This is a genomic window from Sphingomonas sp. NIBR02145 (assembly GCF_027359115.1).
GTDB classification, from domain to species: domain Bacteria; phylum Pseudomonadota; class Alphaproteobacteria; order Sphingomonadales; family Sphingomonadaceae; genus Sphingomonas; species Sphingomonas kyeonggiensis_A.
The window spans coordinates 1,145,879-1,261,221 of the sequence record NZ_CP114791.1 but is presented as its reverse complement, the minus strand read 5'-3'; the positions used below and the strand labels follow the sequence as shown (position 1 = coordinate 1,261,221).

Annotated in this window: 99 protein-coding genes (2 of these 99 running past the window's edge); 47 read left to right on the top strand and 52 right to left on the bottom strand. The window is 67.4% G+C overall.

Annotation, left to right across the window (positions count from 1 at the left end; all coding sequences use genetic code 11):
* The 4 genes from O3305_RS05875 to O3305_RS05860 form a co-directional block, all read right to left on the bottom strand.
* Positions 1–562 carry the beginning of a CCA tRNA nucleotidyltransferase gene (locus O3305_RS05875; protein WP_269575550.1) on the bottom strand. It extends 626 nt beyond the left edge of the window, so 562 of the gene's 1,188 nt are visible here — the first part of the coding sequence; it begins with the start codon at positions 560–562; its stop codon lies beyond the left edge, outside the window.
* Complete coding sequence (locus O3305_RS05870; RefSeq protein ID WP_446746022.1) at positions 550–1,140, bottom strand: CoA pyrophosphatase; 591 nt, start codon at positions 1,138–1,140, stop codon at positions 550–552. Before O3305_RS05870 ends, O3305_RS05875 begins: the two co-directional genes overlap by 13 nt.
* Entirely contained in the window at positions 1,137–1,703 is a 567-nt protein-coding gene (locus O3305_RS05865; RefSeq protein WP_269575549.1) for a DUF1285 domain-containing protein, read from the bottom strand. Before O3305_RS05865 ends, O3305_RS05870 begins: the two co-directional genes overlap by 4 nt.
* A 284-nt stretch (positions 1,704–1,987) precedes the next feature.
* The gene (locus O3305_RS05860) at positions 1,988–2,509 is read right to left on the bottom strand and encodes a GNAT family N-acetyltransferase (RefSeq protein ID WP_269575548.1); all 522 of its coding nucleotides are present in this window, start codon (positions 2,507–2,509) and stop codon (positions 1,988–1,990) included.
* Between the two features lie 179 nt (positions 2,510–2,688).
* Here O3305_RS05860 and O3305_RS05855 point away from each other — a divergent pair, with 179 nt between their 5' ends.
* The gene (locus O3305_RS05855) at positions 2,689–3,060 is read left to right on the top strand and encodes a dihydroneopterin aldolase (protein WP_184165498.1); all 372 of its coding nucleotides are present in this window, start codon (positions 2,689–2,691) and stop codon (positions 3,058–3,060) included.
* A gap of 87 nt (positions 3,061–3,147) precedes the next feature.
* Here O3305_RS05855 and O3305_RS05850 read toward each other — a convergent pair whose 3' ends face one another.
* Positions 3,148–3,984, bottom strand: a complete 837-nt coding sequence (locus O3305_RS05850) for a hypothetical protein (RefSeq protein WP_260396027.1) — start codon at positions 3,982–3,984, stop codon at positions 3,148–3,150.
* Between the two features lie 230 nt (positions 3,985–4,214).
* On the opposite strand from O3305_RS05850, the gene O3305_RS05845 reads away from it, so the two are divergent.
* From O3305_RS05845 to O3305_RS05825, 5 genes are all read left to right on the top strand, one after another.
* The gene (locus tag O3305_RS05845; RefSeq protein WP_184165500.1) at positions 4,215–4,889 is read left to right on the top strand and encodes an energy transducer TonB; all 675 of its coding nucleotides are present in this window, start codon (positions 4,215–4,217) and stop codon (positions 4,887–4,889) included.
* An 88-nt stretch (positions 4,890–4,977) separates the two neighbouring features.
* Positions 4,978–5,739, top strand: a complete 762-nt coding sequence (locus tag O3305_RS05840) for a MotA/TolQ/ExbB proton channel family protein (RefSeq protein WP_184165503.1) — start codon at positions 4,978–4,980, stop codon at positions 5,737–5,739.
* Positions 5,740–5,837: 98 nt separating this feature from the next.
* Complete coding sequence (locus O3305_RS05835) at positions 5,838–6,320, top strand: ExbD/TolR family protein (protein WP_269575547.1); 483 nt, start codon at positions 5,838–5,840, stop codon at positions 6,318–6,320.
* A 31-nt stretch (positions 6,321–6,351) separates the two neighbouring features.
* Complete coding sequence (locus O3305_RS05830) at positions 6,352–6,774, top strand: ExbD/TolR family protein (RefSeq protein WP_184168252.1); 423 nt, start codon at positions 6,352–6,354, stop codon at positions 6,772–6,774.
* A gap of 186 nt (positions 6,775–6,960) precedes the next feature.
* On the top strand, positions 6,961–7,326 hold the full coding sequence (locus tag O3305_RS05825; protein ID WP_269575546.1) for a tetratricopeptide repeat protein: 366 nt from the start codon (positions 6,961–6,963) through the stop codon (positions 7,324–7,326).
* A gap of 114 nt (positions 7,327–7,440) precedes the next feature.
* Here O3305_RS05825 and dcd read toward each other — a convergent pair whose 3' ends face one another.
* Positions 7,441–7,992 (bottom strand): dCTP deaminase, encoded by a 552-nt coding sequence (gene dcd / locus O3305_RS05820; RefSeq protein ID WP_184165512.1) that lies wholly within the window; start codon positions 7,990–7,992, stop codon positions 7,441–7,443.
* 97 nt (positions 7,993–8,089) lie between these two features.
* On the opposite strand from dcd, the gene O3305_RS05815 reads away from it, so the two are divergent.
* The gene (locus O3305_RS05815) at positions 8,090–10,636 is read left to right on the top strand and encodes a glycosyl hydrolase 115 family protein (RefSeq protein ID WP_269575545.1); all 2,547 of its coding nucleotides are present in this window, start codon (positions 8,090–8,092) and stop codon (positions 10,634–10,636) included.
* A gap of 468 nt (positions 10,637–11,104) precedes the next feature.
* Here O3305_RS05815 and O3305_RS05810 read toward each other — a convergent pair whose 3' ends face one another.
* The 5 genes from O3305_RS05810 to O3305_RS05790 all read right to left on the bottom strand — a co-directional run bounded on the left by O3305_RS05810 (position 11,105) and on the right by O3305_RS05790 (position 14,902).
* Positions 11,105–11,473, bottom strand: a complete 369-nt coding sequence (locus tag O3305_RS05810) for a VOC family protein (RefSeq protein WP_269575544.1) — start codon at positions 11,471–11,473, stop codon at positions 11,105–11,107.
* Between the two features lie 52 nt (positions 11,474–11,525).
* Positions 11,526–12,998, bottom strand: coding sequence for a GGDEF domain-containing protein (locus O3305_RS05805; RefSeq protein ID WP_269575543.1), 1,473 nt, complete (start codon positions 12,996–12,998; stop codon positions 11,526–11,528).
* Positions 12,999–13,281: 283 nt separating this feature from the next.
* A complete protein-coding gene (locus tag O3305_RS05800) occupies positions 13,282–13,722 on the bottom strand; it encodes a cytidine deaminase (RefSeq protein ID WP_269575542.1) in 441 nt (146 codons plus the stop codon).
* Positions 13,719–14,411 (bottom strand): GH25 family lysozyme, encoded by a 693-nt coding sequence (locus O3305_RS05795; protein WP_269575541.1) that lies wholly within the window; start codon positions 14,409–14,411, stop codon positions 13,719–13,721. Before O3305_RS05795 ends, O3305_RS05800 begins: the two co-directional genes overlap by 4 nt.
* A 5-nt stretch (positions 14,412–14,416) precedes the next feature.
* The gene (locus O3305_RS05790; RefSeq protein ID WP_184165531.1) at positions 14,417–14,902 is read right to left on the bottom strand and encodes a UPF0262 family protein; all 486 of its coding nucleotides are present in this window, start codon (positions 14,900–14,902) and stop codon (positions 14,417–14,419) included.
* Between the two features lie 83 nt (positions 14,903–14,985).
* Here O3305_RS05790 and O3305_RS05785 point away from each other — a divergent pair, with 83 nt between their 5' ends.
* The 3 genes from O3305_RS05785 (at position 14,986) to O3305_RS05775 (ending at position 20,694) form a co-directional block, all read left to right on the top strand.
* Positions 14,986–16,479, top strand: coding sequence for a replicative DNA helicase (locus O3305_RS05785; protein WP_184165533.1), 1,494 nt, complete (start codon positions 14,986–14,988; stop codon positions 16,477–16,479).
* Positions 16,480–16,578: 99 nt separating this feature from the next.
* Positions 16,579–19,056: a PAS domain-containing protein gene (locus O3305_RS05780; protein WP_269575540.1), complete on the top strand. Its 2,478-nt coding sequence runs from the start codon at positions 16,579–16,581 to the stop codon at positions 19,054–19,056.
* 189 nt (positions 19,057–19,245) lie between these two features.
* Positions 19,246–20,694 (top strand): S41 family peptidase, encoded by a 1,449-nt coding sequence (locus O3305_RS05775; protein WP_269575539.1) that lies wholly within the window; start codon positions 19,246–19,248, stop codon positions 20,692–20,694.
* On the opposite strand, the gene O3305_RS05770 is transcribed toward O3305_RS05775, so the two are convergent.
* The 11 genes from O3305_RS05770 to O3305_RS05720 all read right to left on the bottom strand — a co-directional run bounded on the left by O3305_RS05770 (position 20,688) and on the right by O3305_RS05720 (position 30,961).
* On the bottom strand, positions 20,688–21,290 hold the full coding sequence (locus O3305_RS05770; protein WP_269575538.1) for a hypothetical protein: 603 nt from the start codon (positions 21,288–21,290) through the stop codon (positions 20,688–20,690). The genes O3305_RS05775 and O3305_RS05770 overlap by 7 nt on opposite strands.
* Positions 21,291–21,303: 13 nt before the next feature.
* Positions 21,304–22,080: a phosphoadenylyl-sulfate reductase gene (locus O3305_RS05765; RefSeq protein WP_269575537.1), complete on the bottom strand. Its 777-nt coding sequence runs from the start codon at positions 22,078–22,080 to the stop codon at positions 21,304–21,306.
* Complete coding sequence (locus O3305_RS05760; protein WP_184165541.1) at positions 22,073–22,498, bottom strand: DUF934 domain-containing protein; 426 nt, start codon at positions 22,496–22,498, stop codon at positions 22,073–22,075. The genes O3305_RS05765 and O3305_RS05760 overlap by 8 nt, the downstream gene beginning before the upstream one ends.
* Positions 22,491–24,122, bottom strand: a complete 1,632-nt coding sequence (locus O3305_RS05755) for a nitrite/sulfite reductase (RefSeq protein WP_269575536.1) — start codon at positions 24,120–24,122, stop codon at positions 22,491–22,493. Before O3305_RS05755 ends, O3305_RS05760 begins: the two co-directional genes overlap by 8 nt.
* A 1-nt stretch (position 24,123) precedes the next feature.
* Positions 24,124–24,420, bottom strand: coding sequence for a DUF2849 domain-containing protein (locus O3305_RS05750; protein WP_269575535.1), 297 nt, complete (start codon positions 24,418–24,420; stop codon positions 24,124–24,126).
* Positions 24,417–25,202, bottom strand: coding sequence for a uroporphyrinogen-III C-methyltransferase (gene cobA / locus O3305_RS05745; protein WP_269575534.1), 786 nt, complete (start codon positions 25,200–25,202; stop codon positions 24,417–24,419). Before cobA ends, O3305_RS05750 begins: the two co-directional genes overlap by 4 nt.
* 66 nt (positions 25,203–25,268) lie before the next feature.
* On the bottom strand, positions 25,269–26,567 hold the full coding sequence (locus O3305_RS05740; RefSeq protein WP_269575533.1) for a glycoside hydrolase 5 family protein: 1,299 nt from the start codon (positions 26,565–26,567) through the stop codon (positions 25,269–25,271).
* 153 nt (positions 26,568–26,720) lie between these two features.
* The gene (locus O3305_RS05735; RefSeq protein WP_269575532.1) at positions 26,721–27,011 is read right to left on the bottom strand and encodes a TFIIB-type zinc ribbon-containing protein; all 291 of its coding nucleotides are present in this window, start codon (positions 27,009–27,011) and stop codon (positions 26,721–26,723) included.
* A 5-nt stretch (positions 27,012–27,016) separates the two neighbouring features.
* Positions 27,017–27,724 (bottom strand): Bax inhibitor-1/YccA family protein, encoded by a 708-nt coding sequence (locus O3305_RS05730; protein ID WP_269575531.1) that lies wholly within the window; start codon positions 27,722–27,724, stop codon positions 27,017–27,019.
* A 357-nt stretch (positions 27,725–28,081) separates the two neighbouring features.
* Entirely contained in the window at positions 28,082–29,497 is a 1,416-nt protein-coding gene (gene astD / locus O3305_RS05725) for a succinylglutamate-semialdehyde dehydrogenase (RefSeq protein WP_269575530.1), read from the bottom strand.
* A 99-nt stretch (positions 29,498–29,596) separates the two neighbouring features.
* Complete coding sequence (locus O3305_RS05720) at positions 29,597–30,961, bottom strand: protein adenylyltransferase SelO family protein (protein WP_269575529.1); 1,365 nt, start codon at positions 30,959–30,961, stop codon at positions 29,597–29,599.
* A gap of 18 nt (positions 30,962–30,979) precedes the next feature.
* On the opposite strand from O3305_RS05720, the gene O3305_RS05715 reads away from it, so the two are divergent.
* From O3305_RS05715 to O3305_RS05705, 3 genes are all read left to right on the top strand, one after another.
* Complete coding sequence (locus tag O3305_RS05715) at positions 30,980–31,843, top strand: alpha/beta fold hydrolase (RefSeq protein ID WP_269575528.1); 864 nt, start codon at positions 30,980–30,982, stop codon at positions 31,841–31,843.
* Positions 31,844–31,950: 107 nt separating this feature from the next.
* Positions 31,951–33,084, top strand: coding sequence for a glycosyltransferase family 4 protein (locus O3305_RS05710; protein WP_269575527.1), 1,134 nt, complete (start codon positions 31,951–31,953; stop codon positions 33,082–33,084).
* A 66-nt stretch (positions 33,085–33,150) separates the two neighbouring features.
* On the top strand, positions 33,151–34,554 hold the full coding sequence (locus O3305_RS05705) for an NAD(P)H-dependent flavin oxidoreductase (RefSeq protein WP_269575526.1): 1,404 nt from the start codon (positions 33,151–33,153) through the stop codon (positions 34,552–34,554).
* 50 nt (positions 34,555–34,604) lie between these two features.
* On the opposite strand, the gene O3305_RS05700 is transcribed toward O3305_RS05705, so the two are convergent.
* Positions 34,605–35,006 carry a PilZ domain-containing protein gene (locus O3305_RS05700; protein WP_269575525.1) on the bottom strand — a complete coding sequence of 134 codons (402 nt, stop codon included), beginning with the start codon at positions 35,004–35,006 and terminating at the stop codon, positions 34,605–34,607.
* Between the two features lie 204 nt (positions 35,007–35,210).
* Entirely contained in the window at positions 35,211–36,209 is a 999-nt protein-coding gene (locus O3305_RS05695; protein WP_269575524.1) for a 2-hydroxyacid dehydrogenase, read from the bottom strand.
* 99 nt (positions 36,210–36,308) lie between these two features.
* Here O3305_RS05695 and O3305_RS05690 point away from each other — a divergent pair, with 99 nt between their 5' ends.
* Positions 36,309–36,785 (top strand): SH3 domain-containing protein, encoded by a 477-nt coding sequence (locus tag O3305_RS05690; protein ID WP_184165581.1) that lies wholly within the window; start codon positions 36,309–36,311, stop codon positions 36,783–36,785.
* Positions 36,786–36,875: 90 nt separating this feature from the next.
* Here O3305_RS05690 and O3305_RS05685 read toward each other — a convergent pair whose 3' ends face one another.
* Together O3305_RS05685 and O3305_RS05680 are read right to left on the bottom strand one after the other, a co-directional pair.
* Entirely contained in the window at positions 36,876–37,160 is a 285-nt protein-coding gene (locus O3305_RS05685) for a hypothetical protein (RefSeq protein WP_269575523.1), read from the bottom strand.
* Between the two features lie 98 nt (positions 37,161–37,258).
* On the bottom strand, positions 37,259–38,446 hold the full coding sequence (locus O3305_RS05680; protein ID WP_269575522.1) for an acetyl-CoA C-acyltransferase: 1,188 nt from the start codon (positions 38,444–38,446) through the stop codon (positions 37,259–37,261).
* A 105-nt stretch (positions 38,447–38,551) separates the two neighbouring features.
* On the opposite strand from O3305_RS05680, the gene O3305_RS05675 reads away from it, so the two are divergent.
* The 7 genes from O3305_RS05675 (at position 38,552) to O3305_RS05645 (ending at position 51,903) form a co-directional block, all read left to right on the top strand.
* A complete protein-coding gene (locus O3305_RS05675) occupies positions 38,552–39,364 on the top strand; it encodes a prepilin peptidase (protein ID WP_269575521.1) in 813 nt (270 codons plus the stop codon).
* Positions 39,365–40,771 carry a coniferyl aldehyde dehydrogenase gene (locus tag O3305_RS05670; protein ID WP_269575520.1) on the top strand — a complete coding sequence of 469 codons (1,407 nt, stop codon included), beginning with the start codon at positions 39,365–39,367 and terminating at the stop codon, positions 40,769–40,771.
* Positions 40,772–41,187: 416 nt separating this feature from the next.
* On the top strand, positions 41,188–41,637 hold the full coding sequence (locus tag O3305_RS05665; RefSeq protein WP_269575519.1) for a MarR family winged helix-turn-helix transcriptional regulator: 450 nt from the start codon (positions 41,188–41,190) through the stop codon (positions 41,635–41,637).
* A 79-nt stretch (positions 41,638–41,716) separates the two neighbouring features.
* The gene (locus O3305_RS05660; RefSeq protein WP_269575518.1) at positions 41,717–43,750 is read left to right on the top strand and encodes a malate synthase G; all 2,034 of its coding nucleotides are present in this window, start codon (positions 41,717–41,719) and stop codon (positions 43,748–43,750) included.
* 110 nt (positions 43,751–43,860) lie between these two features.
* Positions 43,861–46,161, top strand: coding sequence for an autotransporter assembly complex protein TamA (locus O3305_RS05655; RefSeq protein WP_269575517.1), 2,301 nt, complete (start codon positions 43,861–43,863; stop codon positions 46,159–46,161).
* Positions 46,161–50,387, top strand: coding sequence for a translocation/assembly module TamB domain-containing protein (locus tag O3305_RS05650; RefSeq protein ID WP_269575516.1), 4,227 nt, complete (start codon positions 46,161–46,163; stop codon positions 50,385–50,387). The genes O3305_RS05655 and O3305_RS05650 overlap by 1 nt, the downstream gene beginning before the upstream one ends.
* A 52-nt stretch (positions 50,388–50,439) precedes the next feature.
* Positions 50,440–51,903, top strand: coding sequence for a flavin-containing monooxygenase (locus tag O3305_RS05645; protein WP_269575515.1), 1,464 nt, complete (start codon positions 50,440–50,442; stop codon positions 51,901–51,903).
* On the opposite strand, the gene O3305_RS05640 is transcribed toward O3305_RS05645, so the two are convergent.
* The 5 genes from O3305_RS05640 to O3305_RS05620 form a co-directional block, all read right to left on the bottom strand.
* Positions 51,900–53,111, bottom strand: a complete 1,212-nt coding sequence (locus O3305_RS05640; RefSeq protein WP_269575514.1) for a flavin monoamine oxidase family protein — start codon at positions 53,109–53,111, stop codon at positions 51,900–51,902. The genes O3305_RS05645 and O3305_RS05640 overlap by 4 nt on opposite strands.
* Positions 53,108–53,563, bottom strand: coding sequence for a MaoC family dehydratase (locus O3305_RS05635; RefSeq protein ID WP_269575513.1), 456 nt, complete (start codon positions 53,561–53,563; stop codon positions 53,108–53,110). The genes O3305_RS05640 and O3305_RS05635 overlap by 4 nt, the downstream gene beginning before the upstream one ends.
* A gap of 113 nt (positions 53,564–53,676) precedes the next feature.
* Positions 53,677–55,602 carry an acetyl/propionyl/methylcrotonyl-CoA carboxylase subunit alpha gene (locus O3305_RS05630; protein ID WP_269575512.1) on the bottom strand — a complete coding sequence of 642 codons (1,926 nt, stop codon included), beginning with the start codon at positions 55,600–55,602 and terminating at the stop codon, positions 53,677–53,679.
* Between the two features lie 124 nt (positions 55,603–55,726).
* Complete coding sequence (locus O3305_RS05625) at positions 55,727–56,035, bottom strand: DUF3088 family protein (RefSeq protein WP_269575511.1); 309 nt, start codon at positions 56,033–56,035, stop codon at positions 55,727–55,729.
* Complete coding sequence (locus tag O3305_RS05620) at positions 56,032–56,544, bottom strand: nuclear transport factor 2 family protein (protein ID WP_269575510.1); 513 nt, start codon at positions 56,542–56,544, stop codon at positions 56,032–56,034. The genes O3305_RS05625 and O3305_RS05620 overlap by 4 nt, the downstream gene beginning before the upstream one ends.
* A 76-nt stretch (positions 56,545–56,620) precedes the next feature.
* Here O3305_RS05620 and O3305_RS05615 point away from each other — a divergent pair, with 76 nt between their 5' ends.
* Complete coding sequence (locus tag O3305_RS05615) at positions 56,621–57,052, top strand: endonuclease domain-containing protein (RefSeq protein WP_269575509.1); 432 nt, start codon at positions 56,621–56,623, stop codon at positions 57,050–57,052.
* 20 nt (positions 57,053–57,072) lie between these two features.
* Here O3305_RS05615 and O3305_RS05610 read toward each other — a convergent pair whose 3' ends face one another.
* The gene (locus O3305_RS05610) at positions 57,073–58,674 is read right to left on the bottom strand and encodes a carboxyl transferase domain-containing protein (RefSeq protein WP_269575508.1); all 1,602 of its coding nucleotides are present in this window, start codon (positions 58,672–58,674) and stop codon (positions 57,073–57,075) included.
* A 127-nt stretch (positions 58,675–58,801) separates the two neighbouring features.
* Here O3305_RS05610 and O3305_RS05605 point away from each other — a divergent pair, with 127 nt between their 5' ends.
* Positions 58,802–60,871, top strand: coding sequence for a M13 family metallopeptidase (locus O3305_RS05605; protein WP_269575507.1), 2,070 nt, complete (start codon positions 58,802–58,804; stop codon positions 60,869–60,871).
* A gap of 124 nt (positions 60,872–60,995) precedes the next feature.
* Positions 60,996–61,700 (top strand): alpha/beta fold hydrolase, encoded by a 705-nt coding sequence (locus tag O3305_RS05600; RefSeq protein WP_269575506.1) that lies wholly within the window; start codon positions 60,996–60,998, stop codon positions 61,698–61,700.
* Between the two features lie 35 nt (positions 61,701–61,735).
* Here O3305_RS05600 and O3305_RS05595 read toward each other — a convergent pair whose 3' ends face one another.
* From O3305_RS05595 to hmgA, 4 genes are all read right to left on the bottom strand, one after another.
* The gene (locus O3305_RS05595) at positions 61,736–62,104 is read right to left on the bottom strand and encodes a hypothetical protein (RefSeq protein WP_269575505.1); all 369 of its coding nucleotides are present in this window, start codon (positions 62,102–62,104) and stop codon (positions 61,736–61,738) included.
* Complete coding sequence (locus tag O3305_RS05590) at positions 62,101–63,252, bottom strand: isovaleryl-CoA dehydrogenase (protein WP_269575504.1); 1,152 nt, start codon at positions 63,250–63,252, stop codon at positions 62,101–62,103. Before O3305_RS05590 ends, O3305_RS05595 begins: the two co-directional genes overlap by 4 nt.
* 80 nt (positions 63,253–63,332) lie before the next feature.
* Positions 63,333–63,689 (bottom strand): Rieske (2Fe-2S) protein, encoded by a 357-nt coding sequence (locus tag O3305_RS05585; RefSeq protein ID WP_269575503.1) that lies wholly within the window; start codon positions 63,687–63,689, stop codon positions 63,333–63,335.
* The gene (gene hmgA, locus O3305_RS05580) at positions 63,686–64,966 is read right to left on the bottom strand and encodes a homogentisate 1,2-dioxygenase (protein ID WP_269575502.1); all 1,281 of its coding nucleotides are present in this window, start codon (positions 64,964–64,966) and stop codon (positions 63,686–63,688) included. The genes O3305_RS05585 and hmgA overlap by 4 nt, the downstream gene beginning before the upstream one ends.
* Before the next feature lie 161 nt (positions 64,967–65,127).
* On the opposite strand from hmgA, the gene O3305_RS05575 reads away from it, so the two are divergent.
* Complete coding sequence (locus tag O3305_RS05575; protein WP_269575501.1) at positions 65,128–66,471, top strand: dicarboxylate/amino acid:cation symporter; 1,344 nt, start codon at positions 65,128–65,130, stop codon at positions 66,469–66,471.
* A gap of 184 nt (positions 66,472–66,655) precedes the next feature.
* Here the strand turns inward: O3305_RS05575 and hppD are convergent, their stop codons facing one another.
* The 3 genes from hppD to O3305_RS05560 all read right to left on the bottom strand — a co-directional run bounded on the left by hppD (position 66,656) and on the right by O3305_RS05560 (position 69,495).
* Positions 66,656–67,693 (bottom strand): 4-hydroxyphenylpyruvate dioxygenase, encoded by a 1,038-nt coding sequence (hppD, locus tag O3305_RS05570; RefSeq protein WP_269575500.1) that lies wholly within the window; start codon positions 67,691–67,693, stop codon positions 66,656–66,658.
* Between the two features lie 170 nt (positions 67,694–67,863).
* Positions 67,864–69,210 carry an FAD/NAD(P)-binding protein gene (locus O3305_RS05565; protein WP_269575499.1) on the bottom strand — a complete coding sequence of 449 codons (1,347 nt, stop codon included), beginning with the start codon at positions 69,208–69,210 and terminating at the stop codon, positions 67,864–67,866.
* An 18-nt stretch (positions 69,211–69,228) separates the two neighbouring features.
* Positions 69,229–69,495 carry a DUF6356 family protein gene (locus tag O3305_RS05560; protein WP_184165650.1) on the bottom strand — a complete coding sequence of 89 codons (267 nt, stop codon included), beginning with the start codon at positions 69,493–69,495 and terminating at the stop codon, positions 69,229–69,231.
* A 279-nt stretch (positions 69,496–69,774) separates the two neighbouring features.
* Here O3305_RS05560 and O3305_RS05555 point away from each other — a divergent pair, with 279 nt between their 5' ends.
* Together O3305_RS05555 and O3305_RS05550 are read left to right on the top strand one after the other, a co-directional pair.
* The gene (locus O3305_RS05555) at positions 69,775–71,340 is read left to right on the top strand and encodes an MFS transporter (RefSeq protein WP_269576465.1); all 1,566 of its coding nucleotides are present in this window, start codon (positions 69,775–69,777) and stop codon (positions 71,338–71,340) included.
* Positions 71,337–71,801 (top strand): YbaK/EbsC family protein, encoded by a 465-nt coding sequence (locus O3305_RS05550; protein ID WP_269575498.1) that lies wholly within the window; start codon positions 71,337–71,339, stop codon positions 71,799–71,801. Before O3305_RS05555 ends, O3305_RS05550 begins: the two co-directional genes overlap by 4 nt.
* Positions 71,802–71,955: 154 nt before the next feature.
* On the opposite strand, the gene O3305_RS05545 is transcribed toward O3305_RS05550, so the two are convergent.
* Genes O3305_RS05545 through O3305_RS05535 form a run of 3 tightly spaced genes read right to left on the bottom strand, consistent with a single transcriptional unit; the run spans position 71,956 to position 78,561 of the window.
* On the bottom strand, positions 71,956–73,434 hold the full coding sequence (locus O3305_RS05545) for an amidohydrolase (protein WP_353739222.1): 1,479 nt from the start codon (positions 73,432–73,434) through the stop codon (positions 71,956–71,958).
* 16 nt (positions 73,435–73,450) lie between these two features.
* Positions 73,451–75,184, bottom strand: coding sequence for a gamma-glutamyltransferase (ggt, locus tag O3305_RS05540; protein ID WP_269575496.1), 1,734 nt, complete (start codon positions 75,182–75,184; stop codon positions 73,451–73,453).
* Positions 75,184–78,561: a TonB-dependent receptor gene (locus tag O3305_RS05535; RefSeq protein ID WP_269575495.1), complete on the bottom strand. Its 3,378-nt coding sequence runs from the start codon at positions 78,559–78,561 to the stop codon at positions 75,184–75,186. Before O3305_RS05535 ends, ggt begins: the two co-directional genes overlap by 1 nt.
* Before the next feature lie 189 nt (positions 78,562–78,750).
* Between O3305_RS05535 and O3305_RS05530 the strand changes: the two genes are divergently transcribed.
* The 7 genes from O3305_RS05530 (at position 78,751) to copD (ending at position 86,249) form a co-directional block, all read left to right on the top strand.
* Positions 78,751–79,278 carry an RNA polymerase sigma factor gene (locus O3305_RS05530; protein ID WP_269575494.1) on the top strand — a complete coding sequence of 176 codons (528 nt, stop codon included), beginning with the start codon at positions 78,751–78,753 and terminating at the stop codon, positions 79,276–79,278.
* Positions 79,275–80,195 (top strand): FecR family protein, encoded by a 921-nt coding sequence (locus O3305_RS05525; protein WP_269575493.1) that lies wholly within the window; start codon positions 79,275–79,277, stop codon positions 80,193–80,195. The genes O3305_RS05530 and O3305_RS05525 overlap by 4 nt, the downstream gene beginning before the upstream one ends.
* Positions 80,196–80,236: 41 nt before the next feature.
* A complete protein-coding gene (locus tag O3305_RS05520) occupies positions 80,237–80,569 on the top strand; it encodes a hypothetical protein (RefSeq protein WP_269575492.1) in 333 nt (110 codons plus the stop codon).
* Positions 80,570–80,623: 54 nt separating this feature from the next.
* Positions 80,624–81,751 carry an efflux RND transporter periplasmic adaptor subunit gene (locus tag O3305_RS05515; RefSeq protein WP_269575491.1) on the top strand — a complete coding sequence of 376 codons (1,128 nt, stop codon included), beginning with the start codon at positions 80,624–80,626 and terminating at the stop codon, positions 81,749–81,751.
* A gap of 2 nt (positions 81,752–81,753) precedes the next feature.
* Positions 81,754–84,939 carry an efflux RND transporter permease subunit gene (locus O3305_RS05510; protein ID WP_269575490.1) on the top strand — a complete coding sequence of 1,062 codons (3,186 nt, stop codon included), beginning with the start codon at positions 81,754–81,756 and terminating at the stop codon, positions 84,937–84,939.
* Between the two features lie 67 nt (positions 84,940–85,006).
* Complete coding sequence (copC, locus tag O3305_RS05505; protein WP_269575489.1) at positions 85,007–85,381, top strand: copper homeostasis periplasmic binding protein CopC; 375 nt, start codon at positions 85,007–85,009, stop codon at positions 85,379–85,381.
* Positions 85,382–85,385: 4 nt separating this feature from the next.
* The gene (copD, locus tag O3305_RS05500; RefSeq protein WP_269575488.1) at positions 85,386–86,249 is read left to right on the top strand and encodes a copper homeostasis membrane protein CopD; all 864 of its coding nucleotides are present in this window, start codon (positions 85,386–85,388) and stop codon (positions 86,247–86,249) included.
* Positions 86,250–86,317: 68 nt separating this feature from the next.
* Here copD and cueR read toward each other — a convergent pair whose 3' ends face one another.
* On the bottom strand, positions 86,318–86,707 hold the full coding sequence (cueR, locus tag O3305_RS05495; RefSeq protein ID WP_269575487.1) for a Cu(I)-responsive transcriptional regulator: 390 nt from the start codon (positions 86,705–86,707) through the stop codon (positions 86,318–86,320).
* A 16-nt stretch (positions 86,708–86,723) separates the two neighbouring features.
* Complete coding sequence (locus O3305_RS05490; RefSeq protein ID WP_502958185.1) at positions 86,724–89,084, bottom strand: heavy metal translocating P-type ATPase; 2,361 nt, start codon at positions 89,082–89,084, stop codon at positions 86,724–86,726.
* A 284-nt stretch (positions 89,085–89,368) separates the two neighbouring features.
* Between O3305_RS05490 and O3305_RS05485 the strand changes: the two genes are divergently transcribed.
* The 7 genes from O3305_RS05485 (at position 89,369) to O3305_RS05455 (ending at position 97,404) form a co-directional block, all read left to right on the top strand.
* Positions 89,369–89,638: a hypothetical protein gene (locus O3305_RS05485; protein ID WP_269575486.1), complete on the top strand. Its 270-nt coding sequence runs from the start codon at positions 89,369–89,371 to the stop codon at positions 89,636–89,638.
* Positions 89,635–90,075 carry a Spy/CpxP family protein refolding chaperone gene (locus O3305_RS05480; RefSeq protein ID WP_269576463.1) on the top strand — a complete coding sequence of 147 codons (441 nt, stop codon included), beginning with the start codon at positions 89,635–89,637 and terminating at the stop codon, positions 90,073–90,075. Before O3305_RS05485 ends, O3305_RS05480 begins: the two co-directional genes overlap by 4 nt.
* Complete coding sequence (locus O3305_RS05475; protein WP_269575485.1) at positions 90,072–90,638, top strand: RNA polymerase sigma factor; 567 nt, start codon at positions 90,072–90,074, stop codon at positions 90,636–90,638. Before O3305_RS05480 ends, O3305_RS05475 begins: the two co-directional genes overlap by 4 nt.
* Positions 90,639–90,772: 134 nt before the next feature.
* Positions 90,773–92,446 carry a copper resistance system multicopper oxidase gene (locus O3305_RS05470; RefSeq protein ID WP_269576462.1) on the top strand — a complete coding sequence of 558 codons (1,674 nt, stop codon included), beginning with the start codon at positions 90,773–90,775 and terminating at the stop codon, positions 92,444–92,446.
* On the top strand, positions 92,443–93,372 hold the full coding sequence (locus O3305_RS05465) for a copper resistance protein B (protein ID WP_269575484.1): 930 nt from the start codon (positions 92,443–92,445) through the stop codon (positions 93,370–93,372). The genes O3305_RS05470 and O3305_RS05465 overlap by 4 nt, the downstream gene beginning before the upstream one ends.
* Positions 93,373–93,522: 150 nt before the next feature.
* Positions 93,523–96,537, top strand: a complete 3,015-nt coding sequence (locus O3305_RS05460) for a TonB-dependent receptor (RefSeq protein ID WP_269575483.1) — start codon at positions 93,523–93,525, stop codon at positions 96,535–96,537.
* A gap of 99 nt (positions 96,538–96,636) precedes the next feature.
* On the top strand, positions 96,637–97,404 hold the full coding sequence (locus tag O3305_RS05455; RefSeq protein WP_269575482.1) for a DeoR/GlpR family DNA-binding transcription regulator: 768 nt from the start codon (positions 96,637–96,639) through the stop codon (positions 97,402–97,404).
* Here the strand turns inward: O3305_RS05455 and O3305_RS05450 are convergent.
* From O3305_RS05450 to O3305_RS05440, 3 genes are all read right to left on the bottom strand, one after another.
* Positions 97,362–98,717 (bottom strand): POT-type proton-dependent oligopeptide transporter, encoded by a 1,356-nt coding sequence (locus O3305_RS05450; protein ID WP_269575481.1) that lies wholly within the window; start codon positions 98,715–98,717, stop codon positions 97,362–97,364. The genes O3305_RS05455 and O3305_RS05450 overlap by 43 nt on opposite strands.
* 179 nt (positions 98,718–98,896) lie before the next feature.
* Positions 98,897–100,960, bottom strand: a complete 2,064-nt coding sequence (locus O3305_RS05445) for a phosphocholine-specific phospholipase C (protein WP_269575480.1) — start codon at positions 100,958–100,960, stop codon at positions 98,897–98,899.
* A 156-nt stretch (positions 100,961–101,116) separates the two neighbouring features.
* Positions 101,117–102,214 (bottom strand): membrane dipeptidase, encoded by a 1,098-nt coding sequence (locus O3305_RS05440; RefSeq protein WP_269575479.1) that lies wholly within the window; start codon positions 102,212–102,214, stop codon positions 101,117–101,119.
* Between the two features lie 229 nt (positions 102,215–102,443).
* Between O3305_RS05440 and O3305_RS05435 the strand changes: the two genes are divergently transcribed.
* From O3305_RS05435 to ssuD, 3 genes are all read left to right on the top strand, one after another.
* The gene (locus O3305_RS05435; RefSeq protein ID WP_269575478.1) at positions 102,444–105,317 is read left to right on the top strand and encodes a TonB-dependent receptor domain-containing protein; all 2,874 of its coding nucleotides are present in this window, start codon (positions 102,444–102,446) and stop codon (positions 105,315–105,317) included.
* Positions 105,318–105,413: 96 nt separating this feature from the next.
* The gene (locus O3305_RS05430) at positions 105,414–105,857 is read left to right on the top strand and encodes an RrF2 family transcriptional regulator (RefSeq protein ID WP_184165713.1); all 444 of its coding nucleotides are present in this window, start codon (positions 105,414–105,416) and stop codon (positions 105,855–105,857) included.
* A 69-nt stretch (positions 105,858–105,926) separates the two neighbouring features.
* The gene (gene ssuD / locus O3305_RS05425; RefSeq protein ID WP_269575477.1) at positions 105,927–107,135 is read left to right on the top strand and encodes an FMNH2-dependent alkanesulfonate monooxygenase; all 1,209 of its coding nucleotides are present in this window, start codon (positions 105,927–105,929) and stop codon (positions 107,133–107,135) included.
* Here ssuD and O3305_RS05420 read toward each other — a convergent pair.
* Entirely contained in the window at positions 107,132–107,422 is a 291-nt protein-coding gene (locus O3305_RS05420; RefSeq protein ID WP_269575476.1) for a hypothetical protein, read from the bottom strand. The genes ssuD and O3305_RS05420 overlap by 4 nt on opposite strands.
* A gap of 188 nt (positions 107,423–107,610) precedes the next feature.
* Between O3305_RS05420 and O3305_RS05415 the strand changes: the two genes are divergently transcribed.
* Together O3305_RS05415 and O3305_RS05410 are read left to right on the top strand one after the other, a co-directional pair.
* Positions 107,611–108,702 carry a sensor histidine kinase gene (locus O3305_RS05415; RefSeq protein WP_269575475.1) on the top strand — a complete coding sequence of 364 codons (1,092 nt, stop codon included), beginning with the start codon at positions 107,611–107,613 and terminating at the stop codon, positions 108,700–108,702.
* Positions 108,699–109,463: a LytR/AlgR family response regulator transcription factor gene (locus O3305_RS05410; RefSeq protein ID WP_269575474.1), complete on the top strand. Its 765-nt coding sequence runs from the start codon at positions 108,699–108,701 to the stop codon at positions 109,461–109,463. Before O3305_RS05415 ends, O3305_RS05410 begins: the two co-directional genes overlap by 4 nt.
* Before the next feature lie 42 nt (positions 109,464–109,505).
* On the opposite strand, the gene O3305_RS05405 is transcribed toward O3305_RS05410, so the two are convergent.
* Positions 109,506–110,456, bottom strand: a complete 951-nt coding sequence (locus O3305_RS05405) for a UDP-glucuronic acid decarboxylase family protein (protein WP_269575473.1) — start codon at positions 110,454–110,456, stop codon at positions 109,506–109,508.
* On the bottom strand, positions 110,453–112,291 hold the full coding sequence (locus O3305_RS05400) for a CmcI family methyltransferase (RefSeq protein WP_269575472.1): 1,839 nt from the start codon (positions 112,289–112,291) through the stop codon (positions 110,453–110,455). Before O3305_RS05400 ends, O3305_RS05405 begins: the two co-directional genes overlap by 4 nt.
* A 282-nt stretch (positions 112,292–112,573) precedes the next feature.
* On the opposite strand from O3305_RS05400, the gene O3305_RS05395 reads away from it, so the two are divergent.
* Positions 112,574–113,287: a Stf0 family sulfotransferase gene (locus tag O3305_RS05395; protein WP_184165733.1), complete on the top strand. Its 714-nt coding sequence runs from the start codon at positions 112,574–112,576 to the stop codon at positions 113,285–113,287.
* Here the strand turns inward: O3305_RS05395 and O3305_RS05390 are convergent.
* Both O3305_RS05390 and O3305_RS05385 read right to left on the bottom strand, forming a co-directional pair.
* On the bottom strand, positions 113,284–115,074 hold the full coding sequence (locus O3305_RS05390) for an ABC transporter ATP-binding protein (protein ID WP_269575471.1): 1,791 nt from the start codon (positions 115,072–115,074) through the stop codon (positions 113,284–113,286). The genes O3305_RS05395 and O3305_RS05390 overlap by 4 nt on opposite strands.
* Positions 115,075–115,077: 3 nt before the next feature.
* On the bottom strand, positions 115,078–115,343 hold the final stretch of the coding sequence (locus O3305_RS05385) for a hypothetical protein (protein ID WP_269575470.1). It continues 427 nt past the right edge of the window; 266 of the gene's 693 nt are visible here — the last part of the coding sequence; the start codon falls outside the window, past its right edge; the stop codon is at positions 115,078–115,080.

Genomic DNA, 115,343 nt, shown 5'->3' with positions numbered 1-115,343 from the left:
AGGCCTCCAGCCCGGCCGGGTCGGCGATGTCGCCGAAGCGCGCGAGGAAGCGGAAGAAGCGCAGGATGCGCAGATGATCCTCGGCGATGCGCTGGAGCGGATCGCCGATGAAGCGGACATGGCGTGCCTCGAGGTCCGCCAGCCCGCCGAAATAGTCGAAGATCGCGCCGGTAGCGGGATCGGCATAGAGCGCGTTCATCGTGAAATCGCGCCGGGCGGCGTCCTCGCGCCAGTCATCGGTGAAGGCGACCGTGGCGCGGCGGCCATCGGTGGAGACGTCCCGGCGCAGCGTGGTGACTTCGACCGGACCGCTCTCCAGCACCACGGTGACGGTGCCATGGTCGATGCCGGTAGGCACGACGCGAATGCCCGCGGCCTTCAGCAGCTCGATCACGCGCTGGGGCGACAAGGGGGTCGCGACGTCGAGATCGGAGACGGGCAGGCCAAGCAGGGTGTCGCGCACCGAGCCGCCGACGAAACGGGCGTCGCCCAGCACGTCGATCAGCCGGTCCAGCCCCTCGCGGTGGCGCCATTCGGCATCGGGCAGGATCATGCCGCCCATTTCAGCCGCCTCGACAAATTTACCAGCATCGCCGCCGTTGCTCCCCAGATCCGGCGATCCTGCCAGAGTATCTCGTAATAATGCCGATCCCGGCCCTGATATTGCGTCACCTGCTGGCGTTGATTGGCGCTGTCGAGCAGGAAATCGAACGGCACCTCGAACACGCTGGCGACCTCGGCCTCGGAAGGGGTCAGGAGGAGATCGGGCGGAACGACGCCGATCACCGGGGTGACGACATAGTTGGTGACGGTGCGATAGTCGTCGGTAGTGCCGACCACTTCGACCAGGGCAGGTGGCAGCGCGATCTCTTCCTGCGCCTCGCGCAGCGCCGCGCCGATCGGGCCGTCATCGCCGGGGTCGATGCGACCGCCGGGAAAGGCGACCTGGCCCGCATGGCGGCGCAGCGTCTCGGTGCGCTGGGTGAGGATCACGCCCGGCGAAGGGCGATCCGTCACCGCGATCAGCACTGCTGCAGGATTGCCGCGCACTTCGGGATCGAAATCATAATGGTCGCCCGGCAGCAGCAGCGGCGAATGATCGGCCGCGAGCGCCAGCCGGAGACGATCGGCCAGGTTCACGCAGCTGGCTCCAGCGGGAAGAAGCTGCCATTGCTCCACACGCCCGGCGGCGCGCTGCCATTGGCGAGCGCGATCTCGGCAAGCTCGTAATAGACGGTGCGCGCGACCAGCGCCTCCAGCCCGCGACGGACATGGAGATAGGGCCGGGGGCCGTCCTCGCGTTCCTCGAAGCGCAGGCCATGCTCGGGGCCGGCGGTCACCAGGTCGCCGGTGTTGAGCCGGAAGGCGAGCTTCATCGCTTCGCCTTCGCCCTCGCGCTTCATCTCCACGGCAACAAAGGGCGCGTCCTCGACATCGATGTCGAGCTTCTCGACCGGGGTGACCAGCACGAACCGCCCGTCGGGCTCATGCCGCAGGATCGTCGAGAACAGCCGGACCATCGGCAGGCGGCCGATCGGCGAGCCCTGGTGGAACCAGGTGCCGTCGCGCGCGATCCGCATATCGCTGTGCCCGCAATGGCTGGGGTTCCAGCTCTCGACCGGGGGCAGGCGATTCTCCTCGGCCAGGCGTGCGATCTCGGCGAGCGAGAGGCTGGCGAAGTCGGGCGGGGGCGGAGAGGGCATCGATTCGCCTCAATCGGCAGCGCGGCCGGGGCCGCGGAAGTTTACGAAACATACGCTACAGGTGGCCCGGCTTCCCGGCCCCGAACGGCTCTGAGAACGAAGGAGGCGAGGGAAAGGCTGCGTGCGATCGGCCATGCCGGGGACCCAAGCAGACAAAATCCAACATGGGAAGCGGCGACATGGCTTTTCCCCGGCGAAAGCCGGGGCCCAGGGTCGCGAGCGATATGGCAGAGAAGCCCCGGGCCCCGGCTTCCGCCGGGAACCGGTTTCGATCAGATCAGCGTTCAGGCCGCCCGTCGAAGACGAGCCCCGACCATGCCCGGGCCGACGGGGACGCCAGCACCTCTCGCCAGAAGGCGACGCGGCTCGAACGGGCCGGGTAGACGCCAGCCAGACGTCTTCTCCGCGGTGAAATCGAAGAAGCGGCCATAATATTCGGGGTCGCCGATCAGCATCAGCGCATCGGCGCCCGGCAGCGACGAAGCCTCGGCAGCTTCCAGCATGCGCTCCATCAGCATCCGGCCGATGCCGCCCTGCTGGCGATCGGGCTGCACGGCGACGGGGCCAACCATCACCATCGGCACGCTGCCGCTGCCATCGCATTCGAGCGCGACCGGCCAGGCCTGGATCGAGCCGAGCAGGCTGCCGTCGTCGCCGACCGCGGCGAAGCTGAGCTCGGGAATCTCGGAAGTGCCAAGGCGAACCCTGTAGGCAGTGCGCGCACGTCGGCCCGGACCAAAAGCACGGTCGAGCAAGGTCTCGACGGCCTGAGGATCCACGGTTCCGAGCGGCAGCAATGCGATCACTTCATACATTCCTTTCATAACGCCGAGCACGGACTCGGGGCCGCGCGAGATAGCGACGATCAGCGCTTTCGCAATACTGAATATAACGCAGCCGCTCCGCCGCAGGAGGGGCGGGGTTTCGCGAGCGCGTGCATCTGCTATGGGCCGCGGCCTGTTTCCCCTGAAAAGGCCCAGGCCACTTGTCCGATTCCCTGCAGCTCCAGGTGCACGACCTGGAAGTCGAAGTCCTCACCGGCGTCTATTCGGAAGAGACGCATCTGCCGCAGCCGCTGCGCATCTCGGTGACGGTGGACATCGACATGCCCGAGCGCTTCGAGCCGGATACGCCGCTAAAGGCGTCCAAGAACTATATGGACGTGAAGCACGCGGCGACCGACGGGCTGCCCAAGGACGTGCACTTCACGCTGGTGGAAGCGGTGGCCGAGCATATCTGCGACACGCTGTTCGTCGGCGATCCGCGCGTGCGCCGGGTCGAGGTGCGAATCATCAAGCTGGCGATCGCCGAGCAGGGCGAATCGATCGGGATCACGCTGGTGCGCGGACGGAAATAACCGTCATCCCCGGCGAAAGCCGGGATCTAAGGCCAGGAGCGTGCGCCGGCCGCACGAGACCCCGGCTTTCGCCGGGGCTCGGTTACATCAAGCACATTGTCCCAGCGAGCGCAGGACGAACTGATAGTCCTCGCGCGCCTTGGCGGCGTTCTGGGCGTCGTCCGACTCGACCGCTTCCGCCGGCAGGGTGCGCGGCAGGCCGCAGGCCAGGCGATACCAGAGGAAGGTATTCGCCCGCGGCGCGCCGGCCGATTCGTCGACAATGTCCCCCAATGAAACACTCCAGCGCGTCGTCTCGCCCGGGCGGCGGAGAATCTGGAGCGACACCGGCGCACCGCTGGCGGTCTGCAGGAAGACCTGGGTCTCGCCCTCGCCGGGAAGGCTCCCGGGCACGTGGAAGGCATTGCCGACCCCGGTGATGGCAGGCGGTGCATCGGCGGCCAGCGCGTCCCTGGTGATCGCGCGAACCTGCGCATCAAGCTCGGGCAACCAGTTCATCTGGCTCTGCAATCCGGTGAGCTGCACCATCGCCGGGCGGCCCGGCACGGTGCGGGCGAAGAGCAGCACGCGCTGCTTGGCGAGCTTGGGCGGCTTGCCCTTGGCGTTGAGGGGCACGTCCGCGGTGTAGGTAATGCGCGACGCCATGGCCTGAGTGCCCCGAATCAGGGCGGAAACATCGGCTTCGACCAGGAATCGGGTCATCCCGGGGGCCAGGCCGGGCGATTCCTCGGCCTTGAGGCGATCCGCCTTGCGGATGCGCGCATCGATGATCAGCGGAGCACTGGTAACCTGCCGCGCCAAGGTGGCATAGCTGGGTAAAACAGGGCCGGTTTGTGCCTGCATTTGCTGGGGTTTAGCGGCTGCACCTAAGGATGCGGTCAGCGCAATCGCGCAATAAAATATGGCGGGAAAGGTTCGGTTCATGCCGTTCGGGTTACCGGATTGTGGCTCGGCTATACAGAAATAATTCTGTCATTGGGCGATTGTACGCCCCGATTGTCCGACAAAGGGTTTGCGTCCTCCGGGTGCGCGCGATAGAGACTCGCCCGCTGCCGACTAGGACGCATATAGCGCACGGCGGGCAGGCATGTGCACGGGTCGCAAATCCGCCGCACAGGACTGCATGTCAGGGATTAGAGGAGTGACGTTGCCGAATGGCTTACGCTGACCGTAATACAAGTGGCAGCCGTGTAATCGCGATCGTCATGGTCGCGGTCATCGTGGCTGGCATGGGATATGCCTTCGTCACTGGCCTAGCATATCAGTACATCAAGAAGCAGGCGGAGAAGCTGAACACGTTCGACGTGCAGGAGCCGCCGCCCCCGCCGGAGGAAGTGCCGCCGCCGCCGCCGCCGCCAGATACGCCCGTTCCGCCGCCGCCCACCCAGATCGTGGTGCCGCCGGCTCAGGTTCCGGTGCCGACTCAGGCGCCGCCGATTCCGACGACGTCGGTTATTCCGCCGCCTCCGCCGATCACCCCGCCGGCTCCGCCCGCGCAGCCGGCTCCGCCGCAGCCGCCGGCTCCGCCGCGGATCGCAAAGAAGCTGTCCCCGCGCGGTTCGCCGCAGAGCTGGGTTACGGACGATGACTATCCTGCCTCCGCGCTCCGCGCCGAGCAGGCCGGTACCGTGCGTTTCCGTCTCGACGTGGACGCTTCGGGCAAGGTTACCAATTGCACCGTCACCGGCTCGAGCGGCGTGTCCGTCCTCGACAGCACGGCCTGCAATCTCCTCAAGCGCCGCGCCCGGTTCAACCCGGCCGAGGACGAGGGTGGCAACAAGATCCCGGCACCGTATAACGGCAGCTTCACCTGGAAGATTCCGAGCTAGGCCGTGTGATTTGGATGGCGCGCGCCGATCCGGTGCGCGCCGGATTTGGAAACAAAAAGCGCTATTTAGTTAGAGGAAAGAACCGACAATGCTCACCACCATTCTCGCCGCTGCGGCGCCCAAGGAAAATCCGTACGGCCTGATTCCCGCGCTCCGTGAGGGCGGCCTGATCTCGCAGACGGTGTTCGGCATCCTCGTGCTGATGCTCTTCTTCTCGCTCTACATCCTGTTCACCAAGCTGTTCGAGCAGCAGAAGATCCTCAACCAGGCGAAGCGCGTCCGCGCCGGCTTCTGGAACGCCAACAGCCTGCGCGAAGGCGCCGCGAAGCTCGAGAAGAACTCGGCCTATCGCCAGCTGGTCGACGACGGCCTGGCTGCTCAGGAGCAGCACTCGAAGCTGACCGATCCGGTCGAAGCCCATGACTGGCTGCACGGTTCGCTCGCTCGCTCGGAAGACCTGATCAACTCGCAGCTGAAGAGCGGCCTGTCGTTCCTCGCTACCGTGGGTTCGACCGCTCCGTTCATCGGCCTGTTCGGTACCGTTATCGGCATCATCCGCGCACTCGTGAAGATCGGTGCGGCTGGCCAGGCGTCGATCGACGCGGTCGCCGGTCCGGTCGGTGAAGCGCTGATCATGACCGCCGTCGGTCTCGCCGTCGCCGTTCCGGCCGTGCTGGCCTTCAACTGGCTGCAGGCTCGCAACAAGAAGATCAACGAGAGCCTGAACGCGTTCTCGAACGATCTGCTCGGCTACCTGGCTTCGGACGGCCGCGTGCGCCCGACCGCTGCCAAGGCTGCTCCGGCCAAGGCCGCTCCGGCCGCGACCACCAGCACCGCGCCGCGCGCCTAAGCGATCTGGAATATACGGGCCGCGCTCCCTCCCGGGTGCGCGGCCCTCTCCAGCCCCTCGGGGCAGGGGATTGGATTAGAAGAATAGGATAGCGCGCAATGGCGATGAGCGTAGGAGGGGGTGGCGGTGATGACGCCCCCATGTCGGACATCAATACCACGCCGCTCGTCGACGTGATGCTGGTGCTCCTCATCATCTTCCTGATCACGGTTCCGGTCGTGATCCAGACGGTGAAGCTGGAGCTGCCGAAGGTCCAGTTCGAGCCGACGACCACCAAGCCCGAGAACGTCTCGCTCTCGGTCACGGCCAATGGCGGCAAGTGTGAAGTGTTCTGGGGCATGACCCCGGTGACCAGCCAGGAGCTGGTCGAGCGTGGCGCGAAGAAGCTGCGGGCCGAGATCGACAAGCAGGGCGGCATCAACGCTGCCGGCCTCGAGCTCCCCGAAGTGCACATCCGCGGCGACGTGAACACGCCGTACCGCTGCATCGGTGGCACGATCTATGCCATGCAGATGGCCGGGTTCGCCAAGGTCGGCTTCATCTCTGAACCGCCCGCCGGTTCGGCCACGGTTCGTCTCTGACGGCCGGCTCAAAGGAGTTTAGACTATGGGTATGAGCGTGGGCGGCGGCGGTGACGACGGCCCGATGATGGAAATCAACACGACGCCGCTGATCGACGTCATGTTGGTGCTCCTCATCATGATCATCATGACGATCCCGATTCAGACGCATGCCGTGAAGGTCGACCTTCCGCAGAACAGCAACAACACGGCGCCGATCGTCGAAGCGACCAAGAACAAGGTCTATATCGACGCGCAGGGCCAGGTGTTCTGGAACAGCATGCCGGTTGATGATGTGACGCTGCGTCAGTATCTCGACCAGTCGCTGCAGATGTCGCCGGAGCCGGAGCTGCACTTCCAGCCCGATCCGCAGACGCCGTACGACGTTGTCGACCGCATTCTCGCGATCATCAAGCGCGCGAATGTGACCAAGCTCGGCTTCGTCGGCAACGAGCAGTATCGCAACGACTTCTGATCCGCTGCCCCTCGGGGCCTGGATCCGGAAACAGGAAAGGCGGTCCTTCGGGGCCGCCTTTTCTTTTGCCCCGTATATCTACGGATCGGCGCAAATGCGCTTGCAGGGTAGTCATGGAAGTGTAACACTATTGTCTTCAAAGAGTCATGGAAGTGTCTCCGTGGCGTAACAGAAGGAGTAGGAGTTATGCGCACCGCGCTCATTGTCCTTGCAGCCGCCCCGTTCGCGCTCGCCGCGCTGCCCGCGCAGGCCCAGCGCCCGGACGGGGACCCTGTAGCAAGTACTGCCATCCAGCATGGCCAATATGCCCAGGCAGAGCGCCAGCTCACCGCCCAGCTGCGCCAGAATCCAGGCGCGCCCGAGCTTCTGCTCAACCTTGCCGCCATCTATGCCGAGACCGGCCGCGCCACCGAAGCCCGCGATCTCTATCGCCAGGTGCTCGCGCAGCGGAATTTCGAGATGGACCTGCCCGGTGACCGGCAGTCGACTTCCTACGCCGTCGCCAACAAAGGCCTCCAGCGCGTCAATGCGCTCCAGTTGACTTCGCGCTAAGGCGCGAACCAGAGTCGGCGACCGCGCATCCCTCTCGCGCGGTCGGCGGCGACAGCCCGGGGGGCTGACAGGCGCCGGCCCATCCCGGCGCCTTTTCCATTTCAGGTCAGAAGCTTAGAGCCGAGGCAGGGTAACGCCGCGCTGGCCCATATATTTGCCTGCGCGATCGGCATAGCTGGTCTCGCAAGGCTGATCGCCCTTGAGGAACAGGAATTGGCAGGCGCCTTCGTTCGCATAGATCTTGGCGGGCAGCGGCGTCGTGTTCGAGAATTCGAGTGTCACATGGCCTTCCCATTCGGGCTCGAGCGGGGTGACGTTCACGATGATCCCGCAGCGCGCATAGGTCGATTTGCCCAGGCAAATCACCAGCGTGTCGCGTGGGATGCGGAAATACTCCACCGTCCGGGCCAGCGCGAAGCTGTTGGGCGGGATGATGCAGACATCGGTCTTGCGGTCGACGAAGCTGTTCGCCGCGAAGTCCTTGGGGTCCACCACTGCCGAATCGACATTGGTGAAGATCTTGAATTCGTCGGCGACGCGCGCGTCATAGCCATAGGAAGAGAGGCCGTAGCTGATGCAGCCCTCGCGGCGCTGCGCCTCGACAAAGGGCTCGATCATCCCGGTGGTTTGGGCCTGTTCGCGAATCCAGCGGTCTGAAAGGATCATGCGCCCGGTTTTGCCGGAAGCGAGCGGCGGGGCAAGTCCCTGTTGCCCGATTGCGATCGGGTGCGCATAACGCAGACAAATAGATACGGGAGAGGGTATGCGCGGATTGGTGGCGGCTGCACTGGCTGCGACGGTGGCTTCGATGCCGGCGCTGGCCTGTGAAGGTGCGGTGACGGTTTGCCCGACGGCCGCCGGGACGAGCTTTGCGCTGATCTCGGGCGGCGAGCCCGCGACCGTGCTGGTCGATCCGGCCGCGGACCCTGCGGTGCGCCATGCCGCTAAGGGGTTTGCCGGCGATCTCGCGCGTGTGAGCGGCACCAGGGCCGCGCCGCGGCTGGGGCAGCCTGGTGCAGTCGGCGCGGTGGTGATGATCGGTGTGCTCGGACAGAGCCCGATGATCGACGCGCTGGTCCGCGACGGCAAGATCAAGGCGCCGGACCTTGCCGGCGAGTGGGAGGCGTTCCGCCAGATCGTGGTCGACAATCCCGCGCCGGGCGTGACGCGCGCGCTGGTGATTGTCGGCTCGGATCGCCGTGGCGCGGTCTATGGCGCCTATGACCTGTCCGAGAAGATCGGCGTGTCGCCCTGGCACTGGTTCGCAGACGTGCCGGTGGCGAAGCGCGCGAACGTCTACCTCACTGCCGGATCGCGCCGCGACCAGCCCAAGGTGCGCTATCGCGGCTTCTTCATCAACGACGAGGCTCCGGCCTTCTCCACGTGGGCGCAGAGAAAATTTGGCGGTGCAAACGCAAAGGCTTATGCGCATATCTTCGAGCTCGAGCTCAGGCTGAAGGGCAATTATCTGTGGCCGGCGATGTGGGCGCCGCGCGCCTTCAACGACGATGATCCGCAAAACAAGATCCTCGCCGACGAGATGGGCATCGTCATGGGCACCTCGCACCACGAGCCGATGACGCGCGCGCAGGACGAATGGCACCGGAACACCGCCGGCGGGGTGACCGGGGGGAAGTGGGACTATACGACCAACGCCGCCAATCTGCGCGCCTTCTGGCGGGGCGGGATCGAGCGGATGATGTCGAAGGGGGACGGCAAGGGCTATGAGAGCCTGGTGACCGTCGGCATGCGCGGCGATGGCGACGAGCCGATGGCGGAGGGCACCGCGACCAGGCTGCTGGAGGGCATCGTCGCCGACCAGCGCGGGATCATCGCCGAAGTGACCGGCAAGCCGGCCGACAGGACGCCGCAGGTCTGGGCGCTCTACAAGGAGGTGCAGGATTATTACGACCACGGCATGCAGGTGCCGGACGATGTCATCCTGCTGTTCGCCGACGACAATTGGGGGCAGGTGCGGCGGCTTCCCGATCCCGGCAGCGCCCCGCGCAAGGGTGGGTACGGGGTCTATTACCACTTCGATTATGTCGGTGGTCCCCGCAACTACAAGTGGTTGAACACCAACCAGATCGAGAAGAGCTGGCAGCAGATGGACCTGGCCTGGCAGCGTGGTGCCAGGGCGCTGTGGATCGTCAATGTCGGCGATTTGAAGCCGATGGAATATCCGCTGAGCTTCTTCATGAAGCAGGCCTGGAACCCCGAGGCGATGACCCCGGAGGCGCTGGCCGCCTATCCCGCGCAATGGGCCGCGGAGCAGTTCGGGGCGGGGCGGGGCAAGGCGATCGGGGCGTTGCTGACGCGCTATTCCCAGCTTGCCGCGCGGCGGAAGCCGGAGCTGATCGATGCCGGGAGCTTTGGGCCGGCGGAGTTCGGGGCGATGGTTGCCGAATGGGACCAGCTGGAGAAAGCCATGCTGGCCGAAAAATTGCGCGTCGGGCCGCAGGGGAGGGATTCGTACTTCCAGCTGGTCGAACACCCGATCGCGGCCATGGCGAACCTGTACCGGCTCTACTACGCGGTCGCCCGCAACCGCAGCCTCGCCGCCGCCAACGACCCGCGCGCCAACGACTATGCCGACCAGGCCGAGCAATTCTTCGCCCGCGACCAGCAGCTGAGCGACCGCTACCACGCGATCGCCGGCGGCAAATGGGACGGGATGATGCTCCAGACCCATATCGGCTACACCAACTGGCAGCAGCCCGAGAAACAGGTGATGCCCGAAGTGAAGCGGGTGACCGGCGGCCCGCGCATCACCGCGATCGACCTGCACAAGGTCGGGACCGACGCCGCGACGATCGAGGCGGGCGACTATGCCCGCGCGGTGGGCGGCAAGGGACTGGCCTGGCGCACGATCCCGCACCTGGGACGCACCAAGGGCACGGTGCTGGCACTGCCCCAGGGCCAGCCGGCAACGACGCCCGAGGACGGCGTGCGGCTGGAATACGCGGTCACCGCCCGCAAGCCGGGCCCGCTGGCCGTGCAGCTGATCCTGGTGCCGACGCTCGGCACCGGCGCGGACGGCAAGCTGCGCATCGGCGTGTCGATCGACGATGGCCCGGTGCAGCTGCTGAGCGACCTGCTCACTCCGGCACCCAACGCCGCCGACAGCCAGCCCAAGCGCGACTGGAACCGCGCGGTGGAGGACAATGCCCGCACGCTCACCGCGCGCTTCCCGGGCATCGCCGCGGGCAGGCATGTGCTCAAGGTCTGGCGGATCGACGACAATGTCGTGCTCCAGCGGATCGTGGTGGGCACCGGCGAGCTGCCGGGGAGCTATCTGGGCGGGCGGTAAGGTTCGCCAACGAAGTCAAGGAGCGGCCGCGGTCGCACGCGGGCCGCGTGAACCAAGCAGGTGAAATCCTACATTTCAAGGGTGCCTGATTGGTGGGTTGAGTGGTGAGGGAGGGATTATCTTTCCGTCGTCATCCCCGCGAAGGCGGGGATCCATTGGCGCTGTGGGCAATTGGGACCCACTTCGGTCAGCCAGAATGGATCCCCGCCTTCGCGGGGATGACGGAGTGGGGCGGGGATGACGGAGTGGGGCGGGGATGACGGAGTGGGGCGGGGATGACGGGGTGGGGTGGCGATGACGAAGGGCGCGCAGACGATGTTAGGGAGCAGATGACGTTGGAGGGCACAGGCGTCCTGATCGGGCGCATTGCAACTGGGCCCCGGCCTTCGCCGGGGAACTGAAGCGGGGGGTGCCGGAGGGCGCCGGCAGGCGAAGGCCTGCTTCCCCCGGTATCGCCGGATCGCGGCCTTACCCCTGCACCACGTGCCACAGCTCGCCGCAGGGGCCGAACACATAGGCGAGGGTGAGGCCCCAGGGCATCAGCGCGGGGGGCTTGGGCTCGGCGACGCCGAACTGGCCGGGCAGGTCTAGCGACTGGATATGCGCCCACCAGGCGTCGAGATCCTTGACGATGAGCTGCATCATGAAATTGTCGCCCCAGCCCTGATGATAATAGTCCTGGAGCAGGAAGCTGCCGGAATCGCAGGCGAAACCGGCCACGCCGCCCGCTTCGAAAGTCAGCTCGAAGCCGAGCGCCTGGTAAAAGCGCTTGGAGAGGGCGAAATCCTTGCCGCCGGGGACGAAGGGGCGGATCGTGGTGGTCGCGAGAGTCGTCATGCGCGCAACATCCCGATCCGGGGCGCGGCTGCAAGAGCCTCGTTCGGGGGGATCAGGCCGCGCCGCGCAGCGGCCTGGGACCGGGCGCCGGTATCGCCGGGGCTTCCACCTGCCATTGCATCACCGCGTTCCGGCCACTGCGCTTGGCGCCGTAGAGCGCAGAGTCGGCCATGGCGAGCAGCTCGGCCGGTTCGCTCGCCGCATCCGGGACAAGCGCGGCGAGGCCGATGCTGACGGTCACGATCCCGCCCGGGGCCGGGGACGCAAGGCCCAGCCCGGCAATGTCCCGGCGCATCCGCTCCGCGAGATCGGCCGCGATGTTCGCATCGATGCCGGGCAGGATCGCGGCGAATTCCTCACCACCATAGCGCGCGACCAGATCGCCGCCGCGCGTCGCGGTGGCGGCCAGCGCCTCGGCGACCGAACGCAGCCGGGCATCGCCGACCGGATGGCCAAGCCCGTCGTTGAGCTGCTTGAAATGATCGATGTCGATCAGGGCGAGCGCGATCGGGGTTCCCGAGCGGCGTGCGCGGTTCCATTCGGCGAGCAGCGTCTCGTCGAACTGGCGACGATTGGCGAGGCCGGTCAGCGCGTCGATCCGCGAAAGCCGGGTGAGGCGATCGCGCTCGTCGAAGCTGCGCATCTGGACGAGGATGTTGCGCAGGCCGTAGCCGAGCAAGGCGGCGATGAAGCCGCCCACCGCCAGGCCCGGCGCGCGCGAGATCAGCGGCCCGGATACGGCGAGCAGCGTCAGCGGCAGCATCAGCGGGCTGCCGGCATGGACCAGCAGCGAGAAGCGCGGCGAGGATGCGTGCCTGCGCTCGAGAGAGGATGGCGCGGGGCGGAGGGCCAGCCAGGCGAGCAGCAGGAAGGGAAGACCGATAAGGACATCGGGGAGCTGGCCGAAATCCGCTTCCATCTGGAAGTGATTGATATAGCCGGCGACCAGCAGATAGGCGCCGGCGAACAGCGCCAGCGTACCGAACAGGGCGCGGCGCTGCGGATCGGTGCTCGCCCGGTGGCGGACCAGCGCGAACAGCAGCACGAACAGGTTCTGGATGTCGAACATCAGCCGCAGGTTGAGCACGCCCTCGGCGCTTGCATCGGTGATCGTCGCGAAGGTGAAAGTATGGACCCAGAAGATCCAGCCCAGCGCCGCGGCGAGCAGCCCGTCGACCAGCCGGGCCGGCCAGGGATCGCGCGCGGGGCTGGCGACCAGGAAGGTGAGCGGCACGCCGTACAGGACATAGAACAGGATGCTGAGCCCGGTGATCGGCCCGGCATCGGCGAGCAGCAGATCGGCGCACATGTTCACCGTCATCCCGCTTGCCCAGAGCAGCATCGCCAGCGCGAGTGCGATCCAGCCATCGGCATTGCGCCGCCGCCGGGCGCGCAGGCCGCAGGCAAGCGCGGCGGCGAGCGGGGCGAGGATCAGGAAGGCGAAGGAAAGCGGCTTGGCCTGGGCGGGAACGAGCAGCAGCGCGGCGAGATGGACGAGCGGCCAGGCAAGCAGGATCGCCGCCAACGGGGCCGCCGGGCGTCGATTTCCCTGCTTTGCGATCGATACACCATCCATTGCGAGCGCTCCGCCAGCCGGACGAGCCGGGATAGCGGGATCGTAGCTAAGATCCGGTTACGCGCCGATTGCGGGCAATGCCGGAGGTGGGGAGCTGTTGCTCCCCGCCCTTGCGGGGAGGGGAATGCATGCAGCGAGGGGAGCGCGATGTTGACACTTGCGCTTCCACTTCCCGTTCCCCGGCCTTCGCCGGGGAACTGCTGGATCGCCGGGAAGGTCGATGCGCCCGCGATCAGGCCATGCCGAGGTCGCGCGGCCCGAAGGCCGCGGGGAGGAGCTGGGAGAGCGTGTATTCGGCGATCTCGTCGCCGGTCGCGCCGCCGCAGAAGACGGGCAGGTCGCGGCCGCCGAGCTGGGCGGCTTCGTTGATGATCTGGCGGCAGCGGCCGCAGGGGCTGACCGGTGCGGTGTCGGCGTGGCCCATCCGGCCGCCGATCACGCCGATCGCGACCACGTCCTTGAGGCGGCCGTCGCTGCTGGTCCTGGCCAGTGCCACCGTCTCGGCGCAGAGCGACAGGCCGTAGCTGGCATTCTCGAAATTCGCGCCGGTCACGACGCTGCCGTCCGACAGCAGCACGGCGGCGCCGACGGCGAAGTTCGAATAGGGGGCATAGGCGTTCTTCGAGGCTTCGCGCGCGGCCTCGATCAGCGCCCTGGGGTTCACTTCGCTCATTTCGCCATCACATCCCAATTGACCGGTTTGCCCACGCCCTCGATCCGGCGGTGGCGGTTTGCCTGCCATATCGACCATGGCCGCGCGAAATACGAGGGGGGGAAGAAGCCCTGGCGCGCCCAGAGCAGACGCGGGAAGGCGTCGCTGAGGCGGTACTGGTCCTCGAAGCGGCTCGAGACCAGCAGGATCGCCGGCTTGCCGATATGCGTCTCGACGTCATGCAGGAAGCGGCCGAGCTCGCCGATCACCACCTGGCGCTCGGGCCGGGCGCGGCATTCGGCCTGGAAATCGATCTCGACGGCGGGCGGCAATTGGTCATCCGAGCGCGGCACCGTACTCATGAAATTGCCCGACTGGTCGGCGGCGAGCTGGCAGAGCGAATAGACGTGGAGCGCGCCGCGGCGGATGCCGGCCTCGAAGGTCCAGCGCCAGTTCTCCGGGAAGCGCAGGTCGCGCGCCTGGGCGCCGCTGGTCGCGCGGATATAGGCGAAGTCGATGCCGGCCTTCTTGGCGGTCCACCATTCGATCGGGCCGGTTTCCTCCGACACATCGACACCCTGGACCGGGAAATCGGTGGGCGAGGGGCGCCAGCGCGAGGCGAACAGCCAGGCACTCCAGCCGAGCAGGGCCAGAAGCAAAAGCGCCGGCACGACGAAGCGCAGCCGGCGTACGAGAACGCGGATGTGCAACGTCCCTAACCTTTTATGTGGAGCACGCAGATCAGCGTGAACAGGCGCCGGGCAGTGTCGAAATCCACGTCGATCTTGCCTTCCAGCCGTTCCTTGAGCAGCGACGCCGCGTCATTGTGTATGCCGCGCCGTGCCATGTCGACGGTTTCGATCTGGGCGGGCGTGGCGTTGCGAATCGCGGCATAATAGCTGTCGCAGATCGCGAAGTAATCGCGGATCGGGCGGCGGAATGCCGCCAGGCCGAGGACAAGCGTCTCCTGCTGGGACCCGTCCTCGCGCTTGATCTCGAGCGCGAGCCGGCCTTCCTGCACCGCGAGGTGGAGCTTGTAGGGGCCGGCATAGCCGTCCGCCTGGTGCCGCTGGGGGGCGAAGTGATTGTCCTCGAGCAGGTCGAAGATCGCGATCCGGCGCTCCTGCTCGATATCGGCCGAGCGCCACAGAATCGTGCGCTCGTCGAGCGTGACGTCGATGATGCGCGGATCTGCGGCCATATCGGCCTTGCTTTGGGACCTATTACCGTTTTCCACAAGCTGTGCGGTTGCCGGAAACGCCGGGCGGTGCGCATAGGATGGAGATGGCGCAACCGATCCCCCTTCCGATTCCCGATTCTCCCGAAGGCCTGAGCCTGCCCGCGAACGTGGAGGCGGAAGCGGCGCTGCTCGGCGCGATGATGATCGACAACCGAGTCGCGGAAGACGTGCTGCAGAAATTGCGCCCGGAGCATTTCTTCGAGCCACTGCACGGGCGGATCTATGACGCGATCGCGACGATGGTGGGCGACAACCGGCTGGCGACGCCGGTGACGCTCAAGCCGCTGTTCGCGGCGGACCCGGCGATGAAGGAGCTGGGCGGCCCGGCCTATCTCGCGCAGCTGACCGGCAACCCGGCCAGCCTGATCGGCGCGCGCGCCTTCGCCGACCAGGTCTATGACCTGGCGGTGCTGCGCGCTCTGGTGGGCGTGGGGCGCCACCTGGTCGACAATGCGCTCGATACCAGCCAGGAGATCAATCCTGCCAAGCAGATCGAACAGGCCGAGCTAAAGCTTTACGAAGTCGCGGAAAAGGGCGGCGAGGATACGGGCGCGAAGAGTTTCAACCGCGCCGCGGTCACGGCGGTGCGGCATACCGAGCGGGCGATGAATTCGGGCGGCAGCGTATCGGGCATCACCTCGGGCCTGACCGACTTCAACGCGATGACCGGCGGTCTCAACCGCTCCGACCTTCTGATCCTTGCCGGCCGGCCGGGCATGGGCAAGACCTCGCTTGCCACCAACATGGCGTTCAACGCGGCCAAGCGCTACCTCGACGATATCGAGGCGGGGATCCCCGAGGAGAAGTCGATCGGCGCGCCGGTGGCGTTCTTCAGCCTCGAAATGTCGGCCGACCAGCTGGCGCTGCGTATCCTTTCCGAACAGTCCGAAGTGTCGTCGGAGAAGCTGCGTACCGGCAATATCTCCGGGCCGGAGTTCATGAAGTTCGCGCGGGCGGCGGGCGATCTCGAGCGGCTGCCGCTCTATATCGACGATACGCCGGGCCTGACGATCGCGGCGCTGCGCACGCGTGCGCGGCGTCTCAAGCGCCAGTACAAGATCGGCTTCGTCGTGGTCGACTATCTCCAGCTGCTGACCGGCTCGGCCAAGGCATCGGGCGACGGGCGCGTGCAGGAAATCTCGGAAATTAGCCGTGGTCTCAAGACCTTGGCGAAGGAACTTCATGTGCCGGTGCTGGCGCTGTCGCAGCTCAGCCGCGCGGTGGAAAGCCGCGAGGACAAGCGTCCGCAGCTCTCCGACCTTCGTGAATCGGGCTCGATCGAGCAGGACGCCGATATCGTGCTGTTCGTGTACCGCGACGAATACTACCACGATTTCAAGGCGCCCAAGGTGCCCGACGGCAACTCGACGCCGGACGAGATCGCGAAATACCAGGCCTGGCAGGACCACCAGCTGCAGGTGGCGAACAAGGCGAGCGTGATCATCGCCAAGCAGCGTCACGGCGCGACCGGCACGGTCGACCTGCGCTTCGACCGCCAGTTCACCAAGTTCAGCGACCTGGCGCCCGGCGGTTATTGATGGTTTCGGTAGCGCATCGAAACCAAATCGCCCGCCAAGCGTCTAGCAGCTAGCGTCGCGGTCCCGCGGCGTGGTGGAGAGAGCGGTTTCCCCGGGTCGATGACAGAGAACATGGCGGAAGGGCGCGAGCGGCAAAGGCTCGAGGCGCTCGCGGCCTATGACATATTGGATACCGAGCCCGAGGCGGCGTTCGACGAGATCGCGCGCCTGGCGGCGGACATCTGCGGCACGCCGATCGCGGTGGTGAACCTGGTCGGCGAGGGCCGGCAGTTCTTCAAGGCCGAAGTGGGGCTGGGCGTGCGCGAGACGCCGCTGGAGACCAGCTTCTGCGCGCATGCGATCCTGGAGGCGGATTTCCTCGAGGTGCCGGACGCCACGCGGGACGGGCGGTTCGACTGCAATCCGCTGGTGACCGGCGAGTCGCACCTGCGCTTCTATGCGGGCGCGCTGCTCAAGTCGGCGGAAGGCTGGCCGATCGGGACGCTCTGCGTGCTCGATACCGTGCCGAAGCAGCTGAGCGAGCTGCAGCAGCGCACGCTGAAGGTGCTGGCGCGCCAGGTGATGGCCCAGCTCGACGCCCGGCGCGAGCTCCGGCGGCGCGACGAGGCGGATTTGCGCTACCGCACGCTGTTCGATTCGATGGACGAGGGCTTCTGCGTCATCGAGTTTCTCGACGGGCCGCAGGGTCCCTTGAGCGACTATGTCCATGTCGAGGCGAACGCCGCCTATGCGCGCCATGCCGGCATCCCCAATGTCGTGGGGCAGAAGGTGCGCGAGATGGTGCCCGACGAGGCGGGCGACTGGGTGGCGCGCTACGGCGAGGTGCTGCGCACCGGCGTGCCGATCCGCTTCGAGCGCGAGCTGGAGGCGACGCGGCGCTATTTGTCGCTCTCCGCCTTCCGGATCGAGCCGGCGAGCCGCAGGCAGGTGGCGGTGCTGTTCGAGGACGTGACCGAGCGGCGGCGGGCCGAGATCGATCTCCAGCGGCTCAACGAGACGCTGGAGGCCCGCGTCGCCGACGCACTGGCCGAGCGGCGGGTGCTCGCGGACGTGGTCGAGGGCACCGCCGCGTTCATCCAGGTGGTCGACATGGACCGGCGCTGGGTGGCGATCAACGGCGCGGCGGCGCGCGAGTTCGAGACGGTATTCGGCGTCTATCCGCGGGTGGGCGACCGGATGGCCGACCTGGTGGTCAACCATGCCGAGCTGCGCGCCTCGGTCGATGCGCTCTGGGCGCGGGCGCTGGCGGGCGAGAGCTTCACCGAGATCGTCGAGACCGGGCAGGGCAGCGACGAGGAGCATTTCTACGAAGTGCGCTTCAGCCCGCTGCACGATGCCGCAGGCAAGCAGATCGGCGCCTATCAGTTCGCCTATGACGTGACCGACCGGCTGCAGGAACAGACCCGGCTTCGCAATGCCGAGGAGGCGCTGCGCCAGGCGCAGAAGATGGAAGCCGTCGGCCAGCTGACCGGCGGGATCGCGCACGACTTCAACAACCTGCTCGCCGGCATCTCGGGCGCGTTCGAGATGATCGGGACGCGGCTGTCGCAGGGGCGCAACCGCGACGTCGACAAATACCTTACCGCCGGGCAGGGCGCCACGCGGCGGGCGGCGGCACTGACCCACCGGCTGCTCGCCTTCTCGCGCCGGCAGACGCTGTCCCCCAAGGCGATCGTGATCAACCGGCTGCTCACCGACCTGGTCGAGCTGGTGCAGCGTACGGTGGGCCCGGCGATCGAAGTCGAGACGATCGCGGCAGGCGGGCTGTGGCCGACCCTGGTCGATGCAAACCAGCTCGAGAATGCGATCCTCAACCTGTGCATCAACGCCCGCGACGCGATGCCGGGCGGCGGCAAGATCACGATCGAGACGGGCAATAAATGGCTCGACCACCGCACGGCGCGCGAGCGCGGGCTCGATCCGGGGCAATATGTGACGGTGTGCGTGAGCGACACCGGCGTCGGCATCCCGCGCGACATCCTCGACCGGGTGTTCGATCCCTTCTTCACTACCAAGCCGCTGGGCGAGGGGACGGGGCTGGGCCTGTCGATGGTCTATGGCTTCGCGCGGCAGAGCCATGGCCATGTGCGGATCTATTCCGAACTCGACCAGGGGACGATGGTGTGCATCTACCTGCCCCGGCACCTGGGCGAGGAAGACGCGCCCGCGCCTGAACTGGGCGGCGGTGCCGTGGCACGCAGCCATGCCGGCGAGACCGTGCTGGTGGTCGATGACGAGCCGACCGTGCGGATGCTGATCGTCGATGCGCTGGGCGAACTGGGCTATTCCTGCATCGAGGCCGCCGACGGACCGGCGGGCCTGCGGCTGCTGGAGGGGGCCGAGCGGATCGACCTGATGATCACTGATGTCGGCCTGCCGGGCGGGCTCAACGGCCGGCAGGTGGCCGATGCGGCGCGAGTGGCGCGGCCGGAACTCAAGGTGCTGTTCGTCACCGGCTATGCCGAGAACGCCGTGCTCAACCACGGCCATATCGAGCATGGTATGGAAGTGCTGACCAAGCCCTTCGCGGTGGACGACCTGACCAACCGGGTCGAGCGGATCATGCGCGAGCGCTAACCGGGTATAGGCGCGTCGCGTTCTGCTGCGGGTAGGACTGTTGCGACGTCGTTCGAGAGGTTTGACCGTTCCAACCAGCTGCGCCGAGACTGGGCCCCGGCCTTCGCCGGGGAACCAAGCCGGCGAAGATCTGCATTGGATTGAGATATTCTGTCGACGCGGTTCGATACGCCGGCGTATCAAACAGGCATGTTCCTGGCATTTGCTCTTGCGATCGCCTGCCCGGCCGGCCAGCTCACGCCCGAACAGGCGCGGGAGGATCTCGAACTGGCGATCTCCGCGGCCGAGGCGGGGCTCCCGGATATCCATTGGCGGCAAAGGCCCGAGGACTGGGCGCGGCGCAAGGCCGTGGCGCGCGCGCAAGCGGCTAAAGCGACGAGCGAGGAGGAACTGTTCCGCGCGCTGAGCCCGTTGCTGCGCGGGATCGGCGAGGGACATCTCTCGGTCGCGCGCGGCGACGGGATGAACTGCCGGTACCGGGAATCGGCGCGGTTGTTCCCGCTCGACCTGTTTTGGGCCGACAATGGGGCATTCGTCACGGCGGGCTATGGCGAAGCCGCGGATATCCCGCCGGGCACCCAGCTGACCTGGCTGAACGGCACCTGGGATTCCTCGATGATCGCCGAGATGATGCAGGTGAGCCCGCATGACGGCGACAACCGTACCGGCGTGATGCGCGACCGGGAGGGGCGCGGCTATGCGGTGGCGCGGTGGTGGCTGCGCGGCAACGAGCCCGACTATCTGGTGGAGCTCAAGCTGCCCGACGGCAAGCTGATGACGCGGCGGCTGAAGCCGGTGCCGGTCAGCGCCCGCCTGGCGCCGCCGGCGGATCCCGATCCGGTGGCGACGCTGAGCTGGGTCAATGCCGATACCGCCTATCTCTACGTCCCGACGTTCAGCAACCGGCGCTACCGGGCGGCGGGGGCGGACTATCGCAAGACGATCCAGGCGATCTTCGAGCAGCTTGCCGCGCGGGGCGCGAAGAAGCTGATCCTCGACCTGCGCGACAATGGCGGCGGATCGGAGCCGAACGAGAGCATCCTCTTGTCCTATCTGGTCGAGGAGCCGTTCCAGAAATACGCGTCGGTCCGCTCGCGGCCGAACAAGCTTCGGGTGACCAGCCTGTCGGGCAAGGTGTTCGAGCAGGAAATCTACGACGCGGACGAGCTGAAGACGGTGGAGGCGGCGCCCAACGGCGACCTGCTGCGCATCAACGCGCCGCCCGAGGGGCTGATGACGCGCTGGGAAAAGGCCAGCCCGGTCTACAAGGGGCAGCTGGCGGTGCTGGCCGGCGGCTACACTTTTTCAGGCGGTGCCGAACTCGCATCCATGCTGTTCGCGACCCGGCGCGGGCTGCTCGTCGGCGAGGAAGTGGGCGGCACCCATGGCGGCAACACCAGCGGCTATAAATGGGAGCTGACCCTGCCCAATTCGGGAATGGAGATCGGCATCCCGTTGCTCGCCTTCCGCTTCACCTGGAAGGAGAGCCCGGAAAATCATGGGCTGTGGCCGCAATGCCTGGTTCCGCCGCGGATGGGCGAGGTGCGGGTAACCCGCGATCCGGCCTATGATCGGGCGCTGCGCGCACTGGACAAGGGGTGGAGCGAGCCGGTGGGATATAGCTGCCCGGTTCAGTAACCCAGCCGCTTCAGCTCCTGCTTCACCGCGGCGATCGTCTTGAAGCGATAGTGGGTGTCGCCGCCCTCGCGCGAACTGCACTCGCAGCCGACGCCGCCGAACTTCTTGCTGACGCCTTCGAGATAGGCCAGCGCTGGCTTGCCGGCGGCGGGCGTGTCGAACAGGCGGACCTCGTAGAAGGCGCCGCTATAGTCGTAATGCTGCTGCGGCCATTTGAGGATGACGATCAGCTCGCGGTCCGCATCGCGATCGGCATTGGCGAAGCCGACCGCCGCGACTTCCGCCTCGCCGCCTTCTTCCTCTCCGGTGGTGACGGCGATCTTCCGCCAGTCACCGGCCGGCTGCTGCACGAGCGCAAACAGCTCGCGATAGGTGACGTTGTAGTCCTTCTCGCGTTCGGTGCGCTGATAGTCGGTGAAGATCGTGCGGCGGGTGTTCCAAGCCGCATCGACGATGTTCAGATCGCCTTCGGATCGGCCGAGGATACGGGCGGCGAAATGCGCCGGGGCCTCGCCGGGTCCAAGGCGCCAGTCGGGAGCGGGGGCGTTCGCGGTGGCGAGCAGCGCGAACAGCGGAAGCAGGGGACGAATCGACATCGCCCCCAGGCTATCAGAAGCTCGGCTGGTTGGGGTCGCCGTCTTCCACCGGCGTGTGGATGCCGCACTCGGTCTTGTCCCAGCCGCGCCAGCGGCCCGAGCGCGGGTCTTCGCCCGGCTTGACCACGCTGGTGCAGGGCGCGCAGCCGATCGAGAGATAGCCCTGCGCCTCCAGCGGGTGGCGGGGCAGGTCGTGCGTCTCGAACCAGGCCTCGATGTCCTGCTTGGTCCAGCTGGCCAGCGGGTTGAACTTCATCCGGTCGCCGTCGAGCTCGAAGCGGGGCAGGGCGTTGCGGGTGGAGGCCTGGAACGCCTTGCGGCCGGTGATGCTGGCATCGAAGCCGGCCAGCGCCTTTTCGAGCGGGATGACCTTGCGGATCTCGCAGCAGCCGTCCGGATCATAGGACCAGCGCAGGCCCGTGGCATCGCGCTTCTCGATCGTCTCGGCATCGGGCGCGATGATCTGGAGGTTGGTGAGGCCGATGAATTCCGCGAGCTCGTGGACATAGGCGAGCGTCTCGGGGAAATGCTTGCCGGTATCGAGGAAGATCACCGGCGTGTTCGGATCGGCCTGGGCGACGAGATGGAGCAGGGCCGCGCTCTCGGCGCCGAAGGAGGAAACGAGCGCGACGTCGCCGAGCATGTGGTTGCCCAGCACTTCGCGCAGCATCTCGGGCGTGTCGGTGCCGCGGAACAGGTTGTTCAGGCGGATCGCGTCGGCCGCCGTCCAGCGCGGGGCGACGTCGATGCGGTCGATCTCCCGGTCCACCTTGCGCGCGGCCTCAGCCATGCCGGCGTTTCCATACCGGCACCGCCGGATCGGCGGCAGCCTGATAGTGGAACTCGTAGCGGGCGAGGCTGGCGGCGAGCACGGCTTCGTCGACCGGCGCCTCGGGCGCGAAGCTGTCGAAGCCGCAGCGGCGCATCAGTGGGATCTGGTCGACCAGCACATCGCCCTGGGCGCGCAGCTCTCCCTGATAGCCTGCCTCACGCAGGATGCGGCCGGTGGAATAGCCGCGGCCGTCGCGGAACTTGGGGAAGCTCACTTCGACCAGCGCGATGCGATCGAGATAGGGGAGGAGGACGCGGGCGTCCTCGCCGCTCTCGATGCGGACGGCCGTGGCGTTGGACTGGCCGAGGAACGCGTCGAGCGTGACCGCAGGCTCCTCATGCGCCTCGTCGTCGCGGTAGCGCAGTAGATCACCCATAAATCGCCTCCTTGAACGGGGCCATGCCGAGGCGGCGATAGGTGTCGAGGAAGCGCTCGCCGTCCTCGCGCCGGGCGAGATAGACGTTGGTGGCCTTCTCGATCGCGTCGACGATCCCGTCCTCGCTGAAACCGGGGCCGGTGATCGTGCCGAGCGACACGTCCTCCGCGCCCGAGCCGCCGAGCAGCAGCTGGTAGTTCTCGACGCCCTTACGATCGACACCAAGGATGCCGATATGGCCGGCATGATGGTGGCCGCAGGCATTGATGCAGCCGCTGATCTTGAGCTTCAGTTCGCCGAGCTCGCGCTGGCGGCCGATGTCCGAGAAGCGCGTTGCGATCTTCTGCGCGAGCGGGATCGAGCGGGCGTTGGCGAGGCTGCAATAGTCGAGGCCCGGGCAGGCGATGATGTCGCTGATCAGGTCGAGATTGGCCTCGGCCAGGCCGGCGTCGCGCAGCTGCTGCCAGAGCGCGTAGAGATCGGCCTTGCGGACATGCGGCAGCACGATGTTCTGGGCGTGGGTGACGCGCAGCTCGTCGAAGCTATGGGCCTTGGCGAGATCGGCCATCAGGTCGATCTGGTCGGCGGTGGCGTCGCCGGGAATGCCGCCGATCGGCTTGAGGCTGATCGTGACGACCGCATAGCCCGGCTGCTTGTGCGCCGAGACGTTCTGGTCGAGCCAGACGGCGAAATCGGGATCGCTGCGATCGAGCGCGTCGGGCGCGTCCGCGTCATAGGCGGGCGGCGCGAAATGGGCGGCGATGCGGTCGAACTCGGCCTGGGGCGGATCGATGCCGAGCGCCTTCACCGCGGCGAACTCCTCCTCGACCTCGGCGGCGTATTTGTCCGCGCCGAGCTCGTGGATCAGGATCTTGATCCGCGCCTTGTACATGTTGTCGCGGCGGCCATAGCGATTGTAGACGCGCAGGCAGGCCTCGAGATAGCTGACGAAATCGTCGAAGGGCACGAAGTCCTTGATCAGCGGGGCGATCATCGGGGTGCGGCCCATGCCGCCGCCCACGTAAATCGCGGCCCCGAGCTGGCCGTCCTTCTCGACGATCTGGATGCCGATATCGTGGAGGCGCATCGCCGCGCGGTCTTCCTCGGCGGCGATCACGCAGATCTTGAACTTGCGCGGCAGGTAGCTGAACTCGGGGTGGAAGGTGCTCCACTGGCGCAGCAGCTCGGCCCAGGGGCGCGGATCGGTCAGCTCGTCGGCGGCCGCGCCGGCGAACTGGTCCGAGGAGATGTTGCGGATGCAGTTGCCGCTGGTCTGGATGGCATGCATCTCGACCGTCGCCAGCTCGGCGAGGATGTCGGGCGCGTCCTCGAGCTTGATCCAGTTGTACTGGAGGTTCTGGCGCGTGGTGAAATGGCCATAGCCGCGATCGTACTTGCGGGCGATGTGCGCCAGCATGTGCATCTGGCGGCTGTCGAGCGTGCCATAGGGCACCGCGACGCGCAGCATGTACGCATGGAGCTGGAGATAGAGGCCGTTCATCAGCCGCAGCGGCTTGAACTGGTCCTCGGTGATCTGGCCGGCTAGGCGGCGGGTCACCTGGTCGCGGAATTCCTCGACGCGCGCGGCGACGATGGAATGGTCATATTCGTCGTATTTGTACATGTCAGATCACCCAGCTGCCGGCATTGGGGTCGGCGGGCTTGAGGGTCAGGTCCGGGCGGACGGTGGGGCCGAGCGCGCGGATGCGGTCCTTGATATGCGCGGGGCGCGGGCCCTCGGGCGTAAGGGTCGCGTCGATCACATAGGGGCCGTTGACGCGGCGCGCGCCCTCCTCGGCATGGGCGATCGCCTCGCCCTGGTCGCCGACATCGACGGCGTCCTCGACATGGCGCGACCAGCCCGAGCCGGTCCACCAGGTGACGTCGCCGCTGGCGAGATCGTTGCCGGTGAGCAGCTTCATGCCAGCGCCTCCGCCGCCTTGGCCCATTGGCCGAGCTTGTCCTGGGCGTCGGCCAGCATGACGACTTCGCCGACGATGATGATCGCGGGGCTCTTGACCTTCTCGCGGCTCACCATCGGCCCAAGATCGGCGAGGATGGTGCGCAGCGCGCGGCTGCCCTCCAGCGTGCCGCGCTCGAGCACGGCGACGGGCATGTCGGGCGAGACGCCGTCGTTCATCAGCTTCTCGCTGATGTCCGGGCAGGTGGCGACGCCCATGTAGATCACCAGCGTGCGGCCCTTGCCGGCCAGGCCGGACCAGTCCTGCTCGGACAGGCCCTTGCACTGGCCGGCGACGAAGCTGACCGCGCTCGACCAGTCGCGGTGGGTGAGCGGCAGGTTGACCTCGGCGGCAGCGCCGAGCGCGGCGGAGATGCCGGGGACGACTTCCACCGGGAGCCCGGCGGCGCGCACGGCTTCGACTTCCTCGCCGCCGCGGCCGAAGATGAACGGGTCGCCGCCCTTGAGGCGCACGACGATCGCGCCTGTCTTCACATGCGCGACGATCAGCGCGTTGATCGCGTCCTGCGGCACGGTGTGCTTCGAGCGCGACTTGGCGACCGAGATGCGGTGGGCCTGGGGCGCGAGATCGAGGACGCGGGGATCGACAAGGCCGTCATGGACGAGCACGTCCGCCTGCTTGAGCGCCTCGACGGCGCGCACGGTGAGCAGGCCCGGATCGCCCGGGCCGGCACCAACGAGAATCACGCGCCCGCGCGCGGTTGGATCGAGAAGGGTCGCCATCAGTGGCAGATGCGCCCCGACACCTTTTGCTTCAACCGACGCTTGCTTGGCCCCGGCCTAGCCAAACTATACCGGGGCGAGGGCTTTCGCATGGGCGGCCACCACCGCCCGTGTGCTCGCATCGCTGTCGAACACGCCGTACCAGCCCTGCGGTTCGTGCGGCGGGTCGCCGAGCCAGGCGGTGTCGCCGGGCTTGAAGCGGTGGTCGCCGTGCACCGGGCGGCCTTCGCCGTTCCATGCCCAGAAGTTCGAGCCGGCGATGATGCCCGGATTGGCCTCCACCGCGTCGTAGATCAGCTTGTAATAGCCGTCCTTGAAGCTGGTCGCGCTCTCCGGATCATAGCCGCCACCGTCGCGGGGGTAGCCGAATTCCTCGATCACAAGCGGCTTGCCGATCTCGGTCGCCAGCGCGATGTGCTGAGCGATATACTCGCGCACTTTGGCGAAGCTGGCGTCGTTGGTGCCGGCAATGTTCCTGGCATCGACCCAGCCCCAGTTGAGCGGCCAGATATGCGCGGTGAGATAGTCGATCTCGGGGAAGGCATGCGCGGCCTTGTAGACATCGGCGCGCTCGATCGAGCCCTTGAGGCCCTCGCTGCCGGTCGAGACGAGGTGCCTGGGCGAGAGCGACTTGATGAGCTTCGCGGTGCTCTGGATCCAGCCATTATACGCAGCGAGGAAAGGCTCGGCGGACTTGGGGCTGCCGCCCGGGCGCGGTTCGTTGGCGAGCTGCCAGGCCATGATCGTGGGGTCGCCGGCATGGCGCTTCACGGTGGCGCGGACATAGTCGTGGAAGAGGCCGACCGCCTCGCTGTTCGCGTAGAACTGCGCGGTCATGTCCGGGAATTCGGGCCAGGGATGCGCGGGGTCGTTCATGTCGAGATACTTCCCGCCATTCACCCAGGACAGGTAGGTCATCATCCCGCCCGACCATTCCCAGAAATTGGTGAGGTAGAGCACGGCCTTGATGTCGCGCTTGCCCATCTCGGCGAGCGCATAGGCCAGGCCATCGACCAGCGCCGGGTTCCAGGCGTTGCCCCGGGTGCGGAAGGCGGGCTTCACCGAGTTCTTGAGCGGCGAATCCTCGGCCGAGGCGGCGATGCGGAGGTTGCGCACGCCGATGCCAGCCAGCGTGTCGAGTTCGCGGCGGAGGCGGTCGCGATTGCCCCAGGGCGCGTCGGCACCCAGCCATGCGGCGTACCACATGTTGCTGCCGGCGAAGCGATAGGGCTTGCCGCCGAAAAGGAGGCCCTTGCCCTTGCGGGCGACGAAGTCGCCGGGGGCGCTTGCGGTTGCGGGAAGGGGGAGTGCGGCGGCGCCCAGGGCGGCAGCGGTCGATCCGAGCACGGACCTGCGGGTAATCATGGTCTTCCTCCCCTGTTAGCGATCACATGATAGCCAGTGTGGCGCGGGGAGGAAGTGGGGTTGGACGGGGCGCGACCCTCGCAGGTGAGGGGGGGAAGGGCCGCGCTCCCGTCCGCCCGTGTGACTGCGCCGTGCACACGGGCTGGGAAAGGATCAGTCGAACAGTTCCTCGAGGAACGACTTGCGGCGCTTCGGCGGATATTTCCCGCCGCCATGGCCGTAGCCGGCACGATCGTCGTAGCGCGGGCGCTCTTCGCGATATTGCGGCTGTGGCGCCTGGGCCTGAACGGGTGCCGCCGGAACGGCGCTCCGCTCGATGATCTTGTCGAGCTCGCCGCGATCGAGCCACACGCCGCGGCAGCTGGGGCAATGGTCGATCTCGATCCCCGAGCGCTCGACCGGCACCAGCACGGTGCCGTCGACGGGGCAGGTGAAGCTGGCCATGCCGGTTACTCCCTCTCGCCGACCAGGTTCAGCAGCAGCTGGAACATGTTGATCAGGTTCAGGTAGAGCGAGAGCGCGCCCATGATCGCCAGCTTGTCGGCGGCTTCGCTGCGGCCGTAATAGGCATATTCGCTCTTCAGGCGCTGCGTGTCCCAGGCGGTGAGGCCGGCGAACACGCCGATGCCGACGATCGAGAGCAGGGTCTGCAGCATCGTCGAGCCGATGAAGACGTTGACGATGCTCACCAGCACCACCGCGATCAGGCCGACGAACAGGAAGGTGCCCATGCCGGTCAGGTCACGCTTGGTGGTGTAGCCGAACAGGCTGAGCGCCAGGAACATCGCTGCGGCGGCGAAGAAGGCCATGGCGATGCTCTGCCCGGTGAAGACCAGGAAGATGCTCGCCATCGACACGCCCATCACGCCGGCAAAGGCGAAGAAGGCGGTGCGGGCGCCGGCGGTGCTCATCCGCTCGATGCGGAACTGGAAGAAGAAGATGAAGGCGAGGGGCGCGAACATCGCCACCCACTTGAGCGGCGTGCCGAAGATCAGCGCGACCAGCACCGGCGTGTTCGCCACGGCGAGCGCGACGAGTCCGGTGATCGCCAGACCGATCCCCATGTTGCGATAGATGCCCAGCATGTGCTGGCGCAGTCCCTCGTCAAAGCGCGCCGCGGCAGCGCCGGTGCGGGGGATCTGGTAAAGAGGGTTCACGTGCGAAAACTCCAATCGAAGCAAGTTCGATCGAGCGGCACCCGGCTCAGGCTTGGTGGGGAGGGAAGGGGGAGTACCGTCCAAACCTGCACCGAGCGCGCTCGATGCGGTCCGACATCACGAGGGCTTTGAAAGCCCTCGCCAGAGGGGCCCGGTCCGCAAGGGATAATCTAGGGGGCGGTTATGGCCGCTTCAACGACGCGACGGTAACAAAGTGTTGCTGGGCGCGGCCCCTTGAGGTGGCTGTGCTCAGCCTTGTTGTTCCCCGGCGAAAGCCGGGGCCCAGGGTAATAGAGCGGCACGGCAGAGAAACCCTGGGCCCCGGCTTTCGCCGGGGAACCAAGAAGTCCAGCTGGCTCAGGCGTCGCGCAGGCCGATGCCCATCGAGGCGCGGGAGGATTCGCTCTCCGAGGAGACCACCGGATAGGCGCAATAGTCGGCGGCGTAATAGGCGCTGGGACGGTGGTTGCCCGACCAGCCCACGCCGCCGAACGGCGCCGCCGAGGACGCGCCGTTGGTCGGGCGGTTCCAGTTGACGATGCCGGCGCGGATGTTCGCCCAGAACTGATCGTAGAGCTTGGGATCCTGCGAGACCAGGCTGGCGGACAAGCCGTAGCGCGTGTCGTTCGCCTCGACGATCGCCTGCTCGAAGCTGTTCACCCGGAAGACCTGGAGGATCGGGCCGAACAGCTCGACATCGACCTTCTCCTTCGCCTCGGTCATGTCGATCATGCCAGGGGTGAGGAAGGGGCGGCCCTCGATCGGGCGCTCCATGTGGCGCAGCGGCCGGCCGCCCATGGTGGAGAGGGCAAGGAAGCTCTCGGTGAGCATGTCGGCGGCGTCATTGTCGATCACCGGCCCCATGAACGGGGCGGGATCGGCATGCGGCTCGCCGATGATGAGACGGCCGATCAGCTTGTTGAGCTCGGCCATCAGCGGATCGTAGAGCTTCTCGTCGACGATCAGCCGGCGGCCGGCGGTGCAGCGCTGGCCGGCGGTGGTGAAGGCGGACTGCACGACGAGCACGGCGGCCGAATAGAGATCGGGCGTGTCCCACACGACAATCGGATTGTTGCCGCCCATCTCGAGCGCGAGGATCTTCTCGGGCCGGGTGGCGAACTGGCGGTTGAGCGCGATGCCGGTATTGGCCGAGCCGGTGAACAGCAGACCGTCGATATCCGGGTGGCCGGCCAGCGCCTTGCCCTCGTCCGGACCGCCGATCAGCAGGCGGACACAGCCCTCCGGAATGCCGGCGGCGTGATAGCAATCGACCAGGAAAGCGCCCGAGGCCGGGGTCTTCTCCGACGGCTTGAACACCACTGCGTTGCCCGCGAGCAGCGCCGGGACGATATGGCCGTTGGGCAGGTGGACCGGGAAATTGTACGGCCCGAGCACCGCCAGCACGCCGTGCGGCTTGTGGCGCAGCGCCAGCCGGGTGTTCATCGGCGCATCGATGCGGCGCTGGCCGGTGCGCTCCGAATAGGCGGTGATCGAGATATCGACCTTGGCGATCACCGTCTCGACTTCGGTGCGCGCTTCCCAGAGCGGCTTGCCGGTCTCACGCGCGAGCAGGTCGGTGAAGGCATCCGCCTTTTGCCGCACCACGTTCGCGAAGCGGCGCAGCGCTTCGATCCGATAGGCAAGGGGATGGGCGGCCCAGGCGGCCCAGCTGGCGCGCGCAAGGGCGACTTCCTTGTCGGCGTCTCCGCTCATCTGGCGCCACAGCACGGCGCCGGTTGCGGGTTCGGTCGAGATGATTTCCGTGCCGGGCATCGATGTAGGGGAACTTGGTCTTTCAGGAAGGTTCAGGCGCTCTTGCACCAATTTTCGCGGCGAGGCCAGTGCCAGGCCCCGGCACGTTTCTGACGATGGCTATGCCTTATCGGAACCCCCAAGGGCCTCCGCCATCCGGCGGATCGCCGCCACCTTGGCGTGGAGAGGCCCCCAATCGTCCGACTCGGCGATCGACGCCCAGATCGTCTCGACTTCGTCGATCAGCATCGAGCAGGGCGTGCCGCTCCAATAGGCGTGATCGCGGGCCTTGCGGGGCTGGTAGAAGGCGAGCTGGCCGCGCAGATCGTCGAATGCTTCGCCATATTCCTCGGGCAGCGTGCCGCCGAACGCATCGAAGAAGAACTGGTCGATCGGCGTGAGCGTCTCCGCCAGTGCCTTTTCGAGCACGCCGGCGAGCACCCGGTCGGCCTCGGCGCTGCGCGGGGCGACGCCGAGCCGCCAGAGCAGCGCGGCGGTCACTTCGCGCTGATAGACTTCGGCAAAGCCCTCCATCGCCGCGATCAGCGGCTCCTCGTCGGCGATCTGGCGCAGCGCGATGGCGAGCTGCATCACGTCCCAGTAGATCGCCTCGGGCTGGCGGCCGAAGGCGTAGAGCCCGGCATGGTCGAAATAGGCGGCGGTGAAGCCCGATTCCCAGAAGGGAGCGAAGCGCCACGGGCCGTAGTCGAAACTCTCGCCGGTGACGTTGATATTGTCGCTGTTGAGCACGCCGTGGACGAAGCCGGCGGCCATGAAGCGCGCGGCCATCGTCGCGGTGCGCCTCGCGACATGGGCGAGCAGCCGGGCGGGAGCGTCCTCGCCGGGTTCCTCGCCATAATAGTGGCGCAGCACATAGGCGACGAGGCGCTCCATCGCCTCGGTCTCCTGGAAATGGGCGAGGCGCTGGAAGGTGCCGATGCGGATATGGCCGTGGCTCATCCGGACCAGCACCGAGGAGCGGGTGGGCGAGGGCTCGTCACCGCGGTGCAGCTCCTCGCCGGTCTCGATCAGCGAGAAGGTGCGGCTGGTCTCGACATTCAGCGCCTCTAGCATCTCGGTGGCGAGGATCTCGCGGACACCGCCCTTGAGGGTGAGTCGGCCGTCGCCGAAGCGGCTGTACGGCGTCTGGCCCGATCCCTTGGTGCCGAGGTCGAGCAGCCGGCCCTGCACGTCGGTCATCTGCGCGAACAGGAAGCCGCGGCCGTCGCCGATCTCGGGGTTGTACACGCGGAACTGATGGCCGTGATAGCGCAGCGCCAGCGGAGTCGGGAGACTGCCCTTCAGCGGTTCGAAGCGGCCGAAATGAGCGATCCATTGCTCGTCCGACAGGCCGTCCAGCCCGACCTGCGCCGCGGCGCGGTCGTTGCGGAAGCGCAGGATGGTCTGCGGGAAGCGTGCGGCTGCTACGGGATCGTAGAAGCTGTCGCCGAGTTCGAGGATCGCCTGTTGCGGAGTGAAGTCCATGCAGCGATATGGGGAAGGATGGCCGAGCGACGCAACTATTCCGACGGTTTCTGGTGGTCGCGGGACGGGATTCGTCTCCACTATCGCGAATATGCAGGCCCGGCGGACAAGCCGCCGGTGCTGTGCTTCCCGGGGCTGACCCGCAATGCGCGCGACTATGAGGCGCTGGCCGAGCGGCTGGCCGGGCAGTGGCGCGTGCTGTGCGTCGAGTTCCGCGGGCGCGGCGAGAGCGGATATGCCAAGGACCCGATGTCCTATGTGCCGCTCACCTATTTCCAGGACGTCGAGGCGCTGCTCGAGGAGCTGAAGGTCGAGAAGTTCGTCGCGGTCGGCACCTCGCTGGGCGGGCTGGTGACGATGCTGCTCGCCGCCACCGAGCGCGACAAGCTGGCGGGCGTGGTGCTCAATGACGTGGGCCCCGAGATCAATCCGGCCGGGCTGGCGCGGATCCGCACCTATGTCGGCAAGGCGGTGTGGTACCCGACCTGGATGCACGCGGCGCGCGGCGTCGCCGAGGGCAATGCCGATGTCTATCCGGACTATGGGATCGAGGACTGGCTGCGCATGGCCAAGCGGCTCTACCGGGTGAACAGCTCGGGGCGGATCGTGCTGGACTATGACATGAAGATCGCCGAGCCGTTCCGCGTGCCGGGCAACGAGACCGGGCCGGACATGTGGCCGACGATCGAGGCGATGAACGGCCGCCCGCTGCTGATCGTGCGCGGCGAGCGCTCGGATATCCTGAGCGAGGATACCGCCGAGCGGATGGTGGCGCGGGTGCAGGGTGCCGAGCTGGTGACGGTGCCGGGCATCGGCCATGCACCGACGCTGGAGGAGCCGGAGGCGGTGGCGGGGATCGAGCGGCTGCTGGCGAAGATTTGATCGCCGTCACGACGCGGGCCGGGATTCCGTGGCACGTGTCGAACTCTTGCCGCGCGATATCCTGGCTTTCGCCGGGATGACGGATTGACTATCGAGCCATTCCAACGATGCCCATCCACATCCTCCATCTCCATTCGACCTTCAACCTCGGCGGCAAGGAAGCGCGCGCCGTGCGGCTGATGAATGCGTTCGGCGACAAGGCGCGGCACACGATCGTCTCGGCGATGCCCGACCAGCTCGAGGCGCGGGCGATGATCGCCCAGGGGATCAAGTACGAGATCGCGCTGGATCCGCCGCCGCTCTCCGGCAAGCCGTCCGCGAAGCGCTATGAGGCGATCGCGCGCTACATGCGCCGGTTCGACCTGGTGCTGACCTATAATTGGGGCGCGATCGACGGGGTGATGGCGGCGCGCGTGTTCGGCAAGGGCCTGCCGCCGGTGATCCACCACGAGGATGGGTTCAACCAGGATGAGGCCGAGCGGCTCAACCCGGTGCGCAACATGTATCGCCGGATCGCGCTGCCCGCCGCCAACGCGCTGGTGGTGCCTTCCGAAGTGCTGGAGCGGATCGCGCTGAAGCACTGGCGCCAGCCGGCCGAACGGCTGTTCCGCATTGCCAACGGCATCCCGACGATGCAGTTCGCCGGCAAGCCCGATGTCGAGCTGATCCCCGAACTCAAGAAGAAGAAGCCCGGCACGCTGGTGGTCGGTGCCGTGGCGGGGCTACGGCCGGTCAAGGACCTGCCGATGCTGGTCCGCGCCGTCGCCGGGCTCAACACGCGCTTCAAGCTGGTGATCGTGGGCGAGGGGCCCGAGCGCCAGGCCATACTCGATGCCGCCGAGGCAATGGCGATCGAGGATGACGTGATCCTGCCCGGATTCCTGCGCGAGCCGCATCGCTATATGGGGCTGTTCGACGTGTTCGCGCTCTCCTCGAAGAGCGAGCAGGCGCCGCTTTCGGTGCTCGAGGCGATGGCCGCCGGATTGCCGGTGGTCGCGCCGATGGTGGGCGACATCCCTTCGATGGTCGGCGACCGCAACCGCCACTTCCTGCCCCCCGAGCGCAGCGAAGTGGTGCTGCGCGACCGGATCGACATGTTCGTGAAGCATCCCGAGGAGCGCAAGCTCGTCGGCGAGGAGAACCGCGCGCGCGCCCGTGCGTTCTACGATGAGAGCGAAATGATCGCCGCCTATGCGCGGCTCTATGGCGCCGCAATGGGACGACCTGACGCACTGCAATAACGAATGTTGCTCGCTTGTTGCGTCCAATGCGTCTAGCGTCGCCCGAATTTTTAGTCTGGAGGTTCTGTGTTCAAGGGTCTGTCGCCCATCCTGTACAACGGCCGCGAGGTCTGGCCGATCGTCGAGGGGGGCAAGGGTGTGGCTGCCACCAACCACGCCAGCGCAGGCGCCTGGGCCGCCGCGGGCGGCATCGGCACGGTCTCCGCGGTCAATGCCGACAGCTATGATGCCGACGGCAAGATCATCCCGCAGATCTACAACGCACTAACGCGCCGCGAGCGCCATGAAGAGCTGATCGCCTATGCGATCGAAGGCGCCGTCCAGCAGGTCAAGAAGGCCTTCGAGATCGCCGGCGGCAAGGGTGCGATCAACATCAACGTGCTGTGGGAAATGGGCGGTGCGCAGCGCGTGCTGCACGGCGTGCTCGAGCGCACCCGCGGCATGGTGGCCGGCGTCACCTGCGGCGCGGGCATGCCCTACAAGCTCAGCGAGATCGCGGCGTCGTACAACGTCAACTACCTGCCGATCGTCAGCTCGGGCCGCGCCTTCCGCGCGCTGTGGAAGCGCGCCTATTCCAAGGCGAGCGAATGGCTGGCGGCGGTGGTCTATGAGGATCCCTGGCTTGCCGGCGGCCATAACGGCCTGTCGAATGCCGAGGACCCGTTGCAGCCCCAGGACCCGTATCCGCGCGTCAAGGAACTGCGCGCGGTGATGCGCGAGGGCGGCATCTCGGACGATGTGCCGATCGTGATGGCCGGCGGCGTCTGGTTCCTGCGCGACTGGAACGACTGGATCGACAATCCCGAGCTCGGCAAGATCGCCTTCCAGTTCGGCACGCGCCCGCTGCTGACCCAGGAAAGCCCGATCCCGCAGGGCTGGAAATCGAAGCTGACCCAGATCGAGGAAGGCGAAGTGCTGCTGCACCGCTTCTCGCCGACCGGCTTCTATTCGAGCGCCGTGCGCAACCCGTTCCTGCGCAACCTCGAAGCGCGCTCGGAGCGCCAGATCCCCTATTCGACCGAGGAAGCGGGCGACCACACCTTCCAGCTCGATGTGGGCGTGAAGGGCAAGAATTTCTGGGTGACGCGCAACGACCTGCTGCGCGCGCGCCAGTGGTTCGGCAACGGCTTCACCGCCGCGCTCAAGACGCCGGACAACACTTTGGTGTTCGTCACGCCCGAGGAGCAGCAGATCATCCGCACCGACCAGAAGGACTGCATGGGCTGCCTTAGCCAGTGCGCCTTCTCGTCCTGGGCGGATACCGAGACCAACTCGACCGGGCGACTGGCGGACCCGCGCAGCTTCTGCATCCAGAAGACGCTGCAGGACATCGCGCATGGCGGCCCGACCGACGAGAACCTGATGTTCGCTGGGCACGCTGCCTATCACTTCAAGCGGGACCCGTTCTATTCGAACGGTTTCGTGCCGACGGTGAAGCAGCTGGTGGACCGGATCCTGACGGGCGACTAAGGGCGATCGAGGGGTTTCCTGCGTGGCTTAGGCCACGTCTTGGAAAGTCGTCAGGAAGCTTCGGTCAAATCCGCCGTGGCGGTGTCGCGGCGGCTCTGGCCGCGGATGAGGTCGATGCCGGCACGCAGCCAGCTCTGGAAGATGCCTGGTGAGGTATCGGCCGGCAGCGCCGGGGCCGGTACCTGCGGCTCGTTGTTCCGCGCCGCGCGGTTGCTGCTGATGGCCAGGGTTTCGTTGGCGGCGCGTAGCAGGGCGTTGAAGTTCAGCCGCTCGATCAGCTGGATGCCGAGCGTCTTGCCCTTCACCCACACGACCCGGCCGACCATCGCCAGCGAGGCCCGGCGGACCTCGACATAGGTTCCCGGCCTGGGCGGGAACGGCGCCAGCAACATCATGCCATGCGGCGAGATGTTGCGGATGGTTACGTCAGACCATCCTCGCTTGCTGCGCATCTGGGCGGGAATGACGACCTCCCGCCTCGATTCTCTCGGCTGCATTCAAGTCCCCCTTGCGGTGCACCCTATAGGTGGCTTTGCGTAGGGTATAACTACGTGGAAATGCGTTTACCGAGGACTTGCTGACCTTGGTTAATTGGACGGAAGATGCTCCGGATTGGAGCTATTGTTCCAGATAATCCAAAGTATTTATAAGATAAACTACACCCAGCCATCGAGTACTTGGTCGGGCGGGCGATGTCCGTCGGACCAGGCACGGATATTCGAGATCACCTTCACGCCCATGTCCTCGCGGCCCTCGAAGGTGGCTGAGCCGAGGTGCGGGAGCAGCACGACATTATCCAGCGCGATCAGGCGCGGATCGACGGCGGGCTCGCCCACATAGACGTCGAGCCCGGCACCGGCGATGCGGCCCTCGGTCAGCGCCGCGATCATTGCTTCATTATCGACGATTTCGCCGCGGGCTGTGTTGATCAGCCAGCCTTTGGGGCCAAGCAGGTCGAGCCGGCGCGCGTCGATCAGGCCACCGGTGGTATCGGTATGCGGGGTGTGGATGGTCAGTATGTCCGCCGCCTCGATCATCGAATCGAGCTCGCCATGCCAGGTGGCGCCGAGCTGTGCCTCGAGCACCTGGGGCAGGCGGTGGCGATTATGGTAATGGATCTGCAGGCCGAAGGCACGGGCGCGGAGCGCGACGGCCTGGCCGATCCGCCCCATGCCGAGGATGCCGAGCTTCTTGCCGCCGATGCGGTGGCCGCGCATCGAAGTGGGTGCCCAGCCCTTCCACGCGCCCTGGCGGACCAGTTCATCGCCCTCGACCAGCCGGCGTGGCACGGCGAGAACCAGCGCCATCGCCATGTCGGCAGTATCCTCGGTCAGTACGCCGGGAGTGTTGGTCACGGTGATCCCACGCTCGCGGGCGGCCTTGAGATCGATATGGCCGACGCCGGCGCCGTAATTGGCGATCAGCCGGAGGCGATCGGGCGCGGCCTGGATCAGCGCGGCATCGACCCGGTCGGTAACGGTGGGCACGAATACGTCGCAATCGGCCATCGCGGCGGCGAGCTGATCGCGGGTCAGGGCCACGTCACCGGGATTGGTCGCCGCATCGAACAATTCGGCCATGCGCGCCTCGATGCTCTCGGGCAGCGCGCGGGTGACGATCACCCGGGGGCGGGAAGGGCGCGGGCCTTGTGCCATAAAAGGCGGCTTGGCCGGTGCAGGGGCGCCAGTCAACGGTTGATGGCGAGGGGCTGCTCAGGGTAAACGGTTCCCACACACAATATTCATGGGGGTCGCATGCGTTTCGGGAAATGGGTCGTGCTCGGCGTCGTCGCGCTGGGGCTGGCCGTTCCTGCATTCGCACAGCGCAAGACGCCCTATTTCGTTTCGATCAAGGCCGAGAAGGCACGGATGCGCACCGGGCCGGGGCGCAACTATCCGTCGAACTGGCTCTACCAGCGCCGCGGGCTGCCGCTCAAGGTGATCGACATCTATGGCGAGTGGCGCAAGGTCGAGGATCCCGACGGCACCCAGGGCTGGATGCTGGCGAACCTGCTCGACGATGTGCGTACCGCGATGGTGATCGGCACGGTGAGCGAGATGCGTGACGCACCGCGCTTCAATGCCCGCGTAAGCTGGCGCGCGGCACCGGGCGTTGTCGGCCGGGTGAGCCGCTGCGCCAGCGGCTGGTGCTGGTTCGACGTCGCCGGACGCGGCGGCTATATCGAGCAGAGCCATATCTGGGGCACCGATCCGGGTGAGGCGGTGAACTGATCTCGCGCCGGATTATGCTTCAGATCTATTTGCGATGAGAAAGAACCTGACGAGCGTGTCAGGCAAAATCCTACATTGGAAGAGGCTAAATCACGCCAGCTTGTAGGGCGTGGGATCGCCGCGTTCGGCGATCAGCTGGCGGCGGGCTTCGGTTCGGGCTTCCTCGTACCAGGCGCGGGCGGTTTCGGGGAGCGAGGCCAGGATCGCTTCGTCGGGCTCCACGGCGATGCGGGCGACCAGCTGGTCGGGCTCCACACCCATCAACGGCGCGAGGAGGCGCATCGTACGGGCGCGCAGACGGAATTCGAAATCGTCGAGGCGCGCCGATTCGACCTCGGCCTTTTTGAGCAGCGCGCCTCGCAAGTCGAAGACCATTATACCTCCTGGTTCCCCGGCGAAAGCCGGGGCCCAGGGCCAGGAACGATGTCGCTTGTGACCCTGGGCCCCGGCTTTCGCCGGGGAGCAGTTCAAGTTCAGTCCAGCAATTCCACTGCCATCGCGGTGGCTTCGCCGCCGCCGATGCAGAGCGAGGCGAGGCCGCGACGGGCGCCGCGCGTCTCCAGCGCCGAGAGCAGGGTGGCGAGGACGCGGGCGCCGCTCGCGCCGATCGGATGGCCGAGCGCGCAGGCGCCGCCATTCACGTTGAGCACGGCGTGATCGAGGCTCAGCTCCTTCATCGCGATCATCGCGACCGCCGCGAACGCCTCGTTGACTTCGAACAGGTCGACATCGCTGATCGCCCAGCCGGCCTTTGCCAGCGCCTTCTTCATCGCGAAGACCGGGGCGGTGGTGAAGCGGGCCGGGGCATGGGCATGGGCGGCATGCGCGACGACGCGGGCGACGGGCGTGAGGCCGAGCTTCTCGGCGACGCTCAGCCGGGTCATCACCAGCGCGGCGGCGCCGTCGGAGATCGACGAGGCGTTGGCGGCGGTGATCGTGCCGTCCTTCGAGAAGGCGGGCTTGAGCGTGGGGATCTTGGCCGGATCGCCCTTGGCGGGCTGCTCGTCGGCGGCGACCTGGACCACGCCCTTGCGGGTCTTCACCTCGACCGGCACGATCTCGCGATCGAAGGCGCCGCTCGCCTGGGCGGCCTTGGCGCGCTCGAGGCTGGCGATGGCGAAATCGTCCTGCGCCTGACGGGTGAACTGATATTCCTGCGCCACTTCCTCGGCGAAATTGCCCATCAGCTTGCCGGGTTCATAGGCATCCTCGAGCCCGTCAAGGTACATGTGGTCCTTGAGCACGTCATGGCCGATGCGCGCGCCGGCGCGGTGGCGCAGCGAGATATAGGGGGCGTTGGTCATGCTCTCCATGCCGCCCGCGATCAGCATGTCGACCGAGCCGGCGGCGAGCGCCTCGGCGGCCATGATCGCCGCCTGCATGCCCGAGCCGCACATCTTGTTCACCGTGGTCGCCTCGATGTGATTGGGCAGGCCGGCCTTGAGCGCGGCCTGGCGCGCCGGAGCCTGGCCGAGGCCGGCGGGGAGGACGCAGCCCATGTAGATCCGCTCGATCGCCTCGCCCTTCAGCCCGGCGCGCTGGACCGCGGCACCCACCGCGGCGGCGCCCAGATCGGTGGCGGAAGCCTCGGTCAGCGCCCCCTGGAAGCTCCCCATCGGGGTGCGGGCATAGGAGGCGATGACGACGTCGTCGGCGGACATTTGGGATCCTCTCATTGGTTTGGGTCCATCTAGTATCGGAAGTGATCGTTTGCAAAAGTGACACGCTGCGGCATGACGGGGCCATGGAGCGGATCGGGGTGGCGAATGACGATTGACCCGGTCTGGGGATGGGCCGTGCTGCTGGGGGTGCTGGGGCTGGTCTTCGGCAGCTTCATCGCGACGCTGGCGATACGCTGGCCCGCCGGAAAAGCGATCACTACCGGACGCTCTGCCTGCGATGTTTGCGCCAAGGGGCTGCGCGCCGGTGAGCTGATCCCGGTCCTGAGCTATCTTCTCCAGCGCGGGCGCTGCCGGGGATGCGGTGCACCGATCCGCGTACAGCACGTCCTGACCGAGATGGTGGGGGGTGCAATCGGCGTTGCCGCGGCCATCGCCTCGCCCGATCCGGCGGGAGCCGCCGGCGCCGTGTTCGGCTGGCTGCTGCTGACGCTGGCGGCGCTCGACATCGAGGCATTGTGGCTGCCCAACAAGCTGACCGCGACGCTGGCGATCGTCGGATTGGCCACGGGAATCATCGGGTTACAGCCAATGTTGCAAGACCGGTTGATCGGCGGCGCAGCGGGCTTCGGGGTGCTGTGGATCGTCGCCTGGAGCTACCGGAGACTGCGCGGGCGCCAGGGACTGGGCGGCGGCGACCCCAAATTGTTCGGCGGCATCGGGCTGTGGCTCGGATGGCAGGCGCTACCTTTGGTGTTGCTTGCAGCCTGTTTGATCGGACTGGCGGGCGTGCTCGGGCTGATGCTGGGCGGGCGCAGGATCACCGCGACCGACCGGCTGCCCTTCGGCGTGATGCTCGCGACGGCCGCATTCGCGGTGTGGCTGGGGCAGGCGATCAACCCGCCGCCGCCATCCGCCGTTAGTGTCATACTGCAACACGATAAAGGGGAGGATCGATAGATGCGCGACCTGCTTGACGCCCAGCGTGCGGCCTTCATGGCCGAACTGCCCGTTTCGCTCGACAGCCGGCGCGACCGGCTGAAGCGCGCGATCGCGATGGTCTCCGACAATGCCGACAAGCTCTGCGACGCGCTGAGCGAGGATTTCGGGCATCGCAGCCGCGAGCAATCGATGATCACCGACATCGCTGCTTCGGTGGGGCCGCTCAAGCATGCGCTCAAGCATCTGGCGCGCTGGGCGAAGCCGGCACGCAAGCCGGTGCTGTTCCCGCTCGGGCTGCTCGGCGGACGCGGGCATATCGAGTACCAGCCCAAGGGCGTGGTGGGGATCATCGCGCCGTGGAACTTCCCGGTGCAGCTGGTGGTGAGCCCGCTGGCCGGCGTGTTCGCCGCGGGCAACCGGGCGATGGTGAAGACCAGCGAATACACGCCGGTGACCAGCGAAGTGATGGCCGAGCTGGCGGGGCGCTATTTCGACGCGACCGAGCTGGCCTTTGTCAGCGGCGGGCCTGAGGCGGGCAAGGCCTTTGCCGAGCTGCCCTTCGATCACCTGCTGTTCACCGGCGCTACCGGCATCGCCAAGCATATCCTGCACGCAGCGGCGGATAACCTCGTGCCGGTGACGCTCGAGCTGGGCGGCAAGTCGCCGGTGGTGGTGAGCCGCTCCGCCGACATCGCCCAGACGACCGAGCGGGTGGCACTGGGCAAGATGCTCAACGCCGGCCAGATCTGCCTGGCGCCCGATTACATGCTGGTGCCCGAGGAGAAGGAAGCCGAAGTGGTCGACGGCCTCGTCGCCGCGGCCACGCGCATGTATCCGACTTTGCTCTCCAACCCCGACTATACCGCGGTCATCAACGACCGGCATTATGAGCGGCTGACCGCCTGGATCGACGATGCGCGGGCCAAGGGTGCCGAAGTGATCGCGGTCAATCCGGCGAACGAGGATCTGGGCAGCTCCAATTCGCGCAAGCTGCCGCTCCACATCATCCGCAACCCGACCGACGACATGACGGTGATGCAGGAGGAGATCTTCGGGCCGGTGCTGCCGGTGCGGCGCTACGTGAAGGTCGAGGACGCGATCGGGGAGGTCAACCGGCGCGACCGGCCGCTGGCGCTCTATTATTTCGGCAAGGATGAGGGCGAGAAGCGCCAGGTGCTCGACCGGACGATCTCGGGCGGGGCGACGATCAACGACGTGATCTTCCATGTCAGCCAGGAAGAGCTGCCGTTCGGCGGCATCGGCCCGTCGGGCATGGGCGCCTATCATGGCGAGATCGGGTTCCGGACGTTCAGCCATGCCAAGGCGGTGTACAGCCAGCCGAAGCTGGACGTGGCCGGGCTGGCGGGGCTCAAGCCGCCTTATGGGAAGAAGACGCGGGCGGCGATCGCGCGACAGATGAAGTAGGCGAATCCAATCCTCCCCCGGAGGGGGAGGGGGACCAGCCGCAGGCTGGTGGAGGGGTATTCTCCACGGGCCATGTCGCTTGAGGCGCGCTACCCCTCCACCACCAGCTGACGCTGGCGGTCCCCCTCCGGGGGAGGATGGGGAATGGTCCACTTCGCCGCGAACTGAAGCGAGAGAGTGCCTTGTGCTATCGATCGGCGCGGGGATGTTGATCCGCCCGCCCATTACGCGCAAAAAAAGGCCGCCCCGAAGGACGGCCGTGAAAGTCTTAGGAGAGGATGCCTGAAAGGCCCGATCTTTGTGCATCGCAGCGGTTCATATCGCAAGTGCGTAATGTTACCGGTAGCATTGCAAAAAATGCAATTGGCCAACGTTGTCAGTTGCGAAAGCAGAAATACGATAAATGAGTGTGCGCCATGACCGTGCTTAAGCTGGACGACTTTCTGCCCTATCGCCTGTCGATCGCTTCGAACGCGGTGTCGGACGCGGTGGCCAGCGCCTATCGCGCGCTGTTCGGGCTCAAGATTCCCGAGTGGCGACTCGTGACGATCCTGGCCGAGGGCGGGGCGATGAGCCAGCAGGCGCTGTGCGGGCGGACGCGGATGGACAAGGTGACCGTAAGCCGGGCGGCGATCGCGCTGTCCGAGCGCGGGCTGATCAGCCGGGCGAGCAATCCGGGCGACCAGCGTTCCCATCTGCTGACGCTGAGCAAGGCAGGCTGGGAACTGTACGAGGAAGTGGCGCCCAAGGCGATCGAGCTGGAGAAGCAGGTGTTCGCCGGGTTCACCCCGGAGGAGCGCGTACTGCTGCGCGCGATGCTGGACCGGATCGAGGGCGCGGTGCAGGATCTGGAGCATAAGGCTTGATCCGGGGGACAGCTATCGCCTAAGCCGGGCGGGCCCTCCCCAGGCGAACACTTGAGTATCGTGTCGCAGGAGGATTTTCATGACCGTCATTCGTTCCGGCCTGTCCGTCGCCGAGCCGCTCGCGCGCTTCGTCGAGGAGCAGGTGCTGCCCGGGCTCGACATCGCGGCCGAGGGGTGGTGGGCCGGCGTGGCGGAGATCTTCGCCCGGTTCGCGCCGGAGAACCGGGCGCTGCTGGCCAAGCGCGATGCGCTGCAGGCGATGATCGACGTGAATCCGGGGCTGTCGGGCGACGAGAAGTTCCTGCGCGAGATCGGCTATCTGGTCGACGAACCGGCGCCGTTCGAGATCGGCACGCGCAACGTCGATCCCGAGATCGCGACCATGGCCGGGCCGCAGCTGGTGGTGCCGGCGCTCAATGCGCGCTTCGTGCTCAATGCGGCCAATGCGCGCTGGGGCAGCCTGTATGACGCGCTGTACGGGACGGATGCGCTGCCGGGCGCGGCGAAGCCGGGCGGCTATGATGCGGCGCGCGGGAGCCAGGTGATCGCCTATGCCAAGGCGTTTCTCGACAAGGCGGTGCCGCTGGCGAGCGGGAGCTGGGCGGAACTGAGCGGAGAGCCGGTGCTGGCCGAGCCGGTGCAGCAGGTCGGGCCCTGGCTGTTCCGGCACAATGGCCTGCACATCGAAGTGGTGATCGACCGGGAGCATCCGATCGGGCGTGACGATCCCGCCCGCATCGCCGATGTCGTGCTGGAAAGTGCGCTGACCGCGATCGTCGACCTGGAGGACTCGATCGCCGCGGTCGATGCCGAGGACAAGGCTGCCGCCTATGCCAATTGGCTGGGGCTGATGCGCGGCGACCTGGAGGAAAGCTTCGACAAGGGGGGGCGGACGCTGACCCGGCGGCTCAATCCCGATCGCGGCGCGCTGCCCGGCCGGGCGCTGCTGTTCGTCCGCAATGTCGGGCATCTGATGACTACGCCGGCGCTGCATCTTGCCGATGGCAGCCAGGCGCCCGAGGGCGTGCTCGACGCGATCCTGACCAGCACGATCGCGCTCTACGACATTCGCGGCATGGGCCGGTATCGCAACAGCCGGACGGGCTCGATCTACATCGTGAAGCCCAAGATGCACGGGCCCGAGGAATGCGGCTTCACCAACGATCTGTTCGATGCGGTCGAGGACCTGCTCGTGCTGCCGCGCCACACGATCAAGGTGGGCGTGATGGATGAGGAGCGGCGGACCTCGGCCAATCTTGCGGCGTGCATCCATGCGGTGAAGGACCGGATCGTCTTCATCAACACCGGCTTCCTCGATCGCACCGGCGACGAGATCCATACCAGCATGCGCGCCGGGCCGATGATCCCCAAGGGCGAGATGAAGGGGGCGGACTGGATCAAGGCCTATGAGGACCGCAATGTCCGCATCGGGCTGGCGTGTGGGCTGAGCGGCAAGGCGCAGATCGGCAAGGGGATGTGGGCGGCGCCGGACCGGATGGCCGACATGCTCGCCCAGAAGATCGCGCATCCGATGAGCGGGGCCAACACCGCCTGGGTGCCGAGCCCGACCGCGGCTACGCTGCATGCGCTCCACTATCACCAGGTCGATGTCTTCGCCCGGCAGGAGGCGATTGCCGGCGAGGCGATCCCGCCGCTGGCGCCGCTGCTCAGCGTGCCGCTGGCCGAGGGGCGCAACTGGCAGGCCGAGGAGGTGACGCAGGAGCTCGACAACAACGCCCAGGGCATCCTTGGCTATGTCGTGCGCTGGATCGACCAGGGGGTGGGGTGCTCCAAGGTGCCCGACATCCATGACATCGGGCTGATGGAGGACCGGGCGACGCTGCGCATCTCCTCGCAGCACATGGCCAACTGGCTGCTCCACGGGGTGGCGCAGGCGGCGGATGTCGATGCGGCGCTCAGCCGGATGGCGGCCAAGGTCGACGCGCAGAATGCGGGCGATCCGCTCTACCTGCCGATGGCGGGGAACGAGGATACGAGCCTTGCCTTCCAGGCGGCGCGAGCGCTGGTCTTCGAGGGGCTGGAGCAGCCGAACGGCTATACCGAACCACTTCTCCACAGGTTTCGCGCCGAAGCGAAGGCTGTAGCGCGCTGAAATCGCTCGCTATTCGCAAAAAGGGGGACCCAAAGCGCATTTGGGTCGTTACGCTTGCGAGAGGGCCGGGGTAGGAACGCGGCTCGAAAGGGAGCGCGTTGCGTAGAGGGGTGAAGCGGATTTGGCTGGCGGCGCTCGCCGGTACGGCATTCGTGCCGGGGCTTGCGCATGCGCAGATCTCCGATCCGAAGCCGGGCCAGGGTGCACCGCCCTCCGGCCCCGCACCTGCGCCTTCGGCAAGCCCGACGCCTGCGCCGACTCCCGGGCAGAGCGGAACGGTCGTCGTCGCGCCGGTGGACGAGAGCCCGATCGTGCCCGATGCCGATTTCGAGGCGGCGATGCCCAAGATCGGGGGCGACATCAACGCGCCGCTGGAAGCGATGCCGTCGCCGACGGGTGGAGAGGCCAAGCCCGTGCCGACGACGCAGGGCCAGGCTACCCAGCAGATCCAGCAGCAGGCCGAGGAGACGTTCGCGGCGGCGCCGGCGGAAGATCCCGAATTCGCCAAACCGCTGCCGCCGCTTGCCGAGTTCAAGGTCGAGCCCGCGCCCGAGGACAAGGTCGCTGACAAGAAGTCGGTGACGATCCGCTATGTGACGCGCGAGGAAGGGCTGTCGGCGGTCGGGCTCGAGGGGCTGTTCGAGGATCTGTCGGCGCTGGAGAATGGCGGCGGGAAGGCGGCGAACACCGCGATGGTCGCGGCGCGGGCGCGCGAGGACGAAAGGCTGGCGATACGGCTGCTCAATTCGCGCGGCTATTATGACGCGACCGCGCTCTCGACGATCGACCAGAACCCGAAGACCCCGGGCATCGTGACCGCGACGATCAGCGTGACGCCGGGGCCGCTCTACCGGCTGGGCGATGTGAAGGTGCAGAGCGATCCGACCATCCCGCCGGGACTGCTGCTGCGCGAGCTCAACCTCAATCCGGGCGATCCGATCGAGGCGGAGCGTGTGCAGGGCGCCGAGGCGAATGTGGCGCTGCGGCTGCCGCAACAGGGCTATCCCTTCGTCAAGGTCGGGCAGCGCGACATCCTGCTCGATGAGGAAAGCCATATCGGCGACTATACGCTGCCGGTGTCGCTGGGGCCGCGGGCGGTGTTCGGCGATATCCGCACCGAAGTGGGCACCGGCACGCTGGCCGAGCAGGCGGAGCGGCGGGCGCAGCGCGGCGAGGGCAGCGGGGCGAATGGCGAGCGGCGGCAGCGGCGCCAGCGCCGGGCGCGCAAGGTGGTGTTCGACACCAAGCACATCGAGGTGCTGCGCCGCTACAGGCCGGGCGACCTTTACGACGTGCGCGCGGTGGACGACCTGCGCGAGGCGATGATCGCGACCAGCCTGTTCTCCACCGTCTCGGTCGAGCCGGTGCGGACCGACAAGGCGGGGCCGGACGGGACCGAGGTGGTCGACCTGCTGGTGCGCCAGAACCCCGGCCCGGCGCGGACGCTGGCGGCGGAGCTGGGCTATTCGACCGGGCAGGGCATCCGCCTGACCGGCAGCTGGACGCACCGCAACCTGTTCCCACCCGAAGGCGCGCTGATCGTCGCGGGTGTGCTCGGCACGCAGGAACAGGGGCTGACCACCACCTTCCGCCGATCGAACGCCGGGCAGCGCGACAGGACCTTCCAGATCGCCGCGCAGCTCAACCACCAGGATTATGACGCGTACGAGAGCTACACCGGCACGCTCTCGTTCCGCTATTCGCGCGATTCCACGCCGATCTGGCAGAAGCGCTGGACCTATTATTACGGGGCCGAGCTGGTCGGATCGAACGAGGATCGCTGGAACTACAACAGCAACCAGCGCGACCGCGGCACCTGGCTGATCGCCGCCGCGCCGCTGTTCCTCGGCTATGACAGCTCGGACAATCTGCTGAACCCGACGCGAGGCTTCCGGATCAAGGGCAATGCCAGCCCCGAGACCTCGGTGCGCGGTGCGGCGCGGCCCTATGCGCGGTTCATGCTGGAAGGGACCTATTACCAGCCGGTTTCGACCAACATCGTGGTTGCCGGGCGGGCGCGCGTCGGCTCGATCGTGGGCATCGCACGCGACGACCTGCCGCCCTCGCGGCGCTATTATGCAGGCGGCGGCGGATCGGTGCGCGGCTTCGGCTACCAGGAGCTTGGCCCGCGATCGCCCGACGGCAAGCCGGTGGGCGGGCGCAGCTTCAACGAGTTCGCGATCGAAGCGCGGTACCGCTTCGGCAATTACGGCATCGTGCCGTTCATCGATGCCGGCCAGGTCTATGAGGGCATCTACCCGACGGGGCAGAATATACGCTTCGGCGCGGGCATCGGCGGGCGGCTCTACACCAATTTCGGCCCGATCCGCGTCGATGTCGCCACGCCGATCAAGCGCAAGCCGGGTGAATCGAAGATCTCGCTCTACATCTCGATCGGGCAGGCCTTCTGATGGCGGAGGATACGCCCGAGGCTGTGGTGACGGCTGAGCCCGAGGTCTTGGTGGTTCGGCGGCCGCTGTGGCAGCGCGTGGTGAAATGGACTGGGATCGCGCTCGCCGGGCTGGCATTGGCTGTGGGCGCGCTGGTGCTGGGGATCAACACCCAGCCCGGCCGGCGCTTCGTTGCCGACCGGATCGCGGCGCTGACGCTGGGATCGGGGCTCAACTTCCGGATCGGGCGGATCGACGGATCGCTCTACGGCGCGATGGTCCTGCGCGACGTGCAGGTGCGCGACATCAAGGGCGTGTTCGCCACCTCGCGCGAGATCCGGATGGACTGGCGGCCGTTCGCCTATCTGAACAACCGCGTGGATATCCGCAGCGCGACCAGCCCGGAGGTGAAGCTGCTGCGCATGCCGGCGCTCAAGGCCTCGGGCGACCCCAACGCGCCCCTGCTGCCCGACCTAAACATCGATATCGGCCGGCTCGACGTGGCGCGGATCGACATCGCCAAGGAAGTCGACGGGCGTGCCCGCTATCTCGGGCGGCTGGCGGGCAAGGCGCACCTGGCCGATGGCCGCGCGCAGATGGTGCTCGACGGCGCCACGCTGACCGGACCGGGCGTGCCCGGCGGCGACAAGCTGGCGCTGACGCTCGACGCGACGCCGGACAAGAACCGGTTTGACATCGACATGAAGCTCGATGCGCCGGCCAAGGGGCTGGTCGCCGGGCTGGCGGGGCTTGAGGCGCCGCTGGGGCTGACGGTGAACGGCAAGGGCGATTGGGCGCGCTGGCAGGGCAAGGCACTGGGCACGCTGGGTGGCGCGCAGCTCGCCAATCTGGACCTGATCGCGACCAATGGCCGCTTCCAGCTGCGCGGGCCGCTGCATCCGGGCGTGTGGCTGAAGGGGCCGGTCGAACGGCTGGCGTCGCCGCAGCTCGATCTCGACCTCGACGCCAAATGGGCCGACCGTGTCGCCGATGGCGTGGTCAAGCTCCACTCCGATGCGCTGTCGGTCGAGGCCAAGGGCAAGATCGACTTGGGGCATAACCGGTTCGATGACTTCAAGGTCGACGGTATCCTGCTCAAGGCCGGGGCGATCGCGCCGAACCTGGTCGGGCGATCGGTGCGTGCGTCGCTCGCGCTGGACGGCGCGTTCAATCGGCCGGTGGTCGACTACAAGCTGAGCGCGGGCGCGATCGGCTTTGGCGAGACGGTGGCCGAGCAGCTCTATGCCGAGGGCCGGGCGCAGGTGGATGCCAATCGCATCCTGGTGCCGGTGCGCGCGCGGGCGAAGCGGGTGTCGGGGCTCAACGCCGCGGCGGGCGGGCTGGTGACCAACCTGACGGTGAATGGCGACCTGGCGATCTCGGGCCAGCAGGTGCTTTCGGACAATCTCCGAATCCGATCGGACAAGATCGATGCGACTGCGATCATCGCCGCCGATGTCGGCAAGGGCCGCTATACCGGCGCGCTCAAGGGCCGCGTGAACGACTATCAGATCGACGGGGTCGGCATTGTCGACCTGAGGACCGATGCCGAGCTCTATGCGGCGCCGGGTGGCGGTTGGGGCATCAAGGGCCATATCGCAGGCAATTCGCGCAAGATCTTCAGCGATGGCGCGCGCGAGTTCCTGGGCGGCAACGCGGTGGCCTCGGCGCGGCTGGTGCTCGATCCCAAGGGTGTGATCAGCATCAGCGACGTGAAGATGAAGGCGCCCAAGTTCCGCGTGCTGCGTGGCTCCGGGCGCTATGATCCGGCGGGGCCGATCCTGATCAATGCCGATGCGGTTTCCGACGATTACGGTCCGCTGACAGCGCGGGTTACCGGCACCCTGAACGCACCGGTGGTGCTGTTGAAGGCGGCCAAGCCGGGGCTGGGCATCGGGCTCGCCAATCTCGAGGCGCAGGTGCGCGGGCGCGGCAATGCCTGGGCGGTGCTGGCCAGGGGCGATACCGATTACGGGCCGTTCAACGCTGATGTGCTGGTGCGCACCGGCAACCGGCTGGCGATCGACATCAATTCGGGCCGCTTCGCCGGCATGGATATCACCGGCAAGGTCGCGCAAACCGCGGCCGGACCGTTCGAGGGCGAGCTGGCGTTCAACGGATCGGGCGTGGTCGGCCGCGCGGCGCTGTCCGCGCAAGGCAAGCTGCAGCGGGCGGACGTGAAGGCGACGGCGTCCAACGCGAAGATACCGGGGGCTGCCGGGCTGACGATCGGGCGCGCCCTGATCGACGGCAATATCGTGCTAGCCGATACGCCGGAGATCAACGGCGACGTGCAGGTGGCGAATCTGCGCCAGGGCAATTTCGTGCTCAAGACCGGGCGGGCCAAGATCGCCTATGCCGGCGGCAACGGCACCGCGCAGCTCTTCGCCAATGGTTCGACCGGCGTGCCGTTCCAGATCGCCGCGAACGCGAAGCTGGCGCCGGACGACTGGCTGGTGGCGGTGCAGGGGCAGGGCAGCGGGATCGGCTTCAAGACCGCCCAGCCGGCGCGGATCGAGCGGCGCGACGGCGTGTATCACCTGCTGCCGACCAAGCTGGATTTCGACAAGGGCAGCGCGCGCATCGCCGGCAGCTATGGCAAGGGCATGGTGCTGCAGGCGCGGCTCGACAGTCTCGATATTTCGGTGGTCAATGCCTTCGTTCCCGATCTCGGTATCGGTGGCACCGCGACCGGCAGCCTGGATTTCGCCCAGACTTCGCCCGAGGCTTTTCCGAGCGCCGATGCGCGGCTGGAGATCAGCGACTTCACCCGGGCCAGCCTGGCCAGCGTGTCAACGCCGGTGAACGTCAGCTTCGTCGGCAAGCTGCTGCCCAATGGCGGCGACGCGCGGGCGCTGATCCGCCGGGGCAACACGACGATCGGCCGCGTGATCGCGACGCTGAGCCCGCTCGGGCCCGACGCGGGCAGCTGGACCGAGCGGATGTTCGCCGCGCCGCTCTCGGGCGGCATCCGGTATAACGGGCCTGCGGCAGTGCCTTTCTCGCTGGCGGGGCTTTCGGGCCAGCAGCTCGACGGGCCGATCGGGATCGCGGCGGACTTCTCGGGCAAGGTCGAGGCGCCGCAGCTGGCCGGTGTCGTGCGGGCCAGCAACCTCACCTACGAGAACGAGAATTTCGGCACCCGGCTTACGGGCATGCAGATCGACGGCACCTTCTCGAACGACGAGTTCCTCCTCAATTCGCTGACCGCCAGGGCCGGTGAGGGGACGGTGAAGGCGCAGGGCAAGGTGAGCCTGTCTTCGGCGAACGGCTATCCGATCGCGATCACCGCCGATCTCGATAATGCCCGGCTGGCGCGCAGCGATGCGCTGGGAGCGACCGCGACGGGCCGGATCACGATCACCAAGAACCCGCAGGTCTCGCGGATCGACGGACGGCTGACCGTGCCCGAGGCGCATTACCAGATCATCCGCCAGGGCGCCGCCGAAGTGCCCGAGCTGACCGGCGTGCGCCGCAAGAACCCCAATGGCCAGGAGGATACGCCGGCACAGGTGATCCGCCGCTCCTTCGGCGATTTCGACCTCAACCTGCGCATCAACGCCGACAACCGGCTGTTCGTGAACGGCATGGGGCTGGAGAGCGAGTGGCGGGCACAGGTGACGGTGCGCGGCACGACGCTGGCGCCCGATGTGCGCGGCACGATGGAGATCGTGCGCGGCACCTACAGTTTCGCCAGCCGGCGCTTCGACATCAGCCGCGGCACGATCCGCTTCCAGGGATCGACGCTGACCAATCCCTCGGTCGATATCCAGGCGAGCACGACGGCGGAGGGGATCACCGCGATCCTGACCGTGTCCGGCACCGCGCAGCAGCCGCAGATCGCATTCAGCTCGACGCCGACGCTGCCACAGGAGGAAGTGCTGGCGCGGCTGTTCTTCGGGACGAACGTGACGAACCTGTCGGCGACCGAGGCGATCCAGCTGGCGGCGGCGCTCCAGTCGCTGAGCAGCACCGGCGGCGGGCTTAATCCGCTCGGCCAGCTCAAATCGGCCACGGGCATCGACCGGCTGCGAATCCTGGGCGCTGATGACGTGACCGGACGCGGCATGGCACTGGCGGCGGGCAAGTATCTGACCGATGACATCTATGTGGAGATCATCACCGACGCGCGGGGCTTCACCGCCACGCAGCTGGAGATCTCGCTGAGCCGCACGCTGAGCCTGCTCTCGCAGGCCGGGTCGTTCGGCGGATCGAGCGTCAGCCTCAAATATTCGCGGGATTATTGAGCCTGCCCGTTTCTCTGCTTACAGTGATGTAAACAGAAGATCGGGAGAGGACATGGCCGAGCATTTCGACGTGGTGATCGTGGGCGCCGGAATCTCCGGCGTCGGCGCGGCCTGGCACCTGCAGAAGAACAGCCCGGACCGCTCCTATGTCGTGCTCGAGGGGCGCGAGCGGCTGGGCGGGACCTGGGACCTGTTCCGCTATCCGGGCATCCGATCGGACTCGGACATGTTCACGCTCGGCTTCTCCTTCCGGCCCTGGACCGAGAGCAAGGCGATCGCCGACGGTCCCTCGATCCTCAACTATCTCGACGAGGCCGTGAAGGACTACGGCATCGACGAGCATATCCGCTATTCGACGCGGGTGACGGGGGCGAGCTGGTCTTCAGCCGACGCATTATGGACCGTCACCGCCGAACGGGGCGGGGAAGCGGTGACCTTCACCTGCGCCTTCCTGTTCCTGTGCACCGGCTATTATAATTACGCGCGGGGCTACACGCCCGATTTCGCCGGCGTGGCAGACTTCAAGGGGCGGGTGGTCCATCCGCAATTCTGGACGCCGGAGATCGACTACAAGGACAAGCGCGTCGTCGTGATCGGCAGCGGCGCGACCGCGGTGACCCTGGTGCCCGAGCTGGCCAAGCAGGCGGCGCATGTGACGATGCTGCAGCGCTCGCCGACCTACATCGTCTCGCGGCCCTCGCAGGACGCGGTGGCGAACTGGATGCGCAGCTGGATGCCGGCAAAGACCGCCTATGGCATCACGCGGTGGAAGAATGTGCTGCTCCAGCAATTCTTCTACGGGCTGGCGCGCAAGAACCCGGACAAGGCCAGGGAACGGATCGTCCAGATGGTCCAGGACGAGCTGGGACCGGACTATGACGTGGGGACGCACTTCACCCCGCGCTACAATCCCTGGGACCAGCGCGTATGCCTGGTGCCCGATGCGGACCTGTTCGCTTCGATCAAGACCGGCAAGGCCGAGGTGGTGACCGACACGATCGATCACTTCACGGCGGACGGGCTCAAGCTCGGCTCGGGCAAGGAGATCGCGGCCGACCTGGTGGTGACCGCGACGGGGCTGGAGATCCAGCTGTTCAGCGGGATGCCGATCCGTGTCGATGGCAAGGCCTTCGATCCCGGCAAGGCGATGACCTACAAGGGCATGATGTTCGCGGACGTGCCCAATTTCGCGATCTCGTTCGGCTATACCAATGCGAGCTGGACGCTGAAGAGCGACCTGACCGCGAACTATGTGACGCGGCTGCTCAATGCGATGAAGAAGCGCGGGATGCGCCAGGTGACCCCGCGGATCGCGGCGCCGGTGGAGGAAGTCCCGTTCCTCGACTTCACCTCGGGCTATGTCCAGCGCGCCAACGACAAGCTGCCGCGCCAGGGCTCGCGCAAGCCGTGGCGGCTGAACCAGAATTACGCGCGCGACGTGATGGCGCTCAAGTTCGGAGGGATCGACCAGGAGATGGAGTTTTCCAATCCTGTGGCGCGGGGGAAGGCGGCCTAGAGCAGCGCCTTCGCCGCCGCGACGCCGGTGTTGTAGGCGCCGTGGGCGGTGGAGAATTCGCCGTCCGAGGTCGCTTCGCCGGCGAAGCGGATGCGCGGGTCGGCGCCGGCGCGCAGCACCGCGCGCGCGGCGTGCTGGCCGGGGCGGGCGTGGCTGTAGCCGCCCAGGACATAGGTCTCGCGGCCCCAGGCCGAGCCGGCGACGAACCGGAGCTTCCTGCGCCAGTCGCTGCCGAGCAGGTGGACCAGTTCGCCGATCGCGAAATCGGCGGCGCCGTTCAACCCTGCCTTCTCCATCGCCCGCGCGCCTTCGCCGCCGAGCATGCACTCGACCAGCGGCCGGCCGAGCGGCTTGAGCGTATAGGTGCCGGTCAGCGCGCTGCGTGGATTGCCGAGGAGATGGGCGTTGTCGTCGACATCATCCGCGTCCTCCAGCGTGAAGAACAGCTTGTCGGCCAGGCCGAGCGGGAGCTGGGCGGCGGCGTGGAGGATCGCGTCGTGCCCCGGCAGGCGGATCGCGCCGCTGGCGAGGACGTTGCTCGAGACGGTGATGATCGCGGAATTCGCGGTGATGCTCCCGCGCGGGGTCTCGATGCGGAGCTGCCGGCCCGAGGTGTCGATCGCAGTGACCGGAGTGCCGAGCACTACCGGTAGCCAGGCGGCGTGCGAGGAGACCAGCGCGCCATAGCCCTGCTCGACGCGCCAGTTCACGTCGATCGATTCGTTCTCATAGGCCTGCCAGTCGATCGCCGACATCTCGCGCATCGGGGCGCCGTTGATATAGCCGGAGAGCGCGTCGAGCGCGGGGTTCCATTCGCCGTTCGGAGGCAGGAGATCGGCGGCGCAGTCGCTGGGCGGTGGGGTGCGCATCGCCTCCATGAAGGCTTCGAAGGCGTGCCACAGCGCCTGCTGCTCGGCCTTGGTGGCGCCGATTTCGCGCCATTGCTCGCCCCAGCGGGCCGGGGCGCGATAGACCGTGAAGCCGCGCGCCTCCGCAATGCCTACCCACGGGTTCTTCGGCGCCGAATGGAGCCAGCCCGCGCCCATGTCGATCGGCATGCCGGCGATATGGACGGTATGGGCGCGGCCGCCGAGCCGGTCCTGCGCCTCGAGCAGCAGCACGTCCCTTCCGGCATCGGCGAGGGTGCGCAGCGCGCCGACGCCCGCCGCACCGCCGCCGATCACGACGATGTCGGCATGGTCCGTCATGCCGCCGGCCGGCTCTTGAGCAGGGCCGAGCGCAGGCATTCGCAGACCAGCTCGCCGCGCTGGTTGAGCATGCGGTGCTGCCAGGTGACGATGCCCTGGCCGGGGCGCGACTTGCTGGGGCGCAGCTCGACCACTTCGCTCTCGGCGTGCAGCGTGTCGCCGATGAAGACGGGCTTGGGCATTCGTAGCTGGTCATAGCCGAGATTGGCGACCAGCGTGCCGGCGGTGGTGTCGCCTACGGTGATGCCGACCATCAGGCTGAAGGTGAAGGTGCCGTTGACGAGGATCTGGCCGAACTCGCTCGCCTTCGCCGCCTCAGCATCGAGATGGAGCGGCTGGGTGTTGTGGGTCATCGTCGAGAACAGCAGGTTGTCCGTCTCCGTCACCGTGCGGCGGAGTTCGTGGGCGACGGTGTCGCCAACCTGCCATTCGTCGTAGAACCTGCCTGCCATTCGATCCGCCTTCTTCTTCGTCATGCTGAACTTGTTTCAGCATCCAAGGCACCACAAGCGGTATCGCCCGTGGAAGGTTGGACCCTGAAACAAGTTCAGGGTGACGGTTGGGGTTAGTCCGCCTTCTCGACCTTCACCAGCAGCGTACCTTCGCTCACCTGGCTGCCTTGCGCCACGGTGAGCTCGGTGACGATGCCATCGAATGGGGCAGTGAGGCCATGTTCCATCTTCATCGCCTCCAGCGTGACCAGGCGCTGGCCCTTGGTGACGCTGTCGCCCTTCACGACCTCGACCGAGGTCACGCGGCCCGGCATCGGGGCGAGGATCGCGCCGTCGCCGGCGGTGCCGCCGGAGCGCCCTTCGTGCCGCACCGGTGTGAACAGAAAATTCTGGGCGTCGTCCCAGATGACGAAACCACCCGCAACCGGCTCGGCGAAGACCGGGAAGCGATTTTGCCAGTTGGGCGGCAGCTCGCGCTCATAGATGGTGCCGCCGTGCATCACGCGAATCTTGCGCTCGGGCTGCCGATTCAGCCGGAAACCGGTGATATCGCGCGACGGTTTGCCCGATGGCGCCGCGAAGGGCTGGGCACCGTTGCTCGAGAACCAGTGATCCTCCTGCTCATAGGCGGCAAGGGTGGTGATCGCGTCCATAATCACGGTCTCGCGCAGGTCGGCCGGGGGCAGGAGCGCGTCGAGATGCTTCTCGATAAAGCCGGTGTCGATCTGTCCGGCCTGGAAATCCTCATGGTCGAGCGCGCGCCGCAGAAAGGCGGCGTTGGTTCTGACCGGATAGATGTCCGTGGAATGGCAGGCGTCGCTCAACTGCTCGATGGCCTCCTGGCGGGTCTCGGCATGTGCGATCAGCTTGGCGATCATCGGATCGTAGAAAGGCGAGATCGTGTCGCCTTCCTCGACGCCGGCGTCCTCGCGAATATCGTCGAACGCGCGGTAGATTTCGAGCGTGCCTGTCGAGGGCAGAAAGCCCTTGGCCGGGTCCTCGGCATAGAGCCGCGCTTCCATGGCGTGGCCGTTGATCTCAAGCTCGTCCTGGCGGAGCGGCAGCGGCTCGCCCGAGGCGACGCGCAGCTGCCATTCGACCAGGTCCTGGCCGGTGATCTCCTCGGTCACCGGATGCTCGACCTGGAGGCGGGTGTTCATCTCCATGAACCAGATACGGTCGGCGCGCAGGCCTTCGCTGGCGTCGGCGATGAACTCGATCGTGCCGGCGCCGACATAGTCGACCGCCTGCGCGGCGCGGACGGCGGCAGCGCAGATCGTTTCGCGCGTTTCTTCGTCCATGCCCGGCGCGGGGGCTTCCTCGATCACCTTCTGGTGGCGGCGCTGGAGCGAGCAGTCGCGCTCGAACAGGTGGACCACATTGCCGTGCGTGTCGCCGAACACCTGCACTTCGATATGGCGCGGTGAGAGAATGTACTTCTCGAGCAGCACCCGGTCGTCGCCGAACGAGCTGGCGGCCTCGCGCTTGCAGGAAGCGAGGGCGTCGAGGAACTCCCCCGCAGCCTCGACCAGCCGCATGCCCTTGCCGCCGCCGCCGGCCACGGCCTTGATAAGCACGGGATAGCCGATCGCGTCCGCCTCTGCCTGGAGCCGGTCGGGAGACTGGTCCTCGCCGAGATAGCCGGGGGTGACGGGCACGCCGGCGGCGATCATCCGTGCCTTGGCGGCATCCTTCAGGCCCATGGCGCGGATGCTGTCGGGCTTCGGGCCGACCCAGACCAGCCCGGCAGCGATCACCGCTTCGGCGAAGTCGGCATTCTCCGACAGGAAGCCATAGCCGGGGTGGATCGCCTCTGCCCCAGTCGCCTTGGCAGCTGCGATGATCTTGTCGCCGACCAGATAGCTCTCGCGGGCGGGCGAGGGGCCGATATGGACGGCCTGATCCGCCTGGCGAACATGGAGCGCTTTCGCGTCGGCATCGGAGAAGACCGCGACGGTGCGGATGCCCATCTCGCGCGCGGTGCGGATGATGCGGCAGGCGATCTCCCCGCGATTGGCGATAAGCAGGGACCGGATCATCGATATTCAACCATCTGGTTGTGCATTATCTTGAATCCCTTGAATCCCCACGCATGTGCGAGCGGCCGACATTGGGGCGCTCCAGAATCTCGTTTCAACATGGAAAATCCTACATTTCCAGTGCTCAAGGGTGGCGCTCCGGGAAACCATGACGTTCGGCGAGAGCCGCCAGCAACGCTTCGATGTCGTTGGCGAAGCCACCGTCCCAAACCAGGGCCGGCAGGTTCTGGTTGTCCGCGCCGATTGCCTCCACCACCGCCGCGCGCGGGCGCGGCCAGGCGACGCGGACGACGTCGATGTCCTTCGCGCGCTCGGGGAAGGTGGCGAGCAGGCCTTCCACGATCATGCATTCCTTGCAGTAGAAATGCCGCTCGCCGCCATGGGCCGGATCGGCCCAGTCGGGGTCGAGCAGGAAGAGGGTGTCGCGGCTCATTGCGCGGTGCACCCGGTGGTGCGCTGCGACCAGGTGACGTTGAGCACCTTCCAGCTGCCATTCTCGCGAAGCAGGTCGAAATGGTTGATGCCGCAATGGTGCGCCTTGCCGTCGATCAGGAAGACATAGGGCGCCCAGACCATGGCGATGTCGCCATCGACTTCGATCGCAGGGGTGGAGATGCGCTCCTCCAGCTTCTCCGGGCCGGGCTTGATGCCGCCGGCGAAATCGGCCCAGCTGAGGTGGCGGATCGCGCGGCTGCCGTCGGGCTTCTCGACCGCGACGGTGGCACCGCCCTCGGGGCGCGTCTGAGCAAGGATCGCGGCGCCGTCATGCGCGGCGAGCCCGGCGAACATGGCGTTGATCGGGGCCAGCACGGCGGCGGCTTCGGCATCCTCATAGGGGAGCGGATTGGCCGGGGGGAGCTTGGCGGCGGGCGTGACGGGGCCGGACTGGGCCAGCGCTGGGAGCGGGGCGAGGAGGAGGGCGGCTGCGACAACAAGCTTCATAGCGGACCTTTCAATTCCTCCCCGAGCTAGTCTCGGGGAGGGGGACCATGCGAAGCATGGTGGAGGGGCAGGTGCGATGTTCAAGGATTATGCGCCGAAAGGGAGCAAGCGCGCCGTGCAGCGGGCGCGAGCGCGGCGACGTGAGATGAGTTTGCCGGAGGGCCTGTTGTGGCGGGAGCTGCGCAAGCGACCGGCCGGGCTCAAGTTTCGTCACGAGCATGCGACGGGTGCGTTCAGTCTCGACTTCTATTGCAGCGACGCGCGGCTTGCGATCGAGGTGGATGGCGAGGCGCATGGATTTGGCGAGCGGCCTGCCCGGGATACTCAGCGGGATGCCTGGCTGGCCGAATGCGGGATAGCGACGCTGCGGATTCCGGTGGCCGAGGTTTTGCGGGATCTGGATGCTGTATTGCGCGGGGTCGTTGCCGAGGCGCGGTCGCGATTGCCCCTCCACCACCCGGCTGCGCCGGGCGGTCCCCCTCCCCGAGGCAAGCTCGGGGAGGAATGAAGAGAAGGCGTTAGGCCTCATCACATCCGGAACACGCCGAACGCGGGCCGCTCCGGGATCGGCGCGTTGAGCGTTGCGGCCAGCGCGATGCCGAGGACGTCACGGGTCTGGGCCGGGTCGATGATGCCGTCGTCCCATAGCCGCGCGGTGGCGTGCCAGGGGTTGCCTTCGTCCTCGTAGCGCTGGCGGATCGGGGCCTTGAAGGCTTCCGTCTCCTCCGGCGTCCATTTGTCGGCATCGCGGTGGACTGTGGCGAGCACCGAAGCGGCTTGCTCTCCGCCCATCACCGAGATGCGGCTGTTGGGCCAGGTGAACAGGAAGCGGGGCGAATAGGCGCGGCCGCACATGCCGTAATTGCCGGCGCCGAAGCTGCCGCCGATCAGCACGGTGATCTTGGGTACGGTCGCGGTGGCGACAGCGTTGACCAGCTTTGCGCCATGTTTTGCAATGCCTTCCGCCTCATACTTCCCACCGACCATGAAGCCGGAGATGTTCTGGAGGAAGAGCAGGGGGATGCGGCGCTGACAGCATAGCTCGATGAAATGCGCGCCCTTCTGCGCGCTCTCGCTGAACAGCACGCCGTTATTGGCGATGATGCCGACCGGCATGCCCCAGATATGCGCGAAGCCGCAGACCAGCGAGCTGCCGTAGAGCGCCTTGAACTCGTGGAATTCGCTGTTGTCGGTGATCCGGGCAATCACCTCGTGCACGTCATAGGGTGCGCGGACGTCTTCGGGGATGATCCCGTACAGCTCTTCGGCTTCGTATTTCGGCGCCCGGGGATCGAGCAGCTTGAGGTCCGGCTCGCGATCGGCGGGGAGGTGGCTGATAATGTCGCGGACGATGGTCAGCGCATGCTCGTCATTCTCGGCGAGATGATCGACCACGCCCGACTTGCGCGCATGCAGGTCGCCGCCGCCCAGGTCCTCGGCGCTGATCACTTCGCCGGTGGCGGCCTTCACCAGCGGCGGGCCGGCGAGGAAGATCGTGCCCTGCTCGCGGACGATCACCGTCTCGTCGGACATGGCGGGGACATAGGCGCCGCCCGCCGTGCAGCTGCCCATCACACAGGCGATCTGCGGGATGCCCTTGGCCGACATGTTCGCCTGGTTGAAGAAGATCCGGCCGAAATGATCGCGATCGGGGAAGACCTCGGCCTGGTGGGGCAGGTTGGCGCCGCCCGAATCGACCAGGTAGATGCAGGGCAGGCGGTTCTGCTCGGCGATCTCCTGGGCGCGGAGATGCTTCTTCACCGTCATCGGATAATAGGTGCCGCCCTTCACCGTGGCGTCGTTGCAGACGATCATCACGGTGCGGCCGGAGACGCGGCCGACTCCGGCGATCATGCCGGCGCCGGGGACTTCGCCCTCGTACATGTCGCAGGCGGCGAGCTGGCCGATCTCGAGGAACGGCGCGCCCGGATCGAGCAGCCGCTCGACGCGTTCGCGGGGCAGCAGCTTGCCGCGACTGGTGTGGCGGGTGCGCGAAGCCTCAGAGCCGCCGAGCGCTGCCTGGGCGACATCGGCGCGGAGCTGATCGACCAGCGCGCGGTTATGGGCGGCACGCGCGCGGAATTCCGCGCTGTCGGCCGCAACCCTCGAATCGAGCACCGGGGCGCTCATAGATAGGGCATCCTTCCTGTCCTAGTTTTCTTCTCCCTACACCGCCGGAGCGGGCATGGGAAGGTGCTGGCGAAAAGGGAAACGCAGGAGTAGCACCCCTGCCATACAGCAATACAGGAGAGTCGCCTTGAAGACCCATGCACTCCTCGTCGCGGCGTTGCTCGCGACCACCGCATGCACGCCCTCCGGCAATGGCGCGGGCACCAGCGTTTCGGCCGGCACCGGCGTCGGCGTCGACCTGGTCGGGCTCGACAAGCAGGTGAAGCCGGGCGACGATTTCGAGGAATATGCCAATGGCGGCTGGCGCGCCAAGACCGAGATCCCGGCCGACCGCACCGCGACCGGCATGTTCCTCGACGTGTTCAACAAGTCCGAGACGAACAACAAGGCGATCATCGATGCCGCGCTGAAGGCCAATGCGGCGGCGGGCACTGACACGCGGCGGATCGCCGACTGGTACAATGCCTATACCGATACCGGCGCGATCGAGGCGCGGGGGATCACGCCGCTCAAGCCGACGCTGGATGCGATCGCGGCGATCAAGGACAAGAAGGCGCTTTCGGCGATGCTCGGCGGCAATGTCCGCGCCGACGTCGATCCGCTCAACGCGACCAACTTCCACACCGAGAATCTGTTCGGCCTGTGGGTGAGCCAGGCGCTCGACAAGCCTGACGTGACCGTGCCCTATGTGCTGCAGGGCGGGCTGGGGCTCGAGGACCGCGACTATTATCTCTCGCAGACCGAGGAGATGAAGAAGGCGCGCGAGGGCTACAAGGCGTATCTGGTCAAGATCTTCACGCTGGCCGGAATGAGCGATCCGGCGGCGCGTGCCGGGCGGGTGTTCGACCTGGAGACGAAGATCGCGACCGCGCATACCGACCTGGTCGCCAGCCAGGACGTGAAGAAGGCGGATAACTGGTGGAAGAAGGCCGACTTCGCCGCCAAGGCGCCGGGGATCGACTGGGACGGCTTCTGGGCCGCGGCGGGCCTCGGCTCGCAGCAGGAATTCATCGTCTGGCAGCCCGATACCACGGTGAAGCTGGCCAAGCTGGTCGAGAGTGAGCCGGTCGAGGCGTGGCAGGACTGGCTGGCCTTCCACCAGATCAACCAGGTCACCTCGGTGCTGCCGAGCCGGTTCGACCAGGCGAGCTTCGACTTCTTCGCGAAGCAACTGCGCGGCCAGCAGGCGATGCGTCCGCGTGACAAGCGCGCGATCGCCAGCGTGAACAACAATCTGGGTGATGCGGTCGGCCAGCTTTATGTGAAGGACTATTTCCCGGCCTCGTCCAAGGCCGACATCCAGAACATGGTGGCCAACATCAAGGCGGCGTTCGACAAGCGCGTCGCCGGGCTCAGCTGGATGGACGAGGCGACCAAGGCCGAGGCGCGCAAGAAGATCGAGACGATGCGCGTCGGTGTCGGCTATCCCGAGACGTGGCGCAGCTATGCGTCGCTCGACGTGAAGGCGGACGATCCGGTCGGCAACCTGATCCGCGCGGACAAGGCAGAGACGGCGCACCAGCTCGCCAAGATCGGCAAGCCGGTGGACAAGGGCGAGTGGTGGATGACGCCGCAGACCGTCAACGCGGTCAACCTGCCGTTGCAAAACGCGCTCAACTTCCCGGCGGCGATCCTGCAGGCGCCGTTCTACGATCCCAAGTCGGATGCGGCGGCGAACTATGGCTCGATCGGCGCGACCATCGGACATGAGATCAGCCACAGCTTCGACAATACCGGTTCGAGTTTCGACAGCGCGGGCAAGCTGCGCAACTGGTGGACGCCCGAGGATCTCAAGCATTTCGAGCAGGCGAGCGCGGCGCTGGCGGCGCAGTATAGCGCCTATGAGGTGCTGCCCGGGCTGTTCCTCAACGGCAAGCAGGTGCTGGCCGAGAACATCGCCGACGTGGCGGGGCTGACCGCGGCCTATGAGGCGTATCACGCTTCGCTCAAGGGCAAGGAAGCGCCGGTAATCAACGGGCTGACCGGCGACCAGCGCTTCTTCCTCGCCTTTGCCCAGAGCTGGCGCGAGAAGCAGCGCGACCAGGCGCTGCGGGCCGAAGTGGCGACCGATGCGCACGCGCCGGGTCGCTGGCGTGCCTTCACCGTGCGCAATCTCGACGCATGGTATCCGGCGTTCAATGTCCAGCCGAACGAGAAGCTGTACCTGACGCCCGACAAGCGCGTGAAGATCTGGTGAAATTGGCGTCGTGCTCACTCCTTTGAGTGGGCACGACACCCCAAGGCCAGATTGATCGAACCGCCGATCCGCCTCCAGGCTGGCACCGTCGCCAATCCGGTGACGCCTGCCTGGAGTGAAGATCATGGATAGCAAAGCCGACACGCCAACGGTCGTTCTGGTGCACGGCGCCTGGGCGGACGGATCGAGCTGGCAGCGGGTGATCCCGTTGCTGCAGGCTGAAGGGCTGAGCGTGGTCGCGGTGCAGAACCCCACCAATTCGCTGGCCGACGATGTCGCGGCGACGCGGCGCGCGCTGGATGCCGTGGCCGGGCCGGTGGTGCTGGCCGGCCATAGCTGGGGCGGAGCGGTCATCACCGAGGCCGGGGCGCACGACAAGGTGAAGGCGCTGATCTATGTCGCCGCCTTCGCGCCCAAGGCGGGCGAGACGCTTGGCGCGCTGGTCGGCGCGTACCCCGCACCGCCGGCGCTGGGCAGGATCAGCGACGACGGCAACGGCTATCTCAAGATCAGCGAGCAGGGTTGGATCGAGGATGTCGCCAATGACCTGCCCGAAGCCGAGGCGCGGGTGCTGGCGGCCGTCCAGCCGCCGCTCGCCGCCAGCACCTTCGGCGACACGGCGACTATCGCCGCCTGGGAAAGCCTTCCGTGCTGGTATCTGGTCTCTGCCGAGGACCGGGTGGTGAACGTCGATCTCGAGCGCCAGTTCGCGGCGCAGATGAACGCCAAGACCACCGAGCTGAAGGCCGGGCATCTTTCGCTGCTGTCGCAGCCCGAGGCCGTCGCGGCGGCGATCCTCGAGGCGGTGGAGACCGTGAAGGCAGGGTGACCGGATGCGCCTCCCCGGGCAACGCTCGGGGAGGTTTATCGGTGCGGGCCGGGCAGCACGATGCTCGCCACCAGCCCGCCGATCGCGATGACGAAGGCGGCGCCGACCAGCCAGGTCAGCAGGCCGATCGAGAAATTGCCCGGGTTGCTGTTCGCCGGATCGTAGAGCTTCCCGAAGAAGCTGCCGTAGAGCATGCCGACCGCCACGCCCCAGCTTGCCGCGAAGAAGCTGCGGGTGGCGAAACTCTGGCGGCCGATGAGAATCGCGGCGGCGATCATCATCGCGCCGGCGAGCATGTCGTCCATCCAGAACACCGCCGGGCGGCCCGCACCCCAAGAGCGATAACCTTCGCCCGCCATCAGCAGGATCGCGCCGATCACGCCCAGGATGCGCAGCGCCTTCAAGCGCCGATCAGCTCCCGGCCGATCAGCATGCGGCGGATTTCGTTGGTGCCCGCGCCGATGTCGAGCAGCTTGGCGTCGCGAGCGAAGCGCTCGACGGGCCAGTCCTTGGTATAGCCGGCACCGCCCAGCGCCTGGATCGCCTCGAGCGAGACTTTCACCGCGCTCTCGGACGCGAGCAGGATCGCGCCGGCCGCGTCGAAGCGGGTGGTCTTGCCCGCGTCGCAGCTCTTCGCCACGGCATAGACGTACGCACGCGCGCTGTTGAGCGCGACGTACATGTCCGCCACCTTGGCCTGCATCAGCTGGAAATGGCCGATCGCCTGGCCGAACTGCTTGCGCTCGCGGATATAGGGCAGGACCACGTCGAGACAGGCCTGCATGATGCCGAGCTGGATGCCCGAGAGCACGGTGCGCTCATAATCGAGGCCGGACATCAGCACGCCGACGCCGCCGTTGAGCGGGCCCATGACGTTTTCCTCGGGCACTTCGCAATCGTTGAACACCAACTCGGCAGTGGGCGAGCCGCGCATGCCCATCTTGTCGATCTTCTGGCCGATCGAGAAGCCGGGCATGTCCTTCTCGATCAGGAAGGTGGTGATGCCGCGCGAGCCCTCGCCGGTCTTGGCGTAGACCACCAGCGTGTCCGCATAGGCCGCGTTGGTGATCCAGAACTTGGTGCCGTTGAGGACGTAGCCCCGATCGGTCTTCTCGGCGCGCAGCGTCATCGAGACGACGTCCGAGCCGGCGCCGGCCTCCGACATGGCGAGGCTGCCGACATGCTCGCCCGAGATCAGCTTGGGAAGGTACTTCGCCTTCTGCTCCGGGTTGGCCCAGCGGCGGATCTGGTTGACGCAAAGGTTTGAATGGGCGCCGTAAGAGAGGCCAATCGAGGCCGAAGCCCGGGCGATTTCTTCCTGCGCGATGACATGCTCGAGATAGCCGAGGCCCAGGCCGCCAAACTCTTCCTCGACGGTGATGCCGTGCAGGCCGAGCTCGCCCATGGCGGGCCAGAGCTCGTCGCGCGGGAACCAGTCCTCGGCATCGATCTTCGCGGCAAGCGGCTCGATACGCTCCTTGGCGAAGCGCTGCGTCGTCTCGCGGATCATGTCCGCAGTTTCGCCCAGGCCGAAATCGAAATCGGGGGTCATGGCCACTCTCCAAAGATGGTCAGTATTGCTGACTTATTATCGCCTCTAATCCCGCATTTCGCGAGCCCGCGCAAGGACGATCAGGCAGTGACGATCTTGCCGTCGATCACCGTCACCGGCCAGGGGCGGAGCTTCGCGCCAGTGCACGGGCCGCCGACGCAGACGCCATCCTCGATCCGGTAAAGCGCGCCGTGCCAGCTGCACTGGATATGGCTGCCATCGGGGGTGAGGTAGTCGTCGAGCTTGTTCGACAGCGGCAGCGCCATGTGTGCGCAAAGGTCGAGATAGCCGCGCACGGTTTCGCCCCGGCGGACGACGAAGCCGTGGAAGCGGCCGGCGCGCATTTCGAGGACGAAGTTGCGCGCCTTGCCGTCGGCGATCAGGTCGAGCGGGCCGAGGGTGACGTTGGGAGGCGTTTCGGTGAGGCGTTCACTCACTTGGGCAACTGCGCCTTTGGGAACCCCTCCCACGCCGCGTCATAGTCGGGCTGGGCGCGGTCGAGGGCGTAGCGGGTCGGTTTATAGGGCCAGCAGGTCTCGACCATGAAGGCCATGGTACCGGCGATCTTGTGCGGCTTGAGGTCCGCGTTGGTCGCACCCTGCCAGCTCGTCACGTCGGGGCCGTGGCCGGCCATCAGGTTGTGCAGCGACAGGCCGCCGGGCGCGAAGCCTTCGGCCTTGGCGTCATAGGCGCCGGTGATCAGCCCCATCGCCTCGGACATGATGTTGCGGTGGAACCAGGGCGGGCGGAACGTGTCCTCGGCGACCATCCAGCGCGGCGGGAAGATCACGAAGTCCGCATTGGCGCGGCCCGGCACGTCCGAGGGCGAGGTCAGTACCGTGAAGATCGAGGGATCAGGGTGGTCGAAGCTCACCGTGTTCATCGTGTTGAACCGGGAGAGGTCATAGCGCCAGGGCGCGAGATTGCCGTGCCAGGCGACCACGTCGAGCGGGCTGTGGGGCAGGGTGGTGGTCCACAGGTGGCCCAGGTGCTTCTGGATCACTTCGAAGGGCTCGTCCCGATCCTCGAACCAGGCGGCGGGCGTCTCGAAGTCGCGCGGATTGGCGAGGCCGTTCGCGCCGATCGGGCCGAGATCGGGCAGGCGGAACAGCGCGCCGTGGTTCTCCGCGACATAGCCGGTCGCGCTGCCATCGGGCAGCAGCGCGCGGAAACGGACGCCGCGCGGGATCAGGGCGACCTGGCCAGGGGCGACATCGATGCGGCCGAGCTCGGTCAGCAGGGCCAGCCGGCCCGCCTGCGGGATGAAGAGCAGCTCGCCATCCGCGTCGAAGAAGACGCGGGCCTCCATGTCCTTGTTGGCGGCATAGACATGCACCGCCACGCCCTCGAGATCGGCGGGATCGCGGTTGGCTAGCATCGTGACCATGCCATCGACCAGGTCGGTGCCCGGGGCGGGTGCCTCTACCGGGTTCCAGCGCAGGCGATTGGGGGGCAGGGGCTCGCCGGGCAGGTCAGCCGCGAAATGCGGCGCGCCCTGATAGCGGGTGAAGGGCGGATGCTCGGCGGTGGGGCGCAGGCGATAGAGCCAGGACCGGCGGTTCTCATGGCGCGGCGCGGTGAAGGCCGTGCCCGAAAGCTGCTCGGCATAGAGGCCATAGGCCGGCTTTTGCGGGCTGTTGCGCCCAACCGGCAGGGCGCCGGGGACCGCCTCGGTCGAAACATGGTTGCCGAAGCCGGGGAAATAGTCGGTCATCGCATCCTCTCCATGCCGGACTCTCTGTAGCGGCGCACATAAAGTGTCAAATGTTACTATCTGGCGACGGGGCAGCTTTAGGGGCGCGAACCTAAACTTTGTTGGGCGGCAGCGGGTTAATTCCTACTTCTTTAGTGGGTTTAATTCCGGAGTCGTAACCAATGGCCACCACCAGCGCAGCCGCACCCCCGCGGCGCCTACCGAGCTTCGGCGTGCAGGTTGCGATCGGCATGGTTGCCGGGCTGGCGCTCGGGCTGGCGGCGCGCTCGATCGGCGGCGACGGCGAGACGGCCAATGGCCTGGCCCAGGCGCTGCAGACGATCGGGCAGATCTTCGTGCAGCTGCTCAAGGTGCTGGTGCCGCCGCTGGTGTTCACCGCCATCGTAGCGTCGATCGCGGCGCTGCGCGATCTCAACAATGCCGCGCGGCTGGTGGTGCGAACCTTGCTGTGGTTCGCGATCACCGCGGGCATCGCGGTGGCGATCGGCATCACCTTGGGGTTGGTGCTCCAGCCAGGGCATCATAGCGCGGTGGCGGCTGCCGCTGCCGCCGCGCCTTCGAGCACGGGCAGCTGGCTGGACTTCCTCAAGGGGCTGGTGCCGGCCAATTTCCTGGGGATCGCCGCTTCGACCAAGCTGAATGACGGCGGCGCGACCACCGGGCTTTCGTTCAACGTGCTCCAGATCATCGTGCTGGCGGTCGCGATCGGCGCGGCGGCGGTGAAGGCGGGCGAGGCGGGGCATCGCTTCCTCGACTTCAACGCCTCGGCGCTCTCCGTGTTCAGGCTGCTGCTGCGCTGGGTGATCCGGCTGACCCCGATCGGCACCGCCGCGCTGATCGGCGACGCGGTGGTCCGCTATGGCTGGGAGTCGCTGGCGGCGCTCGGCACCTATGCGGGCGCGGTCTATCTCGGTCTCGCGCTGGTGCTGCTGGTCGTCTACCCGGTGCTGCTGTTCGCGCATGGCCTGAGCCCGCTGCGCTTCTTCGCTTCGGCCTGGCCGGCGATCCAGCTCGGCTTCGTCTCGCGCTCCTCGGTCGGCACCCTGCCGGTTACCGAGGAGATCACCGAGCGCGCGCTGGGCGTGCCGCGGGCCTATGCCGCCTTCGCCGTGCCGCTGGGTGCCACCACCAAGATGGACGGTTGCGCGGCGATCTATCCGGCGATCTCGGCGATCTTCGTCGCGCAATTCTACGGCATCCCGCTTGGGCTGGAGCATTATGCGCTGATCGCGATCGTATCGGTGCTGGGCTCGGCCGCGACCGCGGGCCTGACCGGCGCGACGGTGATGCTGACGCTGACCCTGTCGACGCTCGGCCTGCCGCTGGACGGGGTGGGGCTGTTGCTCGCCATCGACCCGATCCTCGACATGGGCCGGACCGCGACCAATGTGGCGGGGCAGATGCTGGTGCCGGTGATCGTCGCCAAGCGCGAAGGACTGCTCGACGAAGCGCGGTTCCGGGAAGGGGCCGGGGACGAAGTGCGGGGCGAGCCCGCCTTTGCCTGAAGGTTGTGGCCGGGGTGGAGCAGCGCGTTACGCTACAAGCGTCGCTCCCCCCGGTCTCCCTCTCCAAACTTCCGTCCACCCTAACGCGGGTGGCATGAAATGGTTCACTCAGGCCGGCGCATTACGCTACGGAATGCGGCTACGCAATCGCGGCCGTTTTCGCGTGCCTGTGTGAAGAAAGCGTTCAGGCATCGACCTTGATTACGCCGCGGCGGATCTGGTCTAGCTCGATGGATTCGAACAGCGCCTGGAAGTTGCCGTTGCCGAAGCCTTCATTGCCCTTGCGCTGGATGATCTCGAAGAAGATCGGGCCGAACATGTTCTCGGTGAAGATCTGGAGCAGGATGCCCTCGTCGCCGACATTGCCGTCGATCAGGATGCGGTTGCGGCGCAGGCGCTCGAGGTCCTCGCCGTGGCCGGGGACGCGCTTGTCGACCAGCTCGTAATAGGTCTCGATCGTGTCCTGCAGCTTGACGCCGCGGGCGCGCAGCCGCTCGACCGTGTCGAAGATGTCCGGGGTGGTCAGCGCGAGGTGCTGGATGCCTTCGCCCTTATACTCGCGGATGAACTCCTCGATCTGGCTCTTGTCGTCCTGGCTCTCGTTGAGCGGGATGCGGATCGCCTTGTCGGGCGCGATCATCGCCTGGCTGAACAAGCCGGTAGCCTGGCCCTTGATGTCGAAATACTTCTGCTCCTCGAAGGCGAAGAGCGTCTTGTAGAACTCCGACCACACCCGCATCTGGCCGCGACGGACATTGTGGGTGAGGTGGTCGAGCAGGTCGAGCCCGACATTGTTCTCGGCCTCGGCGGCTTCCCAGCCGTCGAACGCCGCCCAGTCGGCATAGAGATCGGTGCCGTCCTGGATGAAATAGAGGTACGAGCCGCCGATGCCCTGGATGACGGTGTCGTCTTCCTCGGTCGGCTTGGCGCCGTGCGCGAGCGCCCATTCCATCGCCTTGGCCGGATCGGCGACGCGGAAGGCCATTGCGCTGGCCGAGGGGCCGTGCTCGCCGCGGAACGCCGCCACGCGGCCGGCCTCGTCGCGGTTGAGCATCAGGTTGATGCGGCCCTGCTTGTAGCGGGTGATGTTCTTGGTCGGGTGCCGATGCGTCGGCACGAAGCCGAGCTGCTCGAACTGCTTCCCCATCGCCTCGGGATCGGGCGAGGTGAATTCGACGAATTCGAAGCCGTTGAGGCCGAGCGGATTTGCAGGATCGGTCATGGGGCACGCTCCAAGATTATGGGCGTGGGCTAGTCGCAAGCGGATGTAGTGTCAATTGATACTAGTTGCTCGGTGCAAACAGCCGTCATCCCGGCGAAAGCCGGGATCTCAGGCGAAGTCACAGGAAGAGAGCCGCACGAGATCCCGGCTTTCGCCGGGATGACGGAGTGTTACAGCCCTTCGCCGCCGACCCAGTGTGCGTTGGAGAGCCGCCGGGCGACGCTCCAGGTCTGGGTGCGGATATCGGGCACCGCGACGATTTCCCAGAAGGCGCCGCGGGTCATCGGGCCGAGCGCGTAGAGATTGCCGTTGGGGCCGCCAGCGGCGTTGATTGTCTGGCCCTGGTTGTCGACATCGATGCCGAGATGCGCCGCATCCGGGCGGATCATGCCGCGCGCCGCGAGCTTCTGGAGCAGCGGCTCCTCGGTGCGGTTGAGATCGCCCAGCGGGCCGGTGCAGTTGATGATGCGCTGGACCGTCATGGTCTCGGCCGCATCGGCACCGCGGCGGCGCAGCGTGACCTCGATACCTTCGGGCTTCTCCTCGAAGCCGAGCGTCTTGCCGGCGATCACCTCGAGCTGGCCGCGCTCGATCACTGCCATCAGCCGGGCATAGACCTCGGGCGCGAGGCGGTGGCGATGCACGTCCCACCAGGGACGGAGATGGCGCAGGAAGCGGCCGCGCTCGGCTTCGCTGGCATTGCCCCACATCGCCTGGGTGAAGGGGCGCAGCTCATCGACCGCGTTGCGCCAGCCGATCTCCTCGCCGCGGTTGCGGACGGCTTGGAGCAGGCGCGAGGCGGTGGTGGCGGGGCGTTCCTGCAGCTTCTTCCAATCGCTGCCCGGGGCATGGCTGCGCGGGAGCAGGCCGCGGCGGGAGAGGGCGACGATCTTGCCCTGGAAGCCGCGCGCATCGAGCAGCAGGACGACGTCGATCATCGTCAGGCCGGTGCCGATCACCAGCACGGTATCGTCGGGGCCGAGACCCTCCGGCACGCTCGCGTCCCAGGGATCGCCCTTGTAGCGGCTGCCCGACAGCGCTTCGGGATCGAGGCCGGGCGGATCGTGCGGGGGCAGGTTGCCGACCGCGAGCACGGCGGCATCGGCTTCGATCGTCTGGCCCTTGAGGCGCACGGTCACGCCATCGGCGAATTCCAGGTCGTCGACCTCATCGCGCACCAGCCTGAGCCGGTCGGGATGGTCGAGCAGCGCGGCATCGAGCAGCTCGCGCAGATATTCGCCATAGGTGACGCGGGGGATGAAGGCAGTCGCCGCATTCTCGACGCCGCGCGCTTCGAGCCAGCGGACGAAGTGCGAGGGATCGTCCGGAAAGGCGCTCATATTGGCGGCGCGGACGTTCAGCACATGGCTGGGATGGGCGGCGCCATAGGCGAGGCCGAGGCCCGCCACCGGTGCGCGTTCGATCAGGGTTGCGCGGGGGCCTTCGTGGCGGAGCAGGTTGATCGCCTGCAACGTACCCGAAAAGCCCGCGCCGATAATGGCGACGTGCTCGATCATGTCAGGCGGTCCCCCCGCTCAGATTTCGTATTCGATCTGCCACTCGGGCTGCTGATGCGCGAGCGGCTTGGCGTTCATGCCCGGCTGGCGCGCCATCATCTGCGCATAGAGCCGCTTCACGGCGTCGCTTGCGGTACGGGCGAACAGCGACGGGAAGATCGAATGGACGACGCAGGCAGCGCCACCGACGATCATGGTGAAGCCGAATCGTGCAGCGGTTGCGGCATGCTCGCCATAGGTCTCGCCGACGGCGCGCGGGTGGGAGAGGAAAAAGCGCTCGAACATGGGCGGACTCTACCGCGCTGCGGCGAAGCTGTGAAGTACAGCTTTTGCGATCACAAGCTGGGCTATCCACGGAAAAAAGCTTGCCCCTGAGAGGCGCTTCGCCGAACCTGTCGGTCAGCGTGCCAAAGAGCGCGCGAAGCGACGGGGGTTCCAACCACGGCAGGACTGTGGTTGGTTAGCGCTAACAAATAAGGGGAAGATAGCTTGAGCCAGGATCTGACGTCCGACACCCCGTCGGCGCCCGAGGGCGATCATCACACAGCCACGAAGAACGAGAAGATGGTGATCGCGGCATCGTCGCTGGGCACCGTGTTCGAGTGGTACGACTTCTACCTGTACGGCCTGCTGGCGACGACGATCTCGGCGCAGTTCTTCGCGGGGGTGAACGATACCACCGCCTTCATCTTCGCGCTTGCCGCCTTTGCTGCAGGCTTCGCGGTGCGGCCGTTCGGCGCGCTGGTATTCGGGCGGATCGGCGACCTGGTCGGGCGCAAGAACACCTTCCTCGTCACCATGGGAATCATGGGCGGATCGACCTTCGCGGTGGGCCTGCTGCCCAATTTCGCGACCGCCGGCGTGGCTGCGCCGATCCTGCTGGTGACGCTGCGCGTGCTGCAGGGCCTGGCGCTGGGCGGCCAATATGGCGGTGCCGCCACCTATGTCGCCGAGCATGCACCCAACCATAAGCGCGGCCTCTATACCAGCTGGATCCAAACCACGGCGACGCTCGGCCTGTTCGCCTCGCTGCTGGTGGTGATCGGCACGCGTTCCTGGCTGGGCGAGGAAGCCTTTGCGAGCTGGGGCTGGCGTGTGCCGTTCCTCGCTTCGATCCTGCTGCTCGGCGTGTCGCTCTGGGTGCGGCTGCAGCTCAACGAGAGCCCGGTCTATGCCCGGATGAAGGCGACCGGCAACGTCTCCAAGGCGCCGCTGACCGAGGCGTTCCTGCGCTGGGGCAATTTGCGCATCGTCCTCATCGCGCTGTTCGGCGCGGTCGTCGGCCAGGCGGTGGTCTGGTACACGGGGCAGTTCTACGCGCTGTTCTTCCTCGAGAAGACGCTCAAGGTCGACGGGATGACGGCGAACGTGCTGATCGCCGTGGCGCTGGCGCTGGGTACGCCGTTCTTCGTGTTCTTCGGCTGGCTCTCGGACAAGATCGGGCGCAAGCCGATCATCCTGGCGGGCTGCCTGCTCGCCTCGATCAGCTATTTCCCGCTGTTCCACGCGCTGACCCAGGCGGCGAACCCGGCGCTGGCGGAAGCGCAGGCCAAGGCGCCGGTGACGGTCTATGCCGATCTCGCGACCTGCTCGGTACAGTTCGATCCGATCGGCAAGAACAAGTTCGACAAGACCGGCTGCGACATCGCCAAGTCGACGCTTGCCAAGGCCGGTGTTCCCTATAGCACTGAGGCTTATGGCTCGGGCGAAGTCAGCATCGGTGGAGCGACGACAGCGGCGGGCGACCTGAAGACCTATTCCGCGCGGCTCAGCGCGGCACTGAAGGCCGCTGGCTATCCGGCCAAGGCGGATGACGCCCGGATCAACAAGCCGATGGTGATCGCGATCCTGTTCGCGCTCGTGCTGCTGGTGACCATGGTCTACGGCCCGATCGCCGGCATGCTGGTCGAGCTGTTCCCCAGCCGGATCCGCTACACTTCGATGTCGCTGCCCTATCACCTGGGCAATGGCTGGTTCGGCGGCTTCCTGCCGGCGACGGCCTTCGCGATGGTCGCGGCGACCGGGGATATCTATTACGGGCTCTGGTACCCGGTGGTGGCTGCGGCCTGCACCTTCATCCTCGGCCTGTTGCTGCTCCCCGAGACGTTCAGGAAGAAGATCGAGGATTGACCGTAGAAACCGTACGCACGTGGCTTGCCGAGCATGCGCCCGATCTCAGCCTGATCGAGCAATCGGCAAGCACCGCAACGGTGGCGGAAGCGGCGGCGACGCTCGGGGTGGAGCCCGGGCGCATCGCCAAGACGCTGGCATTGCGGGTGGGCGAGGGCGTGATGCTCGTCGTCGCCCGCGGTGACGCACGGCTCGACAATCCGAAGACCAAGGCCGAGTTCGGCGGCAGGGCTTCGATGCTCGGCGCGGAAGAGGCGGAGGCGTTGACCGGGCATCCGGTAGGTGGCGTCTGCCCCTTCGGACTGGCGACGCCGCTGCCGGTCTATTGCGACGTGTCGATCCGCGGGTTCGACACGGTGTTCCCGGCTGCCGGATCGCGCACCGCGTCGGTGGAAGTCGAGCCCGAGCGGCTGGCCGGGCTGGTTTCGCAGCGCTGGGTGGATGTCTGCAAGCTGGCCTGAGGCTGGTTCAGAGTTTGTGAGACAAGGCGTCGCTGTTCCCCGGCGAAGGCAGGGGCCCAGTCTCGGCGAACCTGGTTTGGCTCAGGAATCTCTCGGACGGCATTGCAACTGGGCCCCGGCCTTCGCCGGGGAACAGCTTTCTTGAAGCGCGCCGCTATTTCGACTTGGTCGACCCCTCCCAGGCCGGGGTCGGCTTGCGATAGTCGAGCGCGGGCGTACGCGTGCCGAGCAGCGCGTTGTACTTGAAGTCCGGGCCGCGCGCCTTGTCGAGCTCTGCCCGGGCTTCCTTCAGAACCTCGGGCGACAGGAACAGGTCCGCGCCGGTGAGCGCGATCGTCTTGGCGGCGACGGTGGCGCCCTTGATGCCGATCGACGAGCCCGAGGCGGCGACCGCCTGCCAGCTGTGCGCCGGGGTGCCGGGCACCCAGGTCGCGGTGCTGAGGCCGATCGTCGGCACGGTCCAGCTGATGTCGGACACGTCGGTCGAGCCGCCGCCGTCCGGCCCGCGCTCGCGCGAGCTGGTCTGCTTCACCGAGTCGAGCGACTTCTGCGTCGGCAGGCTCTTCTGCAGCTCGGTCGCCCAGGCGATCTCCTCGGGTGTCCAGGTCTCGCCGCCGACCGCGTTGAGGTTGCTGCTCATCACCTTGGCGAGCGTCTCGCTCGCGAGCATCGAATAGACACCGCCGGTGATCTCGTAATCGACCGTGGTGCCGGTCGCCATCGCCGAGCCCTCGGCGGCCTTGACCACGCGGCCCCACACGTCGCGGACGATCAGCGGATCGACGTTGCGGACATAATAATAGCTCTCGGCGAAGTCGGGGACGACGTTCGGGGCTTCGCCGCCGGCGGTGATGATGTTGTGGATGCGCGTGGACGAGGGGATGTGCTCGCGCATGAAGTTCACCGCGACGTCCATCACCTCGACGCCGTCGAGCGCGGAGCGGCCCTTGTCCGGCGAGGCGGCGGCATGGGCGCTGACCCCGTGGAAGCGGAACTTGCCCGAGATGTTGGCCATGCTCTTGCCGGTCGACACCCCATTGGCGTCGCCGGGGTGCCAGTGGAGCACGGCCGAGACATCGTCGAACAGGCCGGCGCGGACCAGATAGACCTTGCCCGAGCCGCCTTCCTCGGCCGGCGAGCCATAGACGCGCAGTTCGCCCTGGACCTTGTTGGCGATCATCCATTCCCGGATCGCGATCGCCGCCTCGACGCTGGCGGCGCCGAACAGATTGTGGCCGCAGCCATGGCCGGCGGCCTTGCCGGCAATCGAGGTCTTGGTGGGGGCATTGGTCTGGGCGAGGCCGGGCAGCGCGTCATATTCGGCGAGGATGCCGATCACCGGGCCGCTGCCCTGCTTGAAGCTGGCGACAAAGGCGGTCGGCATGCCGGCGACGCCGGGGGTGACGGTGAAGCCCGCCTTCTTCAGCCGTGCCTGGAGCAGGGCGGAGGACTTGGTTTCCTGATAGCCGACTTCGGACCAGCCCCAGATCGCCCTGGCGGTGCTCTCGAGATCGGGCGCGCGCTTGTCGATGCCCGCCAGGATCGCGCCGCGCTGCGCCTCGGGCACGGCCTGGGCTTGGGCGGAAAGCGGCGCGAACATGCTTGCGAGCAGCAGCGCGGTCCTGATCTTCATGTCCTGCATTCTCCCCTTATTTCGCGCCGACAGCCGCGGCATCGGGACGGCGCGTGTCGGCCGATCCCAGGAACTTGTCGCCTTCGACCATGATCGACTGGACCGATCCCATGGTGTTCGAGCTGCGCACCTTGTGCCCCTTTGCCTCGAGCAGGGGAATGATGTCCGGCGAGAAGCCTTCCTCCAGCTCGATCGGGCCGTCGCCGCCCGACTGGTTGATGCGCGGACGCTCGGCGGCTTCGGCGACGTTGAGGCGGTGATCGATGACGTTGGAGAGCATCTGCACCATCGTCGCGATGATGTAGCCGCCGCCCGGCGTGCCGGTGACCAGCCAGGGCCTGTCGTCCTTGAACACGATCATCGGGGTGATCGTCGAGCCGACGCGCTTGCCCGGCACCGGCTGGGTCGCCTTGCTGTCCGGGCCATTGCGGCCCCAGGCGAGGTTGCCGAGCGAGTTGTTTAGCAGGATGCCGGTGCCGGGTGCCACGACATGCGCGCCATAGGAGGCGGAGAGGGTGTAGGTGTTGCTCACCGCGTTGCCGGCGGCGTCGACCACCGAGAAGTGCGTCGTGTCCTTGCTCTCGAACGGATAGGGATTGCCGTCCGGCAATGTCTTCGCGTCGAGCGACGCGCCGGTCTGGATCAGCTTCGCGCGCTCGGCGGCATATTCCTTGCTCGCCAGGCCCTTTGCGGGCGTACGCCAGTCCGGGCCGCCGCCGATCAGCTTGCGGTCCGCCCAGACGATCTTGAGCGTCTCGGCGAGGAGATGGAGGTTGGCGACGCTGCCCCAGCGCTGCTCGCGCACCGGGAAGCGCTCGAGGATGTTCATTGCCTCGGCGACGCTCACCCCCGAGGCGGTGGGCGGCATGTACGCGATCGGCATGCCGCGATAGCTCGACCAGATCGGCTCGGAGATCACCGGCTGATAGGCGGCGAGATCCTGCTCGTCGATCACGCCGCCGCCGGCCTTCATGCCGGCCGCGATCTTCCGGGCGATCGCACCGGTGTAGAAGCCGTCACGGCCCCTGGCGGCGATCAGCTGCAGCGTCGCGGCGAGCTCGGGCTGCTTCCAGCGCTCGCCGGGGGCATAGGCGCTGCCGTCGGGCTTGAAGAAAACGGCGAGGGCGGCCGCGTCGTCATGCATCGCCTTCTTCTGGTCGGCGTTTGCTTGCGCTTCGTCGTCGGACAGGATCACGCCGTCGCGGGCCATGGCGATCGCCGGGGCGATCAGCGTGCCCCAGGGCAGCGAACCGAAGCGCTTATGCGCTTCCCACAGCCCGGCGACGGTGCCGGGGATCGCGACGCCCTTCATCGAATAGCCCTTGGCGGCATCGAACTTGCCATTGGCGCCGAGCAGCAGGTCCGGCGTCGTGTTGCGCGACGCCTGGCCGTAATAGTCGATCGCGATCGTCTGGGCGGGCTTGCCGTCCTTCGCCGCCATGTGGATCAGCATATAGCCGCCGCCGCCGACATTGCCGGCGCGCGGCAGGGTGACGGCGAGCGCGAAGGCAGTGGCGATCGCGGCATCCACCGCATTGCCGCCCTTGCGCAGGATCGCCGCGCCGACATCGGCAGCGATCCGGTTCTGGCTGACGACCATGCCGCCGCGCCCGATCACCGGCTTGTGGATCTGGTCATAGGCGACGATGTCGCCGCCAGAGACGCGCTGCGTGGCGGGCGCCTCCGGGGCTTCCTGGGCGAAGGCCGGCGTCGCGAGCGACGCCAGCGCGAGGATCAGGGCGATCCGCATCAGAAGCTCGCCCGCATGTTGGCGTACCAGTAGCGGCCATAGGGGCTGTAGAGCGAGCCGAGGAAGCCGCCCGAGCTGAGCGGCGGCGCCTCGTTGGTGAGGTTGCGCACGCCGATGCGCAGCCGGTAGCGGCCGCCATCGCTGCGCTTGCCCACCGTGACCTGGCCGTAGAGGTTGAAGGTCATCCGGTCCTCGATCAGCCAGGCGGCGCCGGCGGAATCGAGCAGGCCGGTATCATCGACGTCGCTGGTGTACTGGGTGAAGCCGCCGATCTGGAACGGACCCTTCTCCCAGGTGATCGAGCCGGTGACCTTCCAGCGCGGCTTGCCGTTCTGGCGGACGAGATCGCCGGCATCGGCGATATTGGTGCCGGCGTTGATCGTCCCCGCGGTACGCGCGGCGATCAGGTTCTGGATCGGCGGCGAAGGCTCGAGGAAGAACTTGTCGAGATAGGCGGCATTGGCGTTGAGGCTGATCTTGCCCGCGCCGAAGTCCGGCAGGCGCCAGTTGAAGCCCAGGTCGACGCCGGCGACTTCCTGCGGCAGCAGGTTGACGTACTTGTCGTTGACATAGAGCACGCGGCCGACGGGGGCGAGGCCCGAACCGGCGAACAGCGCATTGTCCTCCGCCGTGGGCGCGGCGCGGATCACGTTCGGATCGCTTGAGCCCTGCACGCGCAGCAGATAGTCGTTGATCAGCGCATTGCCCTCGCCGAACAGGCCGACGATCCCCTTCTGGTCGACATGCCAGTAATCGGCGGTGAAGGTCATCCGGCCGATCGCGGAATCGAGGAAATGCGGCTCCAGCACCACGCCGACGGTCCAGGTCTTGGACTGTTCGGGCTTCAGGTCCGGATTGCCCGAGCGCCGCGCGGTGGTGGCGAAGCCCTGCGAGCAATTGGCGAAGCTGGAGATCGCACCGGTGCGCAGCTGCGCCTCGCAGCGGACATAGTCGGTGCGGGTATTCGAGCGGGTGACCAGGGTGGCGTTGATCTGCTCGAGGTTCGGCGCCTTGAAGCCCTCGGCATAGGAGCCGCGCACGCGGATGCCGCGGACGATGTCCCAGGCTGCGGCGATCTTGGGCTTGGCGACCGAGCCGACATCCGAATAATGCTCGAAGCGGCCGGCGAGCTGGAGCTCGATGTTGCGGATCAGCGGGATGTGCATGTCCGGCGAGATCACCGGCACCGCCAGTTCCATATAGGCCGCGGCGACGGTGCGGCGGCCGCTCGTGTCTGGCGAGGGGCTGGTGCCGATCAGGTCGGAGCCGTTGACCGCGCCGGTGATCGAGTCGGTGAACTGGATCGTGCCGTCGACACGCCCGTCGCGGTCGTCATTCTGGGTCTCGCGGCGCACTTCGCCGCCGATCGCCATGCCGACATTGCCGCCGGGCAAGCTGATCAGGTTGGTGGTCGAGCCCTTGATGTCCCACATCGCCAGCGTCGACTTGCTGATGCGGGTAGTCTTCACCTTGACCGCGTTGATCGCGGCCAGGCTGCTCGGCACATTGTCCGAACCGCTCGGCGGGGTGAGGCCGCTGCCGTTGAACGGGTTGTACGCGTCCGGCGTGGTCAGGTTGATCTGGCGCTGGAGAAGGGTCTGGCTGATGCCGTCGGAGGTATCCCGTACCCGCGCTTCCGAATAGACCGCCGCGCTCTCCCACTGCAGGCCCAGCACGTCGAAACGCACGCCGCCGAGCAGGCGGAACTGGGTATTGAGCACGTCGACATGGTTCGGGCCGACATCGGCGAAATTGTAGCTCGACAGGGTGATCGCCTGGCCTGCGGCGGCGGCGTTGATGCCGGGCAGGCGGTTGGCGCTGCCGGTGGGGCCGAAGGGATTGTAATAGGCATTGGCGGCGATGGTCAGCGGGCCGGAGGACAGCGTGCCGGTCGAGGCCTGGGTGCTGTTGCTCTTGCCGTTGTAATAGCCAGCCTCGCCGAACAGCTCGACGCCGCCGCCCAGCTCGTAATGCCCGTTCATGAACAGGTTGATGCGGCGGATGTTCGGCGTGACGTTGGTGTTGAAGGCAAGCGGCGCGTCGAAGCGCAGCTCGCGGATGCCGGCCGTCGAGCTGGTGCCGGTGGCGACGCAGTTGGTGCCGTTGATGATGCCGGCATTGCCCGCCGGGCAGCCGGTGAAGCTGGTCGGCTGGATGTGGAACTGGCCCGAGGTGTTGGTGAGCGCGGTCGTGCCCTGGCGGACGACGACGTTGCCGACGGTCTGGAACGAGCCCCAGGGCGTGATCGTCGAGCGGCCGTCGAGCGAGGTCGATCCGGCGAAGCGCGTATCGGCGAACAGCGCGCGCAGGTCGTTGGTGCGGGTATAGTCGAAGTCGTTCGCCATCACGCCCTGGCGCTTGTCGTAGCTGGCGAACAGGGTGATGTTGCCGCGATCGCCGAGGTTGCGCCCGGCGAGCAGATGGGTGTTGGTCTCGAACAGCTGCGAGCCTTCGCCCCAGCCGACCTGGCCTTCGAGCTCGACGCCATTGTAATCGGTCTTGAGCACGGTGTTGACCACGCCGGCGACCGCGTCCGATCCGTAGATGGCGGCGGCGCCGTCGCGCAGCACTTCCATCCGCTCGAGGCCGAAGACTGGGATGGCATTGGTGTTGACGGTGAGCACCGGCACGAGATTGTCGTCGGCGCGGCTGGTCGGGTGGTTCACGACGCGGCGGCCGTTGAGCAGCACCAGCGTGTTGCCGACGCCGAGGTTGCGCAGGTTGATCGAGCCGACATCGCCGCGCGCCGAGTTCGAGCTGTTCGGCAGGTAGGAGCTGTTGAAGCTGACATCGCCGAGCTGCGGGATCGAGCGGAACAGCTCGTCGCCCGAGGTGGCGCCCGTCGCGCCGATCTGGGCTTCGTCAACCACGGTGACGGGCAGGGCGGCGGTCACCTTGCTGCCGCGGATCTGCGAGCCGACCACGACGATCTCGGCCGGGGGCGGACCGTCGCCATTGACGGCCTGCTCGACCGCGCTGGTCTCGGCCGAGGCCTGCTGGTCCCCGCTCGGCGTGGGCGTGGGCGCGTCCTGATACAGCGCGACCGGCCGGGCAGTGGCGGGTACGTCGCTGCGCGGCATCACCCGGACGCTGTTCGGGCCGGTGAAGCGATAGGTGTAGCGGCTGTTGGCGAGCAGCAGCTCGAGTGCGTCACCCACCGTGTAGCGGCCATCGAGGCGCGGCGCCTTGAGGCGGGCGATGGCGGGATCGGTGAAGACCAGCTGCACGCCGGTCTGCTGCGCGACCTGCATCAGCGCGGTATCGAGGCGACCGCCGGCGAAATGGATTTCGTGGCGCAGCGTCTCGCGGGCCTGGGCGCCGGCGGGAGCCGCGGCGAAAACGGCAACGGTGGCGAGAAGCAACTGGCGTGTGTTCATGATTATCGACCCCCCTGAATCGATGCCTGGACGCGGCAATCACGGTTTATGACGCTGGTGCGACACACACGCGAACCAGAACGGATCAATTTTTTTCGAGTGTTGCGCGCTTGCACGGTTCGCCTTTGCGATAATGGCGCGTCATGGCAGGAGGAAAGCGCGCATTCGCGCAAATGGGGAGGCGCGGAATTGTCCGCCGGACGATCGGAAATGCAGCGGGTGCCGCAGGGCGAGGAAGGCGCGTTCGACGCCTATCGTGCCGCGCTGCGGGCATTCGTCGCGCGTCGGATCGACAATCCCTCCGAGGTCGAAGACCTGGTGCAGGAAGCCTGCGCCCGGCTGGTCGCCAGCGCGCGCGAGCGGACGGTTGACGAGCCGCAGGCCTATCTGTTCCGCATCGCCGCGAACCTGATCGCCGATCGCCACCGCCGCGCGCTGCCGGTGGTGCCGCTGGGGCCGGAGATCCACCCGCCGGTGCGTCCGGTGCAGGAGGATCGCCGCCGGGTGGCCGATCTCCAGTCCGCGCTCGAGGGGGCGCTGGCGGAATTGTCGCCGCGCTGCCGCGAGGTGTTCGTGATGCGCCGCTTCGACGAGCGCGGCACCGGCGAGATCGCGCGCGAGCTCGGCATCTCGCCGCGCATGGTGCAGAAGCACCTCAATCACGCGGTCGCGCATCTCTACGATCGGCTTGCGCATCTTATGGAGCGCGGAGCATGAGCGAGCGCGATCTCGGCAAGCGAGCCCCCGCGGTCTTCGAGGCGTTCCTGGATGGGCGCGAAGGTGATCTCCATCCGGCGGACCGCGCGGAGGCATCCGAGTTCTGGAACTGGCTCGGCGATTTCGAGCGGCCCGGCCCCGTGCCGGTGCCGGTGCGCCAGCGGCCGGTGTGGATCGGCCGGGCGATCGCGGCGAGCGTCGCGGTGCTGCTCGCGTTCGGCGGAACGCTCTGGATGACGCATCCGCAGCCCACCCACGAGACGGTGCAGAGCATCGCGACCGGCCATGCCGAGCGTCGCCGTATCGCCTTCAGCGACGGGTCGGTGGTGACGCTCGCGGCCGACAGCCGGGTAGACGTCGCCTATATCGCGAAGGAACGCCGCTTGCGGCTGGTCGCGGGCGAGGCGCTGTTCAAGGTCGCGCATGACAAGAGCCGCCCTTTCGTGGTCGAGACACGACACGGCGAGGTGATCGCGGTCGGCACGATGTTCGATGTCAGTGTCGGCAGGCGCGAAGCCGAGGTGACGGTGGTCGAGGGCGTGGTGCGGGTCGCCCTGTCCGAGCCTGGCCGGCCGGGCGCCGCCGAGCCGATCGAGAAACTGGCGCACAAGGGTGAGCGGCTGTCCTTCGGCATTGCCAAGGGGACGAGCGGCGATACCGGCTTCATCCGCCAGGCAGCCGACATCGACGCGGACAGCGCGGTTGCCTGGACGCGGGGCCGGCTGGTCTTCCAGGGCGAGCCGCTGCGCGAAGTGATCGAGGAAGTGAACCGCTATTCGCGCGACCGGCTGGTGCTGACCGATCCCAGGGCTGGATCGGTGCGCGTCTATGGCGTGATCAACCAGGGCGACACTGCGGCGATCCGCGACCTGGTCGCCAATCCCGGCGCAGTCGCGGTCGAGCCGCGCGAGCCCTGATCGGGCCTTACGCCGGCGCGTCGATGTGATATGGGGCGGCGATGCGCGCGTTGCTGCCCTTCCTGGCCTGTCTGATGCTGGTGCTCACCAGCCTGACGTCGATTGCGCATGCGACCGAGGCGCCGGACGGGGGCGTGTCGACGGCGGAAATGGCGGCCTGGCACGCGCCGGGCGATGCCGATGAAGTGCAGGGCGATCCGGACAAGGATACGCCGCACCACCATTCGATCTGCCACGGCCATGATCTTGCGGCCTCCGCGAAGATGCCCGCGGCACCGGTTGCATACCGCCCATTGGGCATGCTGCGCCCGGCTGTGACCGCCGTGCTGGTCGCGCGGATGACCGATACGCCGCTTCGGCCACCCATCGCCTGACAGCGACTGCCCGCGCCCGTGCGGCGCGTTTGTCCCTGTCAGGAGTTTTCGAGAATGAACCGAATTGCAGCGGCGCTTTGCGTCGCGACGCTCGTTGCCGGCTGCGGCAAGCCCGCGCCCGAGCCCGAGAAGGAAGCCGCCGAGGCGCATGCCGACGGCGCAATAACGCTTACCGCCGAACAGATCGCGGCGGCCAACATCACCCTTGCCCGGCCCGATCGCGCCGGCGCTGGCGCGGCGATCGAGGCGCCCGCGCTGATCGAGAGCGATCCCGATGCCACCCGCGTTGTGGCGGCGCCGCTCGAGGGGCGCGTCGTCTCGCTCACCCGGAACATCGGCGATCCGGTGCGGCGCGGCGACGTGCTGGCGGTGATCGAGAGCCGCGAGGCGGCGAACCTGCAGGCCGAGGTAGAGAAGGCGCGCAGCCGGTTGACCCTTGCCAGCGCCACGCTGGCACGCGACGAGGCGCTCTATGCGCGGGGCTTCCGCCCGCTGCGCGAAGTCGAGATATCGAAGGCCGCGCATGAACAGGCGGCGACCGACCTGCGGCTTGCCCGTCAGCGGGTCGCCGCCTCGGGCGTGCGAGGCGGTTCGCTCAACCGCATCGTCATCACCGCTCCGATCTCGGGGCGGGTGGTGGCTCGCACCGCGTCGCTGGGCCAGGTCTTCGCCGCCGACGCGGCCGAGACCGAGCTGTTCCGCATCGCGGCGCTCGATCGCCTGAATGTGGCCCTGTCGATCGCCGCCGCCGATGCCGCGCGCGTTCGTCCCGGTGAGACGATGGAAGTGACCGGCGCGGGGCGGATGGCGGTGGCGCGGGTGCGCCTGGTCTCGCCGGCGCTCGATCCGCAGACGCGGCTGGTGCGCGTGGTCGCCGATCTCGACAACCGGCGCGGCCAGTGGCGTGTCGGCGAGCCGGTGCAGGCGCGGATCGCTGTCGGCGGGGCGGGCAATGCGCCGCTGATGGTCCCTGCCACTGCGGTGCAGACGCTCGAGAACCGGCCTGTGCTGTTCGTCCGGACCGCGCAGGGTTTCCGGGTGGTGCCGGTCACGCTGGGCGCCCGCGACGGGGCGATGATCGCGATCCTTTCGGGGATCTCCGGCGACGACCGGGTCGCGACGACCAATACCTTCACGCTCAAGGCCGAACTCGGCAAGGGCGAAGCGAGCCACGAGGACTGAGCATGATCGCCCGCATCACCAGCTGGGCGGTCGACAAGCGCTGGCTTGTCGTCCTGCTCACCGCCATCGCCGCGATCGTCGGCGCCTCCGCTTTGTACCGCTTGCCGATCGACGCGGTGCCGGACATCACCAACAACCAGGTCCAGATCAACGTTCGCGCGCCGGCGCTCTCCACCGAGCTGGTCGAGAAGCAGGTTGCCTTTCCGATCGAGACCGCACTCGCAGGCATTCCCGGCCTCGAATATACCCGCTCGCTCAACCGCAACGGCTTTGCCCAGGTCACCGCGGTCTTCTCCGACGCGACCGACATCTATTTCGCCCGCGCCCAGGTGAACGAGCGGCTGGGCGGTATCGACGATGCCTTGCCGCCCGGCGTGCGGCCCGAGATGGGGCCGATCGCGACCGGGCTGGGCGAGGTCTATATGTGGACCGTCCGGCTCGATCATCGCAAGGAAGACACCCACAAGCCCGGCGAGCCCGGCATGCAGCCCGATGGCAGCTACATCACCCCGGAGGGCGAGCGGCTGGCCAGCGAGACCGAGAAGGCGACCTATCTGCGGACCGCGCAGGACTGGATCGTGGCGCCCTTGCTCAAGAACGTGCCGGGCCTTGCCGGGATCGACTCGATCGGCGGCTATGCCCGGCAATATCTGGTCGTGCCGGACGTGGCGAAGCTTGCCTCGCTCGGGCTGACGCTGACCGACCTCGCGACCGCGATCGAGCGCAACAACCTCAGCAGCGGCGGCGGCTCGATCGACCGGAACGGCGAGGGGCTGGCGGTGCGCGCCGATGCCCGGATCCGCAATGCCGCGGAACTCGCCCGGGTCGTGGTCGCGAGCCGTGGCGGCGTACCGATCACGCTCGAACAGGTCGCGAGCGTGCGGACCGGGCAGGCGGTGCGGATGGGATCGGCGTCGGAGAACGGCACCGAGGTCGTGGTCGGCACCGCGATCATGCGGATCGGCGAGAACAGCCGGACCGTGGCGACTGCGGTGTCGGACAAGCTCGGGGCGATCAATGCCTCGCTGCCGCCCGACGTCGTCGTCCAGCCGGTGCTGGATCGCACCGCGCTGGTCAACGCGACGATCCAGACGGTGGGAGGCAACCTGGGCGAGGGCGCGCTGCTGGTCATCGCGGTGCTGTTCCTGCTGCTGGGCAATTTCCGCGCGGCGCTGATCGCGGCGGCGGTGATCCCGGTGACGATGATGCTGACAGGCTTCGGCATGCTGCGCGTCGGTGTGTCGGCGAACCTGATGAGCCTTGGCGCGCTCGACTTCGGCCTGATCGTCGATGGCGCGGTGATCATCGTCGAGAACGCGCTGCGGAGGTTGGCCGAGCGCCAGCATGATGCCGGGCGGCCGCTGCTGGAGAGCGAGCGGCTCGAGACCGTCTCCGAGGCGGCACGCGAGATGATCCGCCCCTCGGTCTATGGTCAGGCGATCATCATGCTCGTCTATGTGCCGTTGCTCACCCTGAGCGGGGTGGAGGGCAAGACCTTCGTCCCGATGGCGCTGACCGTGCTGATCGCGCTCGCCTGCGCCTTCATCCTATCGCTCACCTTCGTGCCGGCTGCGATTGCGATCTGGCTGTCGAAGCGGGTGGAGGAGAAGGAAGGTCGGATCCTTGGCTGGCTGCGCCGACGCTATCAGCCGGGGCTGGGCCGGGCGATGGCACATCCCCGCATCACCATCGGTGCGGCGCTGGCCAGTCTGGGCGTGGCGGCGCTGGCCTTTATTTCACTCGGCCAGGTGTTCCTGCCGCAGCTGGATGAAGGCGATCTGCTGATCCAGGCGCTGCGCATCCCGGCGACTTCGGTGCAGCAGAGCCAGGCTATGCAGGTGCCGATCGAGCGGCTGGTCGCGCGCCAGCCGGAAGTGAAGTTCGCCTTCTCCAAGACCGGCACGGCGGAGCTCGCCTCCGATCCGATGCCGCCCAACGCCACCGACATGTTCGTGATCCTCAAGCCGCGTGACCAATGGCCCGATCCTGGCCTCTCCAAGGAGGCGCTGGTCGAGCGGCTGGAGGGGCAGCTCGCGAAGATCCCGGGCAATGCCTATGAGATCACCCAGCCGATCCAGATGCGCTTCAACGAGTTGATCGCCGGGGTCCGCGGCGACATCGCGGTGAAGGTATTCGGCGACGACTTCCCGGCGATGAACGCGACCGCTGAGCGCATTGCGGCGATCCTGCGCCAGACCCGGGGAGCGACCGATGTGAAGGTGGAGCAGACCGGCGGCCTGCCGATGCTCGACATCAGGGTCAATCGCGATGCGATGGCGCGGCTCGGCGTCACCGCGCAGGATGTGCAGGACACGATCGAGGCGACGCTGGGCGGGCGCGAGGCGGGGATGATCTTCGAGGGCGATCGCCGCTTCCCGGTGGTGCTGCGCCTGTCCGAGGAACAGCGCGGCGACTTCGAGGCGCTGCGGCAGGTGCCTGTGCCGGTGGCCGCAGGCGGGTTCGTGCCGCTCTCCAGTGTGGCCGAACTCGCGGTGGTCGACGGGCCTAACCAGATCAGCCGCGAGAATGGCAAGCGCCGGGTGGTGGTGCAGGCCAATGTGCGCGGGCGCGACGTGGGCGGCGTGGTGGCCGATGCCCAGGCGGCGGTGGCGCGCGAAGTGCGGTTGCCCCCCGGCAACTATCTGGAATGGGGCGGGCAATTCGAGAACCTGGCTGCCGCGAGCCAGAGGCTGGCGCTGGTCGTGCCGGCCTGTTTCGCGCTGATCCTGCTGTTGCTCTACGGCGCGCTGGGATCGATCCGGGATGCGGGAATCGTGTTCACCGGCGTGCCGCTGGCGCTGGTCGGCGGTGCGCTGGCGCTGGCGCTGCGGGGCATGGACTTCTCGATCTCGGCGGCGGTGGGGTTCATCGCACTGTCCGGCATCGCGGTGCTCAACGGGCTGGTGATGGTCTCCTCGATCCAGGACCTGCTCCGCTCCGGCACGGACCGGGTCGAGGCGGCACGGGCCGGGGCGATGCAGCGGCTGCGGCCGGTGGTGATGACCGCACTGGTCGCCAGCCTGGGCTTCGTGCCGATGGCGCTGGGGCATGGCGCGGGGGCGGAGGTGCAGAAGCCGGTGGCGACGGTGGTGATCGGCGGGTTGATCTCGGCGACCTTGCTCACCCTGTTCGTGCTGCCGACGCTCTATGCGCGCTTCGGGAAGCCGGGGGCGAGCGAGGTGACATGAGGGGGCGGCAGCCGGGCTGCGTAAGGGATCGTGGCGGCGCTGGTGCCGCTGGCTGGAGACCCCCAGAATGCGTAGCCTGATTTCCGCCCTTGCCGCCGCCACCCTGCTCGTCGCGGCGCCGGCGCTTGCCCATCCCAAGCTGCTCGCCTCGACCCCGGCGGCCAACGCCACCGTCAAGCCGCTGGCCAAGGTGGAGCTGTCCTTCTCCGAGGTGCTGGTCGCCCGGCTCTCGACCGCGCAGCTGGCAATGACCGCGATGCCTGGCATGGCCGACCACCCGGCGATGCCGATGCAGGGCCGGGTGGCGATCGGGCCGGACGGCAAGAGCCTGATCGTCACCTTTGCCCGGCCGCTGGCGGCGGGGAGCTACAGGCTGAGCTATCAGGTCGTTTCCGCCGACACCCACAAGGTGGAAGGCGCGATCGAATTCAAGGTCCGCTAAGCCCTTGGAAGCGCTCGCCATCTCGGTTCGCTTCCTGCTCTATCTCGACCTGATGGCGCTGTTCGGGCTGGGGGCCTTCGCCCTCCACGCCCTGCGCCGGGACGAGCGGGTTTCGGGGGCGGTGCTGCCGTTCAAGGCGCTGTTCCGGCTGACCGCCGGGCTGGGGCTGGGGCTCTCCCTGCTGGGGCTGGGAGTGCTGGCCGCAGGGCTTGGGGGTACCTCGCTGCTGGCTCCGGACCGCGAGGTGCTTGGGGCGGTGCTGTTCGGGATGAGCGGGGGGACGGCCTGGCTAGTGCGGGTGGCCGTGCTGGCCATGGTGCTGCTGCTGGGGCGGGGTGCCTTGCCCGCCGGTGGCGTGGCGCTGGCGAGCCTGGCCTGGGGCGGGCACGGGGCGGCGGGGAGCTGGTTGCAGCTCGGGGCCGACATCGCGCATCTGCTGGCTGCCGGCATCTGGATCGGCGCGCTGATCGCCATGGTCTGGCTTGCGTGGCGGCCCAGGGAAGCGGCGGATTTATGGCGCCTGCACAGGGTGTTGCGGGGTTTCTCCGGCATCGGAACGGCGGTGGTCGGAGTGCTGATCGTGACCGGGATCGTCAACCTGATCGGGGTTACCGGAGGGGCTTTTCCGGGTGTTCTCTACGGGATGCTGATATTGGCTAAGGTTGCGCTGTTCGGCCTTATGCTGGGGCTGGCCGCCGCCAACCGCTGGCGGCTGGTGCCGGGGTTCGAGAGGGCCATGGCAGAGGGGGATGCAGGGAGGGCATTGGGGCGCTTGCGGGCCAGCCTGGCGGTTGAGGCCGGGATCGGGGCGAGCATACTCCTGATCGTCGGCTGGGTTGGCACTCTTGATCCCTTTGGTCTCGGATAGTTGCACAAGGGTGCAACGACATTCGCCTTTTCAGTTCCCCGGCGAAAGCCGGGGAACCGCTAAGAAGCCTAGCCCCGTGCCAGCGACTCCAGGATCGGGCAATCGGGCCGGGCGTCGCCGTGGCAGCGGCCGGCCAGGTCGAGCAATGTGCGGCGCATCGCCTCGAGCGCCTCGGCCTTGCGGCGCAGCTCTTCCGCCCGGGCGGTGGCCAGCGCCTTGACCTCGGCGCTCGAGCGGGCGCGGTCGTTCCACAGGTCGAGCAGCGTGCTGATCTCGTCGATCGGGAAGCCGAGATCGCGGGCATTGGCGATGAAACGGAGCCTGTGAACATCGGCGTCCGAATAGTCCCGATAGCCGCTTTCCCGGCGCGAAGCCGCCGGGATCAGGCCGATCTTCTCATAGTGGCGGATCATCCGCTGGGAGACGCCGCTGGCCTGTGCGGCCTGGCCGATGTTCATCGTGCACTCCTTCGCGTTACAAATGGACCAGACGGAGACGGAGCGCGTTGCTGATGACGCTCACCGAAGAGAGCGCCATCGCCAGCGCCGCGATCGCCGGCGAGAGCAGGATGCCGGTGAACGGATAGAGCAGCCCCGCCGCGATCGGCACGCCCGCGACATTGTACGCGAATGCAAACACGAGGTTCTGGCGGATGTTGCGCATCACCGCGCGCGACAGGCGGCGGGCGCGGACCAGACCGTTCAGGTCGCCCTGAAGCAGGGTAACCCCCGCGCTCTCGATCGCGACGTCCGAACCTGCTCCCATCGCCACGCCGACTTCGGCGGCGGCGAGCGCGGGGGCGTCGTTCACGCCGTCGCCGGCCATCGCGACGGCGCGGCCTTCCGCCCGCAGCTTCTGGACGACTGCCGCCTTGTCCTCGGGCAGGACTTCGGCTTCGACCTCGTCGATGCCGATCTTCGCGGCGACCGCGAGCGCGGTGGTGCGGTTGTCGCCGGTCAGCATGACGACGCGGATGCCTTCGGCCTTCAAGGCGCGGACCGCTTCGGGGGTGCTGGCCTTGATCGGATCGGAGACGCCGATGAGGCCGGCGAGCGCGCCGTCGATCACGACGAAGATCGCGGTGCCGCCTTCGCCGCGCAGCGCCTCGGCCGGATCGGCGAGACTGGCGAGATCGATGCCGTTCTCGCGCATCAGACGGGGGCCGCCGAGCAGGAGCGCGTGGCCCTCGATCGTGCCGGTTACGCCGCGACCGATCGGGGCGTCGAAATCGGTGACTTCGGCGAGGGGGAGGCCACGATCGGTTGCGGCGCGGACGATCGCTTCGCCGAGCGGATGCTGGCTGGCGCGCTCGACACTGGCGGCGAGGCGGAGCAGCTCGGCTTCGTCCTGGCCGGGGGCGGGGCGGACCAGCGTGACTGCCGGGCGGCCTTCGGTGAGGGTGCCGGTCTTGTCGACGATCAGCGTGTCGATCTTCTCGAACCGCTCCAGCGCTTCGGCATTCTTGATGAGTACGCCGGCCTGGGCGCCGCGACCGACGCCGACCATGATCGACATCGGGGTGGCGAGACCGAGCGCGCAGGGGCAGGCGATGATGAGGACCGAGACGGCGGCGACCAGCGCATAGGCGAAGCGCGGCTCGGGGCCGACCAGCGCCCAGGCGAGCGCGGCGGCGAGGGCTACGGCGATGACGGTGGGGACGAACCAGGCCGAGACCTTGTCGGCCATGCGCTGGATCGGCGCGCGGCTGCGCTGCGCCTCGGCGACCATCTGGACGATGCGGGCGAGGAGGGTGTCGGCACCCACCTTGTCGGCGCGCATGACGAAGGCGCCGGTGGTGTTGAGCGAGCCTGCGATAATCTGGGCGCCGGGCTCCTTGGTGACGGGCATCGACTCGCCGGTGACCAGCGATTCATCGATCGCGACGCGGCCTTCGAGCAGTTCGCCATCGACCGGCACCTTCTCGCCGGGGCGGACGCGGAGCCGGTCGCCGACCTGGATCAGGTCGAGCGTGACTTCCTCGTCGCTGCCATCGTCGCGGAGGCGGCGCGCGGTGCGCGGGGCGAGATCGAGCAAAGCCTTGATCGCGCCCGAGGTGCGGTCGCGGGCGCGCAGTTCCAGCACCTGGCCGAGCAGGACGAGGACGGTGATGACCGCGGCGGCCTCGAAATAGACCGGGACGGCGCCATCATGCCCGCGGAACGCGTCGGGGAAGATGCCGGGGGCCAGCACCGCCACTACGCTATAGGCATAGGCGACGCTCACCCCCATCGCGATCAGGGTGAACATGTTGAGGTTGCGCGTGCGGAGCGAGGCCCAGCCGCGCTCGAAGAAGGGCCAGCCCGCCCAGAGCACGACCGGAGTGGCGAGGGCGAACTGGATCCAGTTGGACAGCTGCTGGCCGATCGCCATGGTCAGGCCGAACAAATGGCCGCCCATTTCGAGGACGAAGACGGGGAGGGCGAGCGCGAGGCCGAACCAGAAGCGCCGGGTCATGTCGGCCAGCTCGGGATTGGGGCCGCTGTCGAGCGTGATCGTCTCCGGCTCGAGCGCCATGCCGCAGATCGGGCAGGAGCCGGGGCCGACCTGGCGGATCTCGGGGTGCATCGGGCAGGTGTAGATCGTGCCGGCCGGGGCTTCCGGTTGCGGTTGGGGAGAAAGGTAGCGCTCGGGATCGGCGAGGAACTTCGAGCGGCAGCCGGCGCTGCAGAAATGGAATTCCGCGTCGTGGTGGAAAGCGTGGTGCGGGGTGGTTTCGGGATCGACGGTCATGCCGCAGACCGGGTCCTTCACGGTGTCGGCCTGGGCGTGGGCGCTGCCGCAACAGGCGTGGTGCTGATGGTCGTGGCTGGCATCGTGGTGGGTGTGGCTTGGCATGACGATCCTCCGATGCCGGGCTATGTAGAGGTTGACATCATGTCAGGGTCAAGGGGTGGTTTTGGGGGAGTCATGCGACGCGTACTTCGCTTCCCCGGCGAAAGCCGGGGCCCAGGGTCACAAGCGGGACGGATGAGAAACCCTGGGCCCCGGCTTTCGCCGGGGAGCGGTATGGGTGAATTCGGCAATCCTCCCCCTGTGGGGGGAGGATTTGGGAATTTTTCGCTTTGCGTTGAGGGCAGGCGGCGCGCAGTGCGTAAGGGGCTGGGGAGAAGGCCAGGACTATGGGTGACGATCTGGACGAAATGCTCGGGCGGCTGGCAGCGCGGCCGGTGCATCCGGGGCTGGAGGATATGTCGGCGTCGGTGCTCGACCGGATCGCCGCGCCTCGGCCGCGGCAGGACCGCTTTGCCGTGACCGGCGCGCTGGCGGCGGTGCTGGCGGTGGGCATGGGCCTGGGAGGCAGCTGGGCGATGCAGGCGCCGGCGCACAAGGTCGCGACCTTCGACAGCAGCCTGGCGCTGGCGCCCTCGACCCTGCTGGGCGGCAGCTGATGGGCGCGCGGCGGGTATTGCTGATCGCGCTGATCGCCTTCGTCGCGGCGCTGGGCGGCGTGGCGGCGGGGCGGTTCCTGTGGCCGGCGGCGCAGCCGCCGGGCGGCGAGTTGCATGCGCTGCTCCATTCGGGGCTCGACCTCGATGCCGCGCAGCATGCGAAGATCGAGACGCTGGAGCGGCAGTTCGCGCTGCGCAAGCAGGCGCTGGAGATGGCGCAGCGCGCCGACAATGCCCGGCTGGCGGCGGCGATCGAGAGCGAGCATTCGGCCGGGCCGGACGTGCGCGCGGCGGTCGACCATATCCATGTGACGATGGGCGAGATGCAGAAGGAGACGCTGGCGCATATCTTCGCGATGCGCGCGGTGCTGCGTCCCGACCAGGCGGCGAAGTTCGACAAGGCGGTGGTGAAGGCGCTGACCGCCGAGACCCGGTGAGCCTGGATTTCGCCAGCCTGAGCGACGGCGAGCTTGCCGCGCTGAGCCTGGCCGGGCGGACGGCGGCGTTCGCCGAGATATTGCGGCGGCACCGCGAGGCGATCTACCGGATCGTGGCGGGGTCGATCGGCGATCCCGACGAGGCGCTCGACCTGGTGCAGGAGACGTTCCTGGCCGCGCATGGCGCGCTGCGCCGCTACGATCCGGCGCGGCCGATGCGGGCCTGGCTGACCACGATCGCGATCAACAAGTGCCGGGACTGGGGCAGGCGGCGCGCGGTGCGTCGGCTGATCGCCTTTGCCTTGCCGATCGACGATGCGGCCGAGCGCGTGGCCGAGGACCGGCCCGGGCATGATGTCGAGATCGCCGATCGTGAGGCGCTGGCACGGACGTCGCGGGCGATCGCTGGGCTGCCTTCCTCGTTGCGCGAGGTGATCGTGCTGCGGACGATCGAAGGGCTGTCGCAGGCCGAGACGGCGGCGGCGCTGGGGGTCAGCGAGAAGGCGGTGGAGACGCGGCTGCGGCGGGGGCGGATACGGCTGGGGGAGGTTTTGGGTTCGTGAATTCCCCTCCCTGGAAGGGAGGGGAGCGAAAAATCGCATGCCGCGGGAGGGCTAGCCCGATCTCCCGCGTAACTCCGGGTAAGCGCGGTGCTCGCGCAGGGGAGATAGACGTGTTGGATCGGCGGCAGTTGTTGATGGCCGGGGGCGGGGTGGCGCTGGGGGGCTGGTTCCCGGCCTGGGCGCAGAGCAACACACCGGGCGCACTGCCCGAGGTCTCCGGCGAGGACATCCACCTCCGCATCGCCCACCAGATGCTCAGCGTCGACGGGCGCGAGAGCCATGCGATCGGGATCAACGGCACCGTGCCGGGCCCGTTGCTGCGGCTGCGCGAGGGCCAGCAACTGCGCGTGCATGTCGAGAATGCGCTCGACGAGGACAGCTCGATCCATTGGCACGGGCTGCTGCTGCCCTTCCAGATGGACGGAGTGCCGGGGATTTCCTTTCCCGGGATCAAGCCGCGGTCGCGCTTTATGTACGAGTTCCCGGTCGTGCAGGCGGGGACATACTGGTATCACAGCCATTCGGGGCTGCAGGAGCAAGTCGGGCTGTTCGGGCCGATCGTGATCGAGCCGAAGCATGCCGATCCGGTGCGCTTCGATCGCGAGCATGTCGTGATGCTGTCCGACCATAGCCCGCTGCATCCGCATGCGATCTTCCGCAAGCTCAAGCAGCAGCCGGGCTATTTCAACCGGCAGAAGCAGACGCTCACCGGCGCCGGAGGACAGACGGCGAAGGACCGGTTCGACTGGGGCGGGATGCGGATGGACCCGACCGACATCTCCGACGTGACCGGATCGACCTATAGCTATCTGGTCAACGGGCATGGGCCGAAGGACAATTGGACGGCCTTGTTCCGGCCGGGCGAGCGGGTGCGGCTGCGGATCATCAATGCCTCGGCGATGACGATCTTCAATGTGCGCATCCCGGGGCTGAAGCTGACGATCGTCGCGGCGGACGGGATGAACGTGCGGCCGGTGGCGGTGGACGAGTTCCAGATCACCGTGGCCGAGACCTATGACGTGATCGTCGAGCCGGAGGACCGTGCGTACACGCTCGTCTCCGAGGCGGTGGGTCGCTCGGGCATGGGCCGGGCGACGCTGGCGCCGCGGGCGGGGATGGTTGCCGAAGTGCCGGCGCTGCGGGCGCGGCCGATCGCGACGATGAAGGACATGGGGATGGACATGTCCGGCATGGACCACGGCGCGATGGGCGACATGGCCGACATGCCGGGCATGGATCACGGATCGATGAGCATGAAGATGCGCGATCCGGCCAATGCGCCGCAGGTGACGATGGGGCCGGGGGTGCAGACGATCGCGCCGATGCCGGTCGACCGCACCGGCGAGCCGGGGCAGGGGCTGGGCGATGTCGGGCACAGGGTGCTGGTCTATCGCGATCTCGTCGCGCTGGAGCGCAATCCCGATGTACGGGCGCCGGGGCGCGAGATGGAAGTGCACCTGACCGGCAATATGGAGCGCTTCATGTGGGCGTTCGACGGGGTGAAATTCTCCGACGCGAAGGTGCCGCTGGCGTTCGAGACGGGCGAGCGGGTGCGGGTGACGCTGATCAACGACACGATGATGGCGCATCCGATCCATCTGCACGGCCATTTCTTCGAGCTGGTGACCGGGCATGGCGATCATGCGCCGCGCAAGCACACGGTCAATGTCGCGCCGGGGGGCAAGGTGAGCTGGGACGTCACCGCCGAACCGGGCGACTGGGCGTTCCACTGCCATCTGCTCTACCATATGCATGCCGGGATGATGCAGACCGTCCAGGTCCGCCCGCTCGCGGGGGACGCGGCATGAAGGCGCGGTGGCTGACGGGCGCGGCGGCGCTGGTGCTGGCGGTGCCGGCGATCGCGCAGGACCATAAGGGGCATGACATGTCGTCGATGCCGATGCCCGCGCCCACTCCCACGCCTGCGCCGGCCGATCCGCATGCCGGGCATGACATGGCGGGCGAGGGGGGGAAGGTTGGGACCGACCTGCCGGCGGGCAATGCGACCGCGCCCGCTCCGGTGCCGGGACGCGCGGCGGACCGCTTCTGGGGGGCGGAGGCCATGGCCGCGTCCCAGCGCGCGGTGCGGATGGAGCATGGCGGGATGCAGCTGAGCAAGGTCATGCTCGATCTGGCCGAGGTGCAGGTGCGGAGCGGTGAGACCGGCTATCGCTGGCAGGGCGAGGCCTGGTGGGGTGGCGACATCAACCGGCTGTGGGTCAAGTCGCATGGCGAGGGCGTGTTCCGCAAGGGCATCGACGGCGCCGAGGTGCAAGCGCTCTATGGCCGGGCGATCGATCCGTACTGGAACCTGCAGGCGGGCGTGCGGCAGGACCTGGGGCGCGGGCCGCGGCGGACCTGGGCGGTGCTCGCGGTCGAGGGGCTGGCGCCGTACTGGTTCGACCTGGAGGGTTCGGTGTTCCTCTCGGACAAGGGCGATGTGCGCGCCCGGGTCGAGGGGAGCTACGACCAGCGGATCACCCAGAGCCTGATCCTCCAGCCGCGCGCGGAGCTCAACCTGTCGGCGCAGGACATGAAGGCGAACGGGGTGGGCGCGGGGCTGTCGAGCGCCGAACTGGGGCTGCGGCTGCGCTACGAGCGGGTGCGCGAGTTCGCACCCTATATCGGCGTGAGCTGGGAGCGGAGCTTGGGGCGGACCGCCGACTATGCGCGGGCGCGCGGCGACGGCACGGGCGGGGCGAGCTTCGTCGCGGGCGTGCGGGCCTGGTTCTGAGGAGACCCGGCGCACCCAAATACCGGCCTGTGGGATTTTTGTGCGTTTAATGCCCGATTGTCACAAAATATCCACGCAGCGCGCCTAGTGCCCCGGCTGCGGCACGGTAACCCGCCGGTCGCAGCAATTTCGATCACCATTGGGGGTCCCATGCTCGCCCATACGCGACTTTCGTCGCGCGCAGTCCTGCGCGCGCTGTTGATGCTCAGCACCACGGCTCCGGCCGTGATCCTCGCCGCTCCGTCCGCCCATGCGCAGGACTATACCAACATCGCCGCATCGGGCCGGGTGACCGCCGAGGACGGCACGCCGCTCGCCGGCGCCGAAGTGAAGATCACCTCGTCGGACAAGGGCGTCAGCCGCTCGGTCATCACCGACAGCTCGGGCGCCTATACCTTCCCGCAGATAACCCCGGGCAATTACGACTTCACCGTCAACGCCCAGGGCTATGCGACCTACACCGAGAACGCGATCGCGCTGACCCGCGAGACCGGCGGCGCCAACAGCTTCCGCCTTGCGCCCGCCAGCCAGGACGGCAACGAGATCGTCGTCAACGGATCGCGCCAGCGCACCGCGGACTTCCAGGACACCACCGTCGGCGCGACGATCAACCTCGCCTCGCTCACCCAGCGCGTGCCGATCGGCCGCTCGCTGCGCGACGTGATGCTGCTGACCCCGGGCACCGTGCAGGGCAGCTCGCCCTCGAACGGCGGCTTCGCCAACCAGGTCTCGGTCGCCGGCGCGGCATTCACCGAGAACGCCTTCTTCATCAACGGCCTGAACGTCACCGACTTCGTCTCGGGCGGCCAGCCGACCGAAGTACCGTTCGACTTCTACGAGACGGTGGAAGTGAAGACCGGCGGCGCCCCGGCCGAGTTCGGCCGCGCGACCGGCGGCTATGTCGTCGCCACCACCAAGTCGGGCTCGAACCAATATCATGCCAGCGTGACCGGCATCTGGGAGCCGAACGACCTGCGCAGCACTTCGCCCTCGACCCGCACCACCGACTATCGCCACGCGACGGCGAGCCGGCAGGAGCTGATCTTCCAGGCGAGCGGCCCGATCATCAAGGATCACCTGTTCGTCTACGGCCTCTACAATTTCCGCAACATCCGCTCGATGACCCCGTCGGCGAACCAGAACAACGCGACCAGCGTGGTCAACACCAGCCCGTTCTGGGGCGGCAAGGTCGATGCGTACATCACCGGCGACCACCACCTTGAGTTCACCTATTTCGACACCACCAACGACACCCGCAACCGCAGCCGGAACTGGGATCGCACCAATTTCACGCTGGGCGGCAAGACCGGCGGCACCGATGCTCGCTCGGGCGGCGCCAACTATGTCGGCCGCTACACCGGCACGATCACGCCCTGGCTGACCGTGTCGGGCGCCTACGGCGTCAACAAGCTGCGCTCGGGCAACGTGCCGCTCGACATCACCAACCCGCAGGTGACCGATTACCGGACCGATCCGGCCGGCATCCAGATCGGCGCCAACAAGATGACCGACGCCTACAGCAAGACCGACAATGAGCGCGAATTCTATCGCGGCGATGTCGACCTGCAGTTCCACCTGCTCGGCAGCCACCATGTCCGCATCGGCTATGACCATGAGAAGGACACGCAGCAGCAGACCTTCGAGACGATCGGCGGCGGCGCGTACAAGATCTACACCGTCACCGCGGAATCGGCGGCGCGGATCGGCCAGGCGGTCGGCACGCAATATTACACCACCCGCGTCTATGCGCAGAACGGCACCGCGCATGTCCGCAACGAAGCCTTCTACATCCAGGATCAGTGGTCGCTGTTCGACAACCGGCTGCGCCTCGACCTCGGCCTGCGCAACGACCGCTTCAGCAACCAGGGCGTGAACGGCAAGTCGTTCTTCGAATCGGGCAACCTCTGGGCACCGCGCGTCGGCGCCTCGTTCGATCCGCTGGGCGACGGGCGCACCAAGATCTTCGGATCCTATGCGCAGTACTACCTGCCGATGGCCGGCGACCTCAACCTGAACGTCGCGGGCAGCCTGATCACCTATACCCGCTACAACCTGTTCACCGGCACCAGCGGCGCGGGCAACGTGCCCAACGCGGGCGCGGCGATCCTGACGGTGGCCAACACCACGGCATGCCCGGACACCAAGGTGAAGAACTGCGAAGTCTCGGCCGATGGCTCGGCGTTCAACCCCTCGGGCGCGATCGCGAGCAACATCAAGCCGCAGTCGGACAATGAGTTCATCTTCGGCGCCGAGCACCAGTTCGCCGACCATGTCCGCATCGGCGCCTATTTTACCCATCGCCGGCTCAAGGACGTGATCGAGGACATCTCGGTCGACATCGGCGCCCGCGCCTATTGCATGACCAAGGGCTTCACCGCGGCGCAGTGCCAGGCGTCGTTCCCGGGCGGCCGCCAGTTCGTCATCGCCAATCCGGGCCGCGACGTGACCGTGCAGCTCGCTTCGCTGCCCGACGGCTCGACCCCGACGGTGACGCTGAAGGCATCCGACCTCGGCTATCCCAAGCCGAGCCGCAACTATGACGCGGTGACGCTCACCTTCGATCGCACCTTCGACCAGAAGTGGAGCCTTTCGGCCTCGTACACGCTCGCGTTCAACAAGGGCAATTATGAGGGCGGCGTCCGCTCGGAGAACGGCCAGCTCGCGATCAACCGCACCGCGGACTTCGACTCGCCGGGCTTCGTCAACGGCGCCTATGGCAATCTGCCCAGCGACCGCCGGCACAACTTCAAGGCCTATGGCAGCTACCGCCTCAACGACATGATCGACGTTGGCGCCAATGCCGTGGTCCAGTCGCCGCAGCATTACAGCTGCATCGGCGCGGTGCCGCTGAGCGTCGATGCCTATGCCAACACCTATCGCGGCTATGGCTATTACTGCCAGGGCAAGCTGATCCCGCGCGGGACCGCGTTCAACGGCGACTGGCGCACCCAGATCGACGTCAGCGCGTCGCTCCGCCTGCCGCTGCCGTACAGCGTGGATGCGTCGATCCGCATCGACATCTTCAACCTGCTGAACAGCAAGTCGGTGACGTCGTACAACAATTTCGGCGAGCAGGGGGATGGCTCGACCAACCCCGATTACCGTTCGCCGGTCAACTACCAGGCGCCGCGCTCGATGCGGCTTACTGCCCGCCTCGGCTTCTAAGGTGGTTCGCCGGGGCCGGTTTCACGCCGGCCCCGGCATTCCTGCTTGCAAATATCTGGGTGCCCAGCATGTCTCTCCGCGCAACCAGCGGAGACAGCGATGGAGGGAGCGATAGAGAAGAGGTCACAGCGCCAGCGCGAGATCATCTCGCGGCTGCGCAGCGGACGAACCCTGTCGGTGACGGCGCTGGCAACGGATCTCGCGGTGTCGGACGAGACGATCCGCCGTGAGCTGCGCGCGCTCGAGGATCAGGGTGTCATCATCCGCGAACATGGCGGCGCGCGTATCGCCGCGCCAGTGCTCGAAGGGCCGCTCCACCAGCGGATGGAGGAGAATGCCGATGCCAAGCAGCGCATCGCGGCGGTCGCGGCCGAGTTCGTGCCCGATGGCGGGATCGTGTTCATCGATTCCGGCACGACGAGCTGCTTCATCGCGCGCCAGCTGGTCGATCGGCGCTCGCTCACGGTCATCACCAACTCGCTGCGCGTGGCGAACGACCTGGGCGGGATCAACAACAACCGGCTTTTCCTGGCCGGGGGGCAGATGGATTACGACTATCGCGCCTTTTCCGATCACAGCGCGCAGGACTATGTGCGCGGCTTCTCGCCGCATCTCTCGATCCTGTCGGTCGGCGGGATCAGCATCGAGCGCGGGCTGATGGACTTCCATCCGGGCGAGGCCGAGATGAGCCGGATCGCCTATGCGACCTCCAAGCGCGTGCTGCTGGCGGCGGACTCGTCGAAGTTCGGCCGCTATGCGCTGGTACAGACCGCGGCGCTGACCGATGTCGACATCCTGGTGACCGACCGGCCGCTCGACAGCGACTATGCCAGGGCCTTTGCGCATGCCGAGGTGGTGGTCGCCTGACGGGCGCGGACGGCGCGTAGCAGCGGCAGGCCGGCGGCGAGCATGAGCAGCGCCCCGGCCGCCGCGACGCCGGCGTGGAGCAGCCAGAACTGGCCCGCGGGCATCCGCTCGTAGAACACGCCGCTGAACCCTACCCACAGGCTGGCGAAGAAGCCGTGGAGATAGAAGAGCCCCATCCATAGCCCGACCAGCCGGCCCGGCGCGATCCCGGCGATCAGGCTGAGGCCCGAGGGCCAGATCAGCACGATCGCCATGTCGATCAGCAGCAGATAGGCGAGCGCCCAGGCCAGGGGCATAGCGCCGCCGGTCAGGGTGGTGCCGAGGGCGAGGACGAGATAGCCCGCCGCGCAGAACAGACAGCCGATCAGGATCTGGGTGGCGGCGCTGATCGTGATCCCGCCGCGCTCAAGCATTCGCATCGCCAGTTGCGACACCGCGATCAGCGCGAGGGTGAAGGCGCCGTCGAGCGAGAGGAACCAGGCGACGGGCATCGCCCAGCTGCCCAGCCTGAGGTCGAGATGTGCGCGGGCCCAGACCAGGAAGATGTTGCTGAGCTGCTCATAGGCCGAATAGCAGAGATAGATCGCGGTCAGGGCGACGATCAGCAGCGCGGTGGCGGCGAGCGGGCCGGCTTTCGTGCCAGTGGCGGCGTGCGCCCTGGCATGGACGGGCTCGGTGCCGTTGCGGGCGTAGAAGACCAGGCCGACCAGCAGCGCCAATGCCGCCGCGCCGATCGCATAGGCCGGGCCGGCAAGGGCGGCGAGCGTGCCGCAGACCAGGGGCCCGCAGATGATCCCGGCGTTGAGGAAGCCGAGATAGAGCGCATAGCCGCGCCGGCGCTGCGCCTCGTCCTCGAACAGCAGCCCGACCTGGGCGGACAGGTTGCCCTTGAGCAGGCCGGTGCCGATCGCGAAGGGGACCAGGCCGATCAGGAAGCTCCGGTTGCTCAGCATCAGCATCAGCCCGAGCAGCATCAGCGCGCCGCCGCCCGCCACCATCCGCCGCCGGCTGCCGACCAGGTCGCCGACCAGCCCGCCGAGCGGGATCGAGAGATAGATCAGCGCATTGGCATAGCCATAGAGCTGCGAGGCGAGCCCGGTGGTCGAGACCGGGCCGAAGAGCGCGGTGCTGGCGTCGCGGACGGCGGCGGCGCCGAGGATGCGCGAGAGATCGCCGGCGAGGACGTGATCGACCAGGATCAGCACGAGCAGCGACTTCATGCCGGACATGGCGAAGCGCTCCCAGAACTCCATCGCCGCGAGGACGAGGAAGCGGGGGCTCAGCAGTTTGTCCGTTGCAGCGCCCGATTCCATCTCGCCCGCCTTTGTCCGGCGGTGCTGCTAGGGGCGGTTCGCAACAGGGTTATGACAGTCTGCATCATGGGCGCGCGCATATCAGCTGTTCCCCGGCGGAAGCCGGGGTCCAGGGTCACGAGCGGGACGGCAGAGAAACCCTGGGCCCCGGCTTTCGCCGGGGAAGCAGAAAGGGGGGCTCAAGCCTTGTGCGGGAAGGCGGCCGCCGGTTCGCTGGTGCCGGGCTTGCCGGTCTCGACGTGGCCGGCGAGGCGCAGGCGGGTGCCGTCTGCGCCGGTGAGCAACAGGTCGTACCAGTGATGCTCGGCAAGCGGCACCGGCGCCTGGACCTCGGCGCCGGGCGCGAGGTCGTGGCTGGCCCGCGCGTCGCTATGGGCGCAGTGGCTGGCGAGGGTCACCGGCGCGGTGTCGCGATTGGCGAGACGGAGCGTGCCGGTGGTGCCCTGCCAGGCGATCGTCGCTTCGATCCGGGCGGCGCCGTTCGCGCGATATTCGCGGTGGAAGCCGTTCGGGCCCTGGACCACCAGCGCATGCGCCCGGTCGCGGCGGAGCGGCCAATGCTCCTCGAGCTTCGACTGGGCGGCGACGGTGAAATAGCGCCAGCCGGGAAAGGCGGTCTCATCCTGCACGCCGAACACGATCCCCTCGGGGCCTTCATTGACGAAGCGCAGGGTCAGCCCGGCATCGGACCAGATCGGCTCGACGGTGAAGCGATAGGGCAAAGCGCGGGCCGGGCGGGTACCGGGCTCCTGGGCCGGGACGCCCTTGCCTGTCGCGATCTTCGGCGGCGGGGCGGTCTTGCAAAGCTTTTCGGTCTCCTCGAAATAGCTGGCGACCGAGGGCAGGGCGGCGGCCCAGCGCGTGTCGAGGCGCTGGCGCTCGGTCACATCGAAATCGAACATCGAGGTGAGGTCGCCGCAGATCGCGCGGCGCCAGGGCGAGATGTTGGGCTCGGCGACGCCGAAGCGCTTCTCGAGGAAGCGCAGCACCGAAGTGTGGTCGAACAACTGCGAATTGACCCAGCCGCCGCGCGTCCAGGGCGAGATCACCATCATCGGCACGCGCGGGCCGAGGCCGACCGGCTCGCCCTGGTAGGTCTCGCTGCGGACATCGACATTGCTCGCGCCATATTGCGGGGCGATCGCCGGCATCGGGGCGGGGACATGGTCGAAAAAGCCGTCATTCTCGTCATAGTTGAGGATGAAGGCGGTCTTGGCCCAGACCTTGGGATTGGCGGCGAGCGCGGCGACCAGGCTGGAGATCAGCACTTCGCCGAAGGGGACGGGCGCGTCGGGATGCTCGCTCATCTCCATCATCGGGACGATCCAGGAGACGGCGGGCAGCCGGTCGGCGGCGACATCGGCGGCGAAGGCGGCGATCAGGTGCTTCGCACGGGTCTTCTCCGGGTTCTTCGGCGCGATGCCGTCGACCCAGTCGACATAGGCGCGGCCGCGCTTGTAGAGCGACGAGGCGCGGTTGAGCTTACGGAATTCCTTGAAGTAACCCAGCGGGTTGTCCGAATAATTTGCGATCTCCTGATAGAGCTTCCAGGAGATGCCGGCTTCCTCGAGCCGGCCGGCATAGCTGCGCCAGGGCAGGCCCTCGCTGGCGTCGTCCTTCGCCATGTCGGCGCCCGGATTGGGATCGGTGCCGCCATTGGTGACGCAATATTCGCCTTCCTGGCCGACGCTCAGGCCGTTGGTCCCGCTGAAATGATAGAGGCGGTTCGGGCCGGTCGGCCCCTGGAGCGAGCAGTGATAGCTGTCGCAGATCGTGAACTGGTCGGCGAGCGCGTAATAGTAAGGGATGTCCTCGCGGGTGAGGTGGGCCATGGTCAGCGGGCCCTTCTGGTCGGCCCAGACGTCCCAGTTGCGCCAGCGCGCCTGGCTGTCCTTCCAGCTATGGTCGAGCCCGGTGAAGCAGCGGGCGTTGCTGCCGTTATAGTCGAGGCGGAAGGGCCAGGCGACCTGGCCGCCGTCGCGATCGGCGCGGCGCTGCGCCCAGACGGGCTTGCCGCCGGGCAGCGCGATCGGGCGCGGATCGCCAAAGCCGCGGACGCCGCGCAGCGTACCGAAATAATGATCGAAGGAGCGGTTCTCCTGCATCAGGATCACGACATGCTCGATATCCTGGATCGAGCCCTTCCGGCCCTTCGCCGCGCGGGCAAGGCCGGTCGCGGCGCCCGTCTCGGCGGCGGCAACGCCCGAGGCGCCGAGGATGAAGGTGCGGCGATCGATCGGCATGACTACTCCCGTACGCATTGGTCCCGGCCCGGCGGCGTGCCGGCGAGACTTGGTCGCGCCTAGGCGCGCTATGTGCAAGGGATGTGACGAAAATCGGGTTTCGCGAAGTTTTTGCGGGATGCGGGCATAATATCCACATGCCGTGCGGCGAGTAGCTCAGCCGAGCACGTCGGTGAGCAACCGGCGCCAGTTGCCGCCCATGATCTTGTCGACTTCGCGTGCGCGGAAGCCCGAGGCGGTGAGGGCGGCGGCGATGCGCTGCATGCGATCGATGCGGTTGAGCTCGGGGATCACGACATGCTCGGGCGTCCATTCGAAGCCGGGCACGCCCTGCCGGCGCAGCGCGCGCCACCATTCGAGATATTCCTCGACGCCCTTGGCATTGTCGTTGTTCAGCTTGATGAGATTGGTCTGGCCGGCCATCGGGAAGTCGTTGGCGACGCCGACCGCGTCGATCCCGCCGACCCGCGCGACATGGCGGATCTGCGCGACATAGTCGGCGACGGTCGGCACCTTGTTGCGGGTGAGCCAGAAGCTCATCATGAAGATGCCCATCACGCCGCCGCGCTCGGCGATCGCGCGGATCACTTCATCGGGCGCGCAGCGCGGGTGGTCGACAATGGCGCGCGCGGCGCCATGGCTGAGCGCGATCGGGTTCTTCGAACGACGCGCCGCCTCGAGCATCGTCGGCACCGATCCGTGCGATACGTCGGGCAGGATGCGCAGGCGGTTCATCTCCGCCAACCCCTCGATCCCCAGAGGCGTGAGCCCGGTCTGCACCGTCTCGAGCGCGCCGCCGGCGTACTGCGTGTTGTTGTGATGGGTGAACTGGAGGACGCGGAGGCCCTTGTCGTGGAAATGGGCGATGCGCGAGAGATCGTCGCCCATCATCTCGGTCGACTGGAATTGCAGGAACACCGCGCAGCCGGGGCGGGTGCCGATCTCGCTGCCCTTGCGCGCGAGCCAGGCGACCTTGGAGTCCTTGAGCTTCGCCACGGCACGGTCGATCGCGGGATCGTTCGCCGCGAAGTTGCGGCTGTAGCGCGGCACGCCGTCCGCGCCGCGCACCTCGATCAGGTCGGAGACGTCGGCGATCATCCCGCCCAGCCCCGCGGCGGTGATCTCGTTCAGGTCTTCGGGCAGGAAGCTCAGCGAATCGAAGAACAGCCGGGGCGCCCGCGATGCCCGGGCCAGCATCGGCGCCGCCAGAGCCGTCGTCGCCATTCCGATCACTGCGCCGCGCCGCGTCACCATGCATTTTTCTCCCGAGGAACTGCCCGACTCGATACCGCCGGACCGGCGCAAGGATGCGCAAGCGGCTGCGACCGGGCAGCAATCAATTGTTTCGAACCCGAAAACAATCGTTCACAAAATACCATATTAATCCAGTGGGATTTGACCTAGCCTTGTTTCAACCGCGTTACCACGGTGTGTCGGAGCCGTGCGCGCGGGGTTTCGGGTAATGGCATCAACAGGAGGAAACATGCGTCAATTTCCTAATCGACAGGCTCTGTTCCGGGCGGTCTCGCCCGTGGCGACCGCGCTTGCGCTTTGCGCGGGCGGCGTCGCCCATGCGCAGCAGGCCGACGGTCCCACCGCGCCTGCGGATGCCCAGGAAGCACAGGGTGACATCGTCGTGACCGGCTCGCGCATCGCGCGTTCCGATCTTGCAGCGTCGGTTCCGGTGGCCGTGGTGAGCAGCGCGGATATCGCGCGCACCGGCGCCGCCAACATCCAGGACGTGCTCGCGGACCTGCCGGCCGTGGGCCAGAACATCAGCCGCACCTCGACCAATTTCTCGACCACGGGCAACGGCCAGGCTTCGGTGAACCTGCGCAGCCTCGGCTCGTCGCGCACCCTGGTGCTGGTGAACGGCCGTCGCTACGTCGCCGGTATTCCGGGCACGTCGATCGTCGACCTGAACACCATCCCCACCGACCTGATCAAGCGCGTGGACGTCGTGACCGGCGGCGCTTCGGCCGTCTATGGCTCGGAAGCGATCGCGGGCGTGGTCAACTTCATCCTGGACGACGAGTTCGTCGGCCTGCGCCTGCACGGGCAGGGGACGGTCAGCGACAAGGGCGATGCGCCCCGCCAGCTGGTCTCGGCTGTGGCCGGCGCCAGCTTCGCCGATGGCCGCGGCCATATCGTGCTGTCGGGCAGCTATGATTTCGACCATGGCCTGCGCTCGCGCGACCGCAGCTTCTCCGCGACGGACAATCCCAACCGCAGCTCCTTCTCGGCACAGGGCCTGTTCAGCCCGAGCGGCACCTTCGCGCCGGGCGCGGGCACCTTCACTTATGACGCGCTGAACAACCTCAAGCAGTATCAGAGCGCGAACATCGACGGCTATAACCGCAACTTCGATCGCTATCTGGCGCTGCCGGTGGAGCGCTATCTCGGCTCGGCGCTCGCCAAGTTCGAGATCGCGCCGGCCGCGACCGTCTATGGCGAATTCCAGTACGCCAAGTCCAAGTCGCAGAGCTCGCTTGAGCCGCAGGCCGTGGCCTCGACCGACCTGGTCTATGCCGATGGATCGGCCTTTGCCGGCATCCCGATCACCAACCCGCTGATCCCCACCCAGATCCGCAATGCGATGATCACTGCCGGCGTAACCGCGCTGCCGTTCCGCCGCCGTTCGAACGACATCTTCGATCGCAGCAACCGCAACGACCGCGAGACCTGGCGCGGCGTCGCCGGCGTGCGCGGCGAACTGTCGCCCACGCTGCGCTATGACGTCTATTACACGCATGGCGAGACCCGCGACGTCACCCAGTCGGGCACCGTCTATGGCCCGAACTACGCCAATGCGCTGAACGCGGTGGCGGGGCCGAACGGGCCGGTCTGCGCGATCAACGCGGATGCCAATCCGAACAACAACGACGCTGCCTGCGTGCCGATCAACATCTTCGGCTTCAACACCGTCTCGGCCGCGGCCGCGGCCTATGTGACGCGCAATGGCGAGCAGACCCGCTATGAGGCGCGGGTGAAGCAGGACGTCGTCTCGGCGACGGTCTCGGGCGACCTGTTCCGCCTGCCGGGCGGTCCGCTCGGCTTCGCGATCGGCGGCGAGTATCGCCACGAGAAGAGCACCGAGGATTTCGACGAGGCGACCAATCTGGGTCTGACGCTGGGCAACCAGCTGAGCGACACGCGCGGTTCGTACAACGTCAAGGAAGCCTTTATCGAGCTCAACGCGCCGATCCTGAAGGACAAGCCCTTCTTCCACAGCCTGAGCATCGAAGGTGCTGCGCGCTATGCTGACTATTCGACGGTCGGCGGCGTGTGGAGCTGGAAGGCCGGCGCGGAATGGGCGCCGATCCCCGACATCCGCTTCCGCGGCGTCTATTCGCAGGCGACGCGCGCGCCGAACATCTCGGAGCTCTACTCGGCGCAGAACGAGACCTTCCCGGCGGTGATCGATCCGTGCGACCAGCGCGCGGGCAATGGTGACGGCGCGCCGATCTCGGTGACCAACCTGTCGGCGGCGTGCCGCGCGGTCCCGGCGATCGCCGCGGCGGCGGCTGGCGGCGGCTTCGTCTACTCGACCGCGCAGATCCAGACGATCAACGGTTTCACCGGCGGCAATCCGAACCTGCGCGAGGAAACCGCCAAGACGCTCACCCTGGGCGGCGTCTTCCAGCCCCGCTTCGCGCGCGGCTTCAGCCTGTCGGTCGATTATTACCAGATCAAGGTCGAGAACGCGATCGGCATCATCGGCCAGCAGACCTCGCTCGACGAGTGCTACACCGGCGGCGGCGAGGCGATCTTCTGCAACAACATCATCCGCGACAACACCGGCCACCTGACCAGCGTCAACGCGATCAACTTGAACACCGGCTCGTTCGAAGTCTCGGGCATCGACACCCAGGCGCAATATTCGACCAAGCTGCCGTTCGCGAAGATCGACTTCAACCTGCGCTGGACGCACCTGCTTAAGCAGGTGCAGACCTCCTATCCGGGCGGTCCGACCCAGGACGAACTCGGCCAGCTCGACTGCTATGCCTGCGGCCGCCTGGGCACCGGCTTCCGCGACAAGGTCAATGCGTCGGCAACGCTCGGCTTCGACGGCGTGTCGGTCAATTGGCGTGTCAATTACCTGTCGTCGGTGGTCGATGACCTGACTTCGGCGACGCCGCGGCGGACCGGCGATTTCTGGTACCACGACGCGCAGGTGCGCTTCGAGCCGCTGGGCACGCGCTACGCCTTCTATCTCGGCGTGGACAATGTGTTCGACAAGAAGCCGCCGATCTTCAGCGACACGAGCCTGGTGACCTTCCCGGGTACCCAGACCTCGGCGACCACCTATGACCTCTATGGCCGCCTGCTCTATGCGGGCGTGGACTTCCGCTTCTGACGCGGCATCCCCGGGGAGCCCTCGCGGCTCTCCGGGGATATCCGAAGACGGCGGAGCGATTGTATCGGACGGGCCGCTCGCGCATAGAGCGGCGCCATGCTTTCGCAGAAGACCCGCTATACCATCCGCGCGCTCCAGCATCTCGCCGATCGCTATGGCCAGGGGCCGGTGCCGCTGGCCGAGATCGTCGAGAAGCAGAACATCCCGGGCAAGTTCCTGACGGTCATCCTTTCCGAGATGAACCGCGAGGGCCTGGTCAATTCGCAGCGGGGCAGGGACGGCGGCTATATGCTCGCGCAGCCGCCCGAGCAGGTCCGCATCGGCGATCTGGTCCGCAAGACGCATGGCTCGCTGGCGCTGGTGCCCTGTGCGAGCCGCTTCGCCTATGAGAAGTGCGACAATTGCGTGGCCGAGGAGGAATGCCGGCTGCACCACCTCATGCTCTATCTGCGCGACGAGACCGCGCGCATCCTCGACGGCGTCACCCTGGCCAATCCGCTGCCCGAGGCACTAAACTCTACTTATAATGTAGACAATTAATCCTGCTTTGCCGATCGGCGGCGGAAAGGCTGGTCTGTGCGCTCCATCCCAAGGGCAGGAGTGACGGCCATGGCGGGTTTCATCGGTGCAGGTGCGGCTGAGCGCAGTCCGCTCAATTTCCTCTGGTTCATCCCGTCGGGCGGCGACAATCGCCGGCTCGCCTGGCCCGAGGGGGAGCGCGCGCCCGATCCCGAATATCTGCGCCAGGTGGCGGTGGCGGCGGACAGGCTCGGCTATTATGGCGTGCTGATGCCCACCGGCGCGATGTGCGCCGATGCGTGGATCACCGCTGCCTCGATCGCGCCCTTTACCGAGAACCTCAAGCTGCTGGTGGCGTTGCGCCCGGGCCTGACCGCGCCGGCCGAGGCGGTGCGCCAGGCGGCGGCGCTCGACCGGCTGTCGAACGGCCGCGCGCTGCTCAACGTCGTCACCGGCGGCAGCCCCAAGGCGCTGGCGCAGGATGGCATCTTCCTTGACCACACCCAGCGCTACGAGCAGACCGCCGAGTTCCTCGACATCTGGCGCAGGCTAGCCCGCGGCGAGACGGTGACGCAGCAGGGCGAGTATCTCAGCATCGAGGACGGGCGGCTGATCTTCCCTTTCGTCCAGGAGCCGCATGCGCCGATCTGGTTCGGCGGATCCTCGGAGATCGCGCGCGAGATCGCGGCCGAGCATGTCGATGTCTATCTCGCCTGGGGCGAGCCGCCGTCGCAGCTCAAGGAGATCATCGACGATGTCCGCGGACGCGCGGCGAAGCGCGGCCGCACGATCCGCTTCGGGCTGCGCATCCACTTCATCGTGCGCGAGACCGAGGCCGAGGCCTGGGATGCCGCCAACGACCTGATCCGCCACGTCACCGACGAGCAGATCGCGCTGTTCCAGTCCTTCCTCACCAAGGGCAGCGATTCCGTGGGGCAATCGCGGATGCAGGCGCTGCACAAGGGCAGCCGCGCGAACCTGGAGATCGCGCCGAACCTGTGGGCGGGCATCGGGCTGGTGCGCACCGGCGCGGGCACGGCACTGGTCGGCGATCCGGACACGGTGGCCGAGCGGCTGCAGGAATATGCCGATATCGGGATCGATACGATCATCGGATCGGGCTATCCGCATCTCGAGGAAGCGTACCGCGTCGCCGAGCTGCTCTTCCCCAAGCTCAACCTGCCGCATCGCCGCGGCGCCACGCTGCCGCCGCTCAGGCCGTTCTTCACCCCCGCCGATGTGAAGCTGGCGGCGCAAGGGCTGGCGAAAGAGCCGGTGCCGGCGGGGCGGTTCACCTAGCGCTTCGGAGCGGACTGGCAGGCGGCCGGTCGGCTGGCGCGCACGGCTTCGTCCTGGCGCTTGCCGGCAGGCGCTTCGCCGGGCGAGGCCGGGATCAGGCCGCGCCCGAGGAAATTGCCCGCGCCGGTGCGCCGGGCCTGGTCTCTCAGGCTGACGGGAGCGGTTGCTGGCCCCTTTTCCGACGCGCGGGGCGGGGTGGCGCAGGCGGCGGTCTGGGGTGGCTCGGTCGCCAGCGCCGGGACGATGCCGAGCAGGGCGATGCTTCGGTGCAAGCCGCGGTTGTGCATTACTTTCTCCGGACGCCCAGGCTCTTCCTAGGGACGGGCAGGGTGCCGCGCCGCAGCGCCGCGACCGGGCCCGGCGCTCTGGCGGCGCGGGCGAGGTCATGCGACAAAAGCGGACGGGGGTGAGACGAAGGTGGACGTCAGCGCCCCGGCGATGCCCTATGGGCGCGGGCGGAAGGGGCGCGACACCGATGAAACTGGTACCCGAGATACGGCAGGCCGCCTGGCTGGTGGCGCTGACCTGGATATTGTCGGGGGTGCTCTACCTGATCCCGTTCCAGGTGTTCACCGGCCTCTCCGCCTATGTCCTGGTCTCGGTCATCCTGATCTGCCTGCTGGGCGCGCTGCTTTCGGGCGGCGTGTATCTGGCGGTGCGCGGTGCCCGGGGGCGGAGCCCGGTGTTTCGCTTCGCCATTGCCGGCGGTGCCGTCGTGCTGGCGTCGGCGGTGCTGGCGGTGATCGACGGCGTGACCAGCCAGTGGATCGCGCGGCTGATGGCATCGACCCAGCCGCCCGCGCCGTTCGGCATCCGGGCGCTCACCAATTTCGTCGCGCTGGTCTGGCAGTTCGCGCTGCTCGGTGCCGCGTTCACGGTGATCGAGGCGAACAACCTCGCCCGCCTGCGCGAGCGGGAGCTTGCGGCCGTGCGGGAGGCGGCGAGCCGAGCGGAGGCAGCGGCCACGGCCGCGCGCCTTGCCGCATTGCGCTACCAGCTCAATCCGCATTTCCTGTTCAACACGTTGAACGCGATCTCCTCGCTGATCGTGACCCGCGACTACAAGCCGGCCGATGCGATGCTGGCCGAGCTTTCCGAGTTTCTGCGCGCCACGCTTGCGGTGGACCCGGATGCGGTGATCGCGCTGGAAGACGAGCTGGCGACGCTGCAGCATTATCTCGAGATCGAGAGCATCCGGTTCGGGGATCGGCTGGCGGTGGAGTTCGTCTGCCCGCCCGAGCTCGAGGACGCGCTGCTGCCCGGCTTCACGCTGCAGCCGCTGGTCGAGAATTCGATCAAATATGCGGTGGCGACGAGCGCGGTGCCGGTGACGATCCGGGTCGAGGCCAGGGTCGAGGACAGCCATCTCGTGATAACCGTGGAAGACGACGGTACCGGTGGCGCCGCCAAGCCGGGTACGGGCGTGGGCCTCGCCAATGTCCGCCAGCGGCTCGAGGCGCTCTATGGCGACCAGGGATCGCTGGAGACCGCGCGGCGGAGCCCGGGCTTTCTCTCCACCCTTCGCCTGCCGCTGACCCACCAGCCGCAACAGGGAGAGGCTGCGTGAAGCCGCTGCGCGTTCTGCTCGTCGATGACGAACCGCTGGCACTGAAGCGGCTGGCGGCGCTGTTTGCCGATATCGACGGCGTCGAGCTGGTCGGCACCGCGGCCACCGGCGGCGAGGCGGAGGCGCGGATCGCGGCTACGACGCCGGACCTGGTGATGCTCGACATCTCGATGCCGGGGAAGAGCGGGCTTCGCGTCGCGGCGGATCTGCCGGCCGAAGCCAGGCCGGAAATCGTCTTCGTCACCGCCTTCGAGCAATATGCGCCCGATGCGTTCGAGGTCGAGGCGGCTGACTATCTGCTCAAGCCGGTGCGCTTCCATCGCCTGCGCCAGGCGGTCGAGCGGGCGCGGCGCCGGCAGGCGCAGCGCGAGGCGGCGGACCGGTTCGCCGCCTTGCCCGATCCCGTGCCCGATGCGTGCGACGCGGCGATCTGGGTGCAGGTGACGAACGGCCAGCTGCGGCTGCCCCATGACCAGATCGAGTGGGTGGAGGCCGCCAAGGACTATGTCATCCTCCACACCGCGACGCGCAGCTTCATCCACCGCATCTCGATGAAGGTGCTCGACTCCCTGCTGATCTCAAGCGGGCTCATGCGGGTGCACCGTTCGACCTTCATCCGCCCGGCGCTTGTCAGCGGCGTCCAGCGGTTGGGCAAGGGGCTGATCGCGCTCGAGATGCGGGACGGCGCGCAGGTGCAGGTGGGCCCCAGCTACGGGAAGGCGGTGCTCGCCCGGCTGGGTCTCGGTCCCGAGGGGGCGTGAACCGGAACCGACGCGGCTGCGCCGGTTCCGATCGCGCTTCGATCACGCCACGGGCTGGCGCGAGAAATAGTCGATGGTGTGCATCAGGCCCTTGTCGAGCGGCATGGCCGCCCGCCATCCGAGCACCTGCTCGGCAAGCGCGAGGTTCGGCATGCGCCGGCGCGGATCGTCCGTGGGCAGGGGCGAGTTCTGCAGCGGCGACGCCGAGCCGGTCAGGGACAAGACCCGCTCCGCCAGCGCGCTGATCGAGATCTCGGCGGCATTGCCGAGATTGACCGGCCCGGTGAAATCATCGGGCGTCGCCATCAGCCGCAACAGGCCTTCCACCAGATCGTCGACATAGCAGAAGGACCGGGTCTGGCTGCCATTGCCATAGAGCTGGATCGGCGCGCCCACGAGCGCCTGGGTGATGAAGTTGCTGACCACGCGGCCATCGTCGCGTTGCATGCGCGGGCCATAGGTATTGAAGATCCGCGCTACCTTTACGGCCAGGCCATATTGCCGGCGATAGTCGAAGAACAGCGTCTCCGCGCACCGCTTGCCTTCATCGTAGCAGGAGCGAGGCCCGGTGCAGTTCACATTGCCGCTGTAGCTTTCGTCCTGGGGATGGACGAGCGGATCGCCATAGACCTCGCTCGTCGAGGCCTGGAGAATTGGGCAGGTATTCCGCCTGGCCAGTTCCAGCATGTTGAGCGCGCCGAGCACCGCGGTCTTGGTCGTCCGTACCGGATCGCGCTGGTACTGAACCGGCGATGCCGGGCAGGCGAGGTTGTAGATCGCATCGACCTGGAGATCGAGCGGCTCGCAGACGTCGCGCTGCAGGAACTCGAAGCGCGGATGCCGGGCGAGATGCGCGACATTGCCCATCGCGCCGGTCAGCAGGTTGTCCAGGCAGATGACATGGGCACCGCGATCGATCAGCCGATCGACAAGGTGCGAACCGATGAACCCGGCGCCTCCGGTCACGAGGACGCGTTCGATGTTTCCGCTCATTCGCCTTGCGCCCGCCAAAGGATGAACTTCTCGCCGCGCGCATCGATCTCCAGGCCGGTTTCCGCCGCGAAGCGTTCGGCGGCGCGCCGCACGCCTTCCCATCCGAAATCGTCGCCGATCAGCGCGCCGCCGGGGGCCAGCAGGCGCCAATAATTGTGGAGGTCGCGATAGACGGGATCCTCCTCATGCGCGCCGTCGATATAGATGAGATCGGGCGCGACGTTCCTGGCGGCGAGGATCAGCGCGGCATTGTCGGAGCTGTTCGCCAGCGGCACGATCCGGTCGGCGACGCCGGCGCGCACCACATTGGCCAGGAAGGTGAAATATAGCTGCGGGAAGCCATGCCTGAATTGCAGCGATTCACGCCATTCGGGCCGCTGGCCCAGGGCATGTTCGGGCGAACCCAGCCAAGTGTCGACGCAGATGATCCGGCAGTCGAGGCGCAGCGCCTTGGCCATCCGGGCCATGTGGATCGCGGAGGCGCCCTTCCAGCTGCCGACCTCGACGATCAGCTTCGGCTTCACCTTCGACATGACCTCGAGAAACACCGGGTCTTCCGAGCCCCAGCCCTGCACATCGGCGGGCCAGGCGCTGGGATCGAACCCCTCATAGGGGGAGACCTGGTGGAACAATGCGGTCACCGGATCCATCTCGCCGACATTGGTCAGGCGGACGGATCGCGGTGCGGCAGGGGTGGCCTTTCGCGACAGGCGGTCGATCACCAGGCGCGCGGTGGATGCCACGCCGATGGTGCGCGAGAGCTGCCACGCCCGGCGGAGCCTGTGCGGGACAAGGGTGGAGCGGCGCCCCGCGGCAAAGCGCTGCCGAAGTTTGGTGATGAACCGGTCGATCGCCAGCTGCTCATTGGGCCGCGCCAGCGCCGGCCGTTCGGCCAGCAGGTGATCGAGCATCTTCAGGATATGGGCTTCGGCCGCGTCGCGGCGTTCCGGCTCGCGGATATCCACGCCCCGCAGGAAATTGCTGGCATCGCCGCCCAATTGCACCTTGTGCGGGTCATAGGTCAGGCCGAGGTCGCGCCAGATCGCCTCGCGGATCGGATCGGTGCGCTTGCGGCTGTGGGTGGGATGGGTCGCGGTCAGCCCCTGCGAGTTCACGCGGTAGCGGGTAAGGGGCTCGGCCAGGTTGCGCGCGCGGGTGTGCGGCAGGATGTCGAACCAGAGATAATGGTCCTGCGAGACCGGCTCGTCTTCGCGGTAGCCACCCGCAGCCTCGAACGCGGCGCGGCGAAAGGCCGTCGCGGAATGGTAGAAGGGATTGTGGAACAGCAGCGTCCAGCGGATGGCGAGATCGGTTTCCGGCATGATCTCGACACGATGGGCACGCCCCGCCTCGTCGATCAGGGTAACCGCGCTGCCGACCAGGCCGAGCTCGGGATCGGCGCGCAGCGCCTCGACCAGCTTGCCGATCCGCGAAGGTTCGGAAACGTCGTCGGAATCGAGGCGAACGATGATGTCGCCCCGCGCCTGCGCGATCGCGCGGTTGGCGGACACTGCGGTGCCCACATTGGTCTCGTTGAGCAGCACCCGGATGCGCGGGTCGCGCGCGGCGAGCGCCTTGACCGGCTCGGGATCGTCCGAGCCGTCGTCGATCACGATCAGCTCGAAATCCTGGAAATCCTGGCCGAGGACGCTGTCGACCGCCTCGTCGAGGAAACGGAAGTCGTTATAGGCGGTCATCACCACCGAGCAGGCCGGCGCGCCGACGTCGCTGCGGTCGGGCAGGGCGACCGGCCGGGGATCGAAGATCCCGGTCCCGTCGCCGGCGGCAGCCGCTGCCGGGGAAGGCGCCGTCACCGGTTCGTTCACGGTCGTCACGCGTGCGCCCGCCCAGCCTTGCCGGCCTCGTTCGGAAGGCACGCCACATCGCGGACAGACATGGCAGGACTGGCCCCTTGATCCCCAGACCGCATTGACGGTTCCCCCAGAATTACGGAATTGGGATCCCGGTTAGGCCACGGAAATTCCGTGTCAATGCGGTTTCCGGGTGGCGCCCGCCCTTTCGGGAAAATCGTTCCGTCGCCGGGATGCGGCGCGTTAATCGACTGACATTGTCGTTTTTTCGCGATAGGCGCGCGGGCTGATCGAGCGGAGAATGCAATGCGGGGCTATGCGTTATGTGGCGAACCACGGTCGGGAACCACGTTCCTCAAGCAGGCCATCGCGTCCACTGGCGTGCTCGGCCATCCGTTCGAATGGTTCCATCCCCGCTTCGAGGCGCAGCTCGGCAAGGGCGAGAGCCTGCTCGACATGATGATGGCCCGCGCATCCAGCGACAACGGCGTCTACGGCCTCAAGATCTTCTCGGTGCATGCCCGGGTGGCTGACCGGTGGCGCTGGGTGAGCGACCTGCCGAACCTGTCGTTCGTCCATATCACCCGCGCCGACCTGCTGGACCAGGCGATATCGCTCGCGCGCGCCGCCCAGACCTCGCGATATGAGAGCAGCGCCGGCGAGGCCCGCCCGGCCGCCTATGATCGCGCGCAGATCACCGCGACCCTCAAGGACATCGCGCGGGGGCAGGCGCGCTGGAGCGTCTGGTTCGCGACCCACGGCATCCGGCCGCTCAGCATTTCCTATGACGAGATCGTGGACAAGCCGCAGGACGTGGTGACGCGCATCGCCGATCTGGTCGGCGTGTCGGACGTGCAGATCGACTGGTCCAAGGTGTCGGGGCGCGTCATGCGCGACGAGCTGAGCGCCGAATGGAAGCAGCGCTACCTGGCCGAAGCCGGTCCCGTCGACCGGATCGCGGAGCTTGAGGACGGGTCGCTGCCCGGGATCGCAAGGTCGGTGCTGCGCGCGCTGCGCTAGCCGCCGCTTCCGTTCCGGCCGGCTTGCGCTGCCGCGGGCGACGTTTCGCTGGTCACCCTGCCCATGGTCATCGTGAGCACCTGGTCGCATACTGCGGCCACTGCCGGATTATGCGTGACGACCAGCACGCTCGCCGTGCTGCCGATGCTCGCGCGCAGGCCTTCGATCACGGCCTGTTCGGTGCCGCGATCGAGCTGGCCGGTGGCTTCGTCCAGGATGATCAGCCGGGCTTCGCGATACAAAGCGCGGGCGATGGCGATGCGCTGGCGCTGCCCGCCGGAGAGGCGGATGCCCGCGTCGCCGACCGGGGTCTCCATCCCGTGGGGAAGGCCGGCGATGAACTGGGTCAGCTGCGCGCGCTCCGCGACCGCGTGCAGCCGGTCCATGTCGATATTCTCCCGGGCGGTGCCGAAGGCGATGTTCTCGGCGATCGGCCCATCGGAGAGGAATATCTGCTGCGGGACATAGGCCACCGTTGCCTGCCATGCCGAGCGGGTGCTGGCATCCAGCACCTGGCGGCCGACCGTGATCGATCCCGAGCTTGGCTCGACCAGCCCGGCGATCAGGTCGAGCAGGCTGCTCTTGCCGCTTCCGGTCGGGCCGACCAGCGCGGTCCAGGTGCCATAGGGGATATGGAAGCCGATATCGTGCAGCACCGCGCCGCGACCGGGATATTCGAGGCCCACCGCTTCGAAGGTCAGCCCCTCCTGCAGCGGCAGCGGCACCGCGGGTGCGTCGTGCTGGGCGATCACCGGGGTCTGCGAAAGCGCCAGCACGTCGAGGAAGACCCGCTTGTTGCTGGTGAACATGCTCCAGCCGACGAACGAGCTGTTGACCAGCGGCAGGATGCGGATCGCGCCGAAGCCGAGCGCGCCGAGGGTGGGCAGCGCGGCGGTGATCCCGCCCTCGACCGTGCTGAAATAGAGCGCGCTGAGCCCGAGGATAGCCACGGCGGAGCTCTCCACCACCACGCGCGGCGCCGAGGTGACGAAGGTGTTCTGCGCCTGGGCTTCGCGCAATGCGATGTCCAGCTTGTCGAACCGCGCCTGGAATTCCCCCTGTGCCTGGCACATCAGCACGTCGCGCAGCGCGCCCATGCCTTCGCGCAGCGCCTTCATGCGGGCGGTTGCCGTCCGTGCCACCGTGGCCGAGTTGCCGCGAAGCCGGCCGCCCACCGTGACGCTGAACAGGATATAGGCCGCGATGACCAGGCCCGCCGCGCCCAGCGTCGCCAGCGGTGCAACCAGGACCAGGGCGAGCAGGATCGTCGAGGTCAGGAACACCGCCACCAGGCCCTGCATCACCGGCTGGAAGGCCGAATTGGCGAGCACGTTCACCTTGTCGATGCCGGCGACGACCTCGCTGGGATTGCGCGACGCGAACAGCAGGTAGGGCTGGAGCAGGGTCCGGCGGAAGATCTCCGATCCCACGTCATGGGCCAGGCCGAAGGTCAGCTTGCTCGTGGCCCGGAGCAGGGCAAGGCGGATCACGCCCCCCGCCACGCTGGCGACGACGAGGCAGATGATCGCGGCGTCGAGCAGATTTCCCTGGCCGGCAAGGCGCTCGAAGAAACGGACGCCCGCCATGCGGCCGGCCCGTTCAGGGGCGACGAGCAGCGCCAGGAACGGCAGCAGCGAGCCGATGGTGACCAGCTCGGCGACGCTGGCGATCGCCATCAGGCCGAGCGTGCGCGAGAACTGCCGCCGGCGGCGCTGGTTCATGGTTTGCCACAGGCGCCGGGCAATGGCGAAGAAGGTCTCGTCCGACAAAGGCCTGGTGCCGGGCATCGGCTAGGCGCCCTCTGCCTGCAGCTGGGCCAGGAAAGATCCGGGCGGTGCCGGCTTGTCCTTGAAATGCTTGATATTCTCGTTCCAGAGATGGATCGCGACGCTGTCGCTGGCAGTCATGTCCGCCAGCGAGAATGCGGGATCCAGTATCCGGTCGGCCTGGGTGTAGTGGAGTGGATAGAAGATGTGCGGGGGCAGCGCCCAATGAGTCACGCCTTCCTCGGCCGCCAGCGCGGTCAGCGCGCGCGGGCCGGTCACGCCCCACGGCA

Coding starts and splice junctions, on each gene's coding strand:
- O3305_RS05865 (WP_269575549.1), bottom strand. CDS start 1,703: ATGCCCTCTCCGCCCCCGCCCGACTTCGCCAGCCTCTCGCTCGCCGAG.
- O3305_RS05850 (WP_260396027.1), bottom strand. CDS start 3,984: ATGAACCGAACCTTTCCCGCCATATTTTATTGCGCGATTGCGCTGACC.
- O3305_RS05845 (WP_184165500.1), top strand. CDS start 4,215: ATGGCTTACGCTGACCGTAATACAAGTGGCAGCCGTGTAATCGCGATC.
- O3305_RS05840 (WP_184165503.1), top strand. CDS start 4,978: ATGCTCACCACCATTCTCGCCGCTGCGGCGCCCAAGGAAAATCCGTAC.
- O3305_RS05835 (WP_269575547.1), top strand. CDS start 5,838: ATGGCGATGAGCGTAGGAGGGGGTGGCGGTGATGACGCCCCCATGTCG.
- O3305_RS05830 (WP_184168252.1), top strand. CDS start 6,352: ATGAGCGTGGGCGGCGGCGGTGACGACGGCCCGATGATGGAAATCAAC.
- O3305_RS05825 (WP_269575546.1), top strand. CDS start 6,961: ATGCGCACCGCGCTCATTGTCCTTGCAGCCGCCCCGTTCGCGCTCGCC.
- dcd (WP_184165512.1), bottom strand. CDS start 7,992: ATGATCCTTTCAGACCGCTGGATTCGCGAACAGGCCCAAACCACCGGG.
- O3305_RS05815 (WP_269575545.1), top strand. CDS start 8,090: ATGCGCGGATTGGTGGCGGCTGCACTGGCTGCGACGGTGGCTTCGATG.
- O3305_RS05810 (WP_269575544.1), bottom strand. CDS start 11,473: ATGACGACTCTCGCGACCACCACGATCCGCCCCTTCGTCCCCGGCGGC.
- O3305_RS05800 (WP_269575542.1), bottom strand. CDS start 13,722: ATGAGCGAAGTGAACCCCAGGGCGCTGATCGAGGCCGCGCGCGAAGCC.
- O3305_RS05790 (WP_184165531.1), bottom strand. CDS start 14,902: ATGGCCGCAGATCCGCGCATCATCGACGTCACGCTCGACGAGCGCACG.
- O3305_RS05785 (WP_184165533.1), top strand. CDS start 14,986: ATGGCGCAACCGATCCCCCTTCCGATTCCCGATTCTCCCGAAGGCCTG.
- O3305_RS05780 (WP_269575540.1), top strand. CDS start 16,579: ATGACAGAGAACATGGCGGAAGGGCGCGAGCGGCAAAGGCTCGAGGCG.
- O3305_RS05775 (WP_269575539.1), top strand. CDS start 19,246: ATGTTCCTGGCATTTGCTCTTGCGATCGCCTGCCCGGCCGGCCAGCTC.
- O3305_RS05770 (WP_269575538.1), bottom strand. CDS start 21,290: ATGTCGATTCGTCCCCTGCTTCCGCTGTTCGCGCTGCTCGCCACCGCG.
- O3305_RS05765 (WP_269575537.1), bottom strand. CDS start 22,080: ATGGCTGAGGCCGCGCGCAAGGTGGACCGGGAGATCGACCGCATCGAC.
- O3305_RS05760 (WP_184165541.1), bottom strand. CDS start 22,498: ATGGGTGATCTACTGCGCTACCGCGACGACGAGGCGCATGAGGAGCCT.
- O3305_RS05755 (WP_269575536.1), bottom strand. CDS start 24,122: ATGTACAAATACGACGAATATGACCATTCCATCGTCGCCGCGCGCGTC.
- O3305_RS05750 (WP_269575535.1), bottom strand. CDS start 24,420: ATGAAGCTGCTCACCGGCAACGATCTCGCCAGCGGCGACGTCACCTGG.
- cobA (WP_269575534.1), bottom strand. CDS start 25,202: ATGGCGACCCTTCTCGATCCAACCGCGCGCGGGCGCGTGATTCTCGTT.
- O3305_RS05740 (WP_269575533.1), bottom strand. CDS start 26,567: ATGATTACCCGCAGGTCCGTGCTCGGATCGACCGCTGCCGCCCTGGGC.
- O3305_RS05735 (WP_269575532.1), bottom strand. CDS start 27,011: ATGGCCAGCTTCACCTGCCCCGTCGACGGCACCGTGCTGGTGCCGGTC.
- astD (WP_269575530.1), bottom strand. CDS start 29,497: ATGCCCGGCACGGAAATCATCTCGACCGAACCCGCAACCGGCGCCGTG.
- O3305_RS05720 (WP_269575529.1), bottom strand. CDS start 30,961: ATGGACTTCACTCCGCAACAGGCGATCCTCGAACTCGGCGACAGCTTC.
- O3305_RS05715 (WP_269575528.1), top strand. CDS start 30,980: ATGGCCGAGCGACGCAACTATTCCGACGGTTTCTGGTGGTCGCGGGAC.
- O3305_RS05710 (WP_269575527.1), top strand. CDS start 31,951: ATGCCCATCCACATCCTCCATCTCCATTCGACCTTCAACCTCGGCGGC.
- O3305_RS05700 (WP_269575525.1), bottom strand. CDS start 35,006: ATGCGCAGCAAGCGAGGATGGTCTGACGTAACCATCCGCAACATCTCG.
- O3305_RS05695 (WP_269575524.1), bottom strand. CDS start 36,209: ATGGCACAAGGCCCGCGCCCTTCCCGCCCCCGGGTGATCGTCACCCGC.
- O3305_RS05690 (WP_184165581.1), top strand. CDS start 36,309: ATGCGTTTCGGGAAATGGGTCGTGCTCGGCGTCGTCGCGCTGGGGCTG.
- O3305_RS05685 (WP_269575523.1), bottom strand. CDS start 37,160: ATGGTCTTCGACTTGCGAGGCGCGCTGCTCAAAAAGGCCGAGGTCGAA.
- O3305_RS05680 (WP_269575522.1), bottom strand. CDS start 38,446: ATGTCCGCCGACGACGTCGTCATCGCCTCCTATGCCCGCACCCCGATG.
- O3305_RS05675 (WP_269575521.1), top strand. CDS start 38,552: ATGACGATTGACCCGGTCTGGGGATGGGCCGTGCTGCTGGGGGTGCTG.
- O3305_RS05670 (WP_269575520.1), top strand. CDS start 39,365: ATGCGCGACCTGCTTGACGCCCAGCGTGCGGCCTTCATGGCCGAACTG.
- O3305_RS05665 (WP_269575519.1), top strand. CDS start 41,188: ATGACCGTGCTTAAGCTGGACGACTTTCTGCCCTATCGCCTGTCGATC.
- O3305_RS05660 (WP_269575518.1), top strand. CDS start 41,717: ATGACCGTCATTCGTTCCGGCCTGTCCGTCGCCGAGCCGCTCGCGCGC.
- O3305_RS05650 (WP_269575516.1), top strand. CDS start 46,161: ATGGCGGAGGATACGCCCGAGGCTGTGGTGACGGCTGAGCCCGAGGTC.
- O3305_RS05645 (WP_269575515.1), top strand. CDS start 50,440: ATGGCCGAGCATTTCGACGTGGTGATCGTGGGCGCCGGAATCTCCGGC.
- O3305_RS05640 (WP_269575514.1), bottom strand. CDS start 53,111: ATGACGGACCATGCCGACATCGTCGTGATCGGCGGCGGTGCGGCGGGC.
- O3305_RS05635 (WP_269575513.1), bottom strand. CDS start 53,563: ATGGCAGGCAGGTTCTACGACGAATGGCAGGTTGGCGACACCGTCGCC.
- O3305_RS05630 (WP_269575512.1), bottom strand. CDS start 55,602: ATGATCCGGTCCCTGCTTATCGCCAATCGCGGGGAGATCGCCTGCCGC.
- O3305_RS05625 (WP_269575511.1), bottom strand. CDS start 56,035: ATGAGCCGCGACACCCTCTTCCTGCTCGACCCCGACTGGGCCGATCCG.
- O3305_RS05620 (WP_269575510.1), bottom strand. CDS start 56,544: ATGAAGCTTGTTGTCGCAGCCGCCCTCCTCCTCGCCCCGCTCCCAGCG.
- O3305_RS05615 (WP_269575509.1), top strand. CDS start 56,621: ATGTTCAAGGATTATGCGCCGAAAGGGAGCAAGCGCGCCGTGCAGCGG.
- O3305_RS05610 (WP_269575508.1), bottom strand. CDS start 58,674: ATGAGCGCCCCGGTGCTCGATTCGAGGGTTGCGGCCGACAGCGCGGAA.
- O3305_RS05600 (WP_269575506.1), top strand. CDS start 60,996: ATGGATAGCAAAGCCGACACGCCAACGGTCGTTCTGGTGCACGGCGCC.
- O3305_RS05590 (WP_269575504.1), bottom strand. CDS start 63,252: ATGACCCCCGATTTCGATTTCGGCCTGGGCGAAACTGCGGACATGATC.
- hmgA (WP_269575502.1), bottom strand. CDS start 64,966: ATGACCGACTATTTCCCCGGCTTCGGCAACCATGTTTCGACCGAGGCG.
- O3305_RS05575 (WP_269575501.1), top strand. CDS start 65,128: ATGGCCACCACCAGCGCAGCCGCACCCCCGCGGCGCCTACCGAGCTTC.
- hppD (WP_269575500.1), bottom strand. CDS start 67,693: ATGACCGATCCTGCAAATCCGCTCGGCCTCAACGGCTTCGAATTCGTC.
- O3305_RS05565 (WP_269575499.1), bottom strand. CDS start 69,210: ATGATCGAGCACGTCGCCATTATCGGCGCGGGCTTTTCGGGTACGTTG.
- O3305_RS05560 (WP_184165650.1), bottom strand. CDS start 69,495: ATGTTCGAGCGCTTTTTCCTCTCCCACCCGCGCGCCGTCGGCGAGACC.
- O3305_RS05555 (WP_269576465.1), top strand. CDS start 69,775: ATGGTGATCGCGGCATCGTCGCTGGGCACCGTGTTCGAGTGGTACGAC.
- O3305_RS05545 (WP_353739222.1), bottom strand. CDS start 73,434: ATGAAGATCAGGACCGCGCTGCTGCTCGCAAGCATGTTCGCGCCGCTT.
- ggt (WP_269575496.1), bottom strand. CDS start 75,184: ATGCGGATCGCCCTGATCCTCGCGCTGGCGTCGCTCGCGACGCCGGCC.
- O3305_RS05535 (WP_269575495.1), bottom strand. CDS start 78,561: ATGAACACACGCCAGTTGCTTCTCGCCACCGTTGCCGTTTTCGCCGCG.
- O3305_RS05525 (WP_269575493.1), top strand. CDS start 79,275: ATGAGCGAGCGCGATCTCGGCAAGCGAGCCCCCGCGGTCTTCGAGGCG.
- O3305_RS05520 (WP_269575492.1), top strand. CDS start 80,237: ATGCGCGCGTTGCTGCCCTTCCTGGCCTGTCTGATGCTGGTGCTCACC.
- O3305_RS05515 (WP_269575491.1), top strand. CDS start 80,624: ATGAACCGAATTGCAGCGGCGCTTTGCGTCGCGACGCTCGTTGCCGGC.
- O3305_RS05510 (WP_269575490.1), top strand. CDS start 81,754: ATGATCGCCCGCATCACCAGCTGGGCGGTCGACAAGCGCTGGCTTGTC.
- copC (WP_269575489.1), top strand. CDS start 85,007: ATGCGTAGCCTGATTTCCGCCCTTGCCGCCGCCACCCTGCTCGTCGCG.
- cueR (WP_269575487.1), bottom strand. CDS start 86,707: ATGAACATCGGCCAGGCCGCACAGGCCAGCGGCGTCTCCCAGCGGATG.
- O3305_RS05490 (WP_502958185.1), bottom strand. CDS start 89,084: ATGCCAAGCCACACCCACCACGATGCCAGCCACGACCATCAGCACCAC.
- O3305_RS05485 (WP_269575486.1), top strand. CDS start 89,369: ATGGGTGACGATCTGGACGAAATGCTCGGGCGGCTGGCAGCGCGGCCG.
- O3305_RS05470 (WP_269576462.1), top strand. CDS start 90,773: ATGGCCGGGGGCGGGGTGGCGCTGGGGGGCTGGTTCCCGGCCTGGGCG.
- O3305_RS05465 (WP_269575484.1), top strand. CDS start 92,443: ATGAAGGCGCGGTGGCTGACGGGCGCGGCGGCGCTGGTGCTGGCGGTG.
- O3305_RS05460 (WP_269575483.1), top strand. CDS start 93,523: ATGCTCGCCCATACGCGACTTTCGTCGCGCGCAGTCCTGCGCGCGCTG.
- O3305_RS05455 (WP_269575482.1), top strand. CDS start 96,637: ATGGAGGGAGCGATAGAGAAGAGGTCACAGCGCCAGCGCGAGATCATC.
- O3305_RS05450 (WP_269575481.1), bottom strand. CDS start 98,717: ATGGAATCGGGCGCTGCAACGGACAAACTGCTGAGCCCCCGCTTCCTC.
- O3305_RS05445 (WP_269575480.1), bottom strand. CDS start 100,960: ATGCCGATCGATCGCCGCACCTTCATCCTCGGCGCCTCGGGCGTTGCC.
- O3305_RS05440 (WP_269575479.1), bottom strand. CDS start 102,214: ATGGTGACGCGGCGCGGCGCAGTGATCGGAATGGCGACGACGGCTCTG.
- O3305_RS05435 (WP_269575478.1), top strand. CDS start 102,444: ATGCGTCAATTTCCTAATCGACAGGCTCTGTTCCGGGCGGTCTCGCCC.
- O3305_RS05430 (WP_184165713.1), top strand. CDS start 105,414: ATGCTTTCGCAGAAGACCCGCTATACCATCCGCGCGCTCCAGCATCTC.
- ssuD (WP_269575477.1), top strand. CDS start 105,927: ATGGCGGGTTTCATCGGTGCAGGTGCGGCTGAGCGCAGTCCGCTCAAT.
- O3305_RS05420 (WP_269575476.1), bottom strand. CDS start 107,422: ATGCACAACCGCGGCTTGCACCGAAGCATCGCCCTGCTCGGCATCGTC.
- O3305_RS05415 (WP_269575475.1), top strand. CDS start 107,611: ATGAAACTGGTACCCGAGATACGGCAGGCCGCCTGGCTGGTGGCGCTG.
- O3305_RS05405 (WP_269575473.1), bottom strand. CDS start 110,456: ATGAGCGGAAACATCGAACGCGTCCTCGTGACCGGAGGCGCCGGGTTC.
- O3305_RS05395 (WP_184165733.1), top strand. CDS start 112,574: ATGCGGGGCTATGCGTTATGTGGCGAACCACGGTCGGGAACCACGTTC.
- O3305_RS05390 (WP_269575471.1), bottom strand. CDS start 115,074: ATGCCCGGCACCAGGCCTTTGTCGGACGAGACCTTCTTCGCCATTGCC.